We start from the raw sequence: 113869 nt of genomic DNA, 5'->3' as shown, positions 1-113869 counted from the left end.
CTGCCCACCGTCGTCATCGCGATCTGGTTCGTCGCCGGGAGCCTCGGCGGCCCCACCTTCGGCAAGCTCTCCGGCGTCTCCAGCAACGACCAGGCTGCGTTCCTCCCCGCAAGCGCCGAGTCGACCGAGGTGCAGGACTGGCAGAAGCGGTTCACGGACTCGCACGCGGTGCCCGCCATCGTCGTCATCCAGTCCGACTCGACCATCCCGCCGAGCGACCTCGCCTCCTTCGCCGCGCTCGGCACGAAGCTCGGCGACGTGAAGGGGGTGCAGGCTCCCGCGTCCGGCCAGAGCACGAGCGTCGCCGGGCCGATCCCGTCGCAGGACGGCCGTGCTGTCGAGTTCCTCGTGCCCGTCGCGGACACGAACAACGTCAAGACGGTCGTCGCCGACCTCCGCAGTGTGCTGAAGAGCGAGCTGCCGTCGGGGACGCAGGGCTGGGTCACCGGCCCCGCCGGTCTGACCGCCGACCTGGTCAACGCGTTCGGCGGCATCGACGGCATCCTGTTGTTCGTGGCGGTCGGAGCGGTGTTCGTGATCCTGCTGCTGGTGTACCGGGCGCTGCTGCTGCCGTTCCTGGTGCTGCTCACCTCGGTGTTCGCGCTCTCCGCGGCGATCCTCATCGTCTACTTCTTCGCGCTCTGGGGCTGGATCAAGCTCAGCGGCCAAAGCCAGGGCATCCTGTCCATCCTGGTGATCGGAGCGGCCACCGACTACTCGCTGCTGCTGGTCGCCCGCTACCGGGAGGCCCTGGAGCACGACCAGTCGCGCTGGACGGCGATCGCGAAGGCGTGGCGGGCGGCCTTCGAGCCGATCCTGGCCTCCGGGGCGACGGTCATCCTCGCGCTGCTGTGCCTGCTGTTCTCCGACCTCAACTCGAACAAGAGCCTCGGCCCGATCGCCGCGATCGGGATCGTCTTCTCGCTGCTGTCGGCGCTGACCCTGCTGCCGACCCTGCTCGCGGTGTTCGGGCGGCCCGCATTCTGGCCGTTCCGGCCGAAGTACGCGGGTGAGTCCCAGCACGAGCACACGCACGGGGCGACGGAGAAAGTCGCTGGGCTCGAGGGCATCCGCGGCGTCTGGCGGCGCGTCGGCCTCCTCATCGCGCACCGGCCGCGCGTCACCTGGATCGTGTCGTTCGTGGTGCTCGTCGCGTGCGCGTTCGGGCTCACCGGCCTGAAAGCGAACGGCGTCGAGCAGACCGCGCTGGTGCTCACCCAGTCCGACGCCGTGGACGGCCAGAAGGTGCTCGCGAAGCACTTCGACGCCGGGTCGGGCGCGCCGGTGCTGATCGTGGCGAAGGAGGCCGACGCGGACGCCGTGCTCGCCGCCGCGAAGCAGAACGACGGCATCTCGGCCGCCACCCTGTACGCCGGGAACGTGAGGCCGACCCAACCGGGGCAGAGCGCGCCTCCGCCGGTCGTGAAGGACGGCCGCGTGCTCATCCAGGCGACCCTGAAGGCGCAGCCCGACTCGTCCGCGGCCGAGCAGGTGGTCCGCGACCTGCGCCGTGAGCTGCCCGCGGCGGGGTCCGGCGTGCTCGTCGGCGGCGTCACGGCGATCGCCCTCGACACCAACGACACCGCGCAGCGCGACCTGTTGCGGATCATCCCGATCGTGCTGCTGGTGATCCTGCTGGTGCTGATGCTGCTGCTGCGCTCGATCCTCGCGCCGGTGCTGCTGATCGCCAGCGTCGTGCTGTCGTACGCCGCGGCGCTCGGCGTCTCGGCGCTCGTGTTCGACCACCTGTTCCGCTTCCCGGGGGCGGATGCGAGCGTGCCGCTGTTCGGCTTCGTGTTCCTCGTCGCGCTCGGCGTGGACTACAACATCTTCCTGATGACCCGGGTGCGCGAGGAGTCGCTGCGGCTCGGCACCCGGCCGGGCATTCTGCGCGGGCTCGGTATGACCGGCAGCGTCATCACGTCGGCCGGGGTGGTGCTGGCGGCGACGTTCGCGGCCCTCGCGGTCATCCCGATCCTGTTCCTGGTGCAGATCGCGTTCATCGTCGCGTTCGGGGTGCTGCTCGACACCGTGCTGGTGCGCTCGCTGCTGGTGCCGGCGGCCGCGTACGACGTCGGTCGTGCGATCTGGTGGCCGTCGAAGCTGTGGCGGTCGCCCTCCGCGCGCTGAGCGAGGCCCTGGGTCGGGTCCGACCCGGCGAATCGTGCTTCACCGCAGTGCCGGCAGGCTGTACAGCGGGAGGCCGCAGCGTGCTTGTCGAATGCGCAGGATGCACGCCAGGGCGCCGACGCGTTGCCGCCTCTTCACCTGTCGGTCAGAGTGGCATCCATGACCCCCACGATGCTCGAGCCGGTCCTCGGCGCGTCGATCGGAGCGGGCGCCGACGCCGCCGCGCTGCTCCGCCGGCTCTACCGGACCCTGGCGACCGTCCGGCGCCTCGATCGCGAGGCGGTCGTGCTGCGCGGCCACGGCGTCCTCCCCGGCTACGTCGACTCCCGCGGCCGTGAGGCGGTGCAGGTGGGCGCCGCGCTCGCCCTGCAGGCCTCCCGCGACCGCGCGTTCCCGACCGCCCACGAGCCCGGGATGGCGATCGCCCTCGGCGGCGACCCCGCCACCGTTCTGCACTCCGGGTGCCACGGCGCCGACGCCGTGGACGGCCCGGTGACGCACGCCGTCGGCTGGGCGCTCTGCGCGAAGCTCGACCGCACCGGAGGCTGCGCCCTCTCCACCCTCGGCGCGGGCGCCGGCTCGGCGGCGGAGCTGCGCACGGCGGTCACGACGGCGCGCGCCTCCGCCCTGCCGGTCGTGTTCCTGTCCAGCTCGGGACGCACCGAGGGCGCCGGGATGCCCGTGCTGCTGGTCGACGGCGCCGACGCGCTCGCGGTCCACGACGCCACCGTGAAGGCGCTGGAGCTCGCCCGGTCCGGCGCCGGACCCGTCCTGATCGACGCCGTCCTCCCCGGACCGTCCGCGTGGCCCGCGCGCGACCCGCTCGTCGTGTGCGAGCAGCGGCTGCGCGCGACGGGAACGGTGGACGACGGCTTCTTCGCGGAGGTCGCCGACACCGCGGACGCGCTCGCCGACCGGCTGCGCGCCCGGCTCACCGTCCGAGCCTGAACCCCCGAGTCCGACCCTGAACCCCGAGACTGAACCAGGCGCGATCGGCGAGGATGGGACCATGCGCATCCACGTCGAACGTCATCCCGGGGCCGACCCTGTGCTGCTGGTCCACGGCTTCGCGACCACCGGCGCGCTCACCTGGGAGGCCACCGACTGGGTCGCCGCGCTCGCCGCGGCCGGGCGCGGAGCCCTCGTCCCCGACCTACGCGGCCACGGCGCCAGCGACGCACCGCACGACCCGGCCGCCTACTCGCCCGACCTGCTGGCGGAGGACCTGCTCGCCGTGCTGGACGAGCAGGGCCTCGACCGTGTCGACGTCATCGGGTACTCGATGGGGAGCTGGGTCTCCCTGGCGCTCGTCGGCCGGGCGCCCGAGCGCGTCCGGCGCCTGGTGGTCGGCGGCGTCGGCACCGTGGAGCAGTTCGGGCACTGGGGCGTGGAGGCCGTGCGGCGGGCGATCCTGGAGGGTGCGGACACGCTGCCGGCCGACGCTCCGCTGGGGCCGCTCCTGGCCTCCCTGCGCGAGGCCCCCGGAGTCGACCGCGAGGCGCTCGCCGCGTGCGCGACCGGGATGGCGCAGCACCCGCTGCCGCTGGCCTCCACCGTGCCGACCCTCGTCGTGGCCGGCGACGCGGACCCGGTCGCCCAGGACGCGGACGAGGCCGCCCGGCTGCTCGGCGCGGAGCTGGTGCTGCTGCCGCGCCGCAACCACATCACGGGACTCAGCGCCCGCGGCTTCAAGCAGGCTGCGCTTCCCTTCCTGGGAGCTTCGGTCAGCCTGTAGGCGACGCGGCGGGCGGGTCGTACGATGTGCGAGGAGCGAAGGAGTGCCCGCATGATCGACAAGCTGGACGCCGACCTCATCGCGCTGCTCACGGAGGAGCCCCGGCTCGGCGTGTTCGAGGCGTCGCGGAGGCTCGGCGTCGCCCGAGGCACGGTGCAGGCCCGGCTCGACCGGCTGCAGCGCACCGGAGTGATCAAGGACTTCGCACCCACGATCGACAGCCTCCGGCTCGGCTTCCCCGTCACGGCGTTCGTCACGGCCGAGATCGCCCAGAGCGACCTCTCCGTCGTCGAGCATCTGCGCGGCATCCCCGAGGTGCTGGAGGTGCACACCGTGACCGGGGCGGGGGACCTGCTGATCCGGGTGGTCGCGCGCTCGAACGCCGACCTGCAGCGGGTGATCAGCGGCATCCTCAGCGAGCCGGGCATCAGCCGCACCTCCACGGTGATCGCACTGGAGACCACGATCGAGCACCGCAGCGTGCCGCTGGTGGAGTCCGCGGTGGAGGAGTGAGCGCGGCCGGAGACGCCCAAACGCGCCGGGACGCGGCACGAGACGACATGAGACGAGGAGCGACGATGGACGAGAAGACCCTGCTGGAGCGCGTGCCCGACCGCCTGTTCATCGGCGGCGAGTGGGTGCCCGGCTCGAACGGCACCCTGAAGGTCTACGACCCGGCGACCGGCGACCTGATCCGCGAGATCGCGGACGCGTCGGTGGAGGACGGGAAGCGCGCGCTCGACGCCGCGGTGGCCGCCGCCGACGGCTGGGCGGCGACCCCGCCGCGCACCCGCGGCGAGATCCTGCGCCGCGCCTTCGACCTGCTGCAGGAGCGCCGCGAGGAGTTCGCCCTCCTGATGACGCTGGAGATGGGCAAGCCGCTGGCGGAGTCCAACGGCGAGGTCACCTACGGCGGCGAGTTCCTCCGCTGGTTCTCCGAGGAGGCCGTGCGCATCGCGGGTCGCTACGGGACCAACCCCGAGGGCACCGGCCGCATGATCGTGTCGCAGCATCCGGTCGGGCCGTGCTTCCTGATCACGCCGTGGAACTTCCCGCTCGCGATGGCGACCCGGAAGATCGCGCCGGCGCTCGCCGCGGGCTGCACCGTCGTGGTGAAGCCGGCCGAGCTGACGCCGCTGACCACGCTGTACTTCGCCCGGCTGCTGGAGGACGCGGGCCTGCCCGCCGGCGTGCTCAACGTCATCACGACCTCCACCTCGGGGAAGGTCTCCGCCCCGATCATCGCCGATCCGCGCCTCCGCAAGCTGTCGTTCACGGGCTCCACCGAGGTCGGCCGCAAGCTTCTGCAGCAGGCGTCCGAGAACGTCCTGCGCACCTCGATGGAGCTCGGCGGCAACGCCCCGTTCGTCGTGTTCGACGACGCGGACCTCGACCGGGCGGTGGACGGCGCGATGCTCGCGAAGTTCCGCAACATCGGGGAGGCCTGCACGGCTGCCAACCGCTTCATCGTCCACGAGGACGTCGCCGACGAGTTCGCCCGCCGGGTCGCCGACCGCGTGAAGGCGATGAAGATCGGCCGCGGCACCGAGGACGGCGTCACCATCGGCCCGCTCATCAACGAGGACGCCGTCGACAAGGCCGCCGAGCTGCTGGAGGACGCGGTCTCGCGCGGCGCCACGGTGCTCGCGGGCGGGTCGCGGGTCTCCGGGGCCGGCACCTTCTTCGAGCCCACCGTCGTGACCGACGTGCGGGCGGGGAGCGAGATCCTCCGGCAGGAGATATTCGGCCCCGTGCTGTCGATCGTGCGCTTCCGCGACGAGGACGAGGCGGTGCGGATCGCCAACGACACCGAGTTCGGGCTCGTGTCCTACGTGTTCACCAAGGACCTCGCGCGCGGCCAGCGGATGATCGAGCGCCTGCAGACCGGCATGATGGGGCTGAACGTCGGCGTCGTCTCCAACGCCGCCGCCCCGTTCGGCGGGGTGAAGCAGTCCGGGCTGGGGCGCGAGGGAGGCCTGGAGGGCATCCACGAGTACCTCAGCACCAAGTACACCCTGACGCCGGACCCGTTCAGCGTCTGACACCGTCCGCCATCCGACGCGAGGAGCGCACCACCATGGCCACCGAAGCCGTCATCGTCGACGTCGTCCGCACGCCCTCCGGGCGCGGCAAGCCGGGCGGCGAGCTGTCCGACATCCACCCGGCCGACCTCCTGGCCGGCGTGCTGGCCGAGGTCGTGCACCGCAACGGCGTCGACCCCGCGCTGGTGGACGACGTCCTCGCCGGCTGCGTCACGCAGTCGGGCGAGCAGGCCGGCAACATCGCGCGCACGGCGCTGCTGAGTGCGGGGTTCCCCGAGAGCGTCCCGGGCGTCACGATCGACCGCCAGTGCGGCTCCAGCCAGCAGGCCGCCGCGTTCGCCGCGCAGGGCGTCATTGCGGGCGCATACGACATCGCGATCGCCTGCGGGGTGGAGTCGATGAGCCGCGTGCCGATGGGCTCCAACCTCGGCGGCGCCTCCCTCGGCGGCGAGCTGCTGCACTCGCGCTACCCGGAGGGGCTGGTGAACCAGGGCGTCGCAGCCGAGCTGATCGCCGAGCGCTGGGGGTTCTCCCGTGAGGAGCTGGACGCCTTCGCGGCCGAGTCGCACCGCCGTGCGGCGGAGGCGGCGGCATCGGGCGCGTTCGAGAGCGAGCTGGTGCCGGTGCCGACCCCGGACAGCGGCAGCGTCACGGCGGACGAGACCATCCGGCCGGGGACGACCGCGGAGAAGCTGGCGGCGCTGTCGCCGTCGTTCCGCACCGACCGGCTCGCCGAGCGCTTCCCGCAGCTCGACTGGCGGATCACGCCGGGCAACTCGTCGCCGCTGACCGACGGCGCCTCGGCCGCGCTGATCATGAGCGCGGAGGCCGCAGCACGGCTCGGGCTGCGGCCGCGGGCGCGATTCCACTCGTTCGCGGTGGCGGGCAGCGACCCGCTGTTCATGCTCACCGGCATCCTCCCCGCGACGCGCAAGCTCCTCGACCGCAGTGGCGTGAAGCTGGAGGACATCGCCGCGTACGAGGTCAACGAGGCGTTCGCGCCGGTGCCGCTGCTGTGGCTGCGCGAGTTCGGCGCCGACCCGGCGCGGCTGAACCCGCGCGGCGGCGCGATCGCGCTGGGCCACGCACTCGGCTCGTCCGGGACGCGCCTGCTCGGCACCCTGCTCAACGAACTGGAGGCCACCGGCGGCCGGTTCGGCCTCCAGACCATGTGCGAGGGCGGCGGCACCGCCAACGCCACCCTGATCGAACGACTCTGACCCCTTCCCGCACCCACCCCGCTTCGAAAGGATCACCCATGCAGATCGACGGATGTTCGGCGCTCGTCACCGGCGGCGCCAGCGGCCTCGGCAACGCCACCGCCCGCGCGCTCACGGACGCCGGCGCCCGCGTCGTCATCCTGGACCTGCCGAGCTCCGAGGGCGAGAAGGCCGCCGTCGCGCTCGGCCCGCACGCCCGCTTCGTGCCCGCTGACGTCACGGACGAGGAGCAGGTGCAGGCCGCCGTGGACGCCGCGAGTGCGCTCGGCCCCCTACGCGTCGTGGTGAACTGCGCCGGCATCGCGACGGCCCAGAAGGTCATCGGCCGCGACGGCGTGCTGCCGCTGGAGAGCTTCGAGCGCGTGATCCGCGTCAACCTGATCGGCACGTTCAACGTGGTGCGCCTCGCCGCGGTCGCGATGGCGGAGACGGAGCCGGTCGGCCAGGACATCCCGGGAGGCCAGGAGCGAGGCGTCATCGTCAACACCGCCTCCGTCGCCGCGTTCGACGGCCAGATCGGCCAGCCCGCCTACTCCGCGTCGAAGGGCGGCGTCGCCGCGATGACGCTGCCGCTCGCCCGTGAGTTCGCCCGCAGCCTGATCCGCGTCGTCACCATCGCGCCCGGCATCTTCGAGACGCCGATGATGGCCGGCCTCCCGCAGGCCGCGCAGGACTCGCTGGCGGCCCAGGTCCCGCACCCGTCGCGCCTCGGCCGGCCCGCCGAGTACGCGCAGCTCGTGCGCGCCATCGTGGAGAACCCCATGCTCAACGGGGAGACGATCCGCCTCGACGGGGCGATCCGGATGCAGCCGAAGTAGAAGACCATCGACACTAGGGTACCGATTGCGGTACCCTAGTGTGCATGATGGCCGTGTCCGAATTTGCGATGCATCGGGGGATTACTCCGCGACGCGTACGTGCTCTCATCGAGAGCGGAAAGCTCGCGGCCCAGAAAGTCGGGAATCGCTGGGTGCTGGACGAGGCCTTGCTGAGGCCGGCTCGACCGGCCGTCCGCCCGATGAGCAGGAGAATGGCGTGGGCACTCGCCGACGAATTGGACGGGCCCGGAATGCACGCGAGCAGGCATCTCGCGAGCACCGAAGTGAGTCGGATCCGCGGGAAGGTCGAGCGGCTGAAGGAGTCGGATGATCCCGTCGCCCTTCTTTCGGCCTGGCTCGCGGACCGTGCGGATCATCGCGTTTTCAACGCCGACCCAGGAGTCGTGAACGAACTGCGGGCCGACCATCGCGTGATCGTGTCAGGGATCAGCGATGAACGCTCAGGGCTCTCGTCTTTCTCCGAGGTCGAGGGATATATCGGCGTCGACGATCTCGACGACGTCGTGTTCGACTACCTTCTGGTCCCTGGAAGTCGCAAAAATGTTGTGCTCCATGTCGTCGACCGTCGACCGACGAAGATCGGGAATGCGTTGCTCGCCGTCGACCTTGCGGACAGGTCGACGCCGCGCGAGCTGACCCGAGCGAGAGCGCTGCTCCAGGAGTCGCTGTGACCACTGTCCTCCCGGCGATGGCGAACCGGCAGCGTGCGGGATGGTGCGCTCTCTTCGACATCGCCGACGTGCGACCAGACGGCTGGAGTCTGGTGGGAGGGCAGATGGTCTTCCTGCACTGTGTCGAGCGAAACCGATTCCCGGTTCGGCCGACCGATGACGTGGATGCCGTGCTCGATGTGCGCGCGAATCCGTTGGTCGTGCGGGACTTCACCACCACGCTTCTCGAACTCGGGTTCGCGTCCGACGGCGAAACCTGGTCCGGACATCAGCATCGGTGGATTCGGGGGGATGCGATCGTGGACATTCTCATCCCGCGATTCCTCGGCGACCGCGCCGAGAAGAGACGTGGCGCGACGGGTGGAACGACCCTTCCTACTATCGGTGGACAGGCGGTGCTCGATCGCTCGGAGGTCGTGGAGCTCGACCTCGAAGGCCGCAGAGGACGAATTCGTCGGCCGGACCTTCTCGGCGCACTCGCCGCCAAGGCTGCCGCGTACACGAACCAACTCGATGGCGGCCGGGACAGGCATCTGATCGATTTCACGGTGCTCGCAACGCTCGTCGGGAGAGGCGACGTCGACGATCGTTCCCTGACCAGGAACGACTTTCAGCGTGTCTCCAACGCTCTCGGAAATCTCGCGCTGCGGCGGGAGCTCACGGGCGGTGTCGAGGGTGGAATGGAAGGCCTCGACCGGCTCCGTCTTGCGCTCAGCCGGTCGCGTTTCGCGAAGTAGGCGGCCTCACGCCCCCGAGTGCGCCTCCAGGAACGTGTAGACGTCCGAGTCGTCCACCCCCGGGAACGACCCCGACGGCAGCGGCGACAGGATGTGCGCGTGCAACCGCGCGCTCGGCCACGCCTTGCCCGCCCAGTGCCCGGTCAGCTCGGTCGCCGGACGCTTGCAGCACGACTCGTCCGGGCAGCGGGACTCGGCGCGCGCCGTCGTCTCCCGGCCGCGGAACCACTTGGCCTGGTCGAACGGCACCCCGACGCTGATCGAGTATCCGCCGTCGGCCGTACTGCCCGTCTGCGTCGAGCACCAGTACGTGCCCGCCGGGGTGTCGGTGTACTGGTAGAACTCCGTCGTCCGATTGGTCCGAGCGAACGCGTTGCGCGCGCCCCACTTGCGGCAGACCACCTGGCCCTCGATCGACCCGGTGACATCGGTCGGTAACGGGAGTCCGTCGTTCTCGTAGCCCTTGTAGAGCGTCCCGTCGTCGCCGACGCGCAGGAAGTGCAGCGTCATGTCCAGGTGCCGGGTCGCCAGGTTCGTCAGCCGCAGCGCCGCCGCCTCGTGGGTGACGCCGAACGCGTCGCGGAAGTCCTCGACGGCGAGGTCCTTCTCCTTCTTCGCCTGCTGCAGGAACGACACGGCCGCGGCCTCCGGCATCAGGCAGCACGCCGCGAAGTAGTTGATCTCCAGCCGCTGCCGCAGGAAGTCCGCGTAGCTCGCCGGGCGCTCGTGGCCGAGCAAGCGGTGCGCCATCGCCTGCAGCGCCATCGAGCGGAGGCCGTGGCCGCCCGGGATGGAGGCCGGCGGCAGGTAGATGCGGCCGTTCTCCAGGTCGGTGATCGAGCGGGTGGAGCGCGGGAGGTCGTCCACGTAGATGAGCTCGAAGCCGAGCTGCTCCGCCATCACGCTCACCTCGCGGTGCGTCAGCGCGCCGCGGACGTGGCCAGACGCGCGGACGCGCTCCTCGGCGAGGACCTCGATCTCGGCGATGTAGTTGTTCTGCCCGCGCATCCGCTCGCGCAGCTCGGTGTTCGCCCGCCGCGCCTCCTCGGGCGTCGCGATCGCCTCGCTGGCGCGCCGGGCGAGCTCGCGGTGCAGGCCGACGAGGGCCTCCAGCGTCTCGGTCGGCGTGCCCTTCGTCGGCTTGACGGCGGGGAGGCCGAGCGAGCCGTAGAGGGAGCCCTTCTGCGCGCGGGAGAGCTCGATCTCCAGTGCGGCGCGGGCGTCCGGCGGCTCGGCGGACAGCAGCTCGGCGAGCGGGACCCCGAGCGCGGTGGCCAGCGTGCCGAGCAAGGAGACGCGCGGCTCGCGCTTGCCGTTCTCGATCAGGGAGAGCTGGCTGGCGGCGACCCCGGCGGCGGCGCCGAGCTCGTCCAGGGTCAGCCCGCGCTGGGTGCGGAAGTGCCGGATGCGGTGCCCGAGCGTGGCGACGTCGGCGGTGGCCGGCTCGGTGGCGAGGGAGTCCATCCCTTCACGATAGCGAAAGAATCCCGATTCTTTACGGTCAATTTCTCGCCCGGGGTCATGATTCCTGCCCGATCCTGGATTCACACCCGATCTTTCCTACCGAGAGGACGACGGAATGTCCATCGCCGAGCTCCCGCTGACCGACCAGGCGCACGACGCCGACGCCGACCACGAGACGCACGCGTACCCGGCGGCCTCCACCCCGGCCCCGCTCCAAACGCCTGCGACCGCATCGACCGCATCGACCGCACCGACCCGCCCGACCGGTCTCGCCGGCCTGCGCGCCTGGGTCGCCGAGATCGCCGACCTCACCCAGCCCGAGAGCATCGTCTGGTGCGACGGCACCCCGGGGGAGGCCGACCGGCTCACCAAGCAGCTCGTCGCCGAGGGCAAGCTCATCCGGCTGAACCCGGAGTGGCGTCCGAACAGCTTCCTCGCGCGCACCGACCCGGGCGACGTCGCCCGCGTCGAGGACCGCACCTTCATCTGCTCCCTCACGGAGGAGGACGCCGGCCCGACCAACAACTGGCGCGAGCCGGAGGCCATGCGCGCCGAGCTGCGCGGGGTCTTCGCCGGCAGCATGCGCGGCCGCACGATGTACGTCGTCCCGTTCTCGATGGGGCCGCTCGGCGGTCCGATCTCGCAGGTCGGCGTCGAGCTGACCGACTCCGCGTACGTCGCCGTCAGCATGGGCCTGATGACCCGCGTCACCAGCCGGGTGCTCGACCTCATCGACGCCGGGCAGCCGTGGGTGCCGACCGTGCACAGCGTCGGCGCTCCGCTGATCGACGACGCCGGGGTGCGTCACGAGGACGTGACCTGGCCGTGCAACACGACCAAGTACATCGTCCAGTTCCCGGAGACGCGGGAGGTCTGGTCGTACGGCTCCGGCTACGGCGGCAACGCCATCCTGGCCAAGAAGTGCTTCGCGCTGCGGATCGCGTCGGCGATGGCGCGCGACGAGGGCTGGCTGGCCGAGCACATGCTGCTGGTCAAGGTCACCTCGCCGGAGGGCCGCGCCTTCCACTTCGCGGCGGCGTTCCCGTCCGCGTGCGGCAAGACGAACCTGGCCATGCTCCGGCCGACCATCCCGGGCTGGAAGGTCGAGACCATCGGTGACGACATCGCCTGGCTCCGGCAGGGCGCTGACGGGAGGCTGCGCGCCATCAACCCCGAGGCGGGCTTCTTCGGCGTCGCGCCGGGGACGGGCGAGCTCACCAACAAGACCGCGGTCGAGACCCTCTGGGGCAACACGATCTTCACCAACGTGGCGCTCCGCGACGACGGCGACGTGTGGTGGGAGGGCCTCACCGAGACCCCGCCCGAGCACCTCATCGACTGGCAGGGCAACGACTGGACGCCCGAGAGCGGGCGCCCGGCCGCTCACCCCAACTCCCGCTTCACGGTGGCCGCTGCGCAGTGCCCCACCATCGCGGACGACTGGGACGCCGTGGACGGCGTGCCGATCGACGCCATCCTGTTCGGCGGACGCCGCGCCACCAATGTGCCGCTCGTGGCGCAGGCCCGCAACTGGACGCACGGTGTGTTCATCGGCGCGACCATCTCCTCCGAGAAGACCGCCGCGGCCGAGGGCACGGTCGGCGAGCTACGCCGCGACCCGTTCGCGATGCTGCCGTTCTGCGGCTACAACATGGCCGACTACTGGGGCCACTGGCTCGAGGTGGGCGAGAAGCTCGGCTCGAAGGCGCCCGCGGTTTTCCAGGTGAACTGGTTCCGCAAGGGCGACGACGGCCGCTTCCTCTGGCCCGGGTTCGGCGAGAACTCGCGCGTCATCGAGTGGATCGCCCGCCGGGTGGAGGGCGCCGCCGGCGCCGTGTCGACGCCGATCGGCCGCCTGCCGCTGGTGGAGGAGCTCGACCTCGACGGCCTCGACCTGCCGGCTGAGGACGTCGCCGAGCTCTTCGAGGTCGACCCCCAGAGCTGGCTCGCCGAGTGCGACCTCACCGAGGAGTACTTCGAGCGCTTCGGCTCCCGCCTGCCGGCCGCCCTCCGCGCCGAGCTCGCCTCCCTCCGCTACCACCTGAACGCGTAACAAACCGCCGAGTACGCAGATTGTCTGCGTACTCGGCGGTTTTCGCTCGATTATTCGCGTGCTCGGCGGCTGCTCGGTGGGTGGGTTAGACGAGGAGTTGGTGTTTGGCGAGGTCGCGGTAGAGGGGGGTGCTGGCGACGAGTTCGGAGTGGGTTCCCACTCCGACGACGCGGCCGTGGTCGAGGACCACGATCTGGTCGCTGTCCACGACGGTGGAGAGCCGGTGGGCGATCACCAGGAGCGTGCGGTCCTCCGCGACGGCGTCGATGGCCTCCCGCATGAGCTGCTCGTTGCGGCCGTCGAGGCTGGAGGTCGACTCGTCCAGCAGCAGCACCGGGGGAGCGGCGAGCAGCGCGCGGGCGATCGCGAGGCGCTGCCGCTCGCCGCCGGAGAGCATGATGCCGTCCTCGCCGACCGGCGCGTCCAGGCCGAGCTCGCTGCGCTCCAGCACCTCGGTGAGGTTGACGGCGTGGAGGACGTCGATGCACTGCTCGTCGGTCGCGTCGGGGGTGGCCAGCCGCAGGTTGTCGCGCAACGAGCCGGCCAGCACCGGAGCGTCCTGCTCCACGTAGCCGATGTTGGAGCGCAGCGCGACGCGGTCGAGCGTGCGGACGTCCATCCCGCCGAACCGCACCTGGCCGGCCTCCGGGTCGTAGAACCGCTCGATCAGCGCGAGGATGGTCGACTTGCCCGCACCGGACGGCCCGACCAGCGCGGTGCGCTTGCCGCGCGGCACCGTGAAGCTGACGCCGTGCAGCACGCCCCCGTGCGTCGCGGCGGGAGCGCCGGCGCCGAGGCCGGCTGCGGCCTCCGCCTCGGCCACCACGTCCACGCCGCCGAGCGCGCCGAGGGCGATCCCCTCGGCGTCCGAAGGAGCAGCGCTCGCCGGGGACGGCTCGGCGACCTCCGGCGACGACGGGTAGGCGAACGCCACGTCCACGAACTCGATCGCCGGCGCGTGCGGCGCGAGCGCCTCGTTCGCAACGCCGACGGTCATCCCGAGCGGCGCGATGTCGCGGTCGAACTGGTCCTCCGTCGGGAGGTCGAGGATCTCCTGGATGCGCCCGAGCGCCCCGAGCGCCGAGTTCACCGCGGTGATCGCCCCGAACGCCTGGCCCAGCGGCAGGATCATCATGAACAGGAAGAGGATGAACGCGACCAGGTTCGCCACCGTGATCGCGCCGCTGGCGACGCGGAAGCCGCCGACGCCGAGCACCACCAGGAACGACACCTGCATCGCGATGCCCGCCACCGGCACGACCAGCGCGGAGACCTTCGCGACCTGGATGCCCATCTTCCACGCGCCGGTCGCGTCCGCGTCCACCGCAGCGATCTCGCGGTCCGTCGCGTTCGCCGCCCGGATCGTGCGCACCGAGCTGATCGCCCGCTCCACCGCCGCTGCCAGGTCGCCCACCTTGGTCTGCGCCTTCTGACTGGCGACGCGGATCCGGCCCGACAGCAGCGTGACCACGACGATGGAGACGGCGACCACGAGCACGGTCAGCCCGAGCAGCACCGGGTCGATGATGAGCATGGCGATGAGCGCGCCGATGAACGTCAGCGCGCCGCCGATGGCCTCCACGAGTCCCTGCGTCAGCACGGCCCGCAGCAGCGTTGTGTCCGAGCCGACCCGCGACACTAGGTCGCCGGTGCGCCGGGTGTCGAACTCGCTGATCGGCAGGCGCAGCATCCGGCCCACCAGCTTGCGCCGCGACGACAGCACGACGCCCTCGCCGGTGCGCTGCAGGAGGTAGTGCTGGTAGCCGGAGATGAGCGCGGAGACCACGACGAGCGCGACGAGCCCCCAGACGATCCCGTTCAGCGGCTGGCCCTTGCCGACGATCGTGATGACCTGGCTGACCAGCAGCGGCTGGGCGAGGCTCGCCGCGGCGCCGAGCACGCTCAGGACGACGACGAACGAGAGCACGCCCCTGTGCTCCAGCAGGTAGGGGAGGAGCTGGCTGAACCGCGCGCGCGGTCCGGTGTCCGGCTCCCGCCGCGCGAAGGGCGAACGGCGGCGTGGAGCGGCGGTGTCGGTGCTCGCCGTGGTGTCGGTACTCATGGGGGTTCCTTCGACAGGAGTTCGGGATGCTGCTTCGACCGTACTTCCTGCGGGCTTCCGGTTTGCTGACACCGACGAAATGTCCGCCGTCCGGGCTACAGTGCTGAACTATGCCGACGTCCGTCATCACCGCCGCCGACCTCGTCAAGAAGTACAAGGACTTCCCGGCTGTCGACGGCATCAGCTTCGAGGTCGAGCCGGGGGAGTCGTTCGGGCTCCTCGGCCCCAACGGCGCGGGCAAGTCGACCACCATGCGGATGATCGGCGCGGTCTCCACGCGCACGGCGGGCGACCTCAGCATCCTCGGGCTCGACCCCGACCGGTACGGGCCCGAGATCCGGTCGCAGCTCGGCGTGGTGCCGCAGTCCGACAACCTCGACACCGAGCTGCGGGTGCGCGACAACCTCATCGTCTACGGGCGCTACTTCGGCCTCCCGTCGGCCCGGGTGCGCCAGCGCGCCGACGAGCTGCTGGCCTTCGCGCAGTTGGAGGACAAAGCCAAGGCGAAGGTCGACGACCTCTCCGGCGGCATGAAGCGGCGGCTCACCATCGCGCGGGCGCTCATCAACGACCCGCGCATCCTGCTCCTGGACGAGCCGACCACCGGGCTCGACCCGCAGGCCAGGCACATCCTCTGGGACCGCCTGTTCCGGCTCAAGGAGCAGGGCACGACGCTGGTTCTCACCACGCACTACATGGACGAGGCCGAGCAGCTCTGCGACCGCCTCGTGGTGGTCGACAAGGGCACGATCATGGCCGAGGGCACGCCGGCGTCCCTCATCCGGCAGTACTCGACGCGCGAGGTGCTGGAGGTCCGCTTCGGCTCCGAGCGCAACGCCGAGGTCGCGCAGCGGCTCGACGGCGTCGGCGAACGGGTCGAGGTGCTGCCCGACCGCATCCTCGTCTACAGCGACGACGGGGAGGCCGAGCTCGCCCGGCTGACCGAGCGCGGCCTCCACCCGCTCACCAGCCTCGTGCGCCGGTCCAGCCTGGAGGACGTCTTCCTGCGGCTCACCGGGCGGAGCCTGATCGAATGAGCACCGCGGCCTCGGTCGAGGACGGCACGCGGGCGGCGCTCGCCGCCTCGGGGCGGCCGCGCCGGTTCGGCGCCTGGTACGTCGCCGAACATCGCTTCCGGGTGATGCGCTCCTACCTCCAGACCCTCCTCGTCACCGGTTTCGGCAACCCCTTCCTCTATCTCTTCGCGATGGGCGTCGGGCTCGGGAGTCTGGTGAGCTCCCACCTGGGGCCGACCGCGGTCGACGGCGTCAGCTACCTGGCCTTCGTCGCCCCGGCGCTGCTCTGCACGGCCGGCGTCACCGTCGCGAGCGAGGAGTTCACGTATCCGGTCCTGCTCGGGTTCAAGTGGAATCCCACGTTCATCGGCATCAGCGCCTCCCCGATCACGGCGGGGCAGATCATCGACGGCGTGGTCATTGCCGTGGTGGCCCGGCTGCTCGGCACGAGCGTCGTCTATTACGCGTTCATGCTGCTGTTCGGCGCGGTGCCGAGCCCGTGGGGTTGGCTCGCCATCCTGGTCGCGACGCTCGGCGGCCTGGCGTTCGGCGCTCCGGTGATGGCGTACGTCGCGACGATCGAGCAGGACACCGGGCAGATCGCGATGCTGCTGCGGTTCGTCCTGCTGCCCATGACGCTGTTCTCCGGGACGTTCTTCCCGCTGGCCGCCATGCCCGTGTACCTGCAGTGGATCGGCTGGATCTCGCCGCTCTGGCACTCCACCGAGCTCGCCCGCGTGTTCGCCTACGGCTACGCCGAACCGCTCTGGCTCAGCATCGTGCACGTGGTCTACCTGGCGGCGCTCTTCGTCGTGTTCTGGCTGTGGGCGCGCCGGATCGCCGGGCGGAGGCTGAACAAGTGACCACCACCCGCGCCCCGCTGGCCGAGACCGTCTCCCGGTCGCGCCCGCTGCGCGCGCTCTACGCCGGCAACGCCCGTTCGGTGATGCAGCGCGGCTGGTCCGCCACCCGCAGCACGAACTGGCTGGTCATCGTCTCCGGCTTCTTCGAGCCGATCTTCTACCTGCTCTCGCTCGGCATCGGATTCGGCAGGCTCGTCGGCGACGTCACGACCTCCGGCGGCCAGCAGGTGCCGTACGCGGCCTTCATCGCGCCGGCCCTGCTGGCGACCGCGGCCATGAACGGAGCCGTGTACGACTCCACCTGGAACGTGTTCTTCAAGATGCACTTCGCCAAGCTCTACGAGGGGATGCTCTCCACCTCCCTCGGCCCGCTGGACGTCGCGCTCGGCGAGATCCTGCTCGCGCTGCTGCGCGGCGCCCTCTACGCGGTCGGCTTCATGATCGTGATGCAGGTGCTCGGCCTCAACCTGTCCTGGTGGGCGCTGCTCGCCCTCCCCGCGGTGCTGCTGATCGCGTTCGGCTTCGCCAGCTTCGGGATGGGCATCACCAGCTACATGAAGACCTTCCAGCAGATGGACTGGATCAACTTCATCCTGCTGCCGATGTTCCTGCTGTCGGCGACCTTCTACCCGATCACGGTCTACCCGGCCTGGATCCAGTCGATCATCATGGCCCTCCCGCTCTGGCACGGGGTGGAATTGGTGCGCGGCCTCACGACCGGCGCGGTCGACCCCGGGATGCTGTGGCACGTCCTGTACTTCGCGGTGATGGTCGCGCTCGGCCTGATCCTCACGACCCGCCGACTGCGGGCGCTGTTCCTGGACTGACTCAGCTCACGTTCTCGGTGAACTCGATATCGCGGGTCTCCTTCGACAGCAGCAGCGCGACGAGCGTCAGCGCGGCCGCCGCGGAGAGGTAGACACCCACCCAGACCGTGCTGCCGCCGCCGATCGTCCACAGCCACACCGCGATCGTCGGCGCGACCGCCGCGCCGAGCACGCTGGCCAGGTTGTATGCGATGGCGGAGCCCGTGTACCGGACGTTCGTCGGGAACAGTTCGGGCAGCTCCGCACCCATCGGCCCGAAGGTGAGCCCCATGAGCGTGAAGCCCACGATGAGCAGCGCCATCGTGCCGACGAAGCCGCCGGCGAACAGCGGCACGAACAGCAGGCCGAAGACGATGATCCCGATGGTCACCCAGATCAGCGTCGCGCGGCGGCCGAAGCGCTCGGCCAGCGGACCTGCGACCAGCGTGAAGACGCCGAAGAACACCACACCGATGATCAGCATGACCAGGAACTCGTTGCGGGCGTAGCCGAGGCCGGGCACGAACCCGGCGGCCGAGAACGTCTTGCCGGCCTTCTCTGCGGCGGCCTGGGCGGCCCCCGGGGTCGCGGCGGTCGTCCCGTAGGTCAGGGTGAAGGCCGTCATCAGGTAGAACAGCACGTAGGTCGCCAGCATGATGAACGTGCCGAGCACGATCTGCCGCCAGCTCGTGCGGAACACCCGCGCCAGCGGGAGCTTCGCCACCTCGCCGGTGTCGACGACCTTCTGGAAGGCCGGCGTCTCCACCAGCTTCAGCCGCACGTACAGGCCGACGATGACGAGCACCGCGCTCAGCAGGAACGGCACCCGCCAGCCCCACGCCGCGAACTGCTCGGCGTCGATCGAGAGGCTGAGCACCAGGAACAGCAGGTTGGCGACGATGAAGCCGATCGGCGCGCCGAGCTGCGGGAACGTCCCGTAGATAGCCCGCTTGCCCGCGGGTGCGTTCTCGGTGGCGAGCAGCGCCGCACCGCTCCATTCGCCGCCGAGCCCGAGGCCCTGGCAGAACCGCATGACGACGAGCAGGAACGGCGCCCAGAACTCCCAGCCGGGCACGTGCGCGGTCGGGAGGCAGCCGATCAGCACCGTGGCGATGCCCATCGTCAGCAGCGAGCCGACGAGGGTGCCCTTGCGGCCGATCCGGTCGCCGAAGTGGCCGAACAGGATGGAGCCGACCGGACGGGCGATGAACGCGACGCCGAACACGGCGAAGGACGACAGCAGGGCGGCCGTCGGGTCCTCGCTGGTGAAGAACAGCGACGGGAAGACGAGCACCGCGGCGGTGGCGTAGACGTAGAAGTCGTAGAACTCGATCGAGGTGCCGATGAGGCTCGCGAGGATGACGCGACCGCGGGTGTTGACAGGGGCGGGAGAAGTGACGGAGGCCGTCGTTGACATGCGTGTAGGACTTCCGGTGACGTGACGAGGAGCCGCAGAGCGTGTGCGTCGGTCGGGCGTCGCGCGGGCGGAGAAGGGGGAACGGGACGCTTGTGGCGTCCCTTTCACCTTATGCCGCTCGCGCGGCCCGGCCGAATCGGAGCGCTCGGACCGCTCGATAGGCTGGAGGCATGGAAACCCTTTTCGCCGTCCTGCACGTCGTGTCCGCTGTGTTCATCGTGGGGCCGATGGCCATCCTGCCGATGACGGCGATGCGCGCGGTGCGGGCCGGCAACGCCGGCCAGGTGGCGGTGCTCGCGAAGTCGACCAACCTGCTCGCGCTGCTGTCGGTGCTGGTGGTCTTCTTCGGCTTCGGCGTGATGGGGCTGGCGGACAAGAAGTACGACCTGAGCATCGCAACGCCGTGGATCCTCTGGTCGATCGTCCTCTACGTCGTCGCGCTCGGCCTGACGCTGTTCCTCGTCGTGCCGACCATGCGCCGCGCCGCCGAGTCCCTCCAGCGCGCCGAGTCCCTCCAGGCCGCCGGCGCCGCGCAGGCCGGCGAGGCCGCGACGGCGGCGCCGTCGAAGTACCCGGCGATCGCGGCCGGCTCCGGCGTTGCCAGCCTGCTGCTGGTCGCCGTGGTCGTGCTGATGGTGTGGAAGCCGTAGGGCTTCCATACCCCGACCGTCAGCCGCGCAGCTCGCGCAGGGCGATCGCGGTCACGAGCGCCGCGTGTGCGGCCTCCTCGCCCTTGTCCTCTTTGGAGCCGGGGAGGCCGGCGCGGTCGATGCCCTGCGCCTCGTCGTCCAGCGTGAGCACGCCGAAGCCGACCGGCTTGCCGGTGTCCAGCGCCACCCGGGTGAGGCCGTCGGTCGCGGCCGAGGAGACGTACTCGAAGTGCGGCGTGCCGCCGCGGATGATCACGCCGAGCGCGACCACCGCGTCGGCGCCGGACTCCAGCGCCGCCTTGCTGACGACCGGGAGCTCGAAGCTGCCCGGGACGCGCACGAGCGAGTAGTCCGCGCCAGCGGCCTCCAGGGTGCGGGTCGCGCCCGCGATCAGGCCGTCGGTGATCTGCTCGTGCCAGGTGCCGGCGACGATGACGACCCGCAGGCCGCTCCCGTCGACGGCCTCGGCTGCGTTGGGCGCTCCGGCTCCACTCATCGTGCTGTCCTCTCCGCCGCGACGGCGGCTTCGTCGTCCGATTCGATCTCGTCGATCACGTGACCCATGCGGTCGCGCTTGGTCTCCAGGTAGCCCTCGTTGAACACGCCGACGCCGACGACGAGCGGCACGCGCTCGTCGACCGTGATCCCGTGCTCCTCGAGCTGGCGCACCTTCTCGGGGTTGTTGGTCAGCAGGCGCACCGACTCGACGCCGAGGTCCTGCAGGATCGCGGTCGCCGCGCCGTAGTCGCGGGCGTCGATCGGCAGGCCCAGCGCCAGGTTGGCGTCGAGGGTGTCGAGGCCGTCCTCCTGGAGCTTGTAGGCGCGCAGCTTGTTGATCAGGCCGATGCCGCGGCCCTCGTGCCCGCGCAGGTAGACGACGACGCCGCCCTCGCGCTGGATGGTGGCGAGCGCCGCGTCGAGCTGCGGCCCGCACTCGCACTTGAGCGAGCCGAACGCCTCGCCGGTCAGGCATTCGGAGTGCACCCGCACGAGCGTGCCCTCCGCGGCGGGCGTGCCGGAGACGATGGCGACGTGGTCCGCGCCGGTCATCCGATCGCGGTAGGCGCGCATCCGGAACGTGCCGTTCGTGGTGGGGACGCTCGTCTCGACCTCGAAGATCACCCGCGACGACTCCGGGATGGGCGCGGGGGAGGCGAGCTGCTGGTCGCAGTGGAACTCCTGCAGATACGCGATCAGCGCCTCGATGGTCACCACGAGGACGCCTTCGCGCTCGCCGAGCTCCAGCAGGCCGGGCAGCCGCATCATCTCGCCGTCGTCGGCGACGATCTCCGAGATCGCGCCGACCGGGGTCAGCCCGGCGAGCTTCAGCAGGTCGACCGCCGCCTCGGTGTGGCCGTCGCGCTCCCGCACGCCGCCGTCCACCGCGCGCAACGGCATGATGTGGCCGGGCCGGTGCAGGCTCGCGGGCGTGGACTCCGCGTCCGCGAGCACGCGGAGGGTGTGCGCACGGTCGGCGGCGCTGATGCCGGTGGACAGGCGGTCGGCGGCGTCGACGCTCACGGTGTAGTTGGTGCCGCGGGCGTCCTCGTTGTTGACCACCATCACCGGCAGCTCGAGGCGGTCGGCGATCTCGTTCGTCATCGGGGCGCAGATGAAGCCGGAGGAGTTCTTCACCGTCCAGGCGATCCACTCCTGGCTGGCGAACTCGGCGGCGATGACGACGTCGCCCTCGTTCTCGCGGCTCTCGTTGTCGACCACGATGACGGGCCGGCCGGCGCGCAGCTCGGTGAGGGCCTGGGGGATGGTGGCGAGCGTCATGACGCACTCCGTTCTGTCAGCGTCTGGGTGGCGGCTGCGGTGTCGGTGCCGGCCGCGGTGTTGGTGCCGGCCGCGCTGCCCGTGTCGATCGGGGTTTCGGGGGAGAAGCGGGCGGCGAGGTCGGGTTCGAGGGCGAGCATCCGCTCGACGTGCCGGGCGAGGATGTCGGTCTCGATGTTCACGCGGTCGCCCGGCACCCGGTCGCCGAGCGTGGTGGCGGCGAGGGTCTCGGGGATGAGCGAGACCTCGAACCAGCCGTCCTCGCGGCCGCCGCCCACGTCGCTGACGGTGAGCGAGACGCCGTCGATCGCGATGGAGCCCTTGCGCGCGACGAGCGGCGCGTGCGCCGGGTCGAGGCTCAGCCGGACCACGCGCCAGGCGCTGCCGTCCTCGAGGGAGAGGACGGTCGCGGTGCCGTCGATGTGGCCTTGGACGATGTGTCCGCCCAGCCGGTCGCCGACCTGCGCCGCCCGCTCCAGGTTCACCCGCCGGCCCGGTGCGACGTCGTCGAGCGTGCTCATCTCGAGCGTCTGAGCCATCACATCGGCCGTGAACGTCTCGGCGTCCTGGTCGACCACGGTGAGGCAGACGCCGCTGACCGAGATGGAGTCCCCGTGCCCGGCGTCGCTGACGGCGAGCGGGCCGCGCACGGTGATCCGCATCGCGTCGGCGCCGCGCTCGACGGCGACGACCTCGCCCAGCTCTTCGATGATTCCGGTGAACACGCTCACGCCTCCTGGTGGATGGTCGGGACGGGCACGGCCCGCAGGTAGAGGTCGCCGCCGAGTCGCTCGACGTTGAGGATGCGCAGCTTGCGCTGGTCGCCGATGGTCTCCGCGCCGATGTCGCCGAGCGCGAGCTTCGGGCCGCCGAGCAGCGACGGCGCGAGGTAGATGGCGTACTCGTCCACGAGCCCCGCCGCGACGAACGCGCTCGCGAGCGTCGGGCCGCCCTCCACGTAGACGCGGCGGAAACCGCGCTGGTGCAGGTCCGCGACCACCTCGTGGAGGTCGTGGGTGCCCTCGAAGATCACCGGGTGCGGGTGCCGGAACACCGCGGCGTCCTTCGGCACCGCGCGCGTGCCGACCACGACCGGCGTCGGCTGCGTCGCCAGCAGCTCGCCCGCGTCGCCGCGCGCGGTCAGGCTCGGGTCGTCGGCGAGCACGGTGCCGGTGCCGACGACGATCGCGTCGGAGGCCTCCCGCTGCTCGTGCACGCGCTGCCGGGCGGCGGCGCCGGTGATCCACCGGCTGGTCCCGTCGGCGGCGGCCGTGCGGCCGTCGAGCGTGCTTGCCCATTTGACGGTGATGTGCGGCCGGCCGAGGCGCGCGGCGGTCAGCCAATCACCGAGGAAGCGCTCCGCCTCGTCCGCGAGCACGCCGCCGACCACCTCGACCCCGGCCTCCCGGAGCCGCTCGGCCCCTCCGCTCGAGTGCCGGCCCGGGTCGGCGACCGCGTAGACCACGCGGGCGACCCCGGCGGCGATCAGCGCCTCCGAGCACGGCCCGGTGAGCCCCCAGTGGTTGCACGGCTCGAGCGTCACCACGGCCGTCGCGCCGCGCGCGCCGCCCTCGGGCAGCCGGCTCAGCGCGTCGACCTCCGCGTGCGCGGTGCCGGCGCCGCGGTGGAAGCCCTCCGCGATCGTGCGCCCCTCGGCGTCGAGGATCACGCAGCCGACGCGCGGGTTCACGCCGGTGGCCGGGCCGCCCTCGGCGAGCCGCAGCGCGGTGCGCATCGCCGCTTCCCAATCTCCAGTCCGGGTCATCCGGGCGTCGTCCTGTCTCTCGTTGCCGTCGAGACGTGGTGCCGGGGTCGCTGGAGCCGAAAGCTCGCGTTCGCGGCGGTCGGAAACACGGACCGCCGACGTGCGCCTCCCATCCGGACTGAGCGCCCAGGCTCTCGCCTGCACGCATTACCGTCGGTGCCGGAATTCCACCGGCTCAGCAGGGGGCTCTCGCCTCCCGCTCGCGGACTATCACCGCCGGTTCGGACTCTCACCGACCCCGGAGCACGTTCTTCTGTTGTCGAGTGTAGATCAACGCCGGAACGGGGGAACTATTCCCGGACACATGGGGACATCGAGAGGGAGGTCGGTGGGGAGTTGTAGGCTCGGTGATAGTTAGGGTTTCAGATTTCACTGATGATGGACGATATCGCGCGGCCAGTGAGGAGCAACGATGCGGTTCGAAGACGGAAACGGCGCCGATGAATGGCCGAACGACATGACGATTCGCGTCTCCGACGGTGCGAACCTGCTCGACCTCTTGTGGTTGCGCCACATGGCGGTGGGAAACGCCGAGCCGTCGTTGCCGCGGGCCGCGCTTCCCGGCGAACCGGTTCCTTCGGATGATCACCGACTCGTCGGGACCTGGGAGAAGCTCTGGAAAGAAAGCCTCGAGCATTCGCGGCGCCTTCAGGAGATCGACCCGTTCGCGATGATGGAGAATCCGGACCTCTGGGCCGCGCCCGACATCGGACCGTTCGCGGCTGAGCTCGGTCTCGATGCGGGAGAGGGCGTGCGTTCGTGGCGAGAAGGTCTCGCTTTCTACAATGCGGAGAGGTCGATCGTCGGGGATGTCCGCATTGCCTGGCAGTCAGGGCTACGGGTCATCATCGAGCTCCCTCTCGCCGGAGGGTATTGGCGAAAGCTCTCCCCAGCGACCCTGCTGGTGTCGACTGTCACCCGCCGCGACGAGGCCGGCTACTCCGAGACGCTTCGCTCGTTCGGGCGGGATTGAGGGGCACTTAAACGCCCCTAAAACCCGCGGGAAGGGGCGTTTACGTGCCCTTCGCCCTCAAGCGGCGTGCTCGATCGTGTCCGTGGCTTCCACCGCCTCGCCGAAATCCGCCAGCGCCCGCGCCGTCCCCTCGTCCACGATCAAGTCCGTGATCAGCCCCGCCGCCAGCGCCCCACGCAGGCTGTGCACCTTCGACGGCCCCGAGACGATGCACACCCGGCGCGGCACCCGCTTGATGAGGTCGATGTCCGGCCCGCTGGCCCGCTCGTTCAGCGGGATGCCGTGGTGGCTGCCGTCCTCGCGGAAGAACACGGTCGCCACGTCGCCGACGACCCCGGAGGCGTCCAGCGACGCGTAGTCCTCCGGGTCGAGGTAGCCGCCGGCGTAGACGTGCGAGCGCACCTCGGAGAACGGCGAGCCGAGGCCGAACAGCGCCACGTCCATCCGCTCCTGGATGTCGAGGATGCGCCGGGTGCTGCGCTCCCGCCACATGGCCTGCTTGGTCTGCGGGTCGTCGAACAGCGCCGGGACCGGGAACTCCTGGATCGTCCCGGCGTAGGTGTCGCCGAACCGGCGCAGGATCTCCGACGCGTACAGCACGCCGGTCGTGTAGGTGTTGCCCGCGCCGTTGAGCTGCACGAACTCCACGTTGTGCAGGTCCTTCGGGATGAGGTGCCGGCTCAGGGCGCTCATCGTCGAGCCCCAGGCGACCCCGACCGTCATGTTCGAGTCGATGAAGCGGTCGAGAATCCGTGCAGCCGAGATGGCGACGCGTTCCAGCCGGTCGACGTCGCTGATCGCGCTCGGCATCGGGACGATGTGCGCGCCGATCCCGTAGCGGGCGTGCAGCTCCTGCTGCACGCGGGTGGCGGCTTCGTGCGGCTGGGCGATCTGGATGGTGACCAGCCCGGACGCGCGCGCATAGGAGAGGAGCCGCGAGACGCTGGAGCGCGAGGTGTGCATCTCGTGAGCGATGGCCTCCATCGTCAGGTCCTGCATGTAGTACAGGTGCCCCGCCTTGAGGGCGTCGCGGACCTTCTCGGGGAGGTTCTGGGTGTCGGGTGCGGACATTCGGGGACCGCCTTCTGGTGTCGGGTACTGCTGCCGGGTGTTCGGGATGGCGCTGCACGTATGTGCATCCGGCTTGATCGAAGTTGTGCCGGCATCGAAGACTATAGCGAAACCCACCGCTGTTCAGTAGAAGCACCAGGAGTCACCGTGACGACGCAGTCGAATGTCCGCCCCGAGGTCCAGCAGCTCCGCGACCGCCCGCACGCCCAGGTCGTCATCGTCGGCGGCGGCATCAACGGACTCGGCACCTTCCGCGACCTCGCCCTGCAGGGCGTCGACGTCGTGCTCGTGGAGCGCAACGACTTCGTGTCCGGCGCCTCGGCGGCCTCCAGCCACATGATCCACGGCGGCATCCGCTACCTGGAGAACGGCGAGTTCCGGCTGGTCAAGGAGTCGGTGACCGAGCGCAACGGCCTGCTGAAGATCGCGCCGCACTACGTCAAGCCGCTGCAGACCACCATCCCGATCTACTCCACCTTCTCCGGCATCCTCGCCGCACCGCTGCGCTTCCTCACCCACAAGCAGGGCACGCCGAAGGAGCGCGGGGCCTTCCTGATCAAGACCGGCCTGACGATCTACGACACGTTCTCGCGCGAGGGCGGCTCTGTGCCGCGGCACAGCTTCCACGGCCGCCGGAAGTCGCTGGAGACCCTCCCGAAGCTGAACCCGGGCCTGAAATACACGGCCACCTACTTCGACGCCTCGGTGCACGACCCGGAGCGGCTCGCGCTCGACGTCCTCGCCGACGGTCTCGCCGCCGGCCCGCACGCCCGGGCGGCGAACTACCTGGAGGCCGTCGGCGCGCAGAACGGCGGGGTGCTCGTCCGCGACCGGGAGACCGGCGACGAGTTCACCCTCACCGCCGACGTCGTCGTCAACGCCTCCGGCCCCTGGACGGACCTCACCAACGCGGCCCTCGGCCGGGCGACGCAGTTCATGGGCGGCACGAAGGGCTCGCACATCGTCCTCGACAGCCCCGAGCTTCTGGAGGCCTGCGCCGGCCGGGAGATCTTCTTCGAGAACAACGACGGCCGCATCGTCCTCATCTACCCGCTCAAGGGCCGGGTCATGGTCGGCACCACCGACCTCGAAGCGGACATGTCGGCGCCCGCGGTGTGCACCGAGGAGGAGATCGACTACTTCATCGAGCTGGTCTCGCACGTTTTCCCAACGATCCCGGTCACCCGCGAGCAGATCGTCTACACGTTCTCCGGCGTCCGTCCGCTGCCGCACCACGACGACACCGCCCCCGGCTTCGTCTCCCGCGACTACCGGATCGTGCCCGGCACGATCGCCGGGCTCGGCGACACCACCGTGCTCAGCCTCGTCGGCGGCAAGTGGACGACGTTCCGCGCCCTCAGCGAGCACCTCGCGAACGAGACGCTGGCGGCCCTGGGGATGACGCGCACCGTCGCCACGCTCGGCCTCCCGATCGGGGGCGGCGCCGCGTTCCCGGCCACGCCGCAGGCCGAGCGGGACTGGGTGGCCCGCTACGGCGCCGACGTGGGCGCCGCCCGCGCCAGCGTGCTGCTGCACCGCTACGGCACCAAGGCCGCGTCCGTCATCGACGCCATCGCCGGCTGGGACGGCGAGGACGCGCCGCTCGCCGCCGCGCCCGAGTACTCCCGCGCCGAGGTCGACCACCTCGTGCGCACCGAGCGGGTGGCCCACCTGTCGGATGTCTTCCTGCGTCGCACGAGCCTCGCGTTCACCGGATCGGTCTCGATCCCGCTGGTCCGCGAGATCGGCGAAATCGTCGCAAACGCCCTCGGATGGTCGCCAAACCGTCGGTCGGAGGAGGAAGATGCGTTCCAAGCGGAACTGGCGACCGCCCACCGGGTGAACCTGACGTCGGGGGACGGGAGCGAAGCCGCGGCGCTCCGATAATGCACGAACGTGCATAGAACGGTCCTTGCCCGGGCGGACCCGACCGCAATAGCGTTCAAAGGCCCACCCTGGCGAGAGCCACACCATCGCACGACAGGGTGCGGGTCAACTGAACAACTGGAAGGTCAACGTGGACAATATCGGTATTGATTTCCTGTCAGAGTTGTGCGGAACGGCAATGCTGGTGCTTCTCGGTACTGGTGTCGTCGCGAACGTCGCCCTGATCAAGAACAAGGGCTTCAACGGCGGGTTCCTCTTGGTGAACTTCGGCTGGGGCATCGCGGTCTTCGCGGGTGTCAACGTCGCCTACAACTCGGGCGCGCACCTGAACCCCGCCGTGACGCTCGGCCTGGTCGCCAACGGAGCCAAGGCCTTCGGAAGCGCCGCCGCGCACACACTGGTGCCGGTCAACTTCGTCACCGTCCTCTTGTACATCCTCGCTCAGCTCGTCGGTGCGTTCATCGGCGCCTGCCTGACGTTCCTGGCGTACAAGAAGCACTTCGACGAGGAGCCGGACCCGGGTAACAAGCTCGGCGTCTTCTCCACCGGCCCTGCGATCCGCAGCTACGCCTGGAACCTCGTCACCGAGATCATCGGCACCTTCGTGCTGGTGTTCGTCGTGATCGCCTTCGGTCACCAGCCCGGCACCGCTGCCGGTCTCGCCGCCCTCGGCGCACTGCCCGTCGCCCTCCTGGTGGTCGGCATCGGCGCCAGCCTCGGTGGTCCGACCGGGTACGCGATCAACCCGGCACGTGACCTCGGTCCGCGCATCGCGCACGCCGTCCTGCCCATCCGCGGCAAGGGCACCAGCGACTGGTCCTACTCCTGGATCCCGGTCGTCGGTCCGATCATCGGCGGTCTGCTCGCCGGCTGGCTGGCGCTGCTGCTGCTTCCGATCCTCACCAAGTAACACCCGGGGGCCGGCCGGGGGAGACCCCGACCGGCCCTCTTCAGTCCCACCACCTAACAAAGGAGTTACCTATGGCCGACTACGTCGTCGCCATCGACCAGGGCACCACCAGCACCCGGGCGATCATCTTCGACAAGTCCGGGTCGATCGTCTCGACCGGACAGCTCGAGCACGAGCAGATCTTCCCGCGCGCCGGCTGGGTCGAGCACGACCCGAAGGAGATCTGGAACAACACCCGCGAAGTGATCGGCCAGGCCCTCTCGAAGGCGGACCTCACCCGACACGACATCGCGGCGGTGGGCATCACGAACCAGCGCGAGACCGCGGTGGTGTGGGACAAGAACACCGGCGAGCCCGTCTACAACGCCATCGTCTGGCAGGACACCCGCACCCAGCCGATCGTCGACCGCCTTGCAGCGGACGGCGGCGTCGAGCGGTTCAAGCAGATCGTCGGCCTCCCGCTGGCGACCTACTTCTCCGGCACGAAGATCGCCTGGATCCTCGAGAACGTGGAGGGCGCCCGCGAGCGCGCCGAGCGCGGCGACCTGCTGTTCGGCAACACCGACGCGTGGGTGCTCTGGAACCTCACCGGCGGCCCCGACGGCGGCGTGCACGCCACCGACGTGACCAACGCCTCCCGCACCATGTTCATGGACCTGGAGACCCTCACCTGGCGCGACGACATCCTCGAGGTGTTCAGCGTGCCGCGGTCGATGCTCCCGGAGATCAAGGCTTCGTCCGAGGTCTACGGCACGGTCGAGTCCTCCAGCCTGCTGCGCGAGGTGCCCGTCGCGGGCATCCTCGGCGACCAGCAGGCGGCCACGTTCGGCCAGGCGGCGTTCGATCCGGGCGAGTCCAAGAACACCTACGGCACCGGCAACTTCCTCATCTTCAACACGGGTGAGGAGATCGTCCACTCCAAGAACGGCCTGCTGACGACGCTCGGCTACAAGCTGGGCGACGACAAGCCGCACTACGCCCTGGAGGGCTCGATCGCCGTCACCGGTTCGCTGGTGCAGTGGCTGCGCGACAACCTCGGCCTCATCTCCAGCGCCCCCGAGATCGAGGACCTGGCGAAGACCGTCGAGGACAACGGCGGCGCGTACTTCGTGCCGGCGTTCTCTGGTCTGTTCGCGCCGTACTGGCGGTCGGATGCGCGCGGTGCCCTGGTGGGCCTCACGCGCTACGTGAACAAGGGCCACATCGCCCGCGCGGCACTGGAGGCCACGGCCTTCCAGACCCGCGAGGTGCTGGACGCGGTCAACGCCGACTCCGGTGTGGACCTGACCGAGCTGAAGGTGGACGGCGGCATGATCGCCAACAACACCCTCATGCAGTTCCAGGCCGACATCCTCGGTGTGCCGGTCGTCCGCCCGGTCGTCGCGGAGACCACCGCCCTCGGTGCCGCCTACGCGGCCGGTCTCGCGGTGGGCTTCTGGGAGAACCTGGACGACCTCCGCAAGAACTGGCAGGAGGACCGCCGCTGGGAGCCGAAGATGGACGCCGCCGAGCGCGACCGTCAGATCCGGCTCTGGAAGAAGGCCGTCACGAAGACCTTCGACTGGGTCGACGAGGACGTGCAGTAGTCCCTGCGCGATGCCACCGAGCGCCGTCCGGCTCCCGCCGGGCGGCGCTCGTGCGTCGTGTGCGCGTCGTGTGCTTCTCGCCGATGAGGAACCTTGCAGATTCCTCATCCGCGAGAAAGCTTTCGCGCAGATTGCTCCCCTAACTTCGAAGGATGAGGCATTCCACGGTCGAGCGACCGGCCCCGGTGCGGCACGGCCGCCTGCCGGTCCGTCGCGCCCGTGGGCCGGTCGCGCGACTGCTGGCCGAAATCGTCGCCGTCGCCGTCATCTCGGCCGGGGCCATCGCAGCGTATGCGGTGCAGGACACCGTCCGCTCCCTGAAGCCCTCCGTGCACCTGGTCTCCGCGGCGGGCAAGGCCGTCGCCGCGCCCAGCGTCAGCGTGGAGTCCGGTGCGGTCAACATCCTCCTCGCCGGAACCGACACCCGCACCGGCCAGGGCGGCCAGTTCTCCTCGGCGCAGGAGCTCGCCGGGAGCTCGGGAGCCGGCAACAACGACGTCACGATGGTCCTGCACCTGTCGGCGGACCACCAGCACGCGACGGTCATCAGCATCCCGCGCGACCTGATGGTGCCCATTCCGTCCTGCCCGACCTCCGGAGGCGGCTCCACGTCGCCGCAGGACAGCGCGCAGTTCAACACGACGCTGTCGACCGGCGGCCTGTCGTGCGTCGTGCTCACGGCGGAGGCGCTCACCGGCCTCAGCATCCCGTACGCGGCGGAGATCAGCTTCGACGGCGTCTCGGCGATGTCCGACGCCGTCGGCGGCGTCACCGTCTGCCTCGCGACGCCGCTCACCGACCCGTACGTCGGGCTCAACCTGCCGGCGGGGCAGCAGACTCTCGTCGGCAGCCAGGCGCTCGCCTTCGTCCGCAGCCGGCACGGAGTCGGCGACGGCAGCGACCTCGGCCGGATCAGCAACCAGCAGCTCTTCCTGTCGTCGATGCTGCGCAAGGTGACGAGCGCAGGCGTGCTGGCCAACCCGCTGACGCTGTTCACGCTGGCCAAGGCCGCGACCTCGAACCTCACGCTCTCCGACACGCTGGACTCCCCGACCACCCTCGTGTCCATCGGGCTGGCGCTGAAGAGCGTCCCGCTGAGCGACTTCGTCTTCCTCCAGTACCCGGCGATGACCGACCCCGACAACGTCAACCGGGTCGTCCCGGAGCCGACCGGCGTGGACGCGCTCAAGCAGGCGCTGGCGACGGACACTCCGGTGCAGCTCACCGGGACGACCGGAAACGGGACGGTCTCGGCGACGCCGACGCCGACGGCATCGCCGTCGACGGCGCCCACCGCCGCCGCGACTTCGGCGCCGAGCGCGACCGCCGGCCCCGCGAGCGGCAGCACGGCGACGGGGAGCACCCCGGCCCCGACCTCCTCCGCGGTCAGCCTGCCGTCGAACGTCACCGGTCAGACGGCCGCGCAGCAGACCTGCACAAAGGGCAACTGAGTCAGGTCGTCGTGTGGGTGGCCGCCCGGTCGAGCGCGGCCATCAGTGCCGCGGGCTCCGGGACGTCGAAGAAGGCCATCGGCAGCGGTGAGAGGATGCCGTCGAGGCCGCTGTTCAGCGGGACCTGGCCCCGCGAGAAGCCCCCGATGCCCACCGAGGCCGTCCACATGATGCTGACGTGGCTGTCGCCGGTCCAGGTGGTCGTCCTGTCACTGGCGATCGGCGTCTCGATCAGCTTGCGGCCGACCACGGCGAACGCCCGCCGATCGGTGACCGCGTAGGTCGAGTGGAGCTGCCGATAGCGCTTGACCAAGAATCGCAGGAAGACGAAGTAGACGCCGACCGTCACGAACAGGAGTCCGAACAGGCTGAAGAAGCCGCCGGACCGGGCGGCGGTGACCGTCCAGAAGATCGAGAATCCGAGGTAGAAGAGTCCGAACGGGACCAAGAAGATGTCGGACCGGTTGAACAGCCGGCCGGTGTCCGGTCGCCCGGACCAGAGCAGGTGCTCGCCCGACCGGAGACGGCTGCGGGCGACGGTGTCGGCGGACTCGATCATGGGCGCAACTCTAACGGGCCGTTGCGGTGCGCAACCGCATTGAGCGCGCGACGCGGATCAGCGGCTCAGGGCCCCGACCAGGTCGTCAAGCCCGCTGACCTCGATCACACCCACCTCCGCGGCCTCCGTCGCGTCACCGTCCGACGGCACATCCCCGCGCCGGTTCAGCCACACCCCCGTCAACCCGGCCCGCGCCGCGCCGATCGCGTCGGTCCGTAAGCGGTCGCCGACGTACACCGCCTCGGACGGCCGCACCCCGAACACCGCGCAGGCGTGCTCGAAGATGCGCGCGTCCGGCTTGGCCACGCCGACCTCGCCGGAGGCGATCAGGTGCTCCATGCGGGTGTCGAGGCCGACGGCCGCCACCTTGCGTCCCTGGAAGGCCAGGTCGCCGTTGGTGATGAGCCCGAACCGCACGCCGGGGAACGCCGCCTGCAGCGCGTCCAGGCAGGGGAGGGCGTCGTCGTGGAGCGACCAGGCGGCGACGTAGTGCTCGAAGTAGTCCGCGAACCAGGCGCTCGCCTCGGTGTCGCTCAGCTCGACGCCGTGCCGGGCGGCGAAGTCGCGGGCGCGCGCCTGGCGCTGCCCCTCGAAGTCGAGCCGGCCCGCGAGGTAGGAGTGGTAGTGCTCCTCCTCCAGGTCGTGCCAGAGCGCGGTCAGGTCGACCGCCTCCATCGTGCCGTACGGTTCGCCGAGCCGGCCCGCGTAGCGCTGGATGCCGGCCGACACCGCGGCGCGGTGCGCGAAGAGAGTGTCGTCGAGGTCGAAGAGCACGACGCGGGGACCGGTCATCGCGTCGCCTGCGCGAAGGCGGCCTCCACTGGCGCCGAGAGGAGGACGGGGCCGCCCGTCAGCTCCACCGGCGCCGGCGCCATCAGTGCGCCCGTCGCAGCAGGCCGACCGCGTTGTAGGCCTTCGCCAGGGTCCGCTCGGCCACCTCGCTGGCGCGTGCGGCGTTGCCCGCGAGGATGCGGTCCAGCTCGGCCGGGTCGGAGAGCAGGTCGAGCGCGCGCTCGCGGATCGGGCCGAACGTCTCCACGACGATCTCCACGAGGCCCTTCTTGAAGTCGCCGTAGCCCTTGCCGTCGTACTCGAGCTCGATGTCGGCCACGGCACGGCCCGAGAGCGCCGAGTAGATGCTGAGCAGGTTGGAGATGCCCGGCTTGCCCGCGCGGTCGAACGACACGACGCCGTCGGTGTCGGTCACGGCGCGCATGATCTTCTTGCGCGTCACGTCCGGCTCGTCCAGCATCCAGACGATGCCGGCGCCCGACTCGGCGGACTTGGACATCTTCGACTCCGGGTTCTGGAGGTCGTAGATGCGCGCGCCGTCCTTGAGGATCATCGCCTGCGGCACCACGAACGTCTCGCCGAACCGGCTGTTGAACCGCTCGGCCAGGTCGCGGGTCAGCTCGACGTGCTGGCGCTGGTCGTCGCCGACCGGCACCACCTCGGAGTCGAACAGCAGGATGTCCGCGGCCATCAGCACCGGGTACGCGAACAGCCCGACCGAGGTCGCGTCCGTGCCCTGCTTGGCCGACTTGTCCTTGAACTGCGTCATCCGGGAAGCCTCGCCGAACCCCGTGATCGTGTTCAGCACCCAGGCGAGCTGCGCGTGCGCGGGCACGTGCGACTGCACGTACAGCGTGGAGGCCGACGGGTCGATGCCCGCGGCGATGTACTGCGCGGCCGTGCGCCGGGTCTTCTCGCGCAGCTCCGCCGGGTCCTGTGCGACGGTGATCGCGTGCAGGTCGACCACGGAGAAGAACGCGTCGTGGGTGCTCTGCAGGTCTTTCCACTGCAGGAGGGCGCCGACGTAGTTGCCGAGGTGGAGGGAGTCCGCCGACGGCTGCATGCCGGAGTACAGGCGGGGGAGTGTGCTCATGTCACTGCTTTCGAAGTAGGAGAGGGGTGCGGATACTAGAGGGCGTAGTCGACGACCACGGGGGTGTGGTCCGACCATCGCTCGTCGTAGGCGGCCGCACGGTCCACCGCGTAGTTCTTCACCGTCGCCGCCAGCGCCGGGGAGGCGAGCTGGTAGTCGATCCGCCAGCCGGTGTCGTTGTCGAAGGCCTGCCCGCGCCACGACCACCAGGTGTACGGGCCGTCGACCTCGCCGACGGCCTTGCGGCCCACGTCGACCCAGCCGAGCCCGGCCCCGTCGTTGTAGCGCGGGTCGTCCTCCGCGCCCAGGATGCGGTCGAAGTAGGCGCGCTCCTCCGGGAGGAAGCCCGCCTTCTTGACGTTGCCCTTCCAGTTGCGGATGTCGAGCTTGCGGTGGCCCACGTTGAGGTCGCCCAGGACCACCCCGTACTCGCTGTGCTTCACGAGCTGGGGGAGGCGGGCCTCCATCGCGTCGAGGAAGGCGTACTTGGCGTCCTGCTTCTCGGTGCCGGCCTCGCCGGAGTGCACGTAGGCGCTGACAACGGTGACGATGCTGCCGCCGACCTCGTAGTCGGCCTCCAGCCAGCGGCCCGCGCTGTCGAAGTCGGGCGCGCCGAGCTCGACGCGGTGGATCTCCGCCCGAGGATGCCGGCTGGCGATCGCTACGCCCGCGCGGCCCTTGGCCGTTGCGGGGTCGTGCACGATGTCCCACTCGTCGCCGAGGAGGCCCTGGAGGTCTTCGCTGGAGGCGCGCACCTCCTGCAGTGCGAGGATGTCGACGCCCCTGGTGTCGAGCCACGCGCCCATGCCCTTGCGGTAGGCGGCCCGGATGCCGTTGACGTTGACCGTCGCGATGCGCAGGGGGTTCGAGGGCATGCCTCCAGCCTACCGGCGGGCGCCGACGCCGCTGTCGTCCAGCAGGTCGTTGAGCCGGTGCTCGGCCTTCTCGACCCGGCGCTGCGCGCTCAGCCTGGCGAGGAACTTCGATCCCGTCAGCTCGTCCTTCGCGTTCTGCAGCTCCGCCTTCGCGACCAGCACGCGCGCCTCGTACTCGGCCGCCGCGCGCTCGGCCGCCGCCTGCTCCGGGGTGATCATCCGCGGCGAGATGCCGCTGTCGAACATCCCGACCGCGATCCAGGAAGCCGACAGCAGGATGACGCGCGAGACCAGGTTGAACCAGATCAGCAGACCGACGAACACGGCGAAGGTCGCCAGCAGCGGGTTCTTCGTCGCCCCGGTCAGGAGGAGGCCACCGAGCGCGCTCAGCCCGGCCAGCACGCACGCGCCGAGGAGGACGCCGAAGAAGAGGTTGCGCCACGGGATCGCGACCCGCGCCATCACCCGGAACATCGCGCCGAGCGTGAAGATGTTGAGGATCACCGAGATGAGCAGCCCCGAGAACCGGGTGAGCGCCTCCGACCAGAAGGTGTCCGCGCTGAGCCCGATCAGGTGGAGGAAGAACGTCAGCGCCTGCGTGCTGATGATCGAGATGAGCGCGGAGAACACCAGCACCAGCCCGAACCCGAGCGCCAGGAAGAGGTCCCTGATCTTCTGCAGCACGTAGTTCGTGGTGTCGCGGCTGAGCCCGAACACCGCGCGCACGGCCTGGCGCGTGTAGTACAGCCAGCCGATCGCCGTCCAGAGCAGGCCGACCGCGGCGACGACGCCCGACCAGCCGAACGCCGTCGCCGACTCGAGCTGCTCGGAGTTGATGACACCGGTCGTCGTGTCCGTCGAGATGAGCCCCGGGATCGCCCGGTTGATGATCTGGATCAGCGAGTCGTAGATGTCCGGGTTGCCGCTGAGCCAGACTCCGGCGGCGGAGAAACCGAGCCAGACCGCAGCGAACACGGCGAAGATCGACTGGAAGCCCATCCCGGCCGCCCGGAGGTTGCCGTCGGAGTGCGAGAAGTTGATGTACACCCGGTACGGCCGCAGGTCCTGCACCCACTTGGCCCAGCGCGAGACGCGGGCGACCGGCTTCTCGAGCCGCTCCTTCAAGGGCTCCGCGGCATCGAGGATGCGCTCCTTCAGCGTCTCCTCCGGCTCGACCGTGCCCTCGGCGCGCTGCAGCGCCGGATCGGGCTGCGCCGTCACCGTGCCCTCCCCGCGTCGCGACTTCCTGGCCACGCGGCAAGGATAGCGAGTCGGCCGCCGCCACTGAGTCATCGGCGTCGCGCCCACGGCACCCGCTGACCACTCAATCACGCGCCGATGTGCAATTGAGCACTCTTAGCCGATAAGATTGGCGTGAGAAATTTCAGCACGCCAAGAAAGGCTTCCTCTCGTGAACGACACACCCGAATCCGGGGCGCCACGCCTCGTCTCCCGACGCACGGTCGCCAAGACGGCCGCCTGGGCCGCCCCGGCCATCGCCCTCGCCGCCGCATCGCCGGCGCACGCCACCTCTCAGCCGTCGGCCGGCGTGATCACCATCGGTCAGAAGAGCTACACCATTCCCGAGGGCGGTGCCATCCCCATCGATGGCACCCTGACTCCGACCGACGGGACCCTCCCCGCCGACTTCAAGCTGCAGGTGGAGTGCCCCGACGGCTTCCGCCTGCTGGGCGATGATCCCCTCATCAGCTACACCGACGCGGGTATCAACTACTCCTTCTGGGTGTCCGCGCAGAGGACCGGCGGGACCGAGGGAAAGCTGGTCGTCTCGAGCAACTACCCCACCACGTCGTGGATTCCGGCCTCGACGGAGCTGAACAAGAACAGCGTGGCTCCGGCAAAGCCGGGCGACCCGAGAATCTTCTTCTCGTGGGAGGACCAGTACTACACCGTCGCAGCCAAGACCCCCGGCTACAGCGCTCCCCACACGGTCACCGGACAGGTTCGGGTGCCCGAGGGGACAACGCCTCCGGCGAACATGCAGGTGCAGGTCTATGCCCTGACCAACCGCTGGAGCATCACCAGCGGCAACGGAGCGATTCTCGACGTCACGCCGGAGGGCACCTTCTCGTTCGATGTGACCCAGCACTACGACAACAGCCCCTTCGGGTACTTCTCGGTCTTCTGGGCGTCGCACCCGATCGCTCAGGTGGCTGACTGCTACGTGGGCGATTGGACGAAGCCGAGGCCCGATAACTGGAACGACCTCAAGCCCGAGGGCTGGGACGACCCCTGGAGCTGACCAGGTCGTAGCCCGACACGCGCGGAGGCGCCCCCGATACAGCGGGGGCGCCTCCGCCCGTAAAAGCCTGCACAGCTGGACGATGAAAGGACATGGAAGTGGCGTCTCTGAAGCGCTCTGATCCGCGAGGGGAGCTCACATTGGATGCCACCGGGAGATCTATTCGTCGCCCGATGGTGCAGTGAACATCTCGGTCCGTTTCGACGGGGAGACCATGTGGGCGACTCAGTCCCAGGTGGCCGAGTTGTTCGGTACAACGCAGCAGAACGTGCCCCGGCACCGTCACAACGACGAAGGCGCCCCCGGTCTCCCGGGGGCGCCTTCGTCGTCGGAGCGGTTCGCTCAGGCCGTTGTGGCCGGCGTCACGCCTTGCCGCGCATGATGGCCTGCTTGACCTCCGCGATGGCCTGCGTCACCTGGATGCCGCGCGGGCAGGCGTCGGTGCAGTTGAAGGTCGTGCGGCAGCGCCAGACGCCCTCCTTGTCGTTGAGGATGTCGAGGCGCACCTGCGAGTTGTCGTCGCGGGAGTCGAAGATGAAGCGGTGCGCGTTGACGATCGCGGCCGGGCCGAAGTACTGGCCGTCGGTCCAGAACACCGGGCAGGACGACGTGCACGCGGCGCAGAGGATGCACTTGGTGGTGTCGTCGAAGCGGGCGCGGTCGGCGACCGACTGGATGCGCTCCTTGCCCTTCTCCGGCTTGCTGTTCGCGACCAGGAACGGCTGCACCTCGCGGTAGCTCGCGAAGAACGGCTCCATGTCGACGATGAGGTCCTTCTCCAGCGGCAGGCCCTTGATCGCCTCGACGTAGATCGGCTTGGAGATGTCCAGGTCCTTGATCAGCGTCTTGCAGGCGAGGCGGTTGCGGCCGTTGATGCGCATCGCGTCCGAGCCGCAGATGCCGTGGGCGCACGAGCGGCGGAAGGTCAGCGAGCCGTCCTGCTCCCACTTGATCTTGTGCAGCGCGTCCAGGATGCGGTCGGTCGGGAACATCTCGACGTCGAAGTCCTGCCAGCGCGGCTCGGTGTCCACGTCCGGGTCGAACCGGCGGATGATGAGCGTCACGGTGAACGACTGGACCGGGGCCTCCGGGGCCGGGGGAGTCTCGAGCACGGCGGTGGACATCAGTACTTCCTCTCCATCGGCTGGTAGCGGGTCACGACGACCGGCTTCCAGTCGAGCGTGATGTGGTCTGCCGCGTCGGCGGAGTGCGGGTCGCCGGTGAGGTAGGCCATCGTGTGCTGCATGTAGTTCTCGTCGTCGCGCTTGGGGTAGTCGTCGCGCATGTGGCCGCCGCGGGACTCCTTGCGGTTGCGGGCCGAGAAGACGACGACCTCGGCCAGGTCGAGCAGGAAGCCCAGCTCCACGGCCTCCAGGAGGTCGGTGTTGAAGCGCTTGCCCTTGTCCTGCACGACGATGTTCTTGTAGCGCTCGCGCAGGCGGTGGATGGTGCCGGTGACCTTCTCGAGCGACTCGTCGGTGCGGAACACCTGGGCGTTCCGGTCCATCTCGTCCTGCAGCTCCTTGCGGATGGCGGCGATGCGCTCGGTGCCCGTACCGTTGCGGAGCCCGTCGATCATCTCGCGGACCGCCTTGGCCGGGTCGGCCGGCAGCGGAACGGCGGTCGCGGTCTTGACGTACTCCACCGCGTTGTTGCCCGCACGCTTGCCGAAGACGTTGATGTCGAGCAGCGAGTTGGTGCCGAGCCGGTTGGAGCCGTGCACGGAGACACACGCGCACTCGCCGGCGGCGTACAGGCCGGGGACGACGGTGGTGTTGTCGCGCAGCACCTCGGCGTTGTTGTTGGTCGGGATGCCGCCCATCGCGTAGTGCGCCGTCGGCATGACCGGCACCGGCTCCACGACCGGGTCGACGCCCAGGTAGGTGCGGGCGAACTCGGTGATGTCGGGGAGCTTGGTCTCCAGGACCTCCGCGCCCAGGTGGGTGCAGTCGAGGAGGACGTAGTCCTTGTGCGGGCCGGCGCCGCGGCCTTCCGCGACCTCCTGGACCATGCAGCGGGCGACGATGTCGCGCGGCGCGAGGTCCTTGATGGTCGGGGCATAACGCTCCATGAACCGCTCGCCGGAGGCGTTGCGGAGGATCGCGCCCTCACCGCGGGCGCCTTCGGTGAGCAGGATGCCCAGGCCCGCGAGGCCGGTCGGGTGGAACTGGAAGAACTCCATGTCCTCCAGCGGCAGCTTCTTGCGCCAGATGATGCCGACGCCGTCACCGGTGAGGGTGTGCGCGTTGGAGGTGGTCTTGTAGATCTTGCCGAAACCGCCGGTCGCGAAGACGATCGCCTTCGAGTGGAAGACGTGCAGCTCGCCGGTGGCCAGCTCGTAGGCGACCACGCCCGCGGGCTGGTCGACGCCATCCACCTCGTTCATGATCACGTCGAGGACGTAGAACTCGTTGAAGAAGTTGATGCCGAGCTTGACGCAGTTCTGGAACAGCGTCTGCAGGATCATGTGGCCGGTGCGGTCGGCCGCGTAGCAGGCCCGGCGGACCGGCGCCTTGCCGTGGTCGCGGGTGTGGCCGCCGAAGCGGCGCTGGTCGATCTTGCCCTCGGGCGTGCGGTTGAACGGCAGGCCCATGTTCTCGAGGTCGATGACCGCGTCGATGGCCTCCTTGGCGAGGATCTCCGCCGCGTCCTGGTCGACCAGGTAGTCGCCGCCCTTGACGGTGTCGAAGGTGTGCCACTCCCAGCTGTCCTCCTCCACGTTGGCGAGCGCCGCGGCCATGCCGCCCTGCGCAGCGCCGGTGTGGGAGCGGGTGGGGTAGAGCTTCGAGATCACCGCGGTCTTGGCGTGCGGCCCGGCCTCGATGGCCGCGCGCATCCCGGCGCCGCCTGCGCCGACGATGACGATGTCGAACTCGTGGTAGTGGACGCCGTCGATGACGGTGGATTCGGTGGTTTCAGTTGTCACAGCGTTTGTTTTCCGTCAATCAGTCACTTGGCCGGGCAGAACGAAGGCAGGTCGGCCGCGTGGGCGCCCGCCGGGCACGGGTCGAAGGTGAAGATCACCAGTGTGCCGAGCAGGATCAGGACGACGACCGCCGCGAGGACCGCCCACTTGAGGATGCGGTTGACCATCACGTTGTGCGCGTAGTCGTTGATCAGCGTGCGCATGCCGTTGCCGCCGTGGATGAGCGCGAGCCAGAGCATCAGCAGGTCCCAGACCTGCCAGAACGGCGTGGCGTACTTGCCGGCGACGAAGGCGAAGTCGATCTGCTTGACGCCCGCGCCGAGCACGAGGTTGATCAGCAGGTGGCCGAAGATGAGGATCACCAGCACGATGCCGGAGAGCCGCATGTAGATCCAGCCCCACTTCTCCCAGTTGACGCCCTTGCGGGCCGGGCGGGCCGGCGTGCGCGGAGCCTCGATGGTCGTCACGTCAGTTCACCTCCGAGAAGATGTGGATGAGCTGGGTCGGGATGAAGCCGGCCATGAGGATCACCCAGAGCGCGATGACGATCCAGAACATGACCTTCTGGTACTTGACGCCCTTGCTCCAGAAGTCGATCAGGATGATCCGGATGCCGTTGAAGGCGTGGAAGATGATCGCCGCGACGAGCGCCATCTCCCCGAATCCCATGATCGGGTTCTTGTAGGTGCCGATCACCGCGTTGTACGCCTCGGGGCTGACCCGGACGAGCGAGGTGTCGAGGATGTGGACGAGAAGGAAGAAGAAGATGGCGACGCCGGTGATGCGGTGAAGCACCCACGACCACATGCCTTCCCGGCCGCGGTACAGCGTGCCGCCCGGCCTCGACTTCGTCGGTTGCAGGGTCCCTGCCGCTTGCTCTGGCACGAACAACCCTCCCTGGTTGCGATCGCTGAAAGTAGGCGCACGAAGCGCGTGGCAAGTCTATGCCGCGGGGGGCCTCCGCGCTGCTTAGGGTCCCCTTGGTTATCTCGACGTCGAGATAAATGCGCGGCCAGCGCCGCCCTGCCGCCGCTCAGAGCACGTCGGTCGAGCCCGAGATCTTCAGCGCGTCCACCACCGACTTCACCCGCTGCGCGTTGTCCGTGGTCGTGACCAGCAGCGCGTCGGGCGTGTCGACGATGACGATGTCCTTCACTCCGATCAGGCTGATGACGCGCTTGGTCTGGCTGACGACGATGCCGCTGGAGGCGTCCGCGAGCACGCGGGCGTTCGCGCCGAGGATGGCCAGGTCCGTGGTGCGTCCGCCCGAGTTCAGCTTGGAGAGCGAGGCGAAGTCGCCCACGTCGTCCCAGTCGAAGTAGCCGGGGATGACCGCGAGCCTGCCGGCGGCCGCGGCCGGCTCGGCGACGGAGTAGTCGATCGCGATCTTCTCCAGGTTCGGCCAGATCCGGTCGACGGCGGGGCCGCGGGTGGCCGGGTCGTCCCAGGCCGCCGCGAGCTCGACCAGCCCGGCCAGGAGTTCCGGCTTGTTGCGGCCGATCTCCTCCAGGAGCAGGTCGGCGCGCGAGATGAACATGCCCGCGTTCCACAGGTAGGAACCGCTGTCCAAGTAGCTCTCGGCGGTGGGCAGGTCCGGCTTCTCCACGAACGACTTGACCGCGAGAGCGCTCGGGGCGCCGGTCACGGCCAGCTCGCCGCCGCAGCGGATGTAGCCGAACCCGACCGCGGGCTCGGTGGGCTTGATGCCGATGGTGGTGATGTACCCGGCGTCGGCGGCGGCGACGGCCTCCTTCACGGTGGAGGCGAACAGCCGCGTGTTGCGGATGACGTGGTCGGCGGCGAACGAGCCGACGATGACGCCGGGCTCTCGCCGCTGCAGGATGGCCGCGGCCAGTCCGATGGCGGCGGTGGAGTCCCGCGGCTCGGACTCCAGCACCACGTTGGCGTCGGCCAGCGCCGGAAGCTGCGCCTCGACGGCGGCGCGGTGGGCGCGTCCGGTGACGACCATGATCCGCTGCTCGCCGGAGAGGGGAGCGAGCCGGTCCCACGTGCTGCGCAGCAGCGTCTGGCCCGACCCCGTCAGGTCGTGCAGGAACTTGGGGGCGTCCGCCCGCGACAGCGGCCACAGCCGCGAGCCGATCCCGCCCGCCGGGATGATGCTGTAGAACCGGTCGAGCGCGCCACGAGAAGTCATGACGAAAGGATACCGAGGCGGTTCTGGTGAGACGCCCAATCTGGCTAGAATTCCAGATGTGGTACGAAACAATAGGACACGAAGAACATTGATTGCAGCGCTGGTGGCGGCGACGCTCGCGCTCGGCGCCGAGTCGATCCCGGCGGTCGCTCTCACGAAGGAAGAGCCGGCGCGCTCACCGGAGATCGCACAACTCCGCGGCGCGGACGATTTCAATCGCGGCGACGGCGCCCTCGGATCCAAATGGGGGAATGCGTTGGGCTCCTGGGCCATCTCGAACGCCCGAGCCGTGATGAACACCAGCGCAGGAGATCGGAACATCCTGTTCCAGCAGAGGCTGGGCGCGAATTTCGATGTCTCCGCCCGTGTCCGCTTGACAGGACCGGACAGCGGACTCTGGAACGGGTTGGTCTTCAACGCCACGGCCGGCCAGACCGATCGATACATCTTCCGGGTGCGGCCCGCCGCGCAGGGGCGGACCGCGGCGTGGCAGTTGCTGCATCAGTCGGCAGCCCGCGGGCTTGAGGTGCTTGCGAACGTCGGTGTCGGCGATGCGTTCGCTCTTGACACCGACTACACCGTGTCGGTGAGGTCGGAGGGGCTGAACGCTGTCTCCGTTTCGGTCAAGGACGCATCGGGGACCGAGCGGATCCCCGGTTCGCGTCGAGTGGAACTCGACCCGATGAAGCGGGAAATGACCGATGTGGGCGGCCTGGCGGGGCTCTACTCGAACTATGGTGGTGCTGAGTTCGACGACTTCGCGCTCACGACGAGCGACGACCGGCCGGCGGTACATGCCGAGCGGTTCGAGGCCACCGGGCCCGGACTCATAAGCTCGTGGGGCAGAGGGGCCGGTTCATCCGGCACGTGGGGGATCGAGGACGGCCGCGCCCGATTGCTCGATCGAGGTACAGGTGCGGCGACCTGGAACTACATCCTTCCTCAGACACACGTCAATCTCGGCGGCTCCTTCGAGGGGTCGGTCGACGTTGTGGTCGACCCAGAGCAGCCGGTCGCTGCGAATTCGCCGGAGGATACGCCCGAAGGCGGTTCGACGGGGATCGTCGTCAATCTAGGGCAGTCCGGACACTACGTATTTCGGCTCATCGGCGCGGGCAAGGGCGGCCAGTGGCAGCTCGTCAAGAACGTCGGCAGCGAGGTCCTCGTCTCGAACGCCGCGAGAGGGCCTGTCGATCTTTCGCAGGCGGGCCGCTACCGGTTGACCGTTGCCTCGTCCGCGCCCGGGAAGTTCGAGCTGACGGTGGCCCCGCCGAGCGGGGCGGTGATCCGGTCGAGCGTCTCCGATGAGACGGGGACACCGATTCTGACCGGCGGCAATGCCGGACTGTTTACGGCGCGTGGCAACAAGGCGTTCGACAACTTCGTCATCTCCTCGTCCGATAGCGCAGGCACCGATCGGGTGACGGCTGTCTCCTGTGTCGGCCAGACCTCCGCGGAGAGCTCCGCTGCACTCTCGGTGCTGACACGAGGTGACCGCCAGTACGTGGCGTTCTACGACGGCGAGGGCCGGTTGAGGGTCTCGCAGCGTACGCTCTCGTCGAGCGTTGGAGGCAACGACTGCGACACCGCCGGTGCCGTATGGTCGGCGACGAAGGTGCTCGACGAGTTCCACTCCTCGTGGAACGCGCACCGCAGTGTGACGATGGCGATGGACAAGTTCGGGCGCCTTCACATCGTGGGTGCCTTGCACGCGAGCAGTCTGTTCGGCGATCCATCGGGCGAGGCGCCTGCCGACGGACACGCTCCCGGCGCCTATTACCGTTCCGATTCATCTGGAGACGTGGCGTCCCTCGCGCGTCAGACCGAGATCGTGAGCCCCGAGCAGGATGGAGAGCTCACATACCCGGTCTTCTACACCCTGGGCGACGGGCGCCTCGTTCTCGGGGTTTCGAACAGGTTCGGCGGCGTGGCGTCTCAGGGGTTCAACCTCTGGGACGAGTCGCAGGAGAGGTGGACCCGGATCGCGACTTTCAACAATGCGAAGTCGGGCGATCTGTTCACGTTCGTCTATTTCGGAAACGTCGTCCGCGACGCGAAGGGCACCTTCCACCTCGCGTGGGTGTGGCGTACCGGCTCGAGCTTCAACAATGCGATGAACGGAACCCACAACGGCCGGGTTTCTTACGCCAGCACGACCGATTTCAGCACGTGGCGTAACGCCGCCGGAGTCACCATCAAGCTCCCGATCGACTGGGCCGACACGGGAACCATCGTGGACGACGTACCCTCCGGTACGGGGTTGATGCCGCCGAATCTGGCACTCGACAGCGATGGGTCACCGCTGCTCACGTACGTCCACGATGATGCGAAGGTCGCACGGATCTACGCGGCGAGCGTGAACGGAAAGCACTGGGCCGTACATCGGCTGACGAGCACCGGTGATGTCGGGCTCGATGCCGACAAGCCTGGAACGTTCTCGATCAATGTGCTCGCGGGCCCGCTCCAGCGTCACAGCGAACGGCGCTACACGGTCGACTACCTCTACAACGGGAGCAGGGGGAGACTCCACATCGATACCGACACGTGGGAGACGGTCGGCGATGCCCCGATCAACGTGAAGCCGGTGATGCCGTCGAACTCGATTCCGCCCGACGGCATGTGGACCCAGCTGCAGCCCGACCTCTCCGGGCAACCGTACTCATTGGTCTGGAACGCATACCTTTCCGAAGGCGACGTCGAACTCGGCCCCGTCCTCCCGCAACCGATCTACGTGTACACGACCACCAACTGACCCGTCAGGGCCGCCCGGGTGTCACGTGCCGTTCACGGTCGCGACACCCGGCCGGCCGACACTGAGGTCATGCGGGTCGCCGTCGTCAGCGAGAGTTTCCTCCCCACTGTGAACGGGGTGACCAACAGCGTCCTCCGGGTGCTCGATCATCTGGCCGCCGAAGGGCATGAGGCCATCGTGATCTGCCCCGAGGCGGGTGCGCCGGATGAATACGCGGGTTACCGCATCCACCAGGTGCCGTCCATCGCCTACCGGCAGTTCCCGGTCGGGCTGCCGAGCCCGCAGGTGCAGCGGATCCTGGCGAAGTTCGAGCCCGATGTGCTGCACGCGGCCTCTCCTTTCTTCTTGGGCGCGCAGGCCATCGCCGCCGCCAACCGGGTGGGCGTGCCCTCCGTCGCCATCTATCAGACCGACGTCGCCGGCTTCGCGCGCCGCAACGGGCTCGGGATGACCGCCGCCATCGCGTGGAAGTACGTGCGCTGGGTGCACGAGGGCGCGGACGTCACGCTGGTGCCGTCGTCGGCCAGTGAGTACGACCTCCGTCAGGCCGGTGTGCGCCGGCTGGCCCGCTGGGGTCGCGGCGTGGACCTGGAGCGCTATCACCCGAACAATCGCCGCACGCCCGCGGCGGTCGCGCTCCGGGAGCGGCTCTCGCCGGACGGCGAGGTCGTCGTCGGGTACGTCGGGCGGATCGCGCCGGAGAAGCAGGTCGAGCGGCTGCGTGTGCTGCGCGGGCTGCCGCGGGTCTCGGTCGCGATCGTCGGGGACGGGCCGGCGCGGGAGGCCGTCGAGCGGCAGCTCCACGGTGTCCCGACCACCTGGCTCGGCCGACTCGGGGGAGCCGACCTCGCCGCCGCCTACGCGGCCTTCGACGTGTTCGTCCACACCGGCTCCGAGGAGACGTTCGGGCAGACGGTCCAGGAGGCGCACGCCTCCGGCCTCCCCGTGGTCGCGCCGCGAGCCGGCGGCCCGATCGACCTCGTCGAGCACGGTCTCGACGGGCTGCTCTTCCCCCCGGCGGACGACCGGGGCCTCCGCGCCGCCGTCTCCATGCTCGCCGCCGACGCGCCGCTCCGCCTGCGGATGGGGGAGGCCGGCCGCCGCCGCGTGCTCGGGCGCGGCTGGAACGTGCTCTGCGCCGAGCTCATCGGTCACTACGAGCAGGTCATCCTCGACTCGTGCACGGACGTCCGCCGCGGCGGCGCCCAGCGCACCGGCACGCTGCGCGCGTACAGTTAGGTGGCGCTGCCGCCCGGGGTCGCCCGGGCGGTGCACGGGCCGCCTCACGTTTCCACGCACCAGGAGGTGAACCTTGGCGAACCTGAACCGTCGCGGCATCCCGATGCCCTTCGTGTCCCGAGCCCGGCGGGTCGATCCTCCCGGCGCCCCCGCGCCCTCCCGCACCGAGCCGCAGCCGGTCGCCGGCCGTCCCAGCATGGTGGACAGCGCGATCTACGCGGACGGCGTGCGCGTCGCCTCGCCCGGCACCCTGGCCGAGACCTACCGCGCACTGGACGACACCCCCGGCGGAGTCGCCTGGATCGGGCTGTACCGGCCGACCGAGCAGGAGCTGATGTCGCTGGCGGAGGAGTTCAGCCTCCACCCGCTGGCGATCGAAGACGCGATCGTCGCCCACCAGCGGCCCAAGCTGGAGCGCTACGACTCCGTGCTGTTCGTCGTGCTGAAGGCGGCCAGCTATCTGGACGCGCCGGAGGAGGTCGACTTCGGCGAACTGCACCTCTTCGTCGGCCCGAACTTCGTCATCACGGTGCGGCACAGCGAATCGCCCGACCTGTCCACGGTGCGGCACCGGATGGAGCGCGAGCGCGACCTCCTCGCGCTCGGGCCGCAGGCCATCCTCTACGCGATCATCGACGCCGTCGTGGACGCCTACGGTCCGGTCGTCGCCGGGCTCGCCAACGACATCGACGAGATCGAGACGCAGGTCTTCGGCGGGGACGTCCTGGTCTCGCGGCGCATCTACGAGCTGTCGCGGGAGGTCATCGACTTCCAGCGGGCCACGCACCCGCTCTCGTCGGTGATGGTCGCCCTGGAGCGCGGGTCGGCCAAATACGGGGTCACCGAGGAGCTGGAGCGGCGCCTGCGCGACGTGGCCGACCACCTCACGCAGGTGAACGAGCGGGTGGACGGGTTCCGCTACCTGCTGCGCGACATCCTGACGGTGAACTCCACGCTCGTCGCTGAACGCCAGAACGAGGAGCTGACCCGTCTCGCGCACTCGTCGCACCGGCAGGGCGAGGAGGTCAAGAAGATCTCCTCGTGGGCGGCGATCCTGTTCGCACCGACGCTGATCGCGGGCGTGTACGGGATGAACTTCCACAACATGCCGGAGCTGGCATGGCCGCTCGGCTACCCGCTGGCGATCCTCGCGATGCTGGGGTTGAGCACGCTGCTCTACACGGTGTTCAAGAAGCGCGGGTGGATGTAGCGAGGGGTCTGCTCCCCGGACGAGGGTCACCCGCTTCCGCCGCGCCGGATGTTGCTCAAATGAGCAGGTGCCAAACAGCCGCGCATTTGTAACGCTTGCATGAAGAAGCCGGATTCGACCACAGTGCGGTTCGTCATATTCGGTAACGTGCACTGCATATCCTTGCCCGCGCGCACCCGAGCGGGCACTGCATCTTGGAGGACAAAACCTTGACAATCACAGCCCCGAAGGCCGCCCTCACCGGCCTTGTCGCCGTCGGCGTCGTCGCGCTGCTCGCAGCCTGCGGTTCGGCGCCGAGCTCGACCAGCACCGCCGCGAACTCGAAGTACCTGCCCTGCATCGTCTCCGACCAGGGCGGCTTCAACGACCGCTCGTTCAACCAGCTCGGCCTCGAGGGCGTGCAGGAGGCCGCTCAGAAGATCGGCAGCAGCTACAAGCAGGTCCAGTCGAAGAGCGCCAACGACTACCTGCCGAACATCAAGAGCCTGATCCAGCAGGGCTGCAACATCATCGTCGCCTCCGGCTTCAACCTCGTCGCGCCCGTCAAGCAGGCCTCGGCGGAGAACCCGAAGGTCAACTTCGTGATGGTCGACGACAACAGCATCAAGGCCGCCAACGTGAAGCCCGTGGTGTTCAACACCGACGAGGCCGGTTTCATGGCCGGCTACGCCTCGGCGAGCTACTCGAAGACCGGCGTGATCGGCACCTACGGCGGCCAGAAGCTGCCCTCGGTCACCATCTTCATGGACGGCATCTCGGACGGCGTGAAGTACTACAACCAGCAGAAGAGCGCCAACAAGAAGGTCATCGGCTGGGACGTCGCCTCGCAGGACGGCCAGTTCGTCAACAGCTTCGTCGACCTGAACACGTCCAAGACGATCGCGCAGACCATGCTCGGCCAGAACGCCGACGTGCTCGCCCCGATCGGCGGCCCGATCTACCAGGGCGCCGCCTCGGCGATCAAGGACGGCGGCAAGAACGTCGCCCTCATCGGTAACGACGCGGACGTCTTCCTGACCGACCAGAACGGCTACAACAGCCTGTTCCTCACCTCGATCATGAAGAACATCAAGCCGACCGTCTCGACGATCGTGCAGCAGGCCGCCTCCGGCAGCAAGTTCGACAACTCGCAGTACGTCGGCACGCTGAAGAACAACGGCGTCGGCATCGCCCCGTTCCACGACTTCGCCTCGAAGGTCGACTCCGGCCTGCAGGGCGAGCTGGACAAGATCAAGGCCGGCATCATCGACGGTTCGATCAAGGTCGAGTCGCCGTCGGCGTTCGCCGAGTAACACCCAGCAACACCCGGGAGGCCGGCCGCCGTGCCGGCCTCCCCACCTCGTCCGTCACCGCAGACGCGCACAGCCCGACACCCACAAGGCCCCCATGAAACTCGAACTCCGCGGTATCACCAAGCGCTTCGGCGCACTGGTCGCCAACGATCACATCGACCTGACGGTCGAACCCGGTGAGATCCACTGCCTGCTCGGCGAGAACGGCGCAGGCAAGTCGACTCTGATGAACGTCCTGTACGGCCTCTACCAGGCCGACGAGGGCGAGATCCTCCTGGACGACGTCGTCCAGCACTTCGCCGGACCCGGTGACGCCATGAAGGCGGGCATCGGGATGGTCCACCAGCACTTCATGCTCATCCCCGTCTTCACCGTCGCCGAGAACGTCATGCTCGGCCACGAGCAGACCAAGTTCGGCGGCCGGCTCGACCTCGCCGCGGCCCGCGCGAAGGTCCGCGAGATCTCCGCCCGCTTCGGCTTCGACCTCGACCCGGACGCCCTCGTCGAGGACCTCCCGGTCGGCGTGCAGCAGCGCGTGGAGATCATCAAGGCGCTCTCCCGCGATGCAAAGGTCCTCGTCTTCGACGAGCCGACGGCCGTGCTGACCCCGCAGGAGACCGACGAGCTGATGACGATCATGCGCCAGCTCGCCGACAGCGGAACGGGCATCGTCTTCATCACCCACAAGCTCCGCGAGGTGCGCGAGGTCGCGTCCCGGATCACCGTCATGCGCCTCGGCAAGGTCGTCGGCGAGGCGGAGCCCACGGCCTCCAACGCCGAGCTCGCCTCGCTCATGGTCGGCCGCAGCGTCGAGCTGAGCGTCCACAAGGAGGCCCCGACCCTCACCGAGAACAGCCTGCGCGTGCGCGACCTCACGGTCTCGGACGCGGCGGGCGTCGTCCTGGTCGACAACCTGAACTTCGAGGTCCGCGGCGGCGAGGTGCTCGCCATCGCCGGCGTGCAGGGCAATGGGCAGACCGAGCTGACCGAGGCCCTCCTCGGCCTGCAGAAGCGCGTCTCCGGCTCCGTCGAGCTGGACGGCAAGGAGATCCTCGGCCTGTCGGTGCGCAAGGTGCTCGATGCCGGCGTCGGCTTCGTCCCGGAGGACCGCAACGTCGACGGGCTCGTCGCCGAGTTCACGATCGCCGAGAACCTGATGCTCGACCGCTCGGGCCGCGGCCCGTTCGTGAAGGGCTCCAACCTGCAGCTCACGTTCCGCGACAGGTTCGCGGAGGAGAAGACGAAGGAGTTCGACGTCCGCGCGCAGGGGATCACCACCCACGTCGGCCGGCTCTCCGGCGGCAACCAGCAGAAGGTCGTGCTCGCGCGCGAGCTGAGCCGCGACCTGCGGCTGTTCGTGGCGGCCCAGCCCACCCGCGGCCTGGACGTCGGGTCGATCGAGTTCGTCCACGAGCAGATCATCGCGGCCCGCGACTCGGGCGTGCCGGTCATCGTCGTCTCCACCGAGCTCGACGAGATCGTCGCGCTCGGCGACCGGATCGCCGTCATGTACCGCGGCGGCATCGTGGGGATCGTCCCGGCCTCGACGCCGCGCGAGATCCTCGGCCTGATGATGACGGGGGAGGCCCCTCCGGCCGAATACCTCGTCGACGCCCAAGGAGCCTCCGCATGAGCGAACAGATGCCCACTGCCGATGTCGAGGCCGCCGTCGGCGAGACCCCCGTCGACGTCCCGGCACTCGATCAGATCCCCGAGGAGCAGCGCGCCACCGAGCCGCCCGCGCCGGAGATCTCCAAGACCCACCGCGTGCTGCGCGAGATCGCGTCGGGGAGCGTCGTGCTCTCCATCTGCGCGGTCATCGTCGCCCTCGTCGTCGGCGGCGTGTTCATCGCCCTGACGAACCAGCAGGTGCAGCAGGCGCTCGGCTACTTCTTCGCGCGCCCTGGTGACACGTTCGCCGCCATCGCCAACGCGGTGGGCGGCGCCTACGCGGCGCTGTTCCAGGGTGCGATCTACAACACGCACGCGCCCGACTTCGCCACCGGCATCCAGTCGCTGTCGACGACGCTCACCTTCGCCACGCCGCTGATCGCGGCCGGCCTCGGCGTCGCCCTCAGCTTCCGCGTCGGCCTGTTCAACATCGGCGGCCAGGGGCAGATGCTGATCGCCGCGCTGTTCGCTGGCCTGGTCGGCTTCAAGCTGCCGATGGCCCCGGGCGTGCACCTCCTGGTCGCGGTTCTCGCCGGCCTCATCGGCGGCGCGATCTGGGCCGCCATCGCCGGTGTGCTGAAGGCGTACACCGGGGCGCACGAGGTGATCGTCACGATCATGCTCAACTACATCGCGCTCAACCTGCTCAGCTACCTGCTCACCACGTCGTTCCTGCGCGCGCCGGGCGCCAACGACCCGCGCACGCCGCCGACGTTGCCGACAGCGGTGTTCCCGAAACTGTTCGGGAGCAACTACTCGCTGGACATCGGCATCATCCTGGTGGTCCTGGCGACCGTCGCGGTCTGGTGGCTGCTCGAGCGCTCCAGCCTCGGCTTCCGCTTCCGCGCCGTCGGCGAGAACCCGAACGCCGCGCGCGTCGCGGGCATGTCGGTCCGCTCGATCTACGTCTGGGCGATGGTCATCTCCGGAGCGCTCGTCGGCCTCGCCGGCGCCACCCAGGTGCTCGGCCAGATCACCACCGGCTTCGGCAGCGACATCGACGCCGGCATCGGCTTCTCGGCCATCACGGTCGCGCTGCTCGGCCGGTCGCGCCCGTTCGGCGTACTGGTCGCCGGCATCCTGATCGGCGCGTTCCAGGCCGGCGGCTTCGCGATGCAGGCGGCGGACAACGTCCCGGTCGAGGTCATCGCGATCATCCAGTCCGTCACCGTGCTGTTCATCGCCGCGCCCCCGCTGGTGCGCGCCATCTTCCGGCTGCCCGCACCGGGCAGCGCACCGCGCCGCAGCCGCAAGGCGCCCCGCACGAAGGGAGCGGTCGCCCGATGACCGTCATCACCCAGCCCCCCGCCCCGGCCCTGGCCGGCGGCGGGACCGCGCGCGTGGTCGTGCGCCACTGGCGCCTGCCGATCGTCTTCGCGGTGTTCAGCGCGATCAGCATCGTGTTGTTCCTGGTCTTCCCGCGTCCCGGAACGACGACATACACGTTCAGCACGAAGAGCGACTTCTTCACGGTCCCGAACGTCACGATCCCGTCGATCGCGACCGGCATCGTCGTGACGATCATCGCCCTGGCGATCACCGCCGTCGCGTTCGTCCTGGTCGTCCGCGGCCGGACCATCCCGCTCTGGCTGAGCGCGATCTTCGCCCTGGCGCTGCTGGTCGGGTTCATCACCTGGTCGGTCGGCGACGGCACGGTTCCGGTCGCGGGCCTCCTCGCGGCCGCCCTCGGCCTCAGCGTCCCGATCATCTACGGCGCGATGGGCGGTGTGCTCTCCGAGCGCGTCGGCGTCGTCAACGTGGCGATCGAGGGTCAGCTCCTCGGCGGCGCCTTCACCTCGGCGATGCTCGCGACGATCACTCACTCGGTCGTCGTCGGACTGATCGGCGCGGCCGTCGCGGGCGTGATCGTGTCGTTCATCCTGGCCGCGTTCTCGATCAAGTACCTGGTCGACCAGGTGATCGTCGGCATCGTGCTGAACGTGCTCGTGTCGGGCGTCACCGGCTTCTTCTACACGGCCGTGATGGCGAACAACACGGCGGCGTTCAACCTGCCGCCCACCCTGCCGAACCTGCCGATCCCGCTGCTCAGCCAGATCCCGGTCATCGGCCCGGTGCTGTTCAACCAGACCCTGATCGTCTACGTGATGTACGTGGCGGTGGCCGGCGTCTACTTCTTCCTGTTCCACACCCGCTGGGGCCTCCGGGTCCGCGCGGTGGGCGAGCACCCGAAGGCGGCGGACACGGTCGGCGTCAAGGTCAACTCGACCCGGTTCTGGACGGTGCTGATCGCGGGCGCCATCGCCGGATTCGGTGGCGCGTACTTCACGATCGGCGGCGTCGGCGGCTTCGTGAAGGACATGACCAGCGGCCTCGGCTATATCGCCCTCGCGGCCGTGATCTTCGGACGCTGGGACCCGATCCGGGCGACGCTCGCCGCGCTGCTGTTCGGCTTCGCCGGAGCGCTGCAGAGCCTCCTCGGCCTGCTGCACGCGCCGATCCCGAGCGAGTTCCTGCGCATGCTGCCCTACCTCGTGACCATCTTCGCGGTGGCCGGGCTGGTCGGTCAGTCCCGCGGGCCGGCGGCGTCGGGCAAGCCGTACATCAAGTCATGACCGCGGCGATCGACTGGCCGGCGCTCCGCGCCGCGGCGAACGAGGCGATGACGCACGCGTACGTGCCGTACTCGCGGTTCCCGGTCGGCGCGGCAGCGCTGGTCGACGACGGCCGCATCGTCAGCGGCTGCAACGTCGAGAACGCGAGCTACGGCGTCACGCTGTGCGCCGAGTGCGGCCTGGTGTCGTCGCTCGCGATGACCGGCGGAGGGCGGCTCGTCGCGTTCACCTGCGTGAACGGCGACGGTGACACCCTGATGCCGTGCGGTCGCTGCCGCCAGCTCCTGTACGAGCACTCGGCCGACGGGATGCTGCTGGAGACGGTCTCCGGCATCCGCACCATCGACGAGGTGCTGCCCGACGCGTTCGGGCCGCGCCAGCTCGCCGCGTATGCCGAGGAGCACAGCGCCCAGCAGTCCGGCGCCGACGAGCGCGGCGTCGACTGACAGTCCGACCAACGAGCAAGAGGGTTACATCTTCGTGAGCACAGCAGCGGTCGAGGCGTTCGACGCCGTCGACCTGATCAGGACCAAGCGCGACCGTGGCGAGCTGACCACGGCGGAGATCGACTGGCTGGTCGACGCGTACACGCGCGGCTACGTCGGCGACGAGCAGATGTCGGCCATGACCATGGCGATCTTCCTCAACGGGATGACCCGGCGCGAGATCCGGGACCTCACCCTGGCCATGATCGCGTCGGGCGAGCGGATGGACTTCTCCGGCCTCGGCAAGCCGACCGCCGACAAGCACTCCACTGGCGGCGTCGGCGACAAGATCACCCTGCCGCTGATGCCCCTGGTGGCGTCGTTCGGCGTCGCGGTACCGCAGCTCTCCGGCCGCGGTCTCGGCCACACCGGCGGCACGCTCGACAAGCTGGAGAGCATCCCGGGCTGGCGTGCGAATCTCAGCAATGAGGAGATGCTCGCCCAGCTCCGCGGCCCCGGCGGTGTGATCTGCGCCGCTGGCTCCGGGCTCGCGCCCGCCGACGGCAAGCTGTACGCTCTGCGCGACATCACGGGGACGGTGGAGGCCATCCCGCTGATCGCGTCCTCCATCATGTCCAAGAAGATCGCGGAGGGCACCAGCGCCCTCGTGCTGGACGTCAAGTTCGGCTCCGGCGCCTTCCTCAAGGACATCGACAAGTCGCGCGAGCTCGCCCGAACGATGGTGGAGCTCGGCAAGGACGCGGGAGTGGCGACCTCCGCCCTCCTCACCGACATGAACGTCCCGCTCGGCCTCGCTATCGGCAACGCCAACGAGGTGCGCGAGTCGGTCGAGGTGCTCGCCGGCGGCGGCCCGGCCGACATCGTGGAGCTGACCGTGGCGCTCGCCCGCGAGATGCTGGCGCTGGCGGGACAACCGGACGCCGACGTGGAGGCCGCGCTGAAGGACGGCCGTGCGATGGACAAGTGGCGGGAGACCGTGCGCGCCCAGGGCGGCGACCCGGACGCGGCCCTCCCTGTCGCGCGGGAGACGCACACCGTCGTCGCCGAGTCGGACGGCATCCTGGTGGAGCAGCAGGCGCTCCCGTTCGGCATCGCCGCTTGGCGGCTCGGCGCGGGCCGCGCCCGCAAGCAGGACCCGGTGCAGCACGCCGCGGGCGTCGACCTCCACGCCAAGCCGGGCGACGAGGTGCGCGCGGGCCAGCCGCTGTTCACGCTGTCCGCCGACGAGCCCGCCCGCTTCGAGCGCGCGCTGGAGGCGCTGGAGGGCGCGTACCGGATCGCGCCCGCCGGCACCCCCTTCACCCGGACCCCCCTCGTCGCCGAGCGCATCGCCTAGCACCCCGCCCAGCCCGCGAGTACGCAGAAAATCCGCCGAAAACCGCCGAGTACGCAGACTCTTCGCGTACTCGGCGGCTGCCATCGACCACGAGCGCACCGATAGATTGAGGACCATGAGCCTGAACGAGAACAGCACCTACACGCTTGCCGACGGGACCGACATCCGGGCGCTGCCCAAGGTCTCCCTGCACGACCACCTGGACGGCGGCCTGCGGCCCTCGACGGTGCTGGAGCTCGCGGGCGGCATCGGCCTCCCGCTCCCGGCCGACGACGCGACCGCGCTCGGCGCCTGGTTCGCCGAGAAGTCCAACTCGGGCTCGCTGGTCGAGTACCTCAAGACCTTCGACATCACCACGGCGGTCATGCAGACCCGCGAGGGCCTCAGCCGCGTCGCCCGGGAGTTCGTGCAGGACCTCGGCGCGGACGGCGTCGTGTACGGCGAGATCCGCTGGGCGCCCGAGCAGCACCTCACCCGCGGCCTCACGCTCGACGAGACCGTGGAGGCCGTGCAGGAGGGCCTGGAGCAGGGTATCGAGGACGTCCGCGCCACCGGCAACCGCATCCGTGTGGGCCAGCTCATCAGCGCCATGCGCCACACCGACCGCAGCCTCGAGATCGCGGAGCTGGCCGTGCGCCACCGCGACCGCGGCGCCGTCGGCTTCGACATCGCCGGGCCCGAGGCTGGCTTCCCGCCCTCGAACCACAAGGCGGCGTTCGACTACCTCGCGGCGCAGTTCTTCCCGGCCACCGTGCACGCGGGGGAGGCCGACGGGCTCGACAGCATCCGCAGCGCCCTCCTCGACGGGCGCGCCCTGCGCCTCGGCCACGGCGTGCGCCTGGCCGAGGACATCACGATCGAGCGCCAGGACGACGAGAACACCTACGTGACGCTCGGCACCCTGTCGCAGTGGGTGAAGGACCGCGAGATCGCCCTGGAGACCAGCCCGACCTCCAACCTGCAGACCGGCGCCATCGCGGCCTGGGGCGACGACATCCTCGACCACCCGTTCGACCTGCTGTACCAGCTCGGCTTCCGGGTCACAGTCAACACCGACAACCGTCTGATGAGCGGCACGACGCTGACGCGCGAGCTGAGCATCCTCGCCGACGCGTTCTCGTACGACCTCACCGACCTGGAGATCTTCCAGCTCAACGCCGCCGCCGGGGCGTTCCTCCCGGTCGAGCAGCGTGAGGAGCTGGCCGAAATCATCACAGCAGGTTTCGAGGGTTCGTGACCCGCTAACGCGTACGCTGGACCCATGCCGCTGCCATCGTTGCCCGACACCGCTGTGACCGTCGGAGCCCACGCCTCCGACTGGCGCGACGCGGTCGAACTCGCGGGGGCGGCGCTGGCGCGCTCCGGCGCGACGGAGCAGGGCTACAGCGCGCGGATGGTCCAGGTGATCGAGGAGTTCGGCGCCTACATCGTGATCGCGCCGGGCCTCGCCCTGGCGCACGCGCGGCCGGGGCCGGACGTGAACCACGATGGTCTGTCGGTGGTCACGCTCGACGACCCGGTGGTCTTCGGGCACCCCCACAACGACCCGGTGTCCGTCGTGATCGGCCTGGCCGTGACGTCGCCGGAGGCGCACGTGTCGAGCGTCGCCGAGCTGGCCAACGTCTTCAACGACCCGGGTGCGATCCCGGCGCTGGCGGCCGCGGGCGACGTCGCGGAGGTGCAGCGCATCCTCACGCTCAGCGAAGAGGAAGCGGCGCGATGAGAGGGACGACTCGGCTGACAGGGACCACGCTGTGAAGATCGTCGCGATCTGCGGCGCGGGGATCGGCACCTCCGGCATTCTGAAGGTGAACGCCGAGCGCGTGCTCGACCGCCTCGGCCTCGACGCGGACGTGACCGCGGCGGACGTCGCGAGCGTGGATTCCGCCTCCAGCGACGCGCAGATCATCCTCACGTCGCCCGAGCTGGTCGACCGCATCGGGCCGACCAACGCGGACGTGATCGTGGTGCAGAACTACTTCGACCTCGACGAGCTCGAGCAGAAGCTCGACGAGGCGCTGGGCTGATCTCCGCGATTACGCGATGAGCTCGCGCATCGCGGCGGCGAGGGCGGCGACGCGCGCGGTCGCGGTGGCGCGCCGCGCGGCCACATCGCCCTCGTCGCTGGACGCGTCGATGTAGATCTTCAGCTTGGGCTCGGTGCCGCTCGGGCGGACCATGACGCGCGAGCCGTCCGCGAGGACGATGCGCAGCACGTCGCTCGGCGGCAGCGCGCCGAAGCCGTCGCGGAGGTCGTCGATGTGGTCGACGGCGACCTCGCCGAGCCGGTTCGGCGGCGTCGAGCGCAGCGCGGCCATGATCTCCCCGATGCGGGACAGGTCGGTGACGCGGAGCGAGATCTGGTCGCTGGCGAAGTAGCCGAAGCGCTCCGCGAAGGCGTCCAGGTGGTCCGCGATCGTCCGTCCGGAGGCCGCGAGCTCGTTGGCGAGGTCGAGGAACGCCGTGGCGGCCGAGATGCCGTCCTTGTCGCGGATGGTCTTCGGGTTGACGAGGTAGCCGAGCGCCTCCTCGAAGCCGAAGATCAGTCCCGGAGCGCGGGAGACCCACTTGAACCCGGTGAGCGTGTCCGCGAAGTCCAGGTGGTACGCCGCCGCGACGGCCGCGAGGGCCGGTGAGGAGACGATCGAGCAGGCAAGCGTGCCGAAGGCGCCCCCCGCGGTCGACGTGCGCTCAGCGAGCTCGGCGGCGCGCCAGCCGAGCAGGGCGCCGACCTCGTTGCCGCTCAGGCGCCGGAACCCGTCGGCCGAGTCGTCCGGGATGGCGACGGCGAGCCGGTCGGCGTCCGGGTCGTTCGCGATGATCAGGTCGACGCCCGCGGCGCGACCGGTCGCGAACGCCAGGTCCATCGCGCCCGGCTCCTCCGGGTTCGGGAACGAGACGGTCGGGAAGGCGGCATCCGGGTCGCGCTGCTCCAGCACCACCGCCGCCGTGGAGAATCCGGCACGCTCGAAGACAGCCTCCGCCGTGCGCCAGCCGACGCCGTGCATCGCGGTGTAGGCGAACGAGACGGCGTCCCGCGGCGCGGTCGTGGTCGCGACGGCGGCGGTGGCCTCGATGTATGCGGCCTCCACATCGCCCGACGCGACCTCGTACTGCTCCGAGCGCGGCAGGTCGCGGATGTCGCCCTGCGCGACCTGGAGGATGCGCGCCTCGATCTGGGCGTCGGTCGGCGAGACGATCTGCGAGCCGTGGTTCACCCCGCCCAGGTAGACCTTGTAGCCGTTGTCGTCCGGCGGGTTGTGACTCGCCGTGACCATGACGCCGGCGCTCATATCGAGGTGCCGCACGGCGAACGCGAGCACCGGGGTCGGCAGCAGCCGGGGGAGCAGGACCGCGCGCACGCCGGCGCCGGCCATCAGCTCGGCGGTGTCGCGGGCGAAGACGTCGGAGTTCTTCCGTCCGTCGTAGCCGATGACCACCGACGGCTGGGCGCCATCGGAGTGCTCCAGCAGCCAGCGCGCGAAGCCGGCCGCGGCCTGGGAGACCAGGACGCGGTTCATCCGGTTGGGCCCGGCGGCGATCTCACCGCGGAGGCCGGCGGTGCCGAACTCGAGCCGCGTGTCGAACCGCGCGTGGAGGTCGGCGATCGCCACCGCGGACCCGGCCTCGGCGGCCACGATCAGCGACTGCAGCTCGTCGCGGGTCTCGGGGTCGGGGTCCTGCGCGAGCCAGGCGCGCGCCGCGGCGAGGAGCTGGGGCGTGTCGAGCGGCCCCGTCTGGATGTCGGAACCGGTCACAGGGCCTCCACGATCCGGGCCAGCAGGGCGCTGATCACGGGCTCGGCCTCCCGGCCGGCTTCGATGACCTCCTGGTGGCTGAGCGGGGTCTTCTGGATGCCGGCGGCCAGGTTGGTGACGAGCGACATGCCGAGGATCTCCATGCCGGCCTGGCGGGCGGCGATGGCCTCCAGCGCCGTCGACATGCCCACGATGTGGCCGCCTATCGCCTTGGCCATCTGCACCTCGGCCGGGGTCTCGTAGTGCGGTCCGCGGAACTGCGTGTACACACCCTCGTCGAGGCTCGGGTCGATGGTCTTCGCGAGGTCGCGCAGGCGCTTCGAGTACAGGTCGGTGAGGTCGATGAAGGTCGCGCCCTCCAGCGGCGAGTCCGCCGTCAGGTTGATGTGGTCGCTGATCAGCACCGGGGTGCCGGGCTTCCAGTGCTCCTTGATGCCGCCCGCGCCGTTGGTGAGGACCATCGTGGTCGCGCCGGCGGCCGCGGCGGTGCGGACGCTGTGCACGACCCGGCGCACGCCGTGGCCTTCGTAGTAGTGGGTGCGCGCGCCGATCACGAGCGCGTGCTTGCCGTTCGCGAGGCGGAGCGAGCGCAGCGTGCCGGCGTGCCCCTCCAGCGCCGGCTTGCTGAAGCCGAGGATCTCGTGCGCGGGGATGACGGCGACGGTCTCGCCGATCAGGTCGGCGGCCTTGCCCCAGCCGCTGCCGAGGGTGAGGGCGATGTCGTGCTTCTCGACGCCGGTCTTCTCGGCGAGCTGCTGCGCTGCCTCCGCGGCGACCTCGAACGGGTCGGCTGCGGGGTCGTCGAGCGGGTTCTGGGTGGTTTCGAGCATGAGGCAACTCTACTGAGGGCCACCCGGCGGCACAGCGTCCGCGCGGTTGCGCATCGGTGCACCGGGATACGGAAGAATAAGAGGCATGGCCTATGAATTCGAGCGCAAGCAGCGGATCGCCGTCCTCGGCGGCGGACCGGGCGGGTACGAGGCGGCACTCGCCGGCGCGCAGCTCGGCGCGGACGTCACGCTCGTGGAGCGCTCCGGTGTCGGCGGCTCGGCCGTCATCACCGATGTGGTGCCCTCCAAGAGCCTCATCGCCACCGCGGAGGCCACCAACTCCATCTCCGAGGCGACCGACCTCGGCGTCCAGTTCTTCTCACGCGGCGAGAGCGGCAAGCCGGTGCGTCCGGAGATCGCCGTCAACCTGGCCGCGGTCAACAAGCGCCTGATGGGCCTGGCCCGCCAGCAGTCGGAGGACATGCGCGCCGAGCTCGTGCGCGCGGGCGTCCGCATCGTCACCGGCGAGGGCCGGCTCGACGGCGAGAACGCGATCATCGTGTCCACCGGAACGGGCGACGCCGGCACCGACTTCGACCGGGTGGAGGCCGACACGATCGTGATCGCGGTCGGCGCGAGCCCGCGCATCCTGTCCTCCGCGGTCCCGGACGGCGAGCGCATCCTGACCTGGACCCAGCTCTACGACCTCGCCACCGTCCCGGAGCACCTGATCGTGGTCGGGTCGGGCGTCACGGGCGCCGAGTTCGCGTCGGCGTACACCGCGCTCGGCTCGAAGGTCACGCTGATCTCGTCGCGCGACCAGGTCCTCCCGGGCGAGGACGCCGACGCCGCCCGCGTCATCGAGAACGTCTTCAAGCGCAACGGCATGCAGGTGCTCTCCAAGTCGCGCGCCGAGTCCGTGGTCCGTACCGAGAACGGTGTGGTCGCCACGCTCACCGACGGCCGCACGGTGGAGGGCAGCCACTGTCTGATGGCCGTCGGCTCCATCCCGAACACTGCGGGCATCGGCCTGGAGGAGGCGGGCGTGCAGCTCACGCCGTCCGGCCACATCCGGGTCAACCGGGTCGCACGCACGTCCATCCCGAACATCTACGCGGCGGGCGACTGCTCCGACCTGCTGCCGCTGGCGTCGGTCGCCTCCATGCAGGGCCGCACCGCGGTGTTCCACGCGATGGGCGACGCGGTCAACCCGATCGAGCTGCGCAACGTCACCTCGAACATCTTCACCCAGCCGGAGATCGCGACGGTCGGCTGGAACCAGAAGCAGATCGAGGACGGCATCGCGCAGGGCGACATCTACAAGCTGCCGCTGAAGTCCAACCCGCGCGCCAAGATGCTCGGCATCCGCGACGGCTTCGTGAAGCTGTTCGCGCGCACGGGGTCGGGTACCGTGATCGGCGGCGTGATCGTCGCGCCGCGGGCCTCCGAGCTGATCTTCCCGCTCGCGCTGGCGGTGGAGCACCGGCTCACGGTCGACCAGGTGGCGCGGGCGTTCACGGTGTACCCGTCGCTCTCCGGGTCGATCTCGGACGCCGCGCGCGCGATGCACATCGTGCTCTAGACGGGAGGCCGCGGGATGGAGGAGGTCCTGGTCGTCGGCGTCCTCGCCGTGCTGACCATCGCGGCCGCCACCGTCTACGGGCAGCGCTTCGGGGTGGCGTCGCCGCTCATCCTCGTCGTGGTCGGCATCCTGGTCTCCTTCCTGCCGTTCGTGCCGGTGTTGGAGGTCCAGCCCCAGTGGATCATCGCGGGGGTGCTTCCGCCGCTGCTCTACTCGGCGTCGGTGTCGATGCCGTCGATGAACTTCCGGCGGGAGTTCGGCGCGATCGGCGGCCTCTCGGTGGTGCTCGTGATCCTGAGCTCTGTGCTGCTCGGCATCTTCTTCGCGTGGGCGATCCCGGGATTGGGGCTCGCCTGGGGCGTTGCGCTCGGCGCGATCGTCAGCCCGACCGACGCGGTGGCGACCGGCATCGTGAAGCGCGCGGGGGTGTCGCCGCGCGTCGTCGCCATCCTGGAGGGCGAGAGCCTGCTCAACGACGCGACGGCGCTGGTGTTGCTGCGGGCGGCGGTCGCGGCCGCGGCGGTGGCCTCCTTCACCCTCGGCGCGGTGACGCTGTCGTTCCTCTACTCGGTGGTCGTCGCGGTGGTGTTCGGCTGGGCGGTCGGGCGGCTGAACCTGATCGTGCGGGCGCGCGTGAAGGACGCGACGGTCAACACGGTGCTGTCGTTCACGGTGCCGTTCCTGGCCTCCATCCCGGCGGAGGCGCTGGGGGCGTCCGGGCTGGTCGCGGCCGTCGTCGCGGGCCTGATCACCGGCAGCCGCGGGCCGCGCGTGCTGTCGCCGGAGCACCGGCTGTCGGACACCCAGAACTGGCGGACCGTGGAGCTCGTGCTGGAGGGCATGATCTTCCTCACGATGGGCCTGGAGCTGTTCGGCATCGTCCAGAAGGTGCAGAAGGACCACTCCGGCGTCCTGCCGGCGGTCGGCATCGCGGCGGCCGCGCTGCTGCTCACGCTGGTGGTGCGGGCCGCGTTCGTGGCGCCGCTGCTCGCCCTGCTGGCCCGACGGGGGCGCAGGCGCGAGCGGATGCGGCCGGCGCTGACCAAGCTTCAGGAGCGGCTGGAGGACCCGGAGGCCGCCAGGCGCCTGCTCGAGCAGGGACCGCCCCCGCCCGACGCGGCGGCTGCGCTGCCGCCGGAAGCGGAGCTCGCCGACGACCCGGAGGCGCACGCGGACGTCCTCGCGTCGGACCCGGCCGTCGCGCATGCGGAGGTGGCGAAGGTGGCGGGCATGCCGGAGGTCGCCGCCGTCACACGGGACACGCTCGGGGCGACGCCCTCCGGCTGGCGTGGCCGCCTGATCCGGAGGCAGCGCCAGCGGCAGCGGGCCTGGACGGTGGAGAACCTCACCCGGTTCGGCACGCGGCTGCGGCGGGTGCTGGCGGACATCGACTACTTCACGGGGACGCCGCTCGGCTGGCGCGAGGGCAGCATCGTCGTCTGGGCCGGGATGCGCGGCGCGGTCACCGTCGCCGCAGCGCAGAGCCTCCCGTCGAACACGCCGGGCCGGTCGGTGCTCGTGCTGATCGCGTTCCTGGTCGCGGCCGGGTCGCTGCTGCTCCAGGGCGGGACCCTCGGGTTCGTGCTGCGCGTGGTGAAGCCGGCGGCCTCCGACCCGCAGGTCGAGAAGGAGGAGCGCAAGCGGCTGCTGGAGCTGCTGCACGAGGCGGGGCAGGCGGTGCCGCAGCCGGACACCACGGAGCGCACGCCGGAGGCGTTCAACCAGCACAAGTCGGCGCGGCTGAAGCGCATCCGCGCCCAGCGCGACGCGCTGCTCGACGCCCGCGACGACGGCACCTTCAGCGCCGACGCGCTCGCCGGCGCGCTCAGCAACCTCGACGCCGACGAGATCAGCATCGACCTGAAGGGCGACCCCACCGAGGCCACCGGCTAGGCCCGCCCCAACTCCGGAGATCCCGTCCCACCCCGCCCGATTCTCCGGAATTACGGACTCCCGCGCGGCGTATCCGCGCACCTCTCCGGATTTACCAACCTCCCTCCCAGCCGCGTCAAGGGGATGTGTTCTCCACAGTTCCCACCTGGACGGGCCAGCCGTCGCCCCCACGACGGAGGCTGGCTGGATGACATGGATGAACGTTCTCGCGGGCCTCGGCGGAATAGCGACCTCGAACCAGTTGGTCGCAGGCGGTGTCACGGCCCGCGAACTCACCGCCGCTGTCCGCGGCGGCCGTCTGCTGCGGCCCCGCCGGGGCGTCTACGCCCTGCCCTCAGCGCCCCCGCTCGCCATCGCCGCGGTCGCCAACGGCGGACGCCTGTCATGCGTGTCGGCGGCACGGAGCTACGGGCTGTGGGGTGGGGTCGACGGACGGACCCACCTGCGCGTGCCGTCGCACGCCACCCGCCTGCCGGACGGCGACTGCGTCCGCCACTGGGTCGATGGCGATCCGCATCCCGAGTGCTGGCGGGTCTCCGTCCCCGACTGCCTCCGGTCGGCGGCGAGGTGCGCCACCGAGGAGACAGCGGTGGCGGTGCTCGACACAGCGGTCTCGGCCGGGCTTGTCACGCTGACCGGGGTCGAGCGCATCTTCTCCGACCAGCCGCCCTGGATGCGAGCCATCGCGTCCAGGGCGCGCCCGGGCTCCGACTCGGGCATCGAGTCCCTCGTCCGGCAGCGACTGGAATCCCGCGGCCATGTGGTGGAGCAACAGATCCACGTGGCCGGCGTCGGCAGAGTGGACATGCGAATCGATGGTGTCCTCTACCTCGAACTCGACGGCTTCGCCTATCACTCGGGCCGGGAGGCGTTCGAACGGGACCGCGCCCGCGACACCGGGCTGGCGCTTGCGGGCGGCCGGCGGCTCCGGGTGTCCGCGCGGCAGGTGCTGGAGGAGTGGGAGGCCGTTCTCGGCGTCGTGGAGGGGGTGTTGGTTGTTCCGGAGAAGCGTGGCGTGGTGGCCCTCAAATGACCGTAACTCCGGAGAACCGGGCCGATATGGGACGGTTCTCCGGAGTTACGGAGGGGTCAGACGATGTTGAGGAGGAGGTGGCCGGAGGAGACGGTCTCGCCGACGGCGGCGTTGATGCCGGAGACGGTGCCGTCCTTGTGGGCGGTGAGGGGCTGCTCCATCTTCATGGCCTCCAGCACCAGCACCAGGTCGCCCTTGACGACCTCGTCGCCGTCGGCGACCGCGACCTTCACGACGGTGGCCTGCATGGGCGCGGTGACCGAGTCGCCGGTGGCCGTGTCCACGGCGTGCGCTCCGGAGCGGCGGCGCGGGGCGGGAGCCGCGGCCTCCGCCGGGCCGCCGCCGCTGAGCAGGCGCGCCGGCAGCGACACCTCGATGCGCTTGCCCTCGACCTCGACCACGACATTGCTGCGGCGCTCGGCAGCGCCGGTCTCGCCCAACTCCCCGGCCCACGGCTCGACGCCGCCGGCCCACTCGGTCTCGATCCAGCGGGTGTAGATGGAGAACGGCTCGCCGTCCTGCGGCGCGAAGGCGGGGTCGCGCACGATCGCGCGGTGGAAGGGCAGCACGGTCGGCAGACCGGCGACCTCGAACTCGTCGAGCGCGCGGCGGGAGCGCTCCAGCGCCTCCTCGCGGTTGGCGCCGGTCACGATGAGCTTGGCGAGCATGGAGTCGAACGCGCCGGAGATGACGTCGCCCGCCTGGATGCCGCTGTCCACGCGGACGCCGGGGCCGCCCGGCGCCTTGAACACGTGCACGGGTCCGGGGGAGGGGATGAAGTTGCGTCCGGCGTCCTCGCCGTTGATGCGGAACTCGAAGGAATGACCGCGCGGCGCCGGGTCCGCGTAGTCGAGCTCGCCGCCCTCGGCGAGGCGGAACTGCTCGCGCACGAGGTCGATGCCGGTGACCTCCTCGGAGACCGGGTGCTCGACCTGCAGGCGGGTGTTGACCTCCAGGAACGACACGGTGCCGTCCTTGCCGATCAGGAACTCGCAGGTTCCGGCGCCTTGGTAGCCGACCTCCTTGAGGATGGCCTTCGACGCGCTGTACAGCTTGTCGAGCTGCTCCGGGGTGAGGAACGGCGCGGGCGCCTCCTCGACCAGCTTCTGGTGGCGGCGCTGCAGCGAGCAGTCGCGGGTGGAGACCACGACGACGTTGCCGTAGGCGTCCGCGAGACACTGGGTCTCGACGTGGCGCGGCTGGTCGAGGTACTTCTCCACGAAGCACTCGCCGCGACCGAACGCGGCGATGGCCTCGCGGGTGGCGGAGTCGAAGAGCTCGGCGACCTCGTCGCGGGTGCGGGCGACCTTGAGGCCGCGGCCGCCGCCGCCGAACGCCGCCTTGATGGCGACCGGGAGGCCGTGCTCGTCCACGAAGTCCAGGACCTCGGCCGCGTCGGCGACCGGGTTGAGGGTGCCGGGGGCGAGCGGAGCGCCGACCTTCTCGGCGACGTGACGGGCAGACACCTTGTCGCCGAGGCGCTCGATGGCCTCCGGCGACGGGCCGATCCAGGTCAGGCCGGAGGCGATGACGGCGCGGGCGAAGTCGGCGTTCTCGGCCAGGAAGCCGTAGCCCGGGTGCACGGCGTCGGCGCCGGAGCGGCGGGCGACCGAGAGGATCTTGTCGATGACCAGGTAGGTCTCGGCGCTGGTCGTGCCCTCGAGTGCGTACGCCTCGTCGGCGAGCCGTACGTGCAGGGCGTCGCGATCCTGGTCGGCGTAGACGGCGACGGAGGCGATTCCGCTGTCCTTCGCGGCACGGATGACGCGGACGGCGATCTCGCCGCGGTTGGCGATGAGGACCTTCGAGATACGGGGCACAATTCCCTAGCCTATGCCGGGACCGGGACCAACTTTTGGACGATCCCCACAAAAAAGCCGGTGCACGGCTTCAGAGAGTCGACAAGTGACTTCCGAGTCGACACGGGCAGTCGGTCGGGCTCATGCCCGGTTCCACAGCTCCGTCCATTCGACGCCCAGCCGGCGCACCAGGTCGCGCAGCGTCGACAGCGACAGGCCGACCACGGTGCTCGGGTCGCCCTCCACGCGGGTGATGAACGGGCCGCCGAGGCTGTCGACGGTGAACGCGCCGGCGACCTCCAGCGGCTCGCCGCTCGCGACGTAGGCGTCGATCTCGGCGTCCGTGACGTCGGCGAAGGTGACGGAGGCGACCGCCGGCGCGCCGACCGCGCCGTTCTCGCGCCCGTCCCGGTGGTCGATCAGCCAGTGCCCGGAGTGGAGCGCTCCGGTGCGGCCGCGCTGCTGCAGCCAGCGCTCGCGTGCGACCGCGGGCCGGTGCGGCTTGCCGTGGATGTGCCCGTCGATCGCGAACGCCGAGTCGCCGCCCAGGATGAGGCCGTCGATCGGCGCCCCGTGCAGCGTGCCGCGCACGGCCTCCGCCTTCAGCCGCGCGAGGAGCTGGACCATCGCCTGCGGCGACAGCGGGCCGTGCTCGGCCTCGGCCGCCGCGACGGCCGCCGGCTCGTCCACGTGCGACGGCACGACGATCGGTTCCACACCCGCCGCGCGCAGCAGGGCGAGGCGGGCGGGGGAGGTGGAGGCGAGGTAGAGGCGCATGGTCACCTGTGGGATGCTCGATGGATGCCCCAGAAGGACGAGGTCGAACTCGACATTATCAACGTCGCGCACGGCGGCGTGTTCGTCGCCCGCCACGAGGGCCGCGTGGTCTTCGTGCCCGACGCCATCCCGGGGGAGCGAGTCCGCGCCCGCGTGGCCGACCGCGCGCATGACCGGTTCTGGCGCGCCGAGCTGCTGGAGGTCCTGGAGCCGGCGGCCGAGCGGCGCGAGCACGTCTGGGGTGCCGCGTCGGTGAGCCGGGCGCCCGAGCGGCGGGCCGGCGGCGCGGAGTTCGGCCACATCCGGCTCGACCACCAGCGCGAGCTCAAGCGGCGCGTGATCGTGGACGCCCTCCAGCGCACGGCGAAGCTCGACCCCGCCGCCATCGAGGCGCTCGGCGCGAACGGCGGCGGGCCGGTGGTGGAGGCCGTCGCCGGCGAGACCGAGGACGGCACCGGCTGGCGCACGCGCGTCCGCCTCCAGGTCGGGGAGGACGGCGCGATCGGGCCGTACGCCGCCCGCACGCACACCATCGTCCCGGTCTCCGACCTCCCGCTCGCGACGAGCGCGGTCGAGGAGTCCACCCCGTTCGGCCAGCGCTTCCCGGGCGCGGAGTCGGTGGATGTGGTGGCGACCGGCAGCGGCGCGACCCATGTGCTGGTCAACGACCTCCCCGAGCGGCGCGGCAAGCGGCTGGTCCGGCCCCGCCGCCGCCCTGTACCGATCCGCGAGCGGGTGGGCGAGCGCGAGTTCCGGCTGGACGCCCGCGGGTTCTGGCAGGTGCACCGCCAGGCGGCGGCGACCCTCACGGAGGCCATCCGCTCCGCGGTGGACGAGGCGCTGTTCGACCCGCGCGCCGCGAACCTCGACCTCTACGGCGGCGTCGGCCTCCTCGCCGCGGCGCTGGGCGACCGGTTCGGCTCCACGCTCCGCATCACGTCGGTGGAGGCCGATGAGGCCGCGACCGACGACGCAGCAGAGAACCTGGCCGAGTGGGTCGGCGCGAGCGCCGTCACCGCCCGGGTGGAGCGTTTCGTCACGGGCCTGGCCGCGGAGGCCACCGCGGCCGAGCGGGCCCGGCTGCACGCGGCGACCGTCGTGCTCGACCCGCCGCGCTCCGGTGCCGGCCGGGAGGTCGTCGACGCGATCGCGTCGATGCGGCCGGCGCAGATCGTCTACGTCGCCTGCGACCCCGTCGCCCTCGCGCGCGACGTCGCCTACTTCGCGGAGCGCGGCTACCCGCTGCGCACCCTGCGGGCCTTCGACCTGTTCCCGAACACGCACCATGTGGAGGCCGTCGCCACGCTGACCCCGTGATCGCCCGGAATACATGTACACGCGCACTACGATGGTCAGCATGGTGCGAGTGGCAATCGTCGACGATCACGAGTCCGTGCGGCTCGGGCTCAAAGCTGCCTGTCAGGACGCGGGCTACGACGTCGTGGTCACCGCGGCGACGGTCGACGACTTCGTCCGGCAGCTCGGCACGCAGGAGTCCGACGTCGTCGTCCTCGACCTGTCGCTCGGCGACGGCTCCAAGGTGACCGACAACGTCAAGCGCGCCCAGGCGACCGGCGCCGCCGTGCTCGTCCACAGCATCGCCGACCGGGTCGCGAGCGTACGCGAGGCGCTCGCGGCGGGCGCCGCGGGCGTCATCCCGAAGTCCTCGCCGACCACGACGGTCATGAACGCGATCGAGACGGTCGCGCGCGGCGACGTGCTCAACAACCTGGAGTGGGCCACCGCGATCGACGCCGACAGCGACTTCGCGAAGGCCCAGCTCGGCCGCCGGGAGCGCGACGTGCTCCACCTCTACGCGTCCGGCCTGCCGCTGAAGGCGGTCGCCGCCCAGCTCGGGATCGCCAACTCCACGGCGCGCGAGTACCTCGACCGCATCCGCGTGAAGTACGTGGAGGTGGGCCGTCCCGCCCCGACGAAGGTCGACCTCCTGCGTCGCGCGGTCGAGGACGGCATCCTGCCCGGGCTCGACCCCGACACGGGCAATGAGCGCGCCTAGCGTCCAGCGCTCCGCCTCCGGAGCACCCCTCGAGGCGGCCAAGGCTCGCAACCCGCTCAGCAGGGCCAGGATCGAACGCATCTCGGATCGCACGGTGTCGGCGTTCGGCCTCGTCTTCGCACTGCAGACGTTCCCCAGCGCGCTGGGTCAGCTCGACTCCCTGCGCAGTCCGTGGGGACTCGTCGTCCTGGTCCTGATCTTCGGCGGCCTCGCCTTCACCGTCCTGCTGGCGATCTTCGCGCAGCGCTTCGTGAAGGTCACGATGGGCGTGCTGTCGGTGCTGTACTTCGCCGCGATCGTCACCTGGCCGCTGCTGGCATCCGACCCGCACGCGTTCACCTCGGACAAGCCGTGGGTGTGGTTCCTCTGCTCGGTCTTCACGGCGTTCGCCGCCGTCGCCTACCCGCTGTGGCTGGCCATCGCCTACACGATCGCCACCCCGCTCGCCTACGGGGTGGTTCGCGCGCTGCCCGCGGGCGGCGGAGTCGGTGCCGAGCTGGCCGGCCTGGACGCCGTCTATGCGATCATCCTCGGTGGCGTCATCCTGGCCATCATCGCGATGATGCGGCAGGCGGCGACCGCCGTGGACGTCGCGCAGAGCCAGGCGCTCGCCAAGTACGGCAACGCGGTGCGCCAGCACGCCACCGAGGTGGAGCGCGTGCAGGTGGACGCGATCGTGCACGACAGCGTGCTGACCACCCTGCTGTCCGCCGCCAGCGCGCGCACGCCGGAGCAGAAGGACCTGGCCGCCCGGATGGCCGCCGACGCGATCGGCCACCTGCACGCCGCGGAGGCGTCCGGCCCCGTGGATCAGACCCAGGTCGGCGTCGAGCAGCTCTCGGACCGGCTGGTGACGGCCGCACGGGCGTTCTCCTCGCCGTTCGAGGTGGACGCGCGCGACGCCGACGAGTTGCACAGCCTCCCGGTCAACGTCGCGGAGGCCGTCTACTCGGCGGCCGTGCAGGCGATGGTCAACAGCATGCAGCACGCAGGCGGCGACGAGGTGCACCGCAGCGTGGTCGTCCGCGGCGGTGAGCACGGCGCGGCGGTCCGCGTGATCGTCACCGACGACGGCCGCGGCTTCGACGCCGACGAGGTCCCGGCCGAGCGGCTGGGCCTGCGGGTGAGCATCCGCGAGCGGGTGGCGAAGGTCGGCGGCCGTGCCACCGTCGTGTCCGCGCCGGGCCAGGGCACCACGGTCACCATCGCCTGGCCCGCCGGCGAGCACGGCTCGCTGGTCGAGCGCGAGCAGGAGGCCGCCGGATGATCACCCTCAACCGCGTGCTGTTCTTGGGCCTGGGCGCGCTTTTCTCGGCCTACCACCTGTTCCTCGGGCTGTCGTCGCTGTCGACCCCCGGTTCCCCGGGGCCGGCCGTCGTGGCGATGGTGCTGTACGCGGGCGCGACCGTGCTGAGCCTGTGGCCGACGAGCCCGACCAAGATGCCGCTCTGGCTCGCGGCGTTCGACCTCGCCGTCTGCGTGGTCATCCCGATCCTGGTCACCAGCGAGCTGAACCCGGCCAAGGACAACGGCTACGCGACCTGGTACGTCGCGGCGGTGGGCACGCTGATGACGATCGCCGCCGTGCGCCGCCAGCAGTTCGTGGCGTGGGTCGGCGTCGGCTTCCTGGCCGTGCAGACCGTGTTCTGGGCGGGGCCGGGCGCGCTCGCCGGACTGGGTGTGATCGGCTCGGTCGTCTGGGTCGGGGTCGCCGTGGTCATCTCCGGCTCGCTCGCCAAGGCCGGCCGCGACGCCCTCCAGTTCGCCCGGGCCGAGCGGGAGGCCACCGAGTGGCAGGCCGCGCAGGAGGCGCACGTCATGGAGCGCCAGCTCCGGCTGCGGCAGACCTACCGCGTGGCCGCGCCGATGCTCGCCGAGATCGTGCGGAGGGGCGGCGACCTCACCGAGGCGGAGCGGCGCGAGTGCCGCTATCTCGAGGGCGCCATCCGCGACGAGATCCGCGGACGCCGCCTGCTCAACGACGATGTGCGCCGGGAGGTCATGGACGCCCGCCGCCGCGGCGTGGTGGTCAGCCTGCTCGACGAGGGCGGGATCGACGACCTCGACCAGCGCGGCCTGGAGACGGTCCTGCGCCGGCTCGCGGACGCGATCCGCGGCACGACGACGGACAAGCTGATCGTGCGGACGGTGCCGCGGTCGTCCAAGACGGCGGTGACGGTGGTGGGCCTCCGGATGTCCGACGACGGCGCCGCCAACGCGCTGGGTGCCGAGTCGGAGGACGACGAGGTCGACCTCTGGCTGGAGATCCCGCGCCCGCTGGTCGACGCCGCCCGCTGACCGCCGCAAGCCCGCTGAGGGGCAGAAGTGGGCCTTAACGGATGAAAGGGGCCGACACCCGAATTTGTCGGCCCCTTTTCAAACCCCGAGTCAGGACGACAACCCGAATATCGTCCTGACTCGCCCCCAAAGCACTCGCCCGCTTACCCTAGTCGGCGAGTGATTGGCGGTGTAACTCACGAGGAGAGACACCTAGCAGTAACAATATTGTCGCCCCTGCCGATAAATACATAGTCGTCATTTTGGGGGACCCGAGGGGGACAGTATTCGGGTCCCCGCGGAACGTCGGTGGCGGATTATCGGGTGTCCCACATCCGGGGGACTCCCCGATCGGGGTACAAACCCGGTTTCGGGGTACGCGGCGGTCTCAGGCCGAGAACGACCGCCACACGCCGGGGCCGGGTGTGAGCGGCGTGCGGAGGCTGCGCTGCGAGCGTTCCCAGCCGTCCGGTCCGCGCTGCGGCCGGGCGTCCCTGGCCGCCGCAGCGGCCTCGGCGGCGGCCGTCGCAAGCACGGCCGTGACGGCCGCGACCTCCTCCGGCGTGACGCCCTTGGTGAGGAATCGCAACTGCGACGGGTCGAGCGGAGACGGGCCGTCCGACGCTGCGTGGGCGCCGCTCACAGCGGGATGTTCCCGTGCTTCTTCGCCGGCAGCGACGCACGCTTGGTGCGCAGGGCCCGCAGCGCCTTGATGACCGAGATCCGGGTCGCGGACGGCTGGATCACGCCGTCCAGCTCGCCGCGCTCGGCGGCGAGGAACGGGCTGGCGACGTTGTAGGTGTACTCGCTGGCGAGGCGGGCGCGCACGGCCGCGACGTCCTCGCCGGCCTCCTCGGCGCGCTTGATCTCGCCGCGGTAGAGGATGTTGACCGCGCCCTGGCCGCCCATGACCGCGATCTCGGCCGTCGGCCAGGCGAGGTTCAGGTCGGCGCCGAGCTGCTTGGAGCCCATCACGATGTAGGCGCCGCCGTAGGCCTTGCGGGTGATGATCGTCACCAGCGGCACGGTCGCCTCCGCGTAGGCGTAGAGCAGCTTCGCGCCGCGCCGGATGACGCCGGTCCACTCCTGGTCGGTGCCGGGCAGGTAGCCGGGCACGTCCACCAGGGTGAGGATCGGGATGCTGAACGCGTCGCAGAACCGCACGAACCGCGACGCCTTCTCGCCCGCGTCGATGTTGAGCGTTCCCGCCATCGAGCTGGGCTGGTTGGCGACGATGCCGACCGAGCGGCCCTCCACCCGGGCGAAGCCGATCACGATGTTCGGCGCGAACAGCGGCTGGATCTCCAGGAACTCGCCGTCGTCGACGATCCCCTCGATGATCGTGGTCACGTCGTACGGCTGGTTGGGGGAGTCCGGGATGATCGTGTCCAGGCGCCGGTCGGCGTCGGTGATCTCCAGTTCCGGCTCCGCCTCGAACACCGGCAGCTCGGCCAGGTTGTTCTGCGGCAGGTAGCTGAGCAGGGTGCGCGCGTAGTCGAGGGCGTCCTCCTCGTCGCTCGCGAGGTAGTGGGAGACGCCGGAGATTTTGTTGTGGGTGAGCGCGCCGCCCAGCTCCTCGAAGCCGACGTCTTCGCCCGTGACGGTCTTGATGACGTCGGGGCCGGTGACGAACATGTGGCTCGACTTGTCGACCATGATCACGAAGTCGGTGAGGGCGGGGGAGTACACCGCGCCGCCGGCCGCCGGGCCCATGACGATCGAGATCTGCGGGATGACGCCGGAGGCGGCGGTGTTGCGGCGGAAGATCTCGCCGTACTTGCCGAGCGCGACCACGCCCTCCTGGATGCGCGCGCCGCCGGAGTCGAGGATGCCGATCATCGGCACGCCCGTCTTGAGCGCGTGGTCCATGACCTTGATGATCTTCTCGCCGGCGACCTCGCCGAGGCTGCCGCCGAAGATGGTGAAGTCCTGGCTGAAGACCGCGACGTTGCGGCCGTGGATGGTGCCGACGCCGGTGACGACCGCGTCGCCGTAGGGCCGCTTGGCCTCCATGCCGAACGCGTGCGTGCGGTGGCGGACGAACTCGTCGAACTCCACGAACGAGCCCTGGTCGAGGAGCAGGTCGATGCGCTCACGGGCGGTCAGCTTGCCCTTGGCGTGCTGCTTCTCGATCGCGGCCTGCCCGCTGGCGGTCACGGCCTCGTGGAACCGCTCCTTGAGGTCGGCCAGTTTGCCGGCGGTCGTGAAGGGATCGGGGGTCTGACGTGCTTCGGTGTCGGTCACGCCGTTCACTCTACCTGCCAGCCGAACAGCGATGCCGTCTACGGATTCCTACAAATCCGGGTGCGTTCGCTGGCAGAATTGAGCAATGAACTTCCGTCGCAGCCGGGCTGTCGTCCCCGTCCTCGAGGTGCTGCCGGAGGCCGCATCCACCAACGACGTGCTGCAGGCGCGCGCCGGAGACCTGCCCGACCTCGCGGTCGTGGTGACCGACAACCAGACGGGCGGCCGAGGGAGGCTCGGCCGGGTCTGGGTGTCGCCTCCCGCTAAGGCGCTGGCGATCTCGGTGCTGCTGCGGCCTGAAGGCCTTCCGCCGGAGGCGCTCGGCTGGTTCCCGCTGCTCGCCGGGGTCGCGATGAGTCGCGCGCTCTCGGGCTTCACGAGCCGGGAGGTCGCGGTCAAGTGGCCGAACGACGTGCTGATCGATGAGGCCAAGGTGTGCGGCATCCTCTCCGAGCTGCTGCCGGGCATGGACGGCGTGATCGTCGGCGCGGGGGTGAACCTGACGCTGGAGGCGGACGAGCTGCCGACCCCGACCTCCACCTCGCTCGCCCTGGCCGGCGCGAAGGACGTCGACCCGGACGCGGTGCTCGCGGCCTACCTCACCCAGCTCAGCGTGCTCTACCGGGAATTCGTGGCCGCCGGCGGCGACCCGCTCCGCAGCGCCCTGCGCGACGAGGTCGTCGAGGCCTGTCACACGATCGGCCGGTCCGTGCGCGTCGAGCTCCCCGGCGGCGATGTGCTGCTGGGCACGGCGACGTCGATCGACGAGTCCGGCCGGCTGATCGTGGACTCGGATGACGGCCGCACCGCGGTGGCGGCGGGCGACGTGACCCACCTGCGGTATTAATGGGATACATGAGCAGTTCGCCGGAGGGTACGCCCGCGCCACCTCCCGAGCGGGTCATCGCCCGCCTCCGGTCGAACGCGCGTGCGCTGTTCTGGCCGAGCCTCGCCCTGATCGCCGCAGCCGGCGGGGTCGGCTACTTCGCCGGACGCGTCTCCGAGGTCTGGGAGGTCGTGCTGGTGTGGAGCGCGGCGGCGGCCGCCGTCCTGCTGCTGTTCCTGCTCCCGCTCGCTGTCTGGCTGAGCCGGCGCTACACGATCACCACGCGCCGGCTGATCATCCGGCACGGCTTCTTCGTGCGCGTGCGCCAGGAGCTGCTGCACAGCCGCGGCTACGACGTCGCGGTGCGGCGGTCGTGGCTGCAGAGCATGTTCCGCTCGGGGGACGTGCTGATCAACTCCGGGCTCGACCACCCGGTCGTGCTGCGGGACGTGCCGAAGGCCGATCAGGTGCAGCGCGCGCTGAGCGAGCTGATGGAGCGCACGCAGACCGTCGTGGCGGTGCGCCGGCAGCAGTCGGAGTCAGTCTCCGACGAGACCACTGTCTGGGGTTCGCGCTAGCGTCGAACCTGTCGTCGTGGCCGGCTCGGGAGCGGTGACGATGGTCGTGGCCGGCTGAGCGGCCGTGGTCCGGGCTTTCACATTCGCGGCCTTCGCATTCGCGGCCTTCGCCTCGGCGCGGGCGGGCGAGAACACCCACCAGCGGTAGAGCGCGAAGCGGAACAGCATGCCGATCGCCAGTCCGACGACGTTCGCCGAGATGTTGTCGGCGACCGGGCCCACCATCCCGAGCAGGTAGTGCGAGATCCACACGCAGACCAGCGGGATGCCCGTGCCGGTGGCGAGGCTGACGGCGAAGAACTCGACGCCCTCGCGGGCCGCGTTGTCCTGACGCTGGCCGGAGAACGCCCAGTAGCGGTTGCCGATCCAGTTGGTGAGGATGGCGATGACCGTCGCGATGATCGTGGAGTAGATCGTCGCGTGCTGCACGTTGCGCAGCACGATCAGCAGCATCACGTTGAAGACGACGAGGTTGACCCCGAAGCCGACGGCGCCCACCGCGCCGAACTTGATCAGCTGCGGGAGGAAGCGCGCGGTGCGGCGCGCTGCGGTCGTCTCGGTCGTCATGCTCCAGCCTGGCTATGCGGGAAGATAGAGGTGCGTTCGCCACACTACGCGGCCCCGGTGTCCGGTATCTGGGAGTTGCCCGCGCACCGTGTGAAGAGTATCGAGGAGAGACATCGGAGATGGCCAGGAACAAAGTCGGTGTGATCGGCGGCGGACAGTTGGCCCGGATGATGATTCCGCCCGCGGTGGAGCTCGGCATCGACATCCGCGTGCTGGAGGAGGCCGAGGGGATGAGCGCCGACCTGGCCGCGACCGGCGTCGGCGACTACCGCGACCTCGACACCGTGCTCGCGTTCGCCGAGACGGTCGACGTCGTGACGTTCGACCACGAGCACGTGCCGCCGGCGATCCTGCGTGAGCTGGTCGGCCGCGGCATCCCCGTGCACCCGGGCCCCGGCGCGCTGCTCTACGCGCAGGACAAGCTGCAGATGCGCGCCAAGCTCAGTGAGCTCGGCCTCCCGGTGCCGGACTGGGCCCGCGTGGAGTCCGCCGACGAGCTCGGCGCGTTCCTGGCCGACCACGGCGGACGCGCGGTCGTGAAGACGGCCCGCGGCGGCTACGACGGCAAGGGCGTGCGGGTCGTGTCGGAGGCCTCCGGGGCGGACGACTGGTTCCTCGCGCTCGCCGAGGACGGCCACGGCGGCGCCCTGCTGGTGGAGGAGCTGGTGGACTTCCGCCGCGAGCTCGCACAGCTCGTCGCCCGTCGCCCGTCCGGCGAGATGGCCGCGTGGCCGGTCGTGGAGACGGTGCAGCGCGACGGCGTCTGCGCCGAGGTGATCGCCCCGGCGCCCGGCTCGGCCGGCCGGGTCGCGGAGGTCTCCGCCGACATCGCCCGCCACGTCGCCGAAGGCCTCGGCGTCACCGGTGTGCTCGCTGTGGAGATGTTCGAGACCGTCGACGGCCGGGTGCTGATCAACGAGCTGGCGATGCGCCCGCACAACAGCGGCCACTGGTCGATCGAGGGCGCCGTCACGGGCCAGTTCGAGCAGCACCTGCGCGCGGTCCTCGACCTCCCGCTCGGCTCGACCGCGCCGCGCGAGGAGTGGTCGGTGATGGTCAACATCCTCGGCGGACCCCAGTCGGGCACGCTGCAGGACCGCTACCCGGCGGCGCTGGCGGCGCACCCGGAGGCGAAGTTCCACGGCTACGGCAAGGCGCCGCGCCCTGGGCGGAAGGTCGGGCACGTGACCGTCGGCGGCGACGACCTGGACGATGTCGTCTACCGCGCGCGCGCCGCGGCGGCCTTCTTCGAGGGCTGAGCAGGAGATTCGGCGCGACACGCCCGGTCACCTCCTGCACAAGCGTGCTCGGAAGGAGATACGAGCCGAATCTCCTTCGCAGATCGCGGCGGGCCTAACCCGTCCGCCCCGCACCCCGCACCTAGCATGGTTCCCATGCCCGCACAGTCTCAGCCCCTGGTGTCCGTGATCATGGGCTCCGACTCCGACTGGTCGGTGATGCAGGAGGCCGCGAAGGTGCTCACCGAGTTCGGTGTCGCGCACGAGGTCGAGGTCGTCTCGGCGCATCGCACGCCCGAGAAGATGATCGCCTTCGGCAAGGAGGCCGCAGGGCGCGGTGTGCGCGTCATCATCGCCGGCGCCGGTGGGGCCGCGCACCTGCCGGGGATGGTCGCGGCCGTCACGACGCTGCCGGTCATCGGCGTGCCGGTGCCGCTCGCCCGGCTGGACGGGCTGGACTCGCTGCTGTCGATCGTGCAGATGCCCGCCGGCGTCCCCGTCGCCACCGTCTCCATCGGCGGCGCCCGCAACGCCGGGCTGCTCGCCGTCAAGATCCTCGCCACCTCCGACCCGGAGCTGTCCGACGCTCTGGCGCGTTTCGCCGCCGACCTCGAGGCGAGCGTGGAGGAGAAGAACCGGGCGCTGCAGTCCCAGCTCTGACGGCGGCGACCCGCTCCGCCACCCCGACTCTCGTCGCCGGCGCAGCCGGCGGCGCGCGGCTGGTGGCTCGTCGGCCTCGACTTCCTCCTGCCCGGCGCGTCTGACCCTCCCAGGTGACCCCTGAACAGGTCACAGGAACCCCCCAGCGCCCGCCGGTACCGCCGGCCGGCTCCCGCGGGTACTGGTGGAGTGTGGACGAGACGCGGACGAACAACAGTGCACGCCTGACGGCCCTCGACGGGCTCCGCGGACTCGCGGCGGTCGTGGTCGTCTTCCACCACGCGCTCTACACCAACCCCGAGTTTCCCGGCGCTCCGGGCGGCGGCCACGCTCCCGCCGGCTCGTTCATGTGGTGGATCAGCTACACGCCGCTCAAGCTGGCGTCGGCCGGCGTGGAGTCGGTGATCGTGTTCTTCGTGCTGTCCGGTCTGGTCGTGACGCTGCCCGTGGTGCGCCGGCGCGGCTTCGACTGGGTGGCCTACTTCCCGCGCCGCGTGGTGCGGCTCATGGTCCCGGTCGCGGCGTCGGTCGTGCTGGCGGCGGCGTGGGTGGCCGCCATCCCGCAAGTGAGCACGCAGCCGAGCGGGACGTGGCTCAGCAACTCCTCGACCCCGAACTTCTCGTGGGAGTACATCGTCAAGGCGATGGACCTCCTCGGCGGCGACGGCCAGATCAACAACCCGCTGTGGTCGCTGCGCTGGGAGCTCGCCTTCTCGCTGCTGCTCCCGGTGTTCGCGATCGCTGCGCTCGCCATGCGCAGGTGGTGGATGGGCGGACTGGCCCTGGCCTGCGCACTGACCTGGCTGGGCGCGCACGCCGGGTCGGGGGAGCTGGAGTACTTTCCGGCGTTCTTCGTGGGCGCCGTCATCGCCGTGCGGCTGGACGTGGTCCGCGACGCCGCCGCGCGGATCAACACCCGCTGGTTCCGCCACCCGCTCTGGGTCGCACTGACCGTCGGGAGCGCGTTGCTGCTCATCGCACCGTGGCTCCTCGGGCCGGACGTCGGGAGCATCCCCGAGGTCGACAACGTGCTGAAGGGACTGGTCCCGCTGGCGGCGGCCGGGCTCGTGGTGGCGGCGCTCGGCTGGACGCCGCTGCGCGCGCTGTTCGAATCGCGCCCGCTGCAGTTCCTCGGCGCGATCTCGTTCAGCCTGTACCTGGTGCACGTGCCGATCATCCTGTTCAGCACCTACCTGTTCGCCGGGCAGGCCTGGTACGTGCCGCTGCTCTTCGCCCTCCCGCTGGCGGTGCTGGTCGCGGTCGGCTTCACCTGGCTGATCGAGAAGCGCAGCCACGGCTGGTCGAAGCGGGCAGGGGAGTGGGCATCGGCCCGCTACCGCGCCTGGTTCGGCCGCGACGAGGAGGCTGACGCCACCCGCCGCGAGCCCGCCGTCACCTCCTCGACGCGCACCTGACGGCGCACATTCGTGACGAATCGCAGCGCGGGGCGCGGAGCGCGTCAGAGGTCGGCGTGCAGCGCCCAGACGCGCTCGGCGGAGTCGCGCCAGCTGAAGGCGCGGGCGCGGTCCGATGCGAGCACGCCGAGGCGGGTGCGCAGGTCGCCGTCGTCGAGCACGCGGCCGATGGCGCCGGCGAGGCGCTCGCTGTAGCCGGCGTCGTCCTCGGCGGAGGACGGTCGCTCCACGACCAGGCTCGCGCCGGCGGCGACCTCCACCAGCGCGGGGTCGTCGGAGTGGATGACCGGCAGGCCGAACTTGAAGGCCTCCACGATCGGGAGGCCGAACCCCTCGGCGAGGCTCGGGTAGACGAACAGCGCCGCCCGGTCGAGCACGACCGCCAGGTCGGCGTCGTCCAGCCGGCCGAGCGCGCGCACCCTGTCCTCCGGGAGGCCCGCGGCGGCGGCGACGCCGGTCGCGGTGCCGTCGCCGTAGCGGTCGGGACCGGCGATGAGCAGCGGGATGTCGTGCGCCTCCGGCAGGGCGACGGCGCGGATGAGCGGCGCGATGCCCTTGCGCGGCATGATCGAGCCCAGCGTGAACGCGTACACCGGCGGCAGGCCGAGCCGGGCGGCGCGCTCGTCGGCGTCGGCCGGGAGCCGGAGCGTCGTGGCGGGCGCCCCGCCGATGACCCGGATGCGGTCGCCGAAGTCGAGGGACTCGGCGAGGCTGTTCGCGACCGCGTGGGTGGGCACCACGATCGCGTCGGCGTGCTTGCGGGCGCGCTTGGCCATGGACTTCGTCCACATCACCGTCGTGGCGCCGAGCGACTCGGGGTGGGTCCAGGCGAGCGCGTCGTGGATGGTGACGGCGACCTGGTCGCCGTCGTTCACGGTGTCGTGCTTGCGCAGCGGAGCGAGGAGGCTCGGCGCGTGCAGCATCCCGCGCACGCCGCCGACGGCGATGCCCGACTGCCAGGCGAGCGAGAGCTCGCGCCGGGCCAGGGGCAGCCGCACGAGGTCGGCGAGGCCGGGGAGGGCGGCGCGCAGCTCGGCGAGCTGCTCGTCGGGGACGTTCGACACGAACGCGCGCACCTCGCAGCCGGCCGGTGCGGTGGCGATGAGCTGACGGGTCAGCTCTTCGGTGTACCGGCGGACGCCGCCGGTCTCTACCGAGGTGAGCTCATCGACCACCACGCTGAGTGTCGTCATTCGTCTCCAGGTCCAGGACTCCGTGCCGCGCGGCGTCTGCCAGGGCGGCCTCCCACGATCGCATCGGCGCCAGTCCGGCCTTCGTCCAGGCCCCGTGCGCGAGCACGGAATAGGACGGTCGGGGTGCGGGACGGACGAACGTCGCGCTGTCGGTCGGTGTGACCCTATCAGGGTTCAATCCGGCGGCGCTGAAGACCGCCTTCGCGAACTCGAACCAGCTCGCCTGGCCCGAATTCGTGCCGTGGTAGACCCCAGCGGGGGCGTCGGACTCCAGCAGCGTGACGATCTGCTCGGCGAGGTCGCCGGTCCACGTCGGCTGGCCGAGCTGGTCGGCGACGACGCTCACGGTCTCGTGGCTGCCGGCCAGCTTGACCATCGTGCGTGCGAAGTTCGCGCCGCCCGCGCCGTACAGCCAGGCGGTGCGCACGACGTAGGTGCCGTCCGGATGCGCCGCGAGCGCGAGTTCCTCGCCCGCCGCCTTGGTGCGGCCGTAGGCGTTGATCGGGTCGCGTGGAGTGTCCTCGGCGTAGGGCGCGGTGGCGTGGCCGTCGAACACGTAGTCGGTGGAGACGGTCACGTAGCGCGCGCCGGCCGTGGCGGCGGCGACGGCCAGGTTCTCGGTGCCGAGGGCGTTGATGGCGTAGGCCTCGTCCTCGTGCGTCTCGGCGTCGTCCACCTTGGTGTACGCGGACGCGTTGACGACGGCGTCGTGACCCGCTGCCGCGGCGACGGCCGCTTCGCGGTCGGTCACGTCGAGCTCGGTGCGGCCGAGCGCCGTCACCTCGTGGCCGTGGGCGGCCAGGGCCTTCTGGAGGTCCTGGCCGAGCTGGCCGTTCGCTCCGGCGACGAGGACGCGCATCAGTTGTCCAGCGCGGCGCGGGCCTTGAGCGGCTCCCACCAGGCGCGGTTGTCGCGGTACCACTGCACCACGTCGGCGAGGCCCTGCTGGAAGGGGACCAGCGGCTCGTAGCCGAGCTCGTTCTGGATCTTGGAGATGTCGACGGAGTAGCGCAGGTCGTGGCCGAGGCGGTCGGCGACGCGGTCGACGTACGACCAGTCCTTGCCGGTGGCGTCGAGCAGGAGCTGGGTGAGCTCCTTGTTGGTGAGCTCGGTGCCGCCGCCGATGTTGTAGATCTCGCCCGCGCGGCCGTTCACGAGCACCATCGCGATGCCGCGGGTGTGGTCGTCGACGTGCAGCCAGTCGCGGATGTTGTTGCCCTCGCCGTACAGCGGGACGTGCTTGTCGTCGATCAGGTTGGTGACGAAGAGCGGGATGACCTTCTCGGGGAAGTGGTACGGCCCGTAGTTGTTGGAGCAGCGCGTGATCGACAGGTTGAGCCCGTGCGTGCGGAAGTAGCTGCGCGCAAGCAGGTCGCTGCCGGCCTTGGACGCCGAGTACGGCGAGTTCGGCTCCAGCGGGCGGTCCTCCGCCCACGAGCCCTCGGCGATCGAGCCGTAGACCTCGTCGGTGGAGACGTGCACGAAGCGCTCGACCTTGTTGCGCAGCGCCGCGTCGAGGAGCTGCTGCGTGCCGAGCACGTTCGTCTCCACGAAGATCGACGCGTCGCGCACCGAGCGGTCGACGTGCGACTCGGCCGCGAAGTGCACCACGGCGTCGATGGTCGGGAACAGCTCGTCGAGCAGGCCGCCGTCGCGGATGTCGCCCTTGATGAAGGTGTAGCGCGGGGAGTCCGCGACCGGTGCGAGGTTCGCCAGGTTGCCCGAGTAGGTCAGTGCGTCGAGAACGACGACCTCGGCGCCCTCCAGGCCCGGGTAGGCGTCCTGCAGGGTGCGGCGGACGAAGTTGGAGCCGATGAAACCGGCGCCACCGGTGACGAGAATCTTCATAGGGATGGGCTGCTTTCTGTCGGTGAACCGGCGTCGAGTCTACCGGAGGCCCCCTTGCTAGACTCCACGGGTGCAGATCCGAGAACTTTCGATCCCCGACGCCTACGAGATCACCCCGGTGCAGCACGCGGACGACCGCGGCCTGTTCTTCGAGTTCTACCGGTTCGACCGGTTGGAGGAGGCGGTCGGCCACTCGCTCGACCTCAAGCAGGGCAACACCTCGGTGTCGCGCCGCGGCTCGGTGAGAGGAATCCACTTCGCCGACATCCCGCCGAGCCAGGCCAAGTACGTCATGGCGCCGCGCGGCGCGGTGCTCGACTTCGTCATCGACATCCGCGTCGGCTCTCCGACGTTCGGCCAGTGGGACTCCGTGCTGCTCGACGACACCGACCGCCGCGCGATCTACGTCGCGGAGGGCCTCGGCCACTGCTTCGTCGCGCTGACCGACGACGCGACCGTGAGCTACCTGGTGACCGACGTGTACAACCCGGGACGCGAGCACGGGATCAACCCGCTCGATGGCGACATCGCCCTCGAGTTCCCCGTGCCGGCGGACGAGCTCCTGCTCTCCGCCAAGGACACCGACGCCCCCGGCCTCCTGCAGGCGAAGGAGAGCGGCTCGCTTCCCACCTGGGACGCGGCACGCGCCTTCTACGCCTCGCTGAACGACAAGTAAGGACCCCAGACACCATGCGCGGAATCATCCTCGCCGGCGGCTCCGGCACCCGGCTCTGGCCCATCACCAAGGGCATCTCCAAGCAGCTGATGCCCATCTACGACAAGCCGATGGTCTACTACCCGCTGTCGACGCTGATGATGGCCGGGATCAACGAGATCCTCATCATCACCACACCGGAGTACAACGAGCAGTTCCGCGCGCTCTTCGGGGACGGCTCGCAGCTCGGCATCCGGCTGGAGTACGCCGTGCAGCCCTCGCCGGACGGCCTCGCGCAGGCGTTCATCATCGGCGAGGAGTTCATCGGCGACGAGTCGGTCGCCCTGGTGCTCGGCGACAACATCTTCCACGGCACCGGCCTCGGCTCGTCGCTGCGGCAGCACAACGACATCGACGGCGCGCTCATCTTCGCCTACCAGGTCAGCGACCCGACCGCCTACGGCGTTGTCGAGTTCGACGACAACTTCACCGCGCTCTCCATCGAGGAGAAGCCCGCCAAGCCCAAGAGCAAGTACGCCGTCCCCGGCCTCTACTTCTACGACAACTCCGTGGTCGAGATCGCCAAGACCATCGAGCCGAGCGCGCGCGGCGAGCTGGAGATCTCCACGGTCAACGAGCGCTACCTGCAGGCCGGCAAGCTGCAGGTGCAGGTGCTCGACCGCGGCACCGCGTGGCTGGACACCGGGACGTTCGAGTCGATGATGCAGGCGTCGGAGTACGTGCGCGTCATCGAGGACCGGCAGGGCTTCAAGGTCGGCTGCGTCGAAGAAGTGGCCTGGCGCGCCGGCTGGATCGACGACGAGCGTCTCGCCGAACTCGCCGCACCGCTGGTGAAGAGCGGCTACGGCCAGTACCTGACGCGGCTGCTGGAGGTCTGAGGCCCGGGCCGAGGCCGCAGGCTCACAGTCCGCGTGTGAGCAACCAGGCGCGGGCTGCGAGCGCGACGCGGAGCGTGAGCCGTACCGGCGCCAGGAGCGGTCCGGGGTACTTGTTCGAGAGGAACCGGTAGGCGCTCTGGTGGTGCGCCGCGAGCATCCGCTTCGACTCGGTACGGGTGGACAGCCCGCCGTGGTGGATGACCGACGCCGTGGGCTCGTAACGGTTGCGGTAGCCGTGCTTGCCGAACCGGTAGCCGAGGTCGACGTCCTCGAAGTACATGAAGTAGCCCTCGTCGAACCCGTCGACGCGCTCGAACGCCTCGCGGCGCACGAGCAGGCATGCACCGGAGAGCCAGCCGACGTCGCGGGCCTCGGTCTCGCGCTCGGCGCGGTAGGAGCGGGTCCACGGGTTGCCGGGCCACACCCGCACGAACAACGCGTGGCCGATGCCGGTGCGCAGCGAGGGGATGCTGCGAGCCGACGGGTACACGGAGCCGTCCTCGTTGAGGATGCGGGGGCCGACGGCGGCGATCCGGGGGTCCGAGTCGAGGCGCTCCCGCAGGATGTCGATGGCGCCGGGCGTCACGATGATGTCCGGGTTGCTCACCAGGACGGCGTCGACGGTCTCCGGGAGGGTGCAGACCGCGCGGTTGATGGCGCCGCCGTAGCCGTGGTTCTCGCCGAGCGCGACCACTTCGGCGCCGAACTGCGACGCGATGCGACGCGTCTCGGCGAGGTCGGAGGAGCCGTTGTCCGCGATGAGCACCCGCAGGCCGCGGCTCAACTCCGTCCGGAGGCTCGTCAGGAAGGAGTCGAACTGCCCGCTCGAGTTGTAGCTGACGGTCACGACGGCCGTCGCATCGGCTGATCGGGGCACCCGTCGAGCATACAGTCCCGTCTGGATTCCCCTTTCATCCTTCTGTGGGAAGATTGCGGACGGCAGAACGGCGCGTCTGCGCCAGGACGACGACCGAGCCAGCACGACACACAACCGAGCCAGCACGACACACAACAGAGGAAGACGAGTAGACGACGTGGCAGCAGTGGGCAAGCTTTTCTCTCGAGCCGTCGAACGTGGCCCCCGGGTGATCGCGCGGAAGACCCGCACTGCCTTCCTGATGGTCAAGAACAACGGCCTCGGCGCCACCATCGGCTACGCCCGTTCCAAGGTCGGCCAGGTCACCGGACCGCAGAAGACGCGCCTGCTCGTCGACATCACCGACGCCGCCGCCGTCGACTGGACCACGATCCCCGAGCGGATCGCCGACCCCCTGGTGGTGACCGACCGGCCGTCGCGGATCGCGTGGATCATGTCCCCTCCCGGCAAGGAGAGCGGCGGCCACCAGAACCTGTTCCGTTTCATCAAGTTCGCCGAGCAGGCCGGTCACCGATGCGACGTGTACCTGTACAACGCGAGCGACGCGGCGGTCGACCTCCAGGTCGTGCGCGACATGCTCGAGGCGTCGGAGGCCTACCCGCACCTCGACGGCGAGATCCGGATCTGGGACAGGACCGCGGGATTCGCCTACGACACGGACGCGATCTTCGCGACCGGCTGGGAGACCGCCTACCCGGCGTTTCTGGACCCGTCGCGCGCCAGGAGGCTGTACTTCGTCCAGGACTTCGAGCCGGTGTTCTACCCGCTCGGCTCCGAGGCGCTGCTCGCCGAGAACACCTACCGGTTCGGCTTCCACGCGATCACCGCGGGGGGCTGGCTCGCCGACAAGCTGCACCGTGAGTACGGGATGAAGGCCGACCATTTCGACTTCTCCGTGGACCGTACGCGCTACCGCTACGAGAACGCGGAGCGACGGAACGAGATCTTCTTCTACGCCCGCCCGGTGACGCCGCGGCGCGCGTTCGAGTTCGGCCTGATCGCCTTGGCGGACTTCGCCAAACTCCGCCCGGACGTGAAGATCAACCTCGCGGGCTGGGATGTCTCCAACTGGGAGATCCCCTTCGAATACGAGAATCTTTCCAGCCTGCAGCTCAGCGAGCTGAACGCCGTCTACAACCGCTGCGCCGCCGGTCTGGTCCTATCGCTGTCGAACATGTCGCTCCTGCCGCTGGAACTCCTGGCGAGCGGCGTGATCCCGGTCGTGAACGACGGGCCGAACAACCGCATGGTCTCGGACAATCCGCACATCGCGTACGTCCCGGCCTCCCCGCTCGCCATCGCGCGGAAGCTGGTCGAGGTGCTCGAACGCCCGGACGCTCCGGAGTACGCGCGGATCGCTTCCGAGTCCGTCGGGAACTCCACCTGGGACGACTCGGGCCGCACCTTCGTCGAGGCGTTCGAGAGGGCGATGCGTGGATAGCGCTGCTGTCATCGGTGCGAACGGCTTCCTCGGGTCGCATCTCGTCGACGCTCTCGTCCGGGAGGGCCTGCATGTCACAGCGTTCGATCGCTTCTCGGCCAAGCCGTCCTTCACGACCGACCGGGCCCGGCCGGTCACCGGCGACTTCCTGAACCGTTCAGATCTCGACGACGCCGTCGCGGGTCAGCGCTACGTGTTCCACTTCCTCTCGACCACGACCCCGGCGACGGCCGCGGGCGACCCGACGCTGGACATCCGCACCAACGTCGCCCAGACGGTCGAGCTTCTCGAGAGTTGTGTCGCAGCAGGAGTCGAGCGCGTCTTCTACGCCTCGACCGGTGGTGCGATCTACGGAGACCAGGGCAAGCCGGAGTACTCGGAGGCCGACCGGGCGCTTCCCGTCTCGCCGTACGGCATCGGCAAGCTCACGATCGAGCACTACCTGGAATTCTTCCGCCGCACGCACGGCCTCGACTACACCGTCCTGCGCATCTCGAACCCGTACGGGACGCGCCAGCACCCGAACCGCAAGCAGGGTCTTATCCCGATCGCGCTGCGCCGCATCGCGCAGGGCCAGCCGGTCCTCCAATTCGGCGACGGCAGCATGGTGCGCGATTACATCTACGTCGAGGACCTGGTGAGGATGATCCTGCCGCTGGTGCGCACCGTCGGCCGGCACCGCCTCTACAACATGGGCAGTGGGACGGGATCGTCGGTGGCCGAGATCCTGCAGACGCTCCGCGAGGTGACGGGCGTGGATTTCGCCGTGGACGTCCGCCCCTCGCCGCCGACGTTCGTCGACCGCGTCGTGCTGGACACCGCCCGCTACACGAGCGAGTTCGGGACGCTGGGGGAGCCGGTGGGGCTGTACGCCGGCATCGAGCGCACCTACGAGGAGATCCGGAGAGAACGTGACTGACGCGCCGTCCGTGGACGTGACGATCGCCATTCTGACGTACAACGGGGAGACCTACCTGAGGCGCATCCTCGAGATGATCCGCCGGCAGGACTTCGCGGGGAGCGTCGAGGTGCTGGTGATCGACTCCGGCTCCACCGACAGCACGCTCTCGATCGTCGCCGACTTCCCCGAGGTCGTTCTGAAGCAGATCCCGAACAGCGAGTTCGGCCACGGCCGCACCCGCAACCTGGCGGCGCAGCTCGCCACAGGCGAATTCGTCGTGTACCTGACTCACGACGCCATCCCCGCCTCCGAGAGCTGGCTCACCGAGCTCCTCGCCCCGTTCGCCATCGACGAGAAGATCGTGGCCGTCATGGGCAAGCAGGTCCCGCGGCCCGGCTGCTTCCCGCTGCTCAAGTACGAGATCCGAGGGGTGTTCGCCGGCTTCGGCCCCGACTTCGGCACGACGGTCTTCTACAAGGACGACTTCGCCAAGGACGAGGGAGTGCTCGGCGCGATGGCGTTCTACTCGGACGTGAACTCGGCCGCGCGCCGCAGCTTCCTGACCGACGTCGTCCCGTACCGCGACGTGCGGTATGCGGAGGACCAGCTCTTCGGCCGCGACCTGCTCGAGGCGGGGTACTCCAAGGCGTACGCCGGACGTGCGGCGGTCGAGCACTCGAACGACCTCACGCTGGGCGAGTACGAGCGGCGCATCTTCGACGAGACGGTCGGGCTGCGCGAGATCGGCTTCCCGATCCCGCCGATGTCGCGGCCGCAGCAGCTTCGGCTGACCGCGCGCGGGATCGTCGGTGACACCCTCCGCATCCTCCGCGACAGCGAATACTCCTGGAAGCGCAAGGCGTTCTGGCTCGTGGTCAACCCGGCGTACCAGGTGGTCAAGTGGTCCAGCTACCGCGACTCGACGCTTGTCGACATCACGGACGTGGACGCGGTGCGCGCGAAGTCGCTCGAGCACTCCCGCAAGCGCGACTGACCGGCGTCGCCGCGGGTCAGCGCAGGGCGCGCGCGAGCTCGCGGCCGATGCGCGCGACGCTCGTGCGCTCGCGGACGCCGCGCATGATGTCGAGTCCGCGTTCCCACTCGGGCGACCCGAAGTCGTCGCGCACGTGAGCGAGCGCGTCGAGGATCGCCTGCTCGTCCGGCTCGCCGTCGATGAGGTACGGGTAGTCGTCGCCGAGCCAGAGCACGGCCTCCGCCTGGGATCGCTGGATCAGGATGTTGCAGCCGGTGTGCGCGGCCGTGAAGCCCTTGAGGAAGGGTTTGTGCAGGTCGGCGCCGCGGAACCGCCGCACAGCGTAGTGCAGATTGAACTCGGGGATCCGGCCGAGCCACGCGGGGTCCTGGGACGACGTGTCGACGAGGACGGGGGTGACCCTCTCCTCGATCCTGGGCGTCAGCACGGCATTCACGAGCTCGCCGAAGTAGCCGGCGCGCAGCCGGTCGGTCGGGGGTGTGCGGGCCGCCGAGTCCAGCCGCGGGTCGACGTGGTGGTTCACCAGCACGACCTCGCGCGTCGGGTGGTCGCGCTGCAGATCGGTGAAGGCGGTGAGGGAGGCTGCGACGATGGCGTCGGCGTACCCGCTGGTCGGCGGTGGGGCCTCGTCGACGACGTCGAACAGGAGGCGGTTGCCGGCCGCCTTGAGCGCTTCGAGGCGTTCGGCGGTGGCGACGCGGAGCGCTCCCTTGGTCAGGAAGAGCGTGGATCGGCGGAGGTCGGCGTCGAGCGGACTGTAGCGGACCCGCGCGCGCCGGCCGAGGGCGGCCTCCGCGATCCGGGCGAGTTGGCGGCCGCGCATGACCGTCGACCCCGATTCGGCGAAAGTCGGGGCGTACACGAAGTGCACGTCCAGCGTGGACCGGAGCATGACGACAATCCTATCCGGGTAGAGTTGTTGGGACTTGCGAGCCGCGCGTCGACGAGGATGCGGGCGAGCCATCCATGGAAAGAGGATCGATGACGACGCCCCGTGCCGTCTACACCGCCCTGCTGGGCGACTACGAGGAGCTCAGCGAGCAGTCGGTCGCCCGCACGAGCGACGTGCCGTTCATCTGTCTGACCGACCGCGACGATCTGGTGAGCGACACCTGGACCATCGTCAAGGTGGAGCTGCCTTTCCCGTTCGATCTGGTGCGGAGCCAGCGGCAGTTCAAGATCCTCGGTCACCCGGCGCTCCACGGCTTCGAGGAGACGCTCTACATCGATAACTCCGTGCAGCTCGACGCGTCACCCGATGACATCCTCGACGACTGGCTGGACGGCGCCGACTTCTCGCTGCACCGGCACAGCTTCCGGAAGCGCGTGATCGACGAGTTCGACGAGATCGTGCGGCTCAACTACGACGACGCGGGGCGCGTGAACGAGCAGCTCCTCCACTACGCGGAGGCCTATCCCGACGTGCTGCTCGAGCAGCCGTATTGGAACGGCATGCTCGCGCGCCGCCGCACTCCCGCGGTCGAGGCCACGATGCGGATCTGGTTCGACCACGTCCTGCGCTACTCCCGGCGGGATCAGCTCTCGGCCAACGTCGCGTTCTCCCTCGGCTCCGTCGAGCCGCGGGTCGTCGGCGACGACAACAACGTCTCGATCTGGCACCGCTGGCCCGTCGACGTGAAGCGCCGCGCCGCCCAGAGCGTCGTCACCGGGAGGCGGACCGGCCCGCTGCTGGCGGAGGTCGCGCGGCTCGAGCGCGAGGTGCTCCTCGAGCGCAAGCGCGCGGACGACCTGATCGCCGGCAAAGAGGCGGCCGACGAGCGCGTTCGGGCGGCTGAGCTAGAATTGGCGGAGGCCGACGCGCGCGCGGCGCGTGCCGAGCAGCGGTTCACGCAGGTGACCACGAGCTTCTCCTGGCGCGCGTCCAAGCCGATCCGAGTCATCGGCGGCCGAGTCCGCCGTCTGAGAGCAGGAGGGTCGACCGATTAGGGTCCTCGTCACCGGCGCAGCCGGATTCATCGGGAGCAATCTCGTCCGGACGCTGCTGGCGCGCGGCGACGACGTCATCGGAGTCGACTCGCTCACGTCGTACTACGACCCGGCGGTCAAGCGCGCCAACGTCGACGCGTTCGACAGCCCGCGCTTCCGTTTCGTGGAGGCGGACCTCGCCGACATCGACACGGAGACTCTGCTCTCCTACGACGTCGACGCAATCGCGCACCTCGCCGGGCAGCCCGGCGTGCGCGGCTCCTGGGGCGACCAGTTCGGCGCGTACACGCACGCCAACATCACGGCGACGCAGCGCCTCCTCGAGGCGCTGAAGGGGGCTCCGGGTGTTCGCCTGGTCTATGCCTCCTCGTCGTCGGTCTACGGCCAGGCCGAGAGCTACCCGACCACCGAGGAGACCCTGCCGGCGCCGCACAGCCCCTATGGGGTGACGAAGCTCGCCGGCGAGCATCTGGTCCACCTCTACCGGGCCAATTACGGGCTCGACACCGTCGCGCTGCGCTTCTTCACCGTCTACGGGCCGGGGCAGCGCCCCGACATGGCGTTCACGCGGTTCCTGCGGGCCGTCTCGGCCGGGGAGCCGATCCGGGTGTTCGGCGACGGCGAGCAGATCCGCGACTTCACCTTTGTCGGCGACATCGTGGCGGCCATGATCGCTGCGATGGGCGTAGCGGCCCCGCTTCCGCGCGTGATGAACCTGTCCGGCGGGTCGAGTGTCTCGGTCAACGAGGTGCTCGCCGTCATCGGCGAGATCACCGGCGCGACGGTCGACGTGCGCTACGAGCCCACGGTGCAGGGCGACGTGTTCCGCACGGGAGGCTCGAGCGAGCTCGCCAGGGACGCGCTCGGCTGGACTCCTCAGGTCTCGCTGCGCGAGGGCCTGCAGCGTCAGTGGGACTGGGTCCGAGGCCTGGGCTGAGTCGGCTCAGAGCTCGCCGGCCGGCTCCTCGACCGAGGCGCCCTCGTCCACGGCCGCGCTGACGTCCAGGCGGATGAGGCCGGAGCCGTACTGCGGCTCGTCCACCTCGAACGTCGCTGCCGGATTGAGCCGGTCGAGCGACAGGCCGGCCATCTCCTCGAGGCTGCCGCGCACGATGTAGTTGCCGGAGCCGAGCGTGTGGTTCGGGAATGCGAACTTCACGCTGTGCTCACCGGGCGTCGTGGGCAGGTCCAGCTTCAGCACGCGGGTGTTGACGCCGTAGACCGGCTGCCCGGTCGAGGTCTCGATCGCGATGCCGGCGACGAGCGGCGGCTGCGGGGTGCTGAGCTCGTACCGGTAGCGGAGGACGAGGTCGCCCGCCGCCTTGACGATGACGCGGTCCTCGTCGGCGATTGCGGTCTCGACGTCGATCCCCGTGATCCGGGCCGGCGGCACGACCGGCTCGCCGCCCGCGTGGGTGCGGTCGTGCTCCAGGCGCTCCTGCTCGAAGCCGAACCGGAGCACGCGGAGGCCGTCGGCCGGCTCGCCGTCGAAGATCTGGTTGCCGTGGTTCAGGACGACGACGCGGTCGCACAGCCGGCCGACCTGCTCGGCGGAGTGGCTGACGAGCACGATCGTTCGGCCCTCGCGCTGGAACTCCTCGATCTTGTCCATGCACTTGCGCTGGAACGGCTCGTCGCCCACCGCGAGGACCTCGTCCACGAGCAGCAGGTCGGGGTCGACGTGCACGGCGACGGCGAACGCCAGCCGCACGTACATGCCGGAGCTGTAGAACTTCACCTGCGTGTCGATGAAGGACTCGATGCCGGAGAAGTCGACGATCTGGTCGAAGTACTTGTCGGTCTCTTTGCGGCTGAGCCCGAGGATGGCCGCGTTGAGGTAGACGTTCTCGCGCCCGGTGAGGTCGGGGTGGAAGCCGGCCCCGAGCTCGAGGAGCGCCGCCATCCGCCCGCGGCGCGAGACCGAGCCGCTGGTCGGCTGGATGATGCCTCCGACCACTTTCAGGAGCGTGCTCTTGCCGGAGCCGTTGTGCCCGACGAGACCCACCGTGCTGCCGACGGGGATCTCGAGGTCGATGTCGCGCAGCGCCCAGAAGTCGTCGCGGTGACGGCGGGACGCGCCGAAGTTGACCAGGCGCTCCTTCAGCGACTTCTCCTTGTGCAGGACGAAGCGCTTGGAAACGCCGGAGACGGAGACGAGGGATGGCATGGTCATGCGGTCACAGCTCCTGAGCGAAGTTGCCCTGCAGACGGGAGAAGATCCGCTGGGAGAGCCAGAGTAGGACGACGCTGATCAGGAGGGTGATCAGGAGCCGGATGAACAGGTGGTCGGGCCAGGTCTGGGTGAGCGGGCCCTCGGAGGCGCTCCCCGCCGCCCAGAGCGCTTTCTGCATGCCGATGACGGCGAGGGTGACCGGGTTGGCCAGGTAGAGCTGCTCGATCCAGTTGCCGTGCAGGAGCTTGTGGACGTAGGTGAACGAGTAGACGATCGGCGACGCCCAGAAGAGGATGACGATGGCGATCTCGACCAGGTGCTGGGTGTCGCGCAGGTAGACGTTCACCGCGGACAGGAACAGCCCGATCGCCGTGGCGAACACCACCAGGGTCACCACGGCGAGCGGCGCCAGGAACACGTTGAGGTTCCAGGCGAACGGGACGGTGGCGAGCAGGACGATCGCGATGGTGAGCACGACGAGCTGCACCAGGAAGTTGAAGAGGGCGCCCCCGATCGCGCTCAGTGGGAAGATCTCACGCGGGAGGTAGACCTTCTTGACCAGCCCGGAGTTGGCGAGGATGGCCGTCGTGCTGCCGGTGACGATCTCTGCGAACAGCCCCCACATGGTCAGGCCGATGAAGACGAAGATCGCGAAGTCCGGGGTGCCGCGCGCGGCGCCGAGCACCTGGCCGATCGCGAAGTAGTAGATGAGGAGCTGGGCGAGCGGCCGGAACAGGCTCCAGACGATCCCGAGCGAGCTGTCCTTGTAGCGCGCCTTCAGCTCGCGGCGGACGAGCAGCCCGAGCAGCTCGCGGTGAGCCCACACGTCGCTGAGCGAGCGTCCTGTGCCGCGGACGAACCCGGAACGCTGGCCGACGTGCTCCATCGGAAGGGACTCGATGACGGCGGCGCGCGCGTCCGCATCGACCGGTGATGTCATTGCTGTACCTCGAACGGGGACGGGATCGGGAATGCATCGGGACGCCCCGGAGCACCTACAGAGTCTAACGCCGCCCCGGCCGGGAGTTTCCCGAGCGCACCGGGGCGGCGCTGGTCTCAGGCCGGCGATCCGGTCGGGATCGCCGCCCCGAACGCCGTCACGACGTCGAGCCACGACTGCCCGTTCGCGAGCTGGGCGAAACGCGCCATCGAGGTGATCGGGTGCTTCTGACCACCGCTGAGGTAGTAGATCGACCCGTCCGGCGTGCGGATGAAGGCTGTGGCCGCAGACCCCTTCGGTGCGTCACCGCAGGCGAAGGAGTCGAGTGACGTGAAGGAGAAGGGGTAGAGCGGCGCGGTCGTGGAGTCCAGCGAGTGCAGCGAGCCGCCGGCGCTGACGTATTTCTGACTGCCGCACTGGATGCCGAATCCCAGCAGTTGGGACGACGTCGGGTAGGCGGCGAGGCGATCGTCGGTCGTGTAGGTGAACGACGTGAACCCGGCCTCCACGGGCGGGTCGAAGGTCGAGAACGGGATCTTGCTCGACACCCCGTTGACGAGGTACACGGTGGCGCTGCTCACGTTGCGCACCAGTGTTCCCGAGACCAGCGCGACCGGGCCGGCCGGGAGCCCGGCGACGATCGCCTGCGGGACGACGGTGATCGTCGGGGCCGCGCTTCCCGAAAGGGCGAGCAGGGCGCTCCACGAGCTGATCGGCCGGATGTCGGTCGGCATGACCAGGTACACCGTTCCGCCCGCCGCCGACATGATGGCGGAGCCGGCCTTGATCGCCGGGGCGGTCGCATAGGCGCCGAGGAGCGCAGGCGTCACGGTCACCGCGCCGAACGCCGCGCCTCCCACTCCTGCGGCCCACGGATGCAGGCCGTCGGTGCCGAGGACGCTGATCGAGGAGTCCGCCGACGACATGAACGCGCCGGTGAACGTCGGCCCAGCAGGGATTTTCGCGATGCTCTCCGGCTGGAGGACGCCCGCCGTCGAGAGCGGGACGAGAGCGCCGGCTGCGCTCGGATCGACGGGGGAGGCCTTGCCCCCCGCGAGCAGGAAGGCGGCGCTGCTGCCGGCCTGGCGGACGAAGACGCTGTCGCGGACGATCGGCGTCGAGAACGGCAGGTACGAGACCGCGTTCGGGGACAGACTGTTCGCGCCTCCCGAGAGTCCGGCCTGTGCGAGGGAGTACTGGTCGAGGACTTCGTGCTTCGTTGCGCCGGACACGTAGTAGGTCGGACCGCCGCTGGATGTCATGAGCGGCGTGACATTCGGCCCCGTCACGAAGGTCGCGACCTGGGAGGCGGTCATCTGGACGTAGCCCGACGGCGTGCAGGAGCCACCGTAGTCGGCCACCAGACCGCACGACACGAACGGCAGCTTCATACCGGAGTCGAAGAAGTAGATGGAACCGTCGGGTCCGCGGATGACCCTTCCCACCGGCTGCTGGGTGGCGAACGAGTCGAGGTAACTCTGCGGGACGTACGCCACCTGTCCCAGCGGGGCCAGCGCCACGAGCATAGCCATTGTGGTGACGGGATACTTGTTGCCCCCGGAGACGAGGTAGACGGAGGAGTTGGCAACGGTTCTGACCATGCTCGAGGTCAGCCCGAACGTCTGCAGGTCGCGCTCCGTGCCGTTGAAGACGTCCTGGTCGCCCGGGAACGTCCCGGCGTCCGAGTACTGCCAGAGGGTGTAGGCGGGCCAGCCCGCAGGAAGGGTGCCCGCGCCGTCGGCGATGTTGCTCGGATAGCGGGCGATGAACAGGGGGTTGGCGGCGAAGGTGGCGCTGTTGCCGGTGCACATCGTCCACCAGTTCGTGGTGGAGTAGATCGCCGGCAGGCGTCCGGTGCGGGCCTGGATGGTCAGCGAGAAGTCGAAGATCCAGGACACCATCGCCTGCTGCGAGAGTCCGTAGCAGGTCGCCCCGTACGGGTTGTACTCGATGTCCAGGAGCGGAGGCATGGTGCGGCCGTCCGCCGTCCCCATCCCGCCGTGGTCGAGGAACCAGTTCGCCTGCGCCGCCCCGGTGGAGGTGTCCGGCGTCGCGAAATGGTAAGCGCCGTGGTAAAGGCCCGCGTTGTACGAGTCGTTGTACTGCTCGGAGAACTGGCTGCTGACGTAGTCGGTGGACTCCGTCGCCTTGACGTAGGCGAACCGCGCCCCCTGCGCGGCGATGGTCCCCCAGTTGGACGCGTTGAGCACCTGATAGCCGCTCACATCGAGCCCCGGGAGACCGGCAGGGGCCCCGGCGACGAGCGCCTGGGCCTGACCGCTCTTCGCCGCAGCCGCGGACCCGGGTTCGTTGGCGGCCACGGTCGAGCCCATGGCGTGGTTGCGTGCCGCGTTCTGAACGGCAAGCGAGGGGTCCTGGAGCGTGGTCCCTGGCGTCGTTCCCGTTCCCGCGTTCGGTGCGGCGGGAACCGCGCTCGGCGCGGGAGCCGCGCTCGTCGACGGGGATGGCGCCGGTGCGGAGCTCGGGGACGGCGTCGGCGTGACCGCCCGCGGAGAGGATGTTGCGGCCGGAACCGACGTCGACGGGGGAGCGGCCGGTGAGGGGGTCGCCGCATCCGCGAGCGGTGCCGAGAGCATGGTCGTCGCCAGGAGGCCGAGCCCCGCTGCTGCGGCCATGAGCGTCCGCGAGATGGAGCGCATGGAAAACCTCGTTCGTCTAGTTGGCTTTGCCCCGCAGACTAATACACGTGTTTGACCGACGCGTGCCTCCCGCGCCTACCCGCGCCGGATCACCCGGTGTCCTCCGCCGCGTCCCTCCAACTGGGGTAGACCAATCGCGAGACAGATCCGTGGGCCGGCCGGTACCCTTGAGAAGCCGATAACGCCCCGCCTCGACTGTTTGGACCTGTTGTGAGACCACGAGCCGTTCGGCATTCGATCGCCATCGCCGGCATCGTCCTGATGTCGGCCATGCTCGCGGCCTGCACTCCGCAGCCGGGCGGCTCGTCGGCGGATCAGGCGTCCTCGCAACCGTCGACGTCGTCCGTCCCGTCGAAGCCTTCGCCCACGCCGACGCCCACCGTCACCGTCGAGCCGGTGCTGGTGGTCGCCTCGGTGGATGTCGACGGCAAGCATGTGACGGCATCGGGTTATGTGCAGGGCGTGATCCAGGACGGCGGCGCGTGCACTTACACCTTCACCCGCGAGGGCTCTCCCGCCGTGAAGGTTCAGCACGAGGGCGTCGCCGATCGCTCGACGACCTCCTGCGGAGAGGCGCAACCCGACATCGCGCAGTTCACCCGCGGATCGTGGCAGGTCACCCTGGAGTACGTTTCGGACGGCAAGGACTACGTGTCGACGCCGCTGGCCGTGGAGGTTCCGTGATGCGCTCGAGGAGCATCGCCGCTGTTCTGATCGGCGCCGTCGTCGCCGGGCTGCTGACCGTCGCCGGTGGCACCGCTGCTCAGGTCGCGCCGGCGAGCGCGGCGGACGCCGGTCAATTCGACGCCGGCAACATCATCAGCGACGCCCTCTTCTTCGACGGGGGAGCGCTGACCGCGAGTCAGGTGCAGTCCTTCCTCAACAGCAAGGTGTCCGCCTGCCGGGCGGGCTACACCTGCCTGAAGGACTACACGATGGCGACGACCTCCAAGGCCGCCGTCGCCGGCCGTTGCGACGCCTACACCAGCCAGGGCGTCGAGTCGGCCGCCACCATCATCGCCAAGGTCGGTGTGGCCTGCGGGATCAGTCAGGAGGCTCTCCTGGTGCTGCTCGAGAAGGAGCAGGGGCTGGTGAGCGACACCTGGCCGGACACCTCGCAGTACCGGGGTGCCACGGGCTACGGCTGCCCGGACACTGCGGCGTGCGATTCGCAGTACTACGGCTTCTTCAACCAGGTCTACAACGCCGCGCTGCAGTTCAAGCGCTACGCGGCGTCCCCGACGAGCTGGAACTTCATCGCCGGCAAGGTCAACCAGATCCGCTACAGCCCGGATGCCACGTGCGGGGCCGGTTCCGTGTTCATCTACAACCAGGCCACCGCCGGCCTCTACAACTACACCCCGTACCAGCCGAACGCCGCGGCGCTGGCCAATCTGTACGGCACCGGTGACAGATGCAGCTCGTACGGCAACCGCAATTTCTGGCGGCTCTACACCGACTGGTTCGGGCCGACGAACGGCGGCAACCTCGCGAGGACGGTCGACAACAGCACGGTCTACGTGTTGGCGGGGACCGTGAAATACCCGATCGCGAGTCTCGACGTGCTCGGCGCGCTCGGTCCGCTGGGCCCGATCGGATACGTCTCCCAGTCGTATCTGAACACCTACACCACCGGTTCGTTCGCCGGGCGGATCAGCAGGAGTCCCGGCGGCACACTGTACTTCCTCGACTCCGGCATCAAGCTGCCGTTCGGAAGCTGCGGGCTGGTCGGAGACTACGGCGGGAGCTGCGCCTCCACCGGGTACATGCAACTGACGGACGCGCAGCTCGCGACGTTCGTCAACGGACCCATGATGTCTTCTGTGCTCGGCACGACGACCGGGTCGCGTTACTACATCACTGTCGGCACCAAGCGCGAGATCCTCGACGACGCCTCTCAGACGGCGGCGGGTATCCCCCTCGGCTACAACGTGTTGAGCGACGGCGCCGTCTCGAATCTGCGGACCACGACACCGATCGTGCGCGACCAGGCGTTCGCTCAGCAGCGCGGCACGAGCGGCTACGCGTTCCTGTCGGGAGGTTCCCGCTACGGCGTCACGAGCGACGGCGCGACGGCCGCGGGCCTGCCCGCGAAATCCGCCGGGGCGCTCAACGCGGACAGCCTGTCGATGATCCCCGCATCGGCCGCGCCGTTCAGCGGCCTCGTCCAGGCGACCGGCTCGCCGGGGGTCTCGATCCTCAGCGGGAACTCCCGGTTCGATTGGGCCGGCGGTGGAGGCGGTGCGGCACCGCAGGGCGCCGTGCCGGTGACGCCGTCGTTCCTGGCCGCGTACCCGGTGACGGGCACGATCAACACGGGTTCGTTCATCAAGTCGCCGGTGTCGGGGACGGTTTATATCGTCGGGCCGTCGGACATCAAGCCGGTGTCGTCGTGGGGGGCGTTGACTGCGTTGACGCCGAAGGGGTCGAGTCCGGCGATCGTCACGGTTCCGGCGTCGGTGATCGCGTCGCTGCCGTTGGGGAAGACCGCGTTGACGTCCGGGACGTTGGTGCGTAGTCCCGCGGACGCGACGATCTATCTGGTGAACGGGTTGACGAACAAGATTCCGTTCTCGACGTTCGACTACCCGTCGTCGATCGGTATCGGCGGGTTCTCGATGGTCGACAGCGGAGTGTTGGCCGGGTACCCGGCGGCCACGGCGCCTCTGGGGTACGGGATCACGTGCGGGAGCACGGACTACGTGGCGGCGTCGGGTGTTCTGCGCGCGCTGGATGCGACGACGAAGCCGTTGTACCCGTTGGTGTTCACGCCGTTGGATTCGTATACGTGCGCGGTCCTGACCGTCGGTGCGCCCGCGACGGCATTCATCCGGACGCCGGACGGGTCGATCTATCTGCTCGACGCGGGGAAGCGGCGACCGGTGTCGTCGATGGCCCGGCTGGGGCAGTTGGGTGGTTCGGTGGGATGGGTGGATGTGTCGGCCGGCCTGGCCGCCACCATCCCCGTCGGCCCCGTCGCCTGACCCGTCGAGGCAGGCCGCCCTACGCGACGGGGATCGGCGTCTCCTCGCGCGCGGCAGGGAGCGGTGCCGCGGAGACCCGGCGGAACACCGATGTCATCACGAGCGCCATCACGACGGCGAAGATGGTGAACAGGAGGACCAGTCCCTCCCACTTCAGCGGCGGCTGCCATGCCGGCTGGTTGAACATCGCCGAGATGTACGCCGTCTCGCCGACGACGTATCGCTTGAGGGCGACGAAGAACGTGTACGTGTGGCTGAACGCGAGCAGCCAGATCGCGAAGACACCGATGGTCGTGAACACGGCGCTCGTCCGTCCGGCGGTGTAGCGGTCCGCCACGATGCCGCTGGCGAGGGCGAGCATGATGACCAGCGCCAGCGTGTACCGTCCCTGCCAGATGAATCCGGCCGTACCGATGACCGCTGCCTGCGAGATCGCCGGCACCAGGACGAACGCCACCGCCAGCAGGATGATCAGGAGCCGGGCACGCCGGTGCGAGATGACCAGGGCTGCGACCACCAGGGCCAGCAGCACGGCTCCCCAGCTCACCAGCGCGAACCCGGGCGCGGGGGTGTCGACCCAGCCGAAGAAGCCGATCCAGCCGCTCCCGAACTCGAAGGTGTGCTGGAGCATGTAGGTGAATCCGTCCCAGAAGGTCGAGCCGGCACCCGCGAACTTCTGTGCGGGCGCGACCACGGAGGGTCGGAGGAAGTACGCCAGCGCAGCGCCGCACAGCACGACGGCAATGCCGACCGTCACCCAGACCGACGGCTGGCGCAGACGCCGCAGCAGGACCGCCCGCCGGGAGAGGAGCAGCGCCCCGCCGAGTGCCAGCACGATCCAGAGCAGGGCGATGTTGCGCGTTCCCACGAGCAGGAACGTCGACGCGCCCACTCCGGCGAGAACAGCGGCGAGGCGCCTCCCCGTCACCATCCGCGACAGCAGGACGGTCAGGGAGACGAACAGCGCGCCCGCGGAGAGTGCCTCCACGCCGTTGGGATTCATCGTGCCGCCGAGGTAGAGCGTCATCGGAGTGATGGCAGCGTAGGCGGCGATGAGGGCCCATCGTGGTTTCCTCAGGAGGGTGAGCCCCATGAAGATGACGCCGATCATCGCCGCGCACAGCAGCGAGTTGACCATCCGCATGGCATAAAGGCCCTTGTCGCCGGTGAGGAACAGGCTCGGCACTCCGGTCAGCGCGTACCAGCCCGGGCTGTTCGCCCCTGCCGTGTGCCCGGACACGACGATGCGTCCCAGATCGCGAGGAGCGACGGGAACGCAGTTCGCGGTGGTGTCGGGCTTGAACGCGAAGCAGGTGCGCGCCGGTGTCCACGCGACATATCGGGGGACTTCGACCTCGGACTCCCGCGGCTGGCTGGGAAGCGGCCCGGTGAAGATCTCGCCTCGGGCGACGGCCGCGGCGCGAATGAAGTGCGTCGGCTCGTCCGGCGACGACGAGATCGGCGACGCGAGGTTCCAGAGCGTCATCGGGATGAAGCCCAGCAGGAAGGCGACGACGAAAGCGCCGAGAGGGCGGGACGCGAAAGCACGGAACCTGTCGAACGGTCGTTTCGCGGTCGTGCTCACCTGGGTCCACCCCTGTCTGTCTGCCGAGCGGCGTGATCGCCGAGACCACATTAGGCGATGGTGCGCGGGCGAGGCTGAAGGACGCTCTGCGCGGGTGTGAGATGCTTGGAGGCAGGTTTTTCCGCAAGTACCCGCGGCGAGGAGTGAGAAGGATGGCGATCGACGTGCCCGACCGCGTCGTCGGCGACGCGACGGGAGCGCCCAACCCCGCGCCCGACCGCGCCGACACGGCCCGGCCCTCGCTGCGTACGCGTGCCTGGAGCGGGACCAGGAGCTGGCTCGTCGACGCCGGGCGTCCCGTGCCGCTCTCGAGCGGGCTCAGCGGTCGGCGCAATGCGCTCGGCGTCATCCGGTTCGTGCTGGCTGCTGCCGTGATCGTTTCGCACTCGTTCCCGCTGTCGGGCAACGGCGAAGACCCGTTCCTCCGCTGGAGCCACGGCCAGCAGAACCTCGGTGGGTTCGCGGTGATCGGCTTCTTCGCCATCAGCGGCTATCTGATCGCCAAGAGCGGCGCGCGCAACGACATCCTCCAGTTCGCGTGGGCCCGAGTGCTCCGGATATTCCCGGCCTTTTTGGCCGTGCTGCTGATGTCCGCATTCGTGGTCGGCCCGATCGCCTGGAAGCTGATGGGCAGGGGGCTCCGCAGCTACTTCACGACTCCCGGCGGCCCCTTCAGTTACCTGGCCAACGACTGGACGCTGACCATCCACCAGTGGGGCATCTTCGACATCTTCTCCGCGACGCCCTACGGGCGGGCGGAGAACGGCCTGAGCGCCTTCAACGGCTCGCTCTGGACGCTCACCTACGAGTGGACGTGCTACGTGCTGATCGGCGCGTTCGTCCTCTTCGGACTGCTCCGCGGGTTCAAGATCGTGGTGCCGATCCTCGCGGTGGTGCTCCTCGGCATGCAGATCGCCAGGGTCGCCGGGGCGAGCTTCGTCGCCGTCGTGCCGTGGCTGGGCGACCAGTACATCGTCAGCCTCGGGCTGATCTTCATGATCGGCGCGACCTTCGCCATGTACGCCGATCGGATCGTCCTCGACTACCGGCTCTTCCTGTTCTGCGCCGCGCTCTCCGTCTTCACCGCACGGGCGGGCGGGTTCGAGATCGTCGGATATCCGGCGTTCGCCTACATGCTCTTCTGGCTCGCCGCCAAGCTGCCCGACGCTCTCAAGCGGCTGGGGTCGAAGAACGACTACTCGTACGGGCTCTACCTCTGGGGCTTCCTCGTGCAGCAGATCGTCGCCGCATTGGGCTGGTATCACTTCGGCTTCGTCGCTTACCTGGCGATCTGCCTCGTGTTCTCGGTCATCATGGCCTGGCTGAGCTGGCACGGGCTCGAGAAGCACGCCCTGGCGATCAAGGGTTGGGGCCCCGGCCGAGGGATCCGGCACTGGTACAACGCGGCGAGCTCGCTGTTCCGCAAAAAGGAGACGGAGCGGGCTCGCGAAACGAAAGTGGGAATCGAATGACTGACCGACTGCCGACCGTCCTCGTCACGGGTGGCGCCGGGTTCATCGGCTGCGCTCTCTCGAAGCTGCTCGCCGCCGACGCCGAGCGCTGGGTGGTGCTCGACTCGCTGCACCCGCAGGTGCACGCGAGCGGATCGCGGCCGGCCGACCTCCATCCCGCCGCCGAGCTCGTCGTCGGCGACGTGACCGACCCGGCGGTGTGGGACTCCCTCCTCGCCGACGTGAAGCCCGAGATCGTCATCCACCTGGCAGCCGAGACCGGGACGGCCCAGTCGCTCAACGAGGCGAGCAGGCACGCCCTCGTGAACGTCGTCGGGACCACCGAGATGCTGGACGGCTTCAGCCGCGCCGGAATCGTTCCGCGGCGTTTCCTGCTGAGCAGCAGCCGGGCCGTGTACGGCGAGGGAAGCTGGCTGCGCTCGGACGGCACCGAGTTCTACCCGGGGCTGCGGACCCACGCGGCGCTCGCAGCCGCAAGCTGGGACTTCCCGGACGCCACGGCCCGTCCGGTGTCCGCACCGCGCACGGTTCCCGCGCCCACGAGCGTCTACGGGGCCACCAAGCTGGCGCAGGAGAACATCCTCGCGGCGTGGACGGGTTCTCGGGACGCCGGGCTCACCGTCCTCCGCCTCCAGAACGTCTACGGACCGGGGCAGTCCCTGATCAACTCCTACACGGGAATCGTCTCGCTCTTCTCGCAGCTCGCCGAGAAGGGCGAGACCATCCCCGTCTACGAAGACGGCCGGATCGTCCGCGACTTCGTCTACATCGACGACATCGCGAGCGCCTTCGCGGCTGCGATCGCCACCGACATCGACGGGACGTTCGACGTGGGGTCGGGCGTGGCCACGACGATTCTGGACCTCGCGCGCGAGATCGCCCGTTACCACGGCGCCCCTGCACCCATCGTCACCGGCGCGTTCCGCGACGGTGACGTGCGGAACGCGTCCTGCGAGATCGCGCCGACGACGTCGGCCCTCGGCTGGGCGCCGCGGTGGTCGCTGGCCGACGGTGTCGCCGGCCTCCAGGAATGGATCGCCACCCAGTCGGATCGTGTCGTCTGACGCCGCGGATCCGGACGATGTGAAAACCCGGAGCGGTACCCGCGTCCGCGCCGCGACGACCATCCTGATCGCGACGGCGGTCGCGGGACTGTCGACATACATCCTGCAGGCCGTCGTTCTCCGGGCGCTGGGTGCCGACGAGTACCTGCGCTTCAGCGTGATGTGGTCCGTTCTCTACCTCATCGTCGGCGCGCTCGCCGGGCTGCAGCAGGAGGTCGCCCGGGCGTCGCATCCCTCCGGTCCCGGAGGTGATTCGGGAGGCGGCAGGCTCGCCTGGTTCGCCCTCGCCGGGGTCGTCGTGGTGTTCGTGCTCGTCGCGGCGACGGGAGCGCTCTGGGGGCCGGTCGCGGTGCCCTCAGACACGACGCCGACGGTTCTGATGATCGCGATCGGTTCGGCGGCCTACGTCGGTGTCTCGGTCCTCTCCGGGTCGATGTACGGACTGCAGCGCTGGGGCGTGATCGCGACGATGATCGCACTGGACGCCGGCCTCCGCCTCGTCGGCGTCGCGGTCGCGCTGGTTCTTGCGCCGACCATCCTGGCGTTCGCGGTCGCGGTGGTCCTGCCGTTCCCCCTCTCGTTCGTCCTTGTCTGGCTGTGGGTGCGGGGGAGCGTTCGCGGACGGATCTCGATCGACGTCGCACCGCGCCAGCTCACCTGGAACGCCGCCCGGACGATCGTCGGCGCAGCCGCCACGGCCGTCATGGTCAGCGGTTTCCCTTTCCTGCTCGGGATCACGTCCGCCGGTCAGACCGCTGCCGCTGCCGCTGTCATCGCTGTCGTCACCCTGACGCGGGCACCCCTGGTCATCCCCGTGATGGCGATGCAGAGCTTCCTCGTCGTGCACTTCCGCGACCTCGGGGCGCGAGCAGGTCGCTTCCTGACGCTGACCGTGCTGGCGGTGCTGGCGGTCGCCGGAGTCGGCGCGCTGCTTGCCGCGCTGTTCGGCCGCGCCGTGCTGGACTTCTTCGACCCCGGCCTTCCGATCACGTCCGCAGCCATCGCCGGCATCGTCTTCTCAGCAGGCCTGACCGCCGCGCTGTGCGTCAGCGGGTCAGCAACTCTCGCGAGGAACCTGCACGGGATCTTCACGACGGGATGGGTGATCGCCGCCCTCACCGTGATCGGTGGCCTGCTGCTGCCGCTGGACCCCGCTCCGAAGAGCATCATCGCGCTGGTGCTCGGACCACTGCTCGGCCTGATCACTCACGTGGTCGGGCTCAGGACCTCTCGGTCCTGAGCGCCTGCTCGAGCTCTGCGACCCGCAGTTCGAGCATTGCGTGCTCCTCCGCCAGGATCCTGGTCTTGTGCTCCAGCTTGGTCGCCTCCGCGCTCTGCTGAAGCGTGACCAGGAAGAGGATCACGATCGACACGAAGAAGACGAGGTTGATCGGGATGGTGATCCCGAGCAGATCGGCTGCCCAGACCAGGGTGGTGGGGAACACCGCGACGACGAGCATGATCGCGCCGAAGAGCAGCCACCAGATCACGTGCCGTTCGCGCAGCCGTCTGCGCCTCAGCATCTCCACGAGCACGAAGATGGTGAGCAGGGCCGCGATGATCCCGAAGAGGTAACTCGTGATCGTCATACCGGCACTGCCTCCGTGCTGAGTTGGAGCCGCGGTCGCATGAGCGAGACGAGCAGGGCGAGCATCGCCCGGCCGAGGTAGAACGCGGACTTGACAGGATTGGTCGACGGCACGCCGGTGGTGCGCGCCCGCATCGCGACCGGCACCTGGGCGATTCGGCAACCCGAGCGTGCCGCGATCACCAGCGACTCGACGGTGTCGCCCAGATACTCGGCCGGGTAGTGCTCGGCGAAGAGGGCGACGGCCCGGGGGCCACTGGCTCGGAAGCCGCTCGTGGTGTCCGTCAATGTCGTGTGGGCCAGCCCGCTCAGCGTCTTGGCGAGCAGCACCATCGCCCAGCGACGCGGGCCGCGGGCCTTGTACTCGCCGACGCCGGCGAACCGGGCCCCCATGACGAGATCGTTCGTCGCGAGCGCGTCGAGGAGCGCCGGCACATCGCCGGGATCGTGCTGGCCGTCGGCATCCACCTGCACGACGTTGCGGTAGCCGCGGGCCAGCGCGAACTTGAAGCCGGCGCGCATCGCGCCGCCGACCCCGAGGTTGTAGGGGAGTCGGAGGACCATCGCGCCTGCTCGTTCCACGACCGCGGCCGTGGCATCGGTCGACCCGTCGTCGACGACGAGGACCCCGATGCCCGGCAGCTTCTGCCGGACTTCAGCGATGACGTCGGCGACCGACCCCTCCTCGTTGAGTGCGGGCATGACGATGAGCGTGTCGCCGTACGGTCTCGTCATAGCCTCGATCGTACCAATCCGGTCTGGGCGGCCGGGCTCATCGACCGAACACGTGGCGTGTCAGGGACTTGCGGCCGGCGGGATCCTTCGCGCGGAACGCCGACGGCAACTCGGTGAGGGCACTCAGCCGGGACGTCAGGTGGGCCCGGGCAGCGCGTGCGGCGCCTCGCCAGTTCCGCGCGGCGCAACGCCGGGCGAACTCGTCGAAGATCACCCGCTCCTGGGCGAACTTGGAGCCGTCGGGCCCGGTGACCGCCGAGACGCTGGCCGCGTGCCGGCGATAGGAGAAGACGACCTGGTCGTCGAGCACGAGGGTTCCACCGGCGAGCGTGATGTCGAGAAGCATGGCCAGGTCCTGCACCACGTCGAGGTCGGGTCGGAACCCGATCTCGCGCAGCCGGGACGCCCGCCAGACCAGCGAGGGGAAGTAGGTCCAGTTGCCGCGGAGGAGACTGGTCGCAAGTTTCGCGCCGCTGTAGGTGCGCGCTCCGTGCCCGCGGAAACGGCAGATGTCCTTCACCCGATCGGCGAGCGGGCGGTAGACCCGGCCGTCCTGGTCGATCACCTGGACGCCCGGCTGGATGATGTCGGCGTCCGGGTGAGCGGCGATGAGCTCTTTCACCCGGGCGACATAGCCGGGGAGCATGATGTCGTCGCATCCCATCAGCACGGAGAACTCGCTGCGCATCAGGCCGACGCACTTGATGTAGTTCTTGCTCGGGCGGAGGTTGACCTCGTTGCGGATGTATTCGACGCGGGGGTCGCCGAGCGACCGCACCCACTCGCCCGGGGCGGTGTCGGGGTATACATCGTCGACGACCACGAGCCGCCAGTCGGCGTCGCTCTGCGCGAGCACGCTCTCCACCGCGGCGCGAAAATGGTCGAAACGCCCGTAGAAGGGCATCATTATGTCCAGCGTCACCCCGGTAACCTAGCAAGACCCGACCGCGATGCGAAAAGCGGTCGACTATGCTGATTGAGTTTCCCGGCATCGAGACGAAGAGGAATCCCCTGAAAATGACGACCGTGAAGCGTGCGCTCATCACCGGAATCACCGGCCAGGATGGCAGCTATCTCGCTGAACTGCTGCTGTCCAAGGGCTATGAGGTGCACGGCCTCATCCGTCGATCCTCCAACTTCAACACGAACCGGATCGACCACATCTTCCAGGACCCTCACGACGAGGGCCAGCGGCTCATCCTCCACTTCGGCGACCTGACCGACGGCTCCCGCCTGGTCACGCTGCTCGCGGAGATCCAGCCGGACGAGGTGTACAACCTCGCCGCGCAGAGCCACGTCCGGGTGAGCTTCGATGAGCCCGAGTACACCGGAGACACGACCGGCCTCGGCACCATCCGCCTCCTCGAGGCGATCCGGTCCGCCGGCGTGCAGCCCCGCTTCTACCAGGCCAGCAGCTCCGAGATGTTCGGCGCCACCCCGCCTCCGCAGAACGAGGAGACCCCGTTCTACCCGCGTTCGCCCTACGGCGTCGCAAAGGTCTACTCGTACTGGATCACGCGCAACTACCGCGAGGCCTACGGCCTGTTCGCGACCAACGGCATCCTCTTCAACCACGAGTCCCCGCGCCGCGGCGCCACCTTCGTGACGCGCAAGATCACCCGGGCAGTCGCGCGCATCGCGGCCGGCCAGCAGAGCGAGCTCTACATGGGCAACCTCGACGCGGTCCGCGACTGGGGCTACGCGCCGGAGTACGTGGAGGGCATGTGGCGGATGCTGCAGCACGATGAGCCGCAGGACTACGTGCTGGCGACCGGCACGGCCTACTCGGTCAAGGACTTCCTCCGCTTCTCGTTCGAGCACGCAGGCCTCGACTGGGAGAAGTACGTCAAGTTCGACGAGCGCTACCTGCGGCCGACCGAAGTGGACTCGCTGATCGGCGACGCGGGCAAGGCCCAGGAGCTGCTCGGCTGGACTCCCAAGATCCTCACGCCGCGCCTGGCTCAGATCATGGTCGATGCCGACATCGCCGCTCTCGAGGCCGAGGGCTCGCACTTCGTCGATGCGGTTGTGACGGCCTGACGTGCGCGTCCTCCTCACGGGCGCGGGCGGCATGCTGGGAAGCGGCATCGCCGACGCCTGGGCGCGGCTGCGCCCGGCGGAAGAGCTGATCAGCGTGACCCGGCGGGAGGTCGACCTGCGCGACGACCGCGCTGTCACGACGCTGATGCAGGACGTCCGGCCGGACGCTGTCATCCACGCGGCCGCCGTTGTGGGCGGCATCGCAGCGAAGATCGCGGAGCCGACCCCCTACCTCCTGGAAAACCTGGCGCTCGACTCGAGCGTGCTGCGCGCTTCCCTGGAGGTCGGCGTACCCGAACTGCTCTACATCGGCAGCGCCGCGATCTATCCCGAGTCCGCCGAGCAGCCGATCGCTGAGGACGCCATCCTCACCGGCACCCTGGAACCGGCCAACGAAGGGTACGCACTGGCGAAGATCGCCGCAGGCAAGGTCTGCGAGTACGCCAGCAGGCAGTTCGGCTATGCGTACCGGGTCGCCGCTCCCTCGAACCTGTACGGGCCGGGCGACGACTTCGCGCTCGGGCACGGGCACCTCGTCGCCGCGGCCATCGCGAAGGTCCACGCCGCCAAGACCGCGGGCGATCGCACCGTGTCGATCTGGGGGGATGGCCGCGCCCGCCGCGAGTTCACATTCTCCGTCGACCTCGCCGAGTGGCTCGTCGGCCAGGTCGGCGCCCTCTCCGGGTGGCCGTCCCTCCTGAACCTCGGTACGGGCGACGATCACTCGATCACGGAGTACTACGAGGTCGCACGTGAGGTGGTCGGCTGGGACGGCGAGTTCGTCTTCGACGCCAGCAAGCCGTCCGGCGTCGGGCGGAGACTCCTCGACTCGTCGCGGGCGCGCGCGCTCGGCTGGAACCCCTCGACCCCCCTGACCGATGGAATGCGCTCGAGCTACGAGAGCTTCCTCGCTGCATCGACCCCGAATGGAACGAAATGACCGACAGCCCCGTCTTCCCCCTCGCCACCTCCACGTGGGATGACGACGAATACGCCGCCATGCACCGGGTGATCGAGTCCGGTCGTTTCACCATGGGGCCGCTGGTCGCCGAGTTCGAGCAGCGGTTCGCGGACGCGTTCGGCTCGCGCTACGGCGTCATGGTCAATTCCGGGAGCAGCGCCAACCTCCTCGCCGTCGCCGCAGCGGTCCTCGACCCCGAGACCGACCTCAACCCCGGTGACGAGGTGATCGTCCCCGCCGTGTCGTGGGCGACGACGTACTACCCGCTGACCCAGTACGGTCTCACCCTCCGCTTCGTCGACATCGACATCGACACGCTGAACCTCGACCTCGACCTGCTCGAGGCGGCGATCGGCCCGAAGACCAAGGGCATTTTCGCCGTCAACCTCCTGGGCAACCCTCTCGATTTCGCGCGGCTCGCCGAGATCGCGGATCGGAACGGCCTCGTCGTGCTCGAGGACAACTGCGAGTCCCTCGGCGCCCGCGCCGGCGGACGGGCTGCGGGCACGGCCGGTGTGATGGGCACCTTCAGCGCGTTCTTCTCCCACCACATCTCCACGATGGAGGGCGGGATGATCCTGACCGAGAGCGAGCGGCTCGCGCAGACCCTCCGGTCGCTCCGCGCGCACGGCTGGACGCGCGACCTCCCGGAGAAGAACTTCGTGCACGACAAGACCGGCGACGTCTTCGAGGACCTGTTCCGCTTCGTGCTGCCCGGATACAACGTGCGTCCTCTCGAGATGTCGGGTGCGCTGGGTATCGAGCAGCTCAAGAAGGTCCCGTCGCTCATTGCCGGGCGTCGTGAGAACGCCGCTTACTTCGTCGAGAAGTTCCGCGATCTCCCGGATGTGCGCATCCAGAAGGAGACCGGGGAGAGCAGCTGGTTCGGTTTCTCGATGATCCTCGAGGGCGCGCTCGCGGGCCGCCGCGCAGAGGTCGTCGACGCTCTCCGTGCCGCAGGCGTCGAGTCCCGGCCGATCGTCGCGGGCAACTTCACCAAGAACCCGGTCATGAAGTACCTCGACGCCGTCGTGCCCGACGCCCTGCCTGCGGCGGACAAGGTGGACGTCGACGGTCTGTTCGTCGGCAATCACCACTATCCGGTGCACGAGGGCATCGACCTGGTCCACGACACTCTCGCGTCGCTCTGACGCCGCGGCGCCGCCCGGCACCCACTCACGGAGGTGGGCCGGGCCGGCGCCTCGCAGCGGTCAGTGCTGGTCTGCGCGCAGCGCCGTGCGGAAGGCGTCGAGGGTAGCCGTGGCCGTGCGGTCCCACGAGAACACGGACGACCGCTGGCGACCGCGTACCGAGAGCTCGGCCATGCGCTTCGGATCGGTCGCCGCCGTCGTCAGGGCATTCGCGATCGACGCGCCGGAGGTCGGATCGAAGTACAGGGCGGCATCGTCGGCGACCTCGCGATAGACGTCGATGTCGGAGAGCATCACCGGAAGGCCGACCATCATCGCCTCGAGCGCCGGGAGCGAGAACCCGTCGCAGAACGACGGCATGGCCATGATGGTGGCGGTCGAGTAGAGCTCGCGCATCTCCTCGGACGAGACCCACGAGCGCAGCTCGACCCAGTCGCCCATCCCGGTCTCGCGCACGATCGGCGCGAGCGGGTCGTCGCCGTGGCTGCCCGTGATGATCAGGCGAGGGCGGACCGACTCGTCGACGAGCGGGAGGGCGCGGATCAGGCCTCCCCAATTCTTGTGAGGGCGGCGATTTCCTGTGGCCAGCACGAATGGGTCGGACGCGGAAGCGCGGGAGCGGTCGACCCCGTCCAGCAGCGTGCCGGCGAGGGGGATGACCTCCAGCTTGGAGCGGTCGACGCCCAGGAAACGCGTGATCTCGCCCTCGGAGACGTCGCTGATGGTCAGGACGCGAGTGGCCGCCTTGGACGCCCGCTTCTCCATCCACTTGACCGGCTGCGTGTAGAGGCCGGTCGACATCAGCTCGGGGTGGCTCCAGTAGAGCATGTCGTGCATGGTCACCACGCTCGGGACGCTCCTGCGCATCGTGCCGAGGGTCGCGGGGGAGTGGATGAGGTCGGCCTTGGTGCGCTTGGCCCAGGAGGTGACCTTGACGAGCTCGCCGTACGCCCAGATGAACCGGTTCTCTCCACTCAGCCCCGAGCGGATGACCTCCCCGGGGAACCAGCTCGTGTCGAGCTCGTACCCCTCGTTCGACGCGAGGGCCACGAATTCGAATTCGGTGTCTCTGCTGCCGATCTCGCGATAGAGCTCGCGGGCGTAGGTCTCCATCCCTCCCTTCGTGCCGGTGTACGAGAGGAGGTCGACGAGAACGCGGGGCATGGACGTCGAGTCTAGCAATCATCGGTAGGCTGGATCCCGACCGAAGGGACCCGACGATTCCTGCCGACGATTCCGTCTCCGTGGCTTTGTGCACGCACAACGGCGCCCGATTCGTCCGGGAGCAGCTCACCAGCGTCCTCGCCCAGAGTGCGCCGGTCGCGGAGATCGTGGTGAGCGACGACGCGTCGACGGACGACACGGAGGCGATCGTCGCCGAGGCGCTCGAGGGATGTGCTGCAGAAGTACGGGTTCTCCGCAACGAACCCGCGGTGGGTGTGACTCGCAACTTCGAGGGGGCGGTCAAAAGGACCAGCGGCGGGCTGATCGCCCTCTGCGACCAGGACGACGTGTGGCACGCGGACAAGATCCGCAGCGCGATCGACGCGTTGGACGCCTCGGGCGCCCTCCTGGCCCACTCGGACGCGAACCTGGTCGATGAGCGGGGCGCTCCACTCGGCCGGACGCTCTTCCAATGGCTCGAGGTCTCCCCTGAGGAGCTCGCGCAGGAGCAGACGGCGGACGGCTTCGCCGTGCTTCTGCGCCGGAACCTCGTCACGGGCGCGACCGTAGTCTTCCGACGGGAGCTCCTCGACGCTGCGCTGCCGTTCCCGGACGAGTGGGTGCACGACGAGTGGCTCGCGATCGTCGCCGCCGCCACCGGCCGCGTCGTCGCCGTCGAGCGACCCACCATCGACTACCGTCAGCACGGCAGCAATCAGATCGGCATCGCCGAGCCCGATCTCCGGCACAAGATCTCGCGCGTGCTGAACACCGACAGTGACCGCAATCGCGTTCTCGCGCGGAAGTTCCGGATTCTCGCCGAGCGACTCGACGGACTCGACGTGCCCGCCCGGATGCGGGAGCTCGCACATCGCAAGGCGGAATTCGAACTGCGCCGGTCACGGCTGCCTGCGTCGCGGTTCCGGCGGCTGGTCCCCGTCCTGCGTGAGCTGCGCTCGGGCACGTACGGCGAGTTCGCCAGCCGCCGACGTGCCGACGCGCTGCGCGATGTCCTGCGGCGCCGCTAGGCGTACCCGCTCAGGCGCCGTCCCGGTGCGGCAGCCGCAGCCGCCAGCTCATCCCTTGCGACGCCTTCACCGTGCAGATCACCATCAGCATCCAGCCCGACTCGATCAGGATCGAGCTCTCGAAGACGCTGGTGACCAGCAGCGCCACCAGCACCAGCGGCGCCCAGGCGTAGACGACGCTGCGGCGGTTTGAGGCGAGCAGCCAGGAGCGCCCGAACGCGAGGGCGATCAGCGCGACGAAGATCAGCAGGCCGATGAAGCCGACCTGGAGGTAGACGTCCAGGTAGGCGTTCAGGCCGTTCGGGTGGTAGGTGCCGGTCGCGTCCTGGATGGCGTTGAACGGGTACAGGTCGGTCGGCCAGGCGCCGACCCATCCCCAGCCGGTGATCTGGTTGATCGGGATGAGCTCCCAGATCTGGATCCAGAGCTTGTAGCGCACCTGGAAGTCCGCGCGGGCGTTGAGCAGGTCGATGACGCGTGTGCGGTAGATGTACGCGGTGACCAGGATCGCGATGGTCGCCACCGCGAGGGCCCATTGCACCAGCGTCCGGCGGTGGGCCGGCACCTTGCGCAGGAGGTACAGCGCGAGCGTCGCGAACCCGACCACCACTGACACGGCGGCGATCACGGGGGAGTGCGCCAGCAGGATGCAGAGCACGGCGAGCGTGATGGAGTACGCCGCCAGCGTCGGCCGCACGGAGCGGGTGCGCAGTTCGACGAGGAAGGTGACGAACGCGACCAGCGCCACGATGCTGAGCTGGTTGCGGGTGCCGAACAGCCCCTGGATCGGGCCTCCCGCCGCGATGTTGCCCTCGATCCCGAGGAAGCGGATGGGCACGTCAAGCAGCAGCCCGCTCAGCACCTCCAGCGCCAGTGACACGGTGAGCAGGGCGCGGAGGGCGTCGCCGACCACCCGGACGATCTGGATCGCGTCGCGCACCAGCGCGATGTACACGGCCAGGAACGCGAACAGGAGCTGGTACAGGACGCCGGCGACCGTGGCCAGCTGGTAGTCGCTCCAGATGATGGACAGCGCGCACCAGCCGACGAACAGCAGGGCGGAGATCGGCAGCAGGCCGTGCCATTCTATGAGCTTGCGCTGGGCGATGAACGACACCGCCGCCAGCACGGCGATGGTGCCGAGCACGCCGATGAGGCCCGGCCAGCCGATCATCGCGCGGATGGCGTGGGTGGAGAACCCGGTCACCACCGCCAGCAGCGCGAGGGTCGAGTTGAATCTCGCCGATCCGAGGAACTCGGTCACCGCGGGCGGCACCAGGGTTCGACGCGGTTCGGCCATGAAGAGAATCCTACGGGGCGGACTGCTTGGTCTTCAGGGAGATCAGCGCAAGGAGCGCCCAGCCGCCTTCGATCAGCATGCGGCTCTCCGCCAGGCTCTGCGCGAGCAGCGCCGCCAGCAGCAGCAGCGGCAGGAGGGCCAGCGCGGTGTATGGGAGGTCGTCGGCGACGGCGACCCGCGGCCGGTCCACGGCCAGGAACCACGACCGCCACAGCGTGCTCAGCACGAGGAGGGCGAAGATCACGAGCCCGACGATGCCGAGCTGCAGCCACACGTCGAGCCAGGCGTTGTGCGCCTGAAGGTATTCCACGCCGCTGCGCACGGCGAGGTCCTTGAACGGCGAGACCCACGGCGCCCAGTAGCTCACCCAGCCCCAACCGAATACCGGGCGCTCCTGGGCCAGGTGGATGACCGAGTTCCAGATCGTGAGCCGGCCGGTGAGGTCCTCGCTCTTGCCGAGCAGCACCGGGATGCGGGAGGCGAACAGGGCGACCGACACGACGACCACGACCGCGAGCGCCGCCGCGGTGAGGTACACCGGACGCCTCCGCTCGGGGCCGGCGCGGCGCGTCCAGAGCGCGAAGCCGAGCACGACCGCCGTGAACACGGCGGCGATGAACACGGTCGAGGAGCGGGTCAGCGCGAAGGTCAGCACGGCCACGACGACCCAGGTGATCGCCGTGCCGCGGCGGATGCTGCGATCGGCGAGCTGGATGCCGAACACGACCAGCCCGAGCAGCGCGACCATCGCCAGGAGGTTGCTGTTGCCGACGATCCCCTGGATCTGGCCGCCGTGGAAGAGCAGGTCGCGGCTCCAGTAGAAGGCCGACGGGATGTGCGAGGTCGGAGCCGGCTGCGCGGGCGTGAGCGGGAGGATGGGCTTGCGCACGAAGACGGCGACGACCAGCTCGAACAGCAGCGAGAGCCCGAGGATCCAGCGGAAGGCGTTCGCGAGCGCCGTCAGCAGCGCCGGCCAGCTCAGGCAGAACGCGAGGAAGACCGCCGCAGCGGTGGTGGCGAACTGGGCGACCAGCCCGAGCGCCGTCGCGCCGGGGTAGGCCGACCAGGCCAGCGAGACGACCGCGAAGGCGAGGAAGAGCACCAGCGACTTCGGCAGGGTGCGCCAGCGCACGACGGGCCGCCTCCGCACCACGAAGACGACGCTCCCCACCGCCAGGACGCCGGCGAGCACGAAGTATCCGGGCCAGGAGATCAGGTTGCGCCAGAAGTCCCCGGCGAACAGCGTGAACAGCACGAGCACCGCGAACACCGAGACCCCGGTGCCGGAGGCGCCGCGGGCGGTGTCGACGCGGTCGCGCAACGGGTTCGATCCGTTCGCCGGGTGGGAGGGCCTGCTCACCCCCGAAGGATAGCTCACCGGTTCGGCGTGGCCAGGAAGAGTGTTCCCGCGCCGGCATATACGGTCAGCGGTCCCTCGTCCGCCGTCACCACGGCCGCCTGGCCGCGGGTCAGCCGTAGGGAGCCCGTGGCGCCGCGGAGCTCGACCTCCCCGGCCGTGCAGAGCGCGATCGCCGTGCCCGGCAGGTCGACGGACGCGGACGGCACCTCGCCGCCGATCTCCACGCGTGCCAGCCGGAAGTCCGGTACGTCCGGCACGAACACCTCGACGCCCGGCGCCGGCCGCTCCCGGACCATCGGCGTCACCTCGAATGGGGCGAAGTCGAGGATGCTCACCAGCTCGGGGACGTCGATCCGCTTCGGGGTCAGGCCGCCGCGGAGGACGTTGTCGGAGGCCGCCATCAGCTCGACGCCGAGCCCGCGGAGGTAGGCGTGGATGTTGCCCGCCGGGAGGTAGAGCGCGTCGCCCGGCCGGAGCGCCACCCGGTTGAGCAGCAGGGCGAGCACGATCCCCGGGTCGCCGGGGAACGCCGCCGCGAGCATCCGAACGGTATCGGCGTCGACGCTGTCGGCTGCGGTGCCCTCCGCGGCGCGCGCCGCCTCGACGACGGCCTCGACGACCTCCGCCACCTCGGGCGCTCCGCCGAGCAGCCATTCGGTCGCGCGGCGCAGCGCCTGCTGCGGGTCGCCGTCCAGGGTGGCCGCGAACGCCGCCACCGCGGGGTCGTCGCCCGCCAGCCGCTCCAGCGCCGCGCGGCTCTGCGTGGGCTCGCGGAAGCCGCAGAGCGCGTCGAACGGGTCGGACAGCGCGAAGATCATCTCCGGCTTGTGGAACGGGTCCTTGTAGTTGCGCTCGGGGGAATCCGGCGCCAGGCCTTCGGCGTTCTCCCGATCGAAGCCGGCGCGGGCCTGAGCGGACGACGGGTGCGCCTGCAACGACAGCGGTCCAGCGGCCGCGAGCACCTTGAGCAGGTAGGGGAGTTTGTCCGCCGTCTCGCTCCAGTGAGCGAGGTCGGCGGCCCCGCCGGTCTCGGCCGGGTCGAGGATGCGGGCAGGGGAGCCGGGGTGGGCGCCCAGCCACAGCTCCGCCTCCGGCTCGCCGCTCGGTGTCGTGCCGAGGAGCCGCGCGATCGCGGTGGTGGAACCCCACGCGTAATCGCGCGGGGT

The 113869-nt window shown here is 69.9% G+C and carries 101 protein-coding genes (2 of these 101 only partly in view); 60 read left to right on the top strand and 41 right to left on the bottom strand.

All coding sequences use genetic code 11. The annotated features are described in order from the left end of the window. From ABIA36_RS03475 to ABIA36_RS03435, 9 genes are all read left to right on the top strand, one after another. Positions 1-2130 carry the 3' portion of an efflux RND transporter permease subunit gene (locus ABIA36_RS03475; protein WP_369960877.1) on the top strand. The gene continues 48 nt to the left of window position 1, outside the view, so the window shows 2130 of its 2178 coding nt (coding positions 49-2178); its start codon lies beyond the left edge, outside the window; its stop codon occupies positions 2128-2130. Positions 2131-2289: 159 nt separating this feature from the next. Continuing rightward, complete coding sequence (locus ABIA36_RS03470) at positions 2290-3078, top strand: thiamine pyrophosphate-dependent enzyme (RefSeq protein ID WP_369960876.1); 789 nt, start codon at positions 2290-2292, stop codon at positions 3076-3078. 61 nt (positions 3079-3139) lie between these two features. Next, positions 3140-3865: an alpha/beta fold hydrolase gene (locus ABIA36_RS03465; RefSeq protein WP_369960875.1), complete on the top strand. Its 726-nt coding sequence runs from the start codon at positions 3140-3142 to the stop codon at positions 3863-3865. Positions 3866-3916: 51 nt separating this feature from the next. Then, positions 3917-4378: an Lrp/AsnC family transcriptional regulator gene (locus tag ABIA36_RS03460; RefSeq protein WP_369960874.1), complete on the top strand. Its 462-nt coding sequence runs from the start codon at positions 3917-3919 to the stop codon at positions 4376-4378. 65 nt (positions 4379-4443) lie between these two features. After that, complete coding sequence (locus tag ABIA36_RS03455) at positions 4444-5907, top strand: NAD-dependent succinate-semialdehyde dehydrogenase (RefSeq protein ID WP_369960873.1); 1464 nt, start codon at positions 4444-4446, stop codon at positions 5905-5907. Between the two features lie 35 nt (positions 5908-5942). After that, positions 5943-7127 carry an acetyl-CoA C-acyltransferase gene (locus ABIA36_RS03450; protein ID WP_369960872.1) on the top strand — a complete coding sequence of 395 codons (1185 nt, stop codon included), beginning with the start codon at positions 5943-5945 and terminating at the stop codon, positions 7125-7127. Positions 7128-7165: 38 nt separating this feature from the next. After that, positions 7166-7945: a 3-hydroxyacyl-CoA dehydrogenase gene (locus tag ABIA36_RS03445; protein WP_369960871.1), complete on the top strand. Its 780-nt coding sequence runs from the start codon at positions 7166-7168 to the stop codon at positions 7943-7945. A 44-nt stretch (positions 7946-7989) separates the two neighbouring features. Continuing rightward, positions 7990-8637: a hypothetical protein gene (locus ABIA36_RS03440; protein WP_369960870.1), complete on the top strand. Its 648-nt coding sequence runs from the start codon at positions 7990-7992 to the stop codon at positions 8635-8637. Further along, positions 8634-9374, top strand: coding sequence for a hypothetical protein (locus ABIA36_RS03435; protein WP_369960869.1), 741 nt, complete (start codon positions 8634-8636; stop codon positions 9372-9374). Before ABIA36_RS03440 ends, ABIA36_RS03435 begins: the two co-directional genes overlap by 4 nt. A 6-nt stretch (positions 9375-9380) precedes the next feature. Here the strand turns inward: ABIA36_RS03435 and ABIA36_RS03430 are convergent, their stop codons facing one another. Beyond that, on the bottom strand, positions 9381-10838 hold the full coding sequence (locus tag ABIA36_RS03430) for a helix-turn-helix domain-containing protein (RefSeq protein WP_369960868.1): 1458 nt from the start codon (positions 10836-10838) through the stop codon (positions 9381-9383). Positions 10839-10953: 115 nt separating this feature from the next. Here ABIA36_RS03430 and ABIA36_RS03425 point away from each other — a divergent pair, with 115 nt between their 5' ends. Continuing rightward, positions 10954-12891 carry a phosphoenolpyruvate carboxykinase (GTP) gene (locus ABIA36_RS03425; protein WP_369960867.1) on the top strand — a complete coding sequence of 646 codons (1938 nt, stop codon included), beginning with the start codon at positions 10954-10956 and terminating at the stop codon, positions 12889-12891. 85 nt (positions 12892-12976) lie between these two features. On the opposite strand, the gene ABIA36_RS03420 is transcribed toward ABIA36_RS03425, so the two are convergent. Next, on the bottom strand, positions 12977-14953 hold the full coding sequence (locus ABIA36_RS03420; protein WP_369960866.1) for an ABC transporter ATP-binding protein: 1977 nt from the start codon (positions 14951-14953) through the stop codon (positions 12977-12979). A 110-nt stretch (positions 14954-15063) separates the two neighbouring features. Here ABIA36_RS03420 and ABIA36_RS03415 point away from each other — a divergent pair, with 110 nt between their 5' ends. Genes ABIA36_RS03415 through ABIA36_RS03405 form a run of 3 tightly spaced genes read left to right on the top strand, consistent with a single transcriptional unit; the run spans position 15064 to position 17659 of the window. Continuing rightward, on the top strand, positions 15064-15990 hold the full coding sequence (locus ABIA36_RS03415) for an ABC transporter ATP-binding protein (protein WP_369960865.1): 927 nt from the start codon (positions 15064-15066) through the stop codon (positions 15988-15990). Beyond that, positions 15987-16832, top strand: a complete 846-nt coding sequence (locus ABIA36_RS03410) for an ABC transporter permease (RefSeq protein WP_369960864.1) — start codon at positions 15987-15989, stop codon at positions 16830-16832. Before ABIA36_RS03415 ends, ABIA36_RS03410 begins: the two co-directional genes overlap by 4 nt. After that, positions 16829-17659: an ABC transporter permease gene (locus ABIA36_RS03405; RefSeq protein WP_369960863.1), complete on the top strand. Its 831-nt coding sequence runs from the start codon at positions 16829-16831 to the stop codon at positions 17657-17659. The genes ABIA36_RS03410 and ABIA36_RS03405 overlap by 4 nt, the downstream gene beginning before the upstream one ends. A gap of 1 nt (position 17660) precedes the next feature. Here the strand turns inward: ABIA36_RS03405 and ABIA36_RS03400 are convergent, their stop codons facing one another. Then, a complete protein-coding gene (locus tag ABIA36_RS03400; RefSeq protein ID WP_369960862.1) occupies positions 17661-19055 on the bottom strand; it encodes an MFS transporter in 1395 nt (464 codons plus the stop codon). Positions 19056-19225: 170 nt separating this feature from the next. Here ABIA36_RS03400 and ABIA36_RS03395 point away from each other — a divergent pair, with 170 nt between their 5' ends. Beyond that, a complete protein-coding gene (locus ABIA36_RS03395) occupies positions 19226-19705 on the top strand; it encodes a DUF2269 family protein (RefSeq protein ID WP_369960861.1) in 480 nt (159 codons plus the stop codon). 19 nt (positions 19706-19724) lie between these two features. Here ABIA36_RS03395 and ribH read toward each other — a convergent pair whose 3' ends face one another. The 4 genes from ribH to ribD are packed head-to-tail and all read right to left on the bottom strand — an operon-like array spanning position 19725 to position 23219. Then, the gene (gene ribH / locus ABIA36_RS03390; protein ID WP_369960860.1) at positions 19725-20201 is read right to left on the bottom strand and encodes a 6,7-dimethyl-8-ribityllumazine synthase; all 477 of its coding nucleotides are present in this window, start codon (positions 20199-20201) and stop codon (positions 19725-19727) included. Continuing rightward, the gene (ribA, locus tag ABIA36_RS03385; RefSeq protein WP_369960859.1) at positions 20198-21484 is read right to left on the bottom strand and encodes a GTP cyclohydrolase II; all 1287 of its coding nucleotides are present in this window, start codon (positions 21482-21484) and stop codon (positions 20198-20200) included. The genes ribH and ribA overlap by 4 nt, the downstream gene beginning before the upstream one ends. Beyond that, positions 21481-22209, bottom strand: coding sequence for a riboflavin synthase (locus ABIA36_RS03380; RefSeq protein ID WP_369962068.1), 729 nt, complete (start codon positions 22207-22209; stop codon positions 21481-21483). Before ABIA36_RS03380 ends, ribA begins: the two co-directional genes overlap by 4 nt. 2 nt (positions 22210-22211) lie before the next feature. After that, positions 22212-23219: a bifunctional diaminohydroxyphosphoribosylaminopyrimidine deaminase/5-amino-6-(5-phosphoribosylamino)uracil reductase RibD gene (gene ribD, locus ABIA36_RS03375; RefSeq protein ID WP_369960858.1), complete on the bottom strand. Its 1008-nt coding sequence runs from the start codon at positions 23217-23219 to the stop codon at positions 22212-22214. Positions 23220-23661: 442 nt separating this feature from the next. Between ribD and ABIA36_RS03370 the strand changes: the two genes are divergently transcribed. After that, a complete protein-coding gene (locus tag ABIA36_RS03370) occupies positions 23662-24222 on the top strand; it encodes a hypothetical protein (protein ID WP_369960857.1) in 561 nt (186 codons plus the stop codon). Positions 24223-24279: 57 nt separating this feature from the next. Here the strand turns inward: ABIA36_RS03370 and ABIA36_RS03365 are convergent, their stop codons facing one another. Then, complete coding sequence (locus tag ABIA36_RS03365) at positions 24280-25293, bottom strand: sugar-binding transcriptional regulator (protein WP_369960856.1); 1014 nt, start codon at positions 25291-25293, stop codon at positions 24280-24282. 147 nt (positions 25294-25440) lie between these two features. On the opposite strand from ABIA36_RS03365, the gene ABIA36_RS03360 reads away from it, so the two are divergent. The 4 genes from ABIA36_RS03360 to ABIA36_RS03345 all read left to right on the top strand — a co-directional run bounded on the left by ABIA36_RS03360 (position 25441) and on the right by ABIA36_RS03345 (position 31127). Next, complete coding sequence (locus tag ABIA36_RS03360; RefSeq protein ID WP_369960855.1) at positions 25441-27180, top strand: FAD-dependent oxidoreductase; 1740 nt, start codon at positions 25441-25443, stop codon at positions 27178-27180. A 130-nt stretch (positions 27181-27310) separates the two neighbouring features. Continuing rightward, positions 27311-28090 carry an MIP/aquaporin family protein gene (locus ABIA36_RS03355; RefSeq protein ID WP_369960854.1) on the top strand — a complete coding sequence of 260 codons (780 nt, stop codon included), beginning with the start codon at positions 27311-27313 and terminating at the stop codon, positions 28088-28090. Positions 28091-28161: 71 nt separating this feature from the next. Beyond that, positions 28162-29676, top strand: a complete 1515-nt coding sequence (glpK, locus tag ABIA36_RS03350; protein ID WP_369960853.1) for a glycerol kinase GlpK — start codon at positions 28162-28164, stop codon at positions 29674-29676. Positions 29677-29828: 152 nt separating this feature from the next. Continuing rightward, positions 29829-31127 (top strand): LCP family protein, encoded by a 1299-nt coding sequence (locus ABIA36_RS03345; protein WP_369960852.1) that lies wholly within the window; start codon positions 29829-29831, stop codon positions 31125-31127. Position 31128: 1 nt separating this feature from the next. Here ABIA36_RS03345 and ABIA36_RS03340 read toward each other — a convergent pair whose 3' ends face one another. The 5 genes from ABIA36_RS03340 to ABIA36_RS03320 form a co-directional block, all read right to left on the bottom strand. After that, positions 31129-31686, bottom strand: coding sequence for a hypothetical protein (locus ABIA36_RS03340; RefSeq protein WP_369960851.1), 558 nt, complete (start codon positions 31684-31686; stop codon positions 31129-31131). A gap of 57 nt (positions 31687-31743) precedes the next feature. Then, positions 31744-32478 carry an HAD family hydrolase gene (locus tag ABIA36_RS03335; RefSeq protein ID WP_369960849.1) on the bottom strand — a complete coding sequence of 245 codons (735 nt, stop codon included), beginning with the start codon at positions 32476-32478 and terminating at the stop codon, positions 31744-31746. An 82-nt stretch (positions 32479-32560) separates the two neighbouring features. Beyond that, positions 32561-33571 (bottom strand): tryptophan--tRNA ligase, encoded by a 1011-nt coding sequence (gene trpS, locus ABIA36_RS03330; protein ID WP_369960848.1) that lies wholly within the window; start codon positions 33569-33571, stop codon positions 32561-32563. Between the two features lie 35 nt (positions 33572-33606). Continuing rightward, on the bottom strand, positions 33607-34446 hold the full coding sequence (locus ABIA36_RS03325) for an exodeoxyribonuclease III (protein WP_369960847.1): 840 nt from the start codon (positions 34444-34446) through the stop codon (positions 33607-33609). A 9-nt stretch (positions 34447-34455) separates the two neighbouring features. Further along, a complete protein-coding gene (locus ABIA36_RS03320; RefSeq protein WP_369960846.1) occupies positions 34456-35700 on the bottom strand; it encodes a YihY/virulence factor BrkB family protein in 1245 nt (414 codons plus the stop codon). A gap of 157 nt (positions 35701-35857) precedes the next feature. Here ABIA36_RS03320 and ABIA36_RS03315 point away from each other — a divergent pair, with 157 nt between their 5' ends. Next, positions 35858-36709, top strand: coding sequence for a hypothetical protein (locus tag ABIA36_RS03315; protein WP_369960845.1), 852 nt, complete (start codon positions 35858-35860; stop codon positions 36707-36709). Positions 36710-37071: 362 nt separating this feature from the next. On the opposite strand, the gene ABIA36_RS03310 is transcribed toward ABIA36_RS03315, so the two are convergent. The 5 genes from ABIA36_RS03310 to ABIA36_RS03290 form a co-directional block, all read right to left on the bottom strand. Further along, complete coding sequence (locus ABIA36_RS03310; RefSeq protein WP_369960844.1) at positions 37072-37833, bottom strand: succinate dehydrogenase iron-sulfur subunit; 762 nt, start codon at positions 37831-37833, stop codon at positions 37072-37074. Next, positions 37833-39635, bottom strand: a complete 1803-nt coding sequence (gene sdhA / locus ABIA36_RS03305) for a succinate dehydrogenase flavoprotein subunit (RefSeq protein ID WP_369960843.1) — start codon at positions 39633-39635, stop codon at positions 37833-37835. The genes ABIA36_RS03310 and sdhA overlap by 1 nt, the downstream gene beginning before the upstream one ends. A 23-nt stretch (positions 39636-39658) precedes the next feature. Further along, positions 39659-40102 (bottom strand): succinate dehydrogenase hydrophobic membrane anchor subunit, encoded by a 444-nt coding sequence (locus tag ABIA36_RS03300; RefSeq protein ID WP_369960842.1) that lies wholly within the window; start codon positions 40100-40102, stop codon positions 39659-39661. 1 nt (position 40103) lies between these two features. Beyond that, positions 40104-40520 carry a succinate dehydrogenase, cytochrome b556 subunit gene (gene sdhC / locus ABIA36_RS03295; RefSeq protein ID WP_369960841.1) on the bottom strand — a complete coding sequence of 139 codons (417 nt, stop codon included), beginning with the start codon at positions 40518-40520 and terminating at the stop codon, positions 40104-40106. A 148-nt stretch (positions 40521-40668) separates the two neighbouring features. Then, positions 40669-41790, bottom strand: a complete 1122-nt coding sequence (locus ABIA36_RS03290; protein ID WP_369960840.1) for a mannose-1-phosphate guanylyltransferase — start codon at positions 41788-41790, stop codon at positions 40669-40671. A gap of 88 nt (positions 41791-41878) precedes the next feature. Between ABIA36_RS03290 and ABIA36_RS03285 the strand changes: the two genes are divergently transcribed. From ABIA36_RS03285 to ABIA36_RS03230, 12 genes are all read left to right on the top strand, one after another. Then, entirely contained in the window at positions 41879-44542 is a 2664-nt protein-coding gene (locus ABIA36_RS03285) for a BNR-4 repeat-containing protein (protein ID WP_369960839.1), read from the top strand. A gap of 69 nt (positions 44543-44611) precedes the next feature. Then, positions 44612-45781, top strand: a complete 1170-nt coding sequence (locus ABIA36_RS03280; protein ID WP_369960838.1) for a glycosyltransferase family 4 protein — start codon at positions 44612-44614, stop codon at positions 45779-45781. Positions 45782-45854: 73 nt separating this feature from the next. Next, entirely contained in the window at positions 45855-46991 is a 1137-nt protein-coding gene (locus ABIA36_RS03275) for a magnesium and cobalt transport protein CorA (protein ID WP_369960837.1), read from the top strand. A gap of 209 nt (positions 46992-47200) precedes the next feature. After that, entirely contained in the window at positions 47201-48283 is a 1083-nt protein-coding gene (locus ABIA36_RS03270; protein ID WP_369960836.1) for a BMP family protein, read from the top strand. A gap of 94 nt (positions 48284-48377) precedes the next feature. Then, a complete protein-coding gene (locus ABIA36_RS03265) occupies positions 48378-49916 on the top strand; it encodes an ABC transporter ATP-binding protein (protein WP_369960835.1) in 1539 nt (512 codons plus the stop codon). Continuing rightward, positions 49913-51241 (top strand): ABC transporter permease, encoded by a 1329-nt coding sequence (locus ABIA36_RS03260; RefSeq protein ID WP_369960834.1) that lies wholly within the window; start codon positions 49913-49915, stop codon positions 51239-51241. Before ABIA36_RS03265 ends, ABIA36_RS03260 begins: the two co-directional genes overlap by 4 nt. Then, complete coding sequence (locus tag ABIA36_RS03255) at positions 51238-52527, top strand: ABC transporter permease (RefSeq protein WP_369960833.1); 1290 nt, start codon at positions 51238-51240, stop codon at positions 52525-52527. Before ABIA36_RS03260 ends, ABIA36_RS03255 begins: the two co-directional genes overlap by 4 nt. Beyond that, complete coding sequence (locus tag ABIA36_RS03250) at positions 52524-52973, top strand: cytidine deaminase (RefSeq protein WP_369960832.1); 450 nt, start codon at positions 52524-52526, stop codon at positions 52971-52973. The genes ABIA36_RS03255 and ABIA36_RS03250 overlap by 4 nt, the downstream gene beginning before the upstream one ends. A gap of 34 nt (positions 52974-53007) precedes the next feature. Continuing rightward, a complete protein-coding gene (locus ABIA36_RS03245; RefSeq protein WP_369960831.1) occupies positions 53008-54309 on the top strand; it encodes a thymidine phosphorylase in 1302 nt (433 codons plus the stop codon). Between the two features lie 115 nt (positions 54310-54424). Further along, positions 54425-55546, top strand: a complete 1122-nt coding sequence (locus ABIA36_RS03240; RefSeq protein ID WP_369960830.1) for an adenosine deaminase — start codon at positions 54425-54427, stop codon at positions 55544-55546. Positions 55547-55570: 24 nt separating this feature from the next. Beyond that, complete coding sequence (locus tag ABIA36_RS03235; protein ID WP_369960829.1) at positions 55571-56032, top strand: PTS sugar transporter subunit IIA; 462 nt, start codon at positions 55571-55573, stop codon at positions 56030-56032. A gap of 31 nt (positions 56033-56063) precedes the next feature. Next, on the top strand, positions 56064-56336 hold the full coding sequence (locus ABIA36_RS03230; RefSeq protein WP_369960828.1) for a PTS sugar transporter subunit IIB: 273 nt from the start codon (positions 56064-56066) through the stop codon (positions 56334-56336). A gap of 9 nt (positions 56337-56345) precedes the next feature. Here ABIA36_RS03230 and ABIA36_RS03225 read toward each other — a convergent pair whose 3' ends face one another. Both ABIA36_RS03225 and ABIA36_RS03220 read right to left on the bottom strand, forming a co-directional pair. After that, positions 56346-58067 carry a phospho-sugar mutase gene (locus ABIA36_RS03225; protein WP_369960827.1) on the bottom strand — a complete coding sequence of 574 codons (1722 nt, stop codon included), beginning with the start codon at positions 58065-58067 and terminating at the stop codon, positions 56346-56348. Beyond that, positions 58064-58897 carry a purine-nucleoside phosphorylase gene (locus tag ABIA36_RS03220; protein WP_369960826.1) on the bottom strand — a complete coding sequence of 278 codons (834 nt, stop codon included), beginning with the start codon at positions 58895-58897 and terminating at the stop codon, positions 58064-58066. Before ABIA36_RS03220 ends, ABIA36_RS03225 begins: the two co-directional genes overlap by 4 nt. Before the next feature lie 85 nt (positions 58898-58982). Here ABIA36_RS03220 and ABIA36_RS03215 point away from each other — a divergent pair, with 85 nt between their 5' ends. The 3 genes from ABIA36_RS03215 to ABIA36_RS03205 all read left to right on the top strand — a co-directional run bounded on the left by ABIA36_RS03215 (position 58983) and on the right by ABIA36_RS03205 (position 63345). Then, the gene (locus ABIA36_RS03215) at positions 58983-60419 is read left to right on the top strand and encodes an NAD(P)H-quinone dehydrogenase (protein WP_369960825.1); all 1437 of its coding nucleotides are present in this window, start codon (positions 58983-58985) and stop codon (positions 60417-60419) included. A 15-nt stretch (positions 60420-60434) separates the two neighbouring features. After that, on the top strand, positions 60435-62312 hold the full coding sequence (locus tag ABIA36_RS03210; RefSeq protein WP_369960824.1) for a cation:proton antiporter: 1878 nt from the start codon (positions 60435-60437) through the stop codon (positions 62310-62312). A gap of 187 nt (positions 62313-62499) precedes the next feature. Further along, complete coding sequence (locus tag ABIA36_RS03205; protein ID WP_369960823.1) at positions 62500-63345, top strand: endonuclease domain-containing protein; 846 nt, start codon at positions 62500-62502, stop codon at positions 63343-63345. A 56-nt stretch (positions 63346-63401) separates the two neighbouring features. Here the strand turns inward: ABIA36_RS03205 and ABIA36_RS03200 are convergent, their stop codons facing one another. Both ABIA36_RS03200 and ABIA36_RS03195 read right to left on the bottom strand, forming a co-directional pair. Then, positions 63402-65165 carry a biotin carboxylase N-terminal domain-containing protein gene (locus tag ABIA36_RS03200; protein WP_369960822.1) on the bottom strand — a complete coding sequence of 588 codons (1764 nt, stop codon included), beginning with the start codon at positions 65163-65165 and terminating at the stop codon, positions 63402-63404. A 120-nt stretch (positions 65166-65285) separates the two neighbouring features. Continuing rightward, entirely contained in the window at positions 65286-65921 is a 636-nt protein-coding gene (locus tag ABIA36_RS03195; protein ID WP_369962067.1) for a nucleoside triphosphate pyrophosphatase, read from the bottom strand. A 24-nt stretch (positions 65922-65945) separates the two neighbouring features. Here ABIA36_RS03195 and ABIA36_RS03190 point away from each other — a divergent pair, with 24 nt between their 5' ends. Genes ABIA36_RS03190 through ABIA36_RS03175 form a run of 4 tightly spaced genes read left to right on the top strand, consistent with a single transcriptional unit; the run spans position 65946 to position 70236 of the window. Beyond that, complete coding sequence (locus ABIA36_RS03190; protein WP_369960821.1) at positions 65946-67238, top strand: class I SAM-dependent RNA methyltransferase; 1293 nt, start codon at positions 65946-65948, stop codon at positions 67236-67238. Positions 67239-67278: 40 nt separating this feature from the next. After that, positions 67279-67938, top strand: a complete 660-nt coding sequence (locus tag ABIA36_RS03185) for a response regulator (protein ID WP_369960820.1) — start codon at positions 67279-67281, stop codon at positions 67936-67938. Next, complete coding sequence (locus ABIA36_RS03180) at positions 67925-69205, top strand: ATP-binding protein (RefSeq protein WP_369960819.1); 1281 nt, start codon at positions 67925-67927, stop codon at positions 69203-69205. Before ABIA36_RS03185 ends, ABIA36_RS03180 begins: the two co-directional genes overlap by 14 nt. Then, positions 69202-70236 carry a hypothetical protein gene (locus ABIA36_RS03175; protein WP_369960818.1) on the top strand — a complete coding sequence of 345 codons (1035 nt, stop codon included), beginning with the start codon at positions 69202-69204 and terminating at the stop codon, positions 70234-70236. The genes ABIA36_RS03180 and ABIA36_RS03175 overlap by 4 nt, the downstream gene beginning before the upstream one ends. A gap of 367 nt (positions 70237-70603) precedes the next feature. Here ABIA36_RS03175 and ABIA36_RS03170 read toward each other — a convergent pair whose 3' ends face one another. Continuing rightward, positions 70604-70858, bottom strand: a complete 255-nt coding sequence (locus ABIA36_RS03170; protein ID WP_369960817.1) for an acyl-CoA carboxylase epsilon subunit — start codon at positions 70856-70858, stop codon at positions 70604-70606. Then, a complete protein-coding gene (locus tag ABIA36_RS03165) occupies positions 70855-72468 on the bottom strand; it encodes an acyl-CoA carboxylase subunit beta (protein ID WP_369960816.1) in 1614 nt (537 codons plus the stop codon). Before ABIA36_RS03165 ends, ABIA36_RS03170 begins: the two co-directional genes overlap by 4 nt. 76 nt (positions 72469-72544) lie before the next feature. Between ABIA36_RS03165 and ABIA36_RS03160 the strand changes: the two genes are divergently transcribed. Next, on the top strand, positions 72545-73306 hold the full coding sequence (locus ABIA36_RS03160) for a biotin--[acetyl-CoA-carboxylase] ligase (RefSeq protein ID WP_369960815.1): 762 nt from the start codon (positions 72545-72547) through the stop codon (positions 73304-73306). Positions 73307-73314: 8 nt separating this feature from the next. Continuing rightward, complete coding sequence (locus ABIA36_RS03155) at positions 73315-73863, top strand: PH domain-containing protein (protein ID WP_369960814.1); 549 nt, start codon at positions 73315-73317, stop codon at positions 73861-73863. On the opposite strand, the gene ABIA36_RS03150 is transcribed toward ABIA36_RS03155, so the two are convergent. After that, positions 73825-74430 (bottom strand): GtrA family protein, encoded by a 606-nt coding sequence (locus ABIA36_RS03150; protein ID WP_369960813.1) that lies wholly within the window; start codon positions 74428-74430, stop codon positions 73825-73827. The two genes, ABIA36_RS03155 and ABIA36_RS03150, sit on opposite strands and share 39 nt — an antisense overlap. Positions 74431-74549: 119 nt before the next feature. Between ABIA36_RS03150 and ABIA36_RS03145 the strand changes: the two genes are divergently transcribed. From ABIA36_RS03145 to ABIA36_RS03135, 3 genes are all read left to right on the top strand, one after another. Further along, positions 74550-75689, top strand: a complete 1140-nt coding sequence (locus ABIA36_RS03145; protein ID WP_369960812.1) for a 5-(carboxyamino)imidazole ribonucleotide synthase — start codon at positions 74550-74552, stop codon at positions 75687-75689. A 135-nt stretch (positions 75690-75824) separates the two neighbouring features. After that, positions 75825-76328 carry a 5-(carboxyamino)imidazole ribonucleotide mutase gene (gene purE / locus ABIA36_RS03140; protein WP_369960811.1) on the top strand — a complete coding sequence of 168 codons (504 nt, stop codon included), beginning with the start codon at positions 75825-75827 and terminating at the stop codon, positions 76326-76328. A gap of 191 nt (positions 76329-76519) precedes the next feature. After that, positions 76520-77743 (top strand): acyltransferase family protein, encoded by a 1224-nt coding sequence (locus ABIA36_RS03135; protein ID WP_369960810.1) that lies wholly within the window; start codon positions 76520-76522, stop codon positions 77741-77743. Between the two features lie 44 nt (positions 77744-77787). Here ABIA36_RS03135 and ABIA36_RS03130 read toward each other — a convergent pair whose 3' ends face one another. The 3 genes from ABIA36_RS03130 to rfbB are packed head-to-tail and all read right to left on the bottom strand — an operon-like array spanning position 77788 to position 80784. Further along, positions 77788-78936, bottom strand: a complete 1149-nt coding sequence (locus ABIA36_RS03130; protein ID WP_369960809.1) for a glycosyltransferase family 4 protein — start codon at positions 78934-78936, stop codon at positions 77788-77790. Then, positions 78908-79795 (bottom strand): dTDP-4-dehydrorhamnose reductase, encoded by an 888-nt coding sequence (gene rfbD, locus ABIA36_RS03125; protein ID WP_369960808.1) that lies wholly within the window; start codon positions 79793-79795, stop codon positions 78908-78910. Before rfbD ends, ABIA36_RS03130 begins: the two co-directional genes overlap by 29 nt. After that, positions 79795-80784 carry a dTDP-glucose 4,6-dehydratase gene (gene rfbB / locus ABIA36_RS03120; RefSeq protein ID WP_369960807.1) on the bottom strand — a complete coding sequence of 330 codons (990 nt, stop codon included), beginning with the start codon at positions 80782-80784 and terminating at the stop codon, positions 79795-79797. The genes rfbD and rfbB overlap by 1 nt, the downstream gene beginning before the upstream one ends. Positions 80785-80854: 70 nt before the next feature. On the opposite strand from rfbB, the gene ABIA36_RS03115 reads away from it, so the two are divergent. Together ABIA36_RS03115 and rfbA are read left to right on the top strand one after the other, a co-directional pair. After that, positions 80855-81460, top strand: a complete 606-nt coding sequence (locus ABIA36_RS03115; RefSeq protein WP_369960806.1) for a dTDP-4-dehydrorhamnose 3,5-epimerase family protein — start codon at positions 80855-80857, stop codon at positions 81458-81460. A 14-nt stretch (positions 81461-81474) separates the two neighbouring features. Continuing rightward, on the top strand, positions 81475-82338 hold the full coding sequence (rfbA, locus tag ABIA36_RS03110; RefSeq protein ID WP_369960805.1) for a glucose-1-phosphate thymidylyltransferase RfbA: 864 nt from the start codon (positions 81475-81477) through the stop codon (positions 82336-82338). A 22-nt stretch (positions 82339-82360) separates the two neighbouring features. Here the strand turns inward: rfbA and ABIA36_RS03105 are convergent, their stop codons facing one another. Then, positions 82361-83215 carry a glycosyltransferase family 2 protein gene (locus ABIA36_RS03105; RefSeq protein ID WP_369960804.1) on the bottom strand — a complete coding sequence of 285 codons (855 nt, stop codon included), beginning with the start codon at positions 83213-83215 and terminating at the stop codon, positions 82361-82363. Between the two features lie 208 nt (positions 83216-83423). On the opposite strand from ABIA36_RS03105, the gene ABIA36_RS03100 reads away from it, so the two are divergent. The 3 genes from ABIA36_RS03100 to ABIA36_RS03090 are packed head-to-tail and all read left to right on the top strand — an operon-like array spanning position 83424 to position 86551. Beyond that, the gene (locus tag ABIA36_RS03100) at positions 83424-84656 is read left to right on the top strand and encodes a glycosyltransferase family 1 protein (protein ID WP_369960803.1); all 1233 of its coding nucleotides are present in this window, start codon (positions 83424-83426) and stop codon (positions 84654-84656) included. Further along, the gene (locus ABIA36_RS03095; RefSeq protein ID WP_369960802.1) at positions 84649-85575 is read left to right on the top strand and encodes an NAD-dependent epimerase/dehydratase family protein; all 927 of its coding nucleotides are present in this window, start codon (positions 84649-84651) and stop codon (positions 85573-85575) included. Before ABIA36_RS03100 ends, ABIA36_RS03095 begins: the two co-directional genes overlap by 8 nt. Beyond that, positions 85568-86551, top strand: a complete 984-nt coding sequence (locus ABIA36_RS03090) for a glycosyltransferase family 2 protein (RefSeq protein ID WP_369960801.1) — start codon at positions 85568-85570, stop codon at positions 86549-86551. Before ABIA36_RS03095 ends, ABIA36_RS03090 begins: the two co-directional genes overlap by 8 nt. Before the next feature lie 16 nt (positions 86552-86567). Here the strand turns inward: ABIA36_RS03090 and ABIA36_RS03085 are convergent, their stop codons facing one another. Then, on the bottom strand, positions 86568-87443 hold the full coding sequence (locus ABIA36_RS03085; protein ID WP_369960800.1) for a hypothetical protein: 876 nt from the start codon (positions 87441-87443) through the stop codon (positions 86568-86570). A gap of 89 nt (positions 87444-87532) precedes the next feature. Between ABIA36_RS03085 and ABIA36_RS03080 the strand changes: the two genes are divergently transcribed. Both ABIA36_RS03080 and ABIA36_RS03075 read left to right on the top strand, forming a co-directional pair. Then, positions 87533-88498, top strand: a complete 966-nt coding sequence (locus ABIA36_RS03080; protein WP_369960799.1) for a glycosyltransferase domain-containing protein — start codon at positions 87533-87535, stop codon at positions 88496-88498. Next, the gene (locus ABIA36_RS03075) at positions 88494-89435 is read left to right on the top strand and encodes an NAD-dependent epimerase/dehydratase family protein (RefSeq protein ID WP_369962066.1); all 942 of its coding nucleotides are present in this window, start codon (positions 88494-88496) and stop codon (positions 89433-89435) included. Before ABIA36_RS03080 ends, ABIA36_RS03075 begins: the two co-directional genes overlap by 5 nt. A gap of 6 nt (positions 89436-89441) precedes the next feature. On the opposite strand, the gene ABIA36_RS03070 is transcribed toward ABIA36_RS03075, so the two are convergent. The 3 genes from ABIA36_RS03070 to ABIA36_RS03060 all read right to left on the bottom strand — a co-directional run bounded on the left by ABIA36_RS03070 (position 89442) and on the right by ABIA36_RS03060 (position 94271). Further along, positions 89442-90665, bottom strand: coding sequence for an ABC transporter ATP-binding protein (locus ABIA36_RS03070; protein ID WP_369962065.1), 1224 nt, complete (start codon positions 90663-90665; stop codon positions 89442-89444). 10 nt (positions 90666-90675) lie between these two features. Beyond that, positions 90676-91611 carry an ABC transporter permease gene (locus tag ABIA36_RS03065; RefSeq protein ID WP_369960798.1) on the bottom strand — a complete coding sequence of 312 codons (936 nt, stop codon included), beginning with the start codon at positions 91609-91611 and terminating at the stop codon, positions 90676-90678. A 116-nt stretch (positions 91612-91727) separates the two neighbouring features. Beyond that, positions 91728-94271 (bottom strand): lysozyme, encoded by a 2544-nt coding sequence (locus ABIA36_RS03060; RefSeq protein WP_369960797.1) that lies wholly within the window; start codon positions 94269-94271, stop codon positions 91728-91730. Positions 94272-94532: 261 nt separating this feature from the next. On the opposite strand from ABIA36_RS03060, the gene ABIA36_RS03055 reads away from it, so the two are divergent. Further along, entirely contained in the window at positions 94533-94955 is a 423-nt protein-coding gene (locus ABIA36_RS03055) for a hypothetical protein (RefSeq protein ID WP_369960796.1), read from the top strand. Beyond that, entirely contained in the window at positions 94955-97255 is a 2301-nt protein-coding gene (locus ABIA36_RS03050; protein WP_369960795.1) for a hypothetical protein, read from the top strand. Before ABIA36_RS03055 ends, ABIA36_RS03050 begins: the two co-directional genes overlap by 1 nt. A 19-nt stretch (positions 97256-97274) precedes the next feature. On the opposite strand, the gene ABIA36_RS03045 is transcribed toward ABIA36_RS03050, so the two are convergent. Continuing rightward, a complete protein-coding gene (locus tag ABIA36_RS03045; RefSeq protein WP_369960794.1) occupies positions 97275-98840 on the bottom strand; it encodes a DUF2142 domain-containing protein in 1566 nt (521 codons plus the stop codon). 152 nt (positions 98841-98992) lie between these two features. On the opposite strand from ABIA36_RS03045, the gene ABIA36_RS03040 reads away from it, so the two are divergent. The 3 genes from ABIA36_RS03040 to ABIA36_RS03030 are packed head-to-tail and all read left to right on the top strand — an operon-like array spanning position 98993 to position 102616. Continuing rightward, on the top strand, positions 98993-100312 hold the full coding sequence (locus ABIA36_RS03040; RefSeq protein WP_369960793.1) for an acyltransferase family protein: 1320 nt from the start codon (positions 98993-98995) through the stop codon (positions 100310-100312). After that, a complete protein-coding gene (locus ABIA36_RS03035) occupies positions 100309-101376 on the top strand; it encodes an NAD-dependent epimerase/dehydratase family protein (protein WP_369960792.1) in 1068 nt (355 codons plus the stop codon). Before ABIA36_RS03040 ends, ABIA36_RS03035 begins: the two co-directional genes overlap by 4 nt. Before the next feature lie 19 nt (positions 101377-101395). After that, a complete protein-coding gene (locus ABIA36_RS03030) occupies positions 101396-102616 on the top strand; it encodes a hypothetical protein (protein ID WP_369960791.1) in 1221 nt (406 codons plus the stop codon). On the opposite strand, the gene ABIA36_RS03025 is transcribed toward ABIA36_RS03030, so the two are convergent. From ABIA36_RS03025 to ABIA36_RS03015, 3 genes are read right to left on the bottom strand one after another with little or no spacing between them, the layout of a single operon-like run. After that, complete coding sequence (locus ABIA36_RS03025) at positions 102597-102965, bottom strand: DUF2304 family protein (RefSeq protein WP_369960790.1); 369 nt, start codon at positions 102963-102965, stop codon at positions 102597-102599. The genes ABIA36_RS03030 and ABIA36_RS03025 overlap by 20 nt on opposite strands. Beyond that, the gene (locus ABIA36_RS03020; RefSeq protein WP_369960789.1) at positions 102962-103699 is read right to left on the bottom strand and encodes a glycosyltransferase family 2 protein; all 738 of its coding nucleotides are present in this window, start codon (positions 103697-103699) and stop codon (positions 102962-102964) included. The genes ABIA36_RS03025 and ABIA36_RS03020 overlap by 4 nt, the downstream gene beginning before the upstream one ends. A 37-nt stretch (positions 103700-103736) precedes the next feature. Continuing rightward, on the bottom strand, positions 103737-104621 hold the full coding sequence (locus ABIA36_RS03015; RefSeq protein ID WP_369960788.1) for a glycosyltransferase family 2 protein: 885 nt from the start codon (positions 104619-104621) through the stop codon (positions 103737-103739). Between the two features lie 95 nt (positions 104622-104716). Between ABIA36_RS03015 and gmd the strand changes: the two genes are divergently transcribed. Genes gmd through ABIA36_RS03000 form a run of 3 tightly spaced genes read left to right on the top strand, consistent with a single transcriptional unit; the run spans position 104717 to position 107851 of the window. Next, the gene (gene gmd, locus ABIA36_RS03010) at positions 104717-105739 is read left to right on the top strand and encodes a GDP-mannose 4,6-dehydratase (protein WP_369960787.1); all 1023 of its coding nucleotides are present in this window, start codon (positions 104717-104719) and stop codon (positions 105737-105739) included. A gap of 1 nt (position 105740) precedes the next feature. Continuing rightward, positions 105741-106679, top strand: a complete 939-nt coding sequence (locus ABIA36_RS03005) for an NAD-dependent epimerase/dehydratase family protein (protein ID WP_369960786.1) — start codon at positions 105741-105743, stop codon at positions 106677-106679. Further along, on the top strand, positions 106676-107851 hold the full coding sequence (locus ABIA36_RS03000; protein ID WP_369960785.1) for a DegT/DnrJ/EryC1/StrS family aminotransferase: 1176 nt from the start codon (positions 106676-106678) through the stop codon (positions 107849-107851). The genes ABIA36_RS03005 and ABIA36_RS03000 overlap by 4 nt, the downstream gene beginning before the upstream one ends. A 60-nt stretch (positions 107852-107911) precedes the next feature. Here ABIA36_RS03000 and ABIA36_RS02995 read toward each other — a convergent pair whose 3' ends face one another. After that, the gene (locus tag ABIA36_RS02995; RefSeq protein WP_369960784.1) at positions 107912-109015 is read right to left on the bottom strand and encodes a glycosyltransferase family 4 protein; all 1104 of its coding nucleotides are present in this window, start codon (positions 109013-109015) and stop codon (positions 107912-107914) included. Positions 109016-109095: 80 nt separating this feature from the next. Here ABIA36_RS02995 and ABIA36_RS02990 point away from each other — a divergent pair, with 80 nt between their 5' ends. Continuing rightward, positions 109096-110043 (top strand): glycosyltransferase family 2 protein, encoded by a 948-nt coding sequence (locus ABIA36_RS02990; RefSeq protein WP_369960783.1) that lies wholly within the window; start codon positions 109096-109098, stop codon positions 110041-110043. Positions 110044-110053: 10 nt separating this feature from the next. Here the strand turns inward: ABIA36_RS02990 and ABIA36_RS02985 are convergent, their stop codons facing one another. The 3 genes in view from ABIA36_RS02985 to manA are tightly spaced (at most 14 nt apart) and all read right to left on the bottom strand, a layout consistent with a single transcriptional unit that may run on beyond the window. Next, positions 110054-111343 carry an O-antigen ligase family protein gene (locus ABIA36_RS02985; RefSeq protein ID WP_369960782.1) on the bottom strand — a complete coding sequence of 430 codons (1290 nt, stop codon included), beginning with the start codon at positions 111341-111343 and terminating at the stop codon, positions 110054-110056. Positions 111344-111353: 10 nt separating this feature from the next. Beyond that, on the bottom strand, positions 111354-112703 hold the full coding sequence (locus ABIA36_RS02980) for an O-antigen ligase family protein (protein ID WP_369960781.1): 1350 nt from the start codon (positions 112701-112703) through the stop codon (positions 111354-111356). Positions 112704-112717: 14 nt separating this feature from the next. Continuing rightward, positions 112718-113869: the 3' portion of a mannose-6-phosphate isomerase, class I gene (manA, locus tag ABIA36_RS02975; protein ID WP_369960780.1), read on the bottom strand. It continues 21 nt past the right edge of the window; 1152 of the gene's 1173 nt are visible here — the last part of the coding sequence; its start codon lies off the right edge, out of view; it ends in the stop codon at positions 112718-112720.

The organism is Leifsonia sp. EB34 (genome assembly GCF_041260585.1).
In the GTDB taxonomy this organism is placed as follows: domain Bacteria; phylum Actinomycetota; class Actinomycetes; order Actinomycetales; family Microbacteriaceae; genus Leifsonia.
This window is presented reverse-complemented; position numbering and strand designations above follow the sequence as displayed.

Bases quoted from the DNA above. Each gene is read 5' to 3' on its own strand.
- ABIA36_RS03470 (WP_369960876.1), top strand. From the start codon at position 2,290: ATGACCCCCACGATGCTCGAGCCGGTCCTCGGCGCGTCGATCGGAGCG.
- ABIA36_RS03465 (WP_369960875.1), top strand. From the start codon at position 3,140: ATGCGCATCCACGTCGAACGTCATCCCGGGGCCGACCCTGTGCTGCTG.
- ABIA36_RS03460 (WP_369960874.1), top strand. From the start codon at position 3,917: ATGATCGACAAGCTGGACGCCGACCTCATCGCGCTGCTCACGGAGGAG.
- ABIA36_RS03455 (WP_369960873.1), top strand. From the start codon at position 4,444: ATGGACGAGAAGACCCTGCTGGAGCGCGTGCCCGACCGCCTGTTCATC.
- ABIA36_RS03450 (WP_369960872.1), top strand. From the start codon at position 5,943: ATGGCCACCGAAGCCGTCATCGTCGACGTCGTCCGCACGCCCTCCGGG.
- ABIA36_RS03445 (WP_369960871.1), top strand. From the start codon at position 7,166: ATGCAGATCGACGGATGTTCGGCGCTCGTCACCGGCGGCGCCAGCGGC.
- ABIA36_RS03440 (WP_369960870.1), top strand. From the start codon at position 7,990: ATGATGGCCGTGTCCGAATTTGCGATGCATCGGGGGATTACTCCGCGA.
- ABIA36_RS03430 (WP_369960868.1), bottom strand. From the start codon at position 10,838: ATGGACTCCCTCGCCACCGAGCCGGCCACCGCCGACGTCGCCACGCTC.
- ABIA36_RS03425 (WP_369960867.1), top strand. From the start codon at position 10,954: ATGTCCATCGCCGAGCTCCCGCTGACCGACCAGGCGCACGACGCCGAC.
- ABIA36_RS03420 (WP_369960866.1), bottom strand. From the start codon at position 14,953: ATGAGTACCGACACCACGGCGAGCACCGACACCGCCGCTCCACGCCGC.
- ABIA36_RS03415 (WP_369960865.1), top strand. From the start codon at position 15,064: ATGCCGACGTCCGTCATCACCGCCGCCGACCTCGTCAAGAAGTACAAG.
- ABIA36_RS03410 (WP_369960864.1), top strand. From the start codon at position 15,987: ATGAGCACCGCGGCCTCGGTCGAGGACGGCACGCGGGCGGCGCTCGCC.
- ABIA36_RS03400 (WP_369960862.1), bottom strand. From the start codon at position 19,055: ATGTCAACGACGGCCTCCGTCACTTCTCCCGCCCCTGTCAACACCCGC.
- ABIA36_RS03395 (WP_369960861.1), top strand. From the start codon at position 19,226: ATGGAAACCCTTTTCGCCGTCCTGCACGTCGTGTCCGCTGTGTTCATC.
- ribH (WP_369960860.1), bottom strand. From the start codon at position 20,201: ATGAGTGGAGCCGGAGCGCCCAACGCAGCCGAGGCCGTCGACGGGAGC.
- ribA (WP_369960859.1), bottom strand. From the start codon at position 21,484: ATGACGCTCGCCACCATCCCCCAGGCCCTCACCGAGCTGCGCGCCGGC.
- ribD (WP_369960858.1), bottom strand. From the start codon at position 23,219: ATGCGCACCGCGCTGCGGCTCGCCGAGGGCGGCCCGGCCACCGGCGTG.
- ABIA36_RS03370 (WP_369960857.1), top strand. From the start codon at position 23,662: ATGCGGTTCGAAGACGGAAACGGCGCCGATGAATGGCCGAACGACATG.
- ABIA36_RS03365 (WP_369960856.1), bottom strand. From the start codon at position 25,293: ATGTCCGCACCCGACACCCAGAACCTCCCCGAGAAGGTCCGCGACGCC.
- glpK (WP_369960853.1), top strand. From the start codon at position 28,162: ATGGCCGACTACGTCGTCGCCATCGACCAGGGCACCACCAGCACCCGG.
- ABIA36_RS03345 (WP_369960852.1), top strand. From the start codon at position 29,829: ATGAGGCATTCCACGGTCGAGCGACCGGCCCCGGTGCGGCACGGCCGC.
- ABIA36_RS03340 (WP_369960851.1), bottom strand. From the start codon at position 31,686: ATGATCGAGTCCGCCGACACCGTCGCCCGCAGCCGTCTCCGGTCGGGC.
- ABIA36_RS03335 (WP_369960849.1), bottom strand. From the start codon at position 32,478: ATGACCGGTCCCCGCGTCGTGCTCTTCGACCTCGACGACACTCTCTTC.
- trpS (WP_369960848.1), bottom strand. From the start codon at position 33,571: ATGAGCACACTCCCCCGCCTGTACTCCGGCATGCAGCCGTCGGCGGAC.
- ABIA36_RS03325 (WP_369960847.1), bottom strand. From the start codon at position 34,446: ATGCCCTCGAACCCCCTGCGCATCGCGACGGTCAACGTCAACGGCATC.
- ABIA36_RS03310 (WP_369960844.1), bottom strand. From the start codon at position 37,833: ATGTCCACCGCCGTGCTCGAGACTCCCCCGGCCCCGGAGGCCCCGGTC.
- ABIA36_RS03290 (WP_369960840.1), bottom strand. From the start codon at position 41,790: ATGACTTCTCGTGGCGCGCTCGACCGGTTCTACAGCATCATCCCGGCG.
- ABIA36_RS03280 (WP_369960838.1), top strand. From the start codon at position 44,612: ATGCGGGTCGCCGTCGTCAGCGAGAGTTTCCTCCCCACTGTGAACGGG.
- ABIA36_RS03265 (WP_369960835.1), top strand. From the start codon at position 48,378: ATGAAACTCGAACTCCGCGGTATCACCAAGCGCTTCGGCGCACTGGTC.
- ABIA36_RS03260 (WP_369960834.1), top strand. From the start codon at position 49,913: ATGAGCGAACAGATGCCCACTGCCGATGTCGAGGCCGCCGTCGGCGAG.
- ABIA36_RS03255 (WP_369960833.1), top strand. From the start codon at position 51,238: ATGACCGTCATCACCCAGCCCCCCGCCCCGGCCCTGGCCGGCGGCGGG.
- ABIA36_RS03250 (WP_369960832.1), top strand. From the start codon at position 52,524: ATGACCGCGGCGATCGACTGGCCGGCGCTCCGCGCCGCGGCGAACGAG.
- ABIA36_RS03240 (WP_369960830.1), top strand. From the start codon at position 54,425: ATGAGCCTGAACGAGAACAGCACCTACACGCTTGCCGACGGGACCGAC.
- ABIA36_RS03235 (WP_369960829.1), top strand. From the start codon at position 55,571: ATGCCGCTGCCATCGTTGCCCGACACCGCTGTGACCGTCGGAGCCCAC.
- ABIA36_RS03220 (WP_369960826.1), bottom strand. From the start codon at position 58,897: ATGCTCGAAACCACCCAGAACCCGCTCGACGACCCCGCAGCCGACCCG.
- ABIA36_RS03215 (WP_369960825.1), top strand. From the start codon at position 58,983: ATGGCCTATGAATTCGAGCGCAAGCAGCGGATCGCCGTCCTCGGCGGC.
- ABIA36_RS03210 (WP_369960824.1), top strand. From the start codon at position 60,435: ATGGAGGAGGTCCTGGTCGTCGGCGTCCTCGCCGTGCTGACCATCGCG.
- ABIA36_RS03205 (WP_369960823.1), top strand. From the start codon at position 62,500: ATGACATGGATGAACGTTCTCGCGGGCCTCGGCGGAATAGCGACCTCG.
- ABIA36_RS03195 (WP_369962067.1), bottom strand. From the start codon at position 65,921: ATGCGCCTCTACCTCGCCTCCACCTCCCCCGCCCGCCTCGCCCTGCTG.
- ABIA36_RS03190 (WP_369960821.1), top strand. From the start codon at position 65,946: ATGCCCCAGAAGGACGAGGTCGAACTCGACATTATCAACGTCGCGCAC.
- ABIA36_RS03185 (WP_369960820.1), top strand. From the start codon at position 67,279: ATGGTGCGAGTGGCAATCGTCGACGATCACGAGTCCGTGCGGCTCGGG.
- ABIA36_RS03180 (WP_369960819.1), top strand. From the start codon at position 67,925: ATGAGCGCGCCTAGCGTCCAGCGCTCCGCCTCCGGAGCACCCCTCGAG.
- ABIA36_RS03175 (WP_369960818.1), top strand. From the start codon at position 69,202: ATGATCACCCTCAACCGCGTGCTGTTCTTGGGCCTGGGCGCGCTTTTC.
- ABIA36_RS03160 (WP_369960815.1), top strand. From the start codon at position 72,545: ATGAACTTCCGTCGCAGCCGGGCTGTCGTCCCCGTCCTCGAGGTGCTG.
- ABIA36_RS03155 (WP_369960814.1), top strand. From the start codon at position 73,315: ATGAGCAGTTCGCCGGAGGGTACGCCCGCGCCACCTCCCGAGCGGGTC.
- ABIA36_RS03150 (WP_369960813.1), bottom strand. From the start codon at position 74,430: ATGACGACCGAGACGACCGCAGCGCGCCGCACCGCGCGCTTCCTCCCG.
- ABIA36_RS03145 (WP_369960812.1), top strand. From the start codon at position 74,550: ATGGCCAGGAACAAAGTCGGTGTGATCGGCGGCGGACAGTTGGCCCGG.
- purE (WP_369960811.1), top strand. From the start codon at position 75,825: ATGCCCGCACAGTCTCAGCCCCTGGTGTCCGTGATCATGGGCTCCGAC.
- ABIA36_RS03130 (WP_369960809.1), bottom strand. From the start codon at position 78,936: ATGACGACACTCAGCGTGGTGGTCGATGAGCTCACCTCGGTAGAGACC.
- rfbD (WP_369960808.1), bottom strand. From the start codon at position 79,795: ATGCGCGTCCTCGTCGCCGGAGCGAACGGCCAGCTCGGCCAGGACCTC.
- rfbB (WP_369960807.1), bottom strand. From the start codon at position 80,784: ATGAAGATTCTCGTCACCGGTGGCGCCGGTTTCATCGGCTCCAACTTC.
- rfbA (WP_369960805.1), top strand. From the start codon at position 81,475: ATGCGCGGAATCATCCTCGCCGGCGGCTCCGGCACCCGGCTCTGGCCC.
- ABIA36_RS03085 (WP_369960800.1), bottom strand. From the start codon at position 87,443: ATGCTCCGGTCCACGCTGGACGTGCACTTCGTGTACGCCCCGACTTTC.
- ABIA36_RS03080 (WP_369960799.1), top strand. From the start codon at position 87,533: ATGACGACGCCCCGTGCCGTCTACACCGCCCTGCTGGGCGACTACGAG.
- ABIA36_RS03070 (WP_369962065.1), bottom strand. From the start codon at position 90,665: ATGCCATCCCTCGTCTCCGTCTCCGGCGTTTCCAAGCGCTTCGTCCTG.
- ABIA36_RS03065 (WP_369960798.1), bottom strand. From the start codon at position 91,611: ATGACATCACCGGTCGATGCGGACGCGCGCGCCGCCGTCATCGAGTCC.
- ABIA36_RS03060 (WP_369960797.1), bottom strand. From the start codon at position 94,271: ATGCGCTCCATCTCGCGGACGCTCATGGCCGCAGCAGCGGGGCTCGGC.
- ABIA36_RS03055 (WP_369960796.1), top strand. From the start codon at position 94,533: ATGTCGGCCATGCTCGCGGCCTGCACTCCGCAGCCGGGCGGCTCGTCG.
- ABIA36_RS03050 (WP_369960795.1), top strand. From the start codon at position 94,955: ATGCGCTCGAGGAGCATCGCCGCTGTTCTGATCGGCGCCGTCGTCGCC.
- ABIA36_RS03040 (WP_369960793.1), top strand. From the start codon at position 98,993: ATGGCGATCGACGTGCCCGACCGCGTCGTCGGCGACGCGACGGGAGCG.
- ABIA36_RS03035 (WP_369960792.1), top strand. From the start codon at position 100,309: ATGACTGACCGACTGCCGACCGTCCTCGTCACGGGTGGCGCCGGGTTC.
- ABIA36_RS03025 (WP_369960790.1), bottom strand. From the start codon at position 102,965: ATGACGATCACGAGTTACCTCTTCGGGATCATCGCGGCCCTGCTCACC.
- ABIA36_RS03020 (WP_369960789.1), bottom strand. From the start codon at position 103,699: ATGACGAGACCGTACGGCGACACGCTCATCGTCATGCCCGCACTCAAC.
- gmd (WP_369960787.1), top strand. From the start codon at position 104,717: ATGACGACCGTGAAGCGTGCGCTCATCACCGGAATCACCGGCCAGGAT.
- ABIA36_RS03000 (WP_369960785.1), top strand. From the start codon at position 106,676: ATGACCGACAGCCCCGTCTTCCCCCTCGCCACCTCCACGTGGGATGAC.
- ABIA36_RS02995 (WP_369960784.1), bottom strand. From the start codon at position 109,015: ATGCCCCGCGTTCTCGTCGACCTCCTCTCGTACACCGGCACGAAGGGA.
- ABIA36_RS02985 (WP_369960782.1), bottom strand. From the start codon at position 111,343: ATGGCCGAACCGCGTCGAACCCTGGTGCCGCCCGCGGTGACCGAGTTC.